A 115343-nucleotide genomic window follows, 5' to 3' on the forward strand; every position below is an offset into this window, starting at 1 on the left:
TAGTGCATACCTTGCAGCAGCTCTTCCCAATCGGTCGTCGTGCCGAACTCGTACATGATGTCCCGATAATTGCTGATATCGTAACCGTTATCGTCATTCGGAAATTTATATACCGGGCCGACCAAGGAAAACGTTGTCACGATTTTCGAAAATAATACTTAAAATTCCGAAATACAACCGCTTTCAAAGCAAATAAAAGCTGTTGAATTCAATTTTCCATCGATTTATGGGGAAAACGTTGTCCTAAAACGATATTACTCGTGGAGCATCGATCTGTCAATCAAAATAAAACCACCCCTAGAACGGGATGGCTAAATGACAAATGTATACTTTGAAAGAACAACGGTATTTTTCATGTTAAGGATCGCACACTTTCTCTTTCCTTGAAGTGATGCGGAATTTCCGTATGTCCTTTGACTTTCTCCCCTTTGATGAGTCTAATCAATTGCCGTGCGGCTGTCATACCCATTTCGCTCGCGGAGTATCCGATTGTAGATAATTTAGGACGGGTTACCGAGCACATATCAATATCGTCAAAACCTACGATCGAAATATCTCCAGGCACTTCGTACCCGATATCCTGTAAGTAATTCATTGCGCCGATCGCCATTCTATCGGTTGCGCAAAAAATCGCCGTCGGGTTTTCTCCGGTATCGATGATTTTTTTAACAGCATCCATCCCGTCCCGCACCGACAATCCTGAAGGAATTACCCAGTCGTGGCGTATAGTCAAGCCAGCGTCGTTCAAAGCTTTCTGATAACCCTGAAACCTCTTTACTCCAGTCTCGGTTTCTTGCGGTAGCCCTCGAATCATCCCAATCTTGCGGTGGCCTTTTTGAATTAAATAAGAAACCGCTTCATAGGATGCGGTAAAGTTATCTACATGCACAGAAGGAATTGATTCGGAAACTAATTCTTGTCCGATAAGAACGCAAGGGATGCCGCAGTCCTCAATCATATCGAGATGCGCAGGGTTGTAAAGGAATCCGATGATAATTCCATCCGCTTGCTTCTCTTTAAATATATTCATGAAATTAAAATCATCATCTTCATTTATTTCCGTGATCCTGAGCATGATTTCATACCCATACATTTTAGCGATGGTATAAACCCCATCGATCATTTCATCAAAAACCGTGTTTCGAATTTGGGACAGAATAATGCACAACGTATTGGATTTATTTTTGACAAGCCCCCTTGCAAACGCATTGGGACGAAAATTCGTTTGCTCAATGACGTCAAGAACGCGTTTTCGCAATTCTTCATTGACGGGTTTGCTGTTATTTATCACTCTGGATACCGTTGAAAAGGATACTCCGGCCAACTTAGCAATATCTTTGATCGTAGTGCCCACCGTTTACCCCCCCTGCTTTATCGTCCGTACTTGCATGAAATCGAGTCTAGAGCAACAATACAAAGATTATAACATGAAGTACCAAATAACGTCCCGCAAGCAAAATACCTCTTCTGCCCTTAATTAATTTTTTCATGACACAAGTTCCCCAACAAATAAAAAAAAGCCTTGTTTTTTAAGGCTTTCTCTAGTTAACAATGTGGGGACATTTTTGTACTTAGACACATCCTCGAGCAAATGCTCCCGTTTTCGAAACCGTTTTGGGAAACGACAGCTATGCCGCGAAGCAAACTCCCCACCAATCGATTCGGGAGCAGCTACAGCGGCTAACTGCTCTATTTAATTACACCTAGCTAATAAAGAAAACTAAACAGAAAACAGCTCATAGTTTTCGCTTAGACCAAGCGTCCGCGCTGTCGAAGTTTGAATTTCGTGGATAAGCTCTGGGTTTTTCAATAGTGACACGCCATAAGAAGGAATCATTTCTTTTATTTTCGGTTCCCACTCTTTCATATGTTGCGGGAAGCATTTTTTAATGACCTCAAGCATAACGTGAACAGCAGTAGAAGCACCTGGAGAAGCACCTAGTAATGCTGCAATCGAGCCATCAGCGGCACTAATAACTTCCGTACCAAATTGAAGTGTACCTTTGCCGCCAGCTTCAGTATCTTTAATAATTTGCACCCGTTGGCCCGCTACAACTAAATCCCAATCCTCGCTTTTGGCGTTCGGGATAAATTCTCGTAACTCTTCCATGCGCTTTTCTTTCGATAACATAACTTGCTCGATCAGGTATTTTGTCAATGACATGTTTTTAGCACCTGCCGATAACAACGTTACGAGATTATTCGGTTTTACGGAAGTTACCAGATCAAACTTTGAACCGGTTTTTAAAAACTTTGAAGAGAAGCCGGCAAACGGTCCAAATAGCAACGATTTTTTATTGTCGATAAATCTTGTGTCAAGATGTGGAACGGACATTGGAGGAGCTCCAACCTTAGCTTTGCCGTATACTTTTGCATGATGCTGCGCTATAACATCCGGATTATTACACACCATAAATATTCCGCTTACCGGGAATCCTCCAATATGTTTTCCTTCAGGAATACCGGATTTTTGCAGTAAATGAAGGCTTCCTCCCCCGCCTCCGATAAAGACAAATTTTGTGGTATGGCGTTCGACGTTACCGCTATCGTTTCGTACTTTCAATTCCCACGAGCCATCACTAGTACGTTTCATATTATCAACGCTATGTTTGTATTTGATATCGACATTTTTGCTCTTTAAATGGTCAAATAAAATGCGCGTTAAAGCACCAAAGTTGACATCAGTTCCCGAGTCGATTTTTGTTGCCGCTATAGGTTCATTACAAGGACGATCTTGAATAATAAGCGGTATCCATTCCATCAGTTTTCCAGGGTCATCAGAAAATTCCATCCCTTGAAACAGAGGATTATTGGACAATGCTTCAAAACGTTTCTTTAAAAACGTTACATTCTGTTCGCCTTGTACCATACTCAAATGAGGCAATGGCATGATAAAGTCCTGCGGATTACGGATCAGCTTTCTGTTTACAAGATAAGACCAAAACTGCATTGAAAGCTGAAACTGTTCATTAATTTTGATAGCTTTACTAATATCTATAGATCCGTCTGAATTTTCGACAGTGTAGTTAAGCTCGCATAGTGCCGCATGCCCTGTTCCTGCATTATTCCATTCGTTAGAACTTTCCTCTCCTGCCTTTTCAAGCTTCTCAAATACTGTAATTTCCCATTCCGGTACTAATTCTTTCAAAAGTGTCCCTAGAGTCGCACTCATGATTCCGGCACCAATTAAGATGACATCTGTTTTAGTTTTTCTGTCGCTCATTTTTACCATCCTTAAACCCTAAAGTTTGCAGAAAGGATGTAGATGCGCTTGCTTAGGCGATATAGCAAGCTAGGACGAGACCTAGTCACACATCTTTTCTGGGTCAATTATAATCTTATATTTATTTACTATAATATGATAGTTATAAGTTATACGACAAGAAGCGCGGCAAAGAACATAATCCACCATTGCCAATTTCCAGTCAAGAACTCTTCTCATGGGAAATCATACCATACTTCTAAACTTCTAAATAGCTCTCATACGACGAAGTTGGTTCAGGGTGAAATTCGCTGTATTCATTTTGCAAGGCGAACCATAGTCTAGTCCCGTCACGTAGTTCCACTAATTCCACGTCTTTGTCAATATATTTGAGATCCAGATTAACTCCAGCCCAAGTAATATCCTTTTCGGTAGATGGGTACGGCGCGGTACCACCGCCGAAGCCCCATTTAAATCCATCGTTATTCTTATATACAATTCCAGCATCTATCCCTCGGTTCGGGTTTTCATAAAAAATAATGATGCCATTCTTTACTCCATGCTGATGATGAATTTGTTTGTACTGTATCCCCGCATGTTGCATGGCTTCCTCGATTGACTTGTAACCATTATTTGCGCAGCCTGAAAGGAGAAGGAATGCACACATTAGCAACAAAAGAAACCTCACTTTTCTCATAAGTTTTCCTCCATGTAGTGAGATCTATATATTCCATAAATTAGGACGTTATAAATTCGCGAATGTTGCGCTCTCTGCCCGTTAGAGCTTAATAATTAGGTGAGGTCCTCTTCCTTAACTCCAGATGACTTGTGGGCAAGTGAACAAGGTACACAAAAAAATACTTCTCAACTGCGGAAAGCGATACATGATCTTGTCCTGAATCGTTAAAATGAAAAAAGCCGCATATGAGCGGCTTCTAGATATGTTCTTGTCACTCGAAAGAAGTTCAGCCATGCCGACTGCTGCACGTGCATGCTTGCCTCTTTCTCCAAACTCAGCCCTGCGTTAGTAAACAAGAACGTCCAGCTCAACCAGCCGATTTACCCGCCCAAATTGTTGATCTGCTCCACCAGCCGTGTAATTTCCGTCAGCGTCTGCACGATCTGGGAATCCCTAACCGCCTGTACCGCCGGGATATCGTTCAGCAATCCGTTCAGCACTTGATCGATATCTTGCTGCAACGTCGCGTTGTATTCCTGCAGCTTGGCATGGACATCCGCAGCGATAGCAGGCGCTTCCAGCGCGTTGAATTCCGCCACCCACTGCTTCATGGCTTCCAGCTCCGCAACCAGCTTTTCCTTCACCTCAGGATCGTTCGCAGCCTGCTGCGCCATGTCAGGCAGCTTCCGGGCAAACTCAGCTGCCTGAGCCACATACGTTGTAGCTTCGCTCGTATAGTTAACCGATCGGTCGATCTGCTCGACCACCGAGCACCCCGTCAGTACCGCTGCGACTACCAGAATGAGCACGAGCTTCATTTTCATGACGGCATCAACTCCCTTTCGTTTACCTTTCATACGCCTCATAACCAAATAACGTTTCACAAAACCAGAAGCCAGCCTTTATCTTCAGTATTCCATAATGAAGAGACCACTACAGCTTTCGAGCAATCGATTCGATGGTGGGATAGCACTGGCTTTGGGTGCTCATATAAGTGATAATGTCAACGAGAATCAGTTTCTCTTAATCCTCCAAGTCCATAACGGACAACAAAGAAGTGAAAGAATACAATACGCCACTGCATATTTGTCTATACCTTTCCTCATAAGCCAGCATAGAATATGTCAGTTCAAAAGAAAGGATGATGGAATTGGCAAACACTGATGTAAGGCTCCAACTTTTCTCCGGCTTAAATTTTACAAATCGGCGGATTGTTTTTAGACGTGGAGGTGTAGCAATTCGAGATTTGGGAGCATTTCGTTTTAATAACGTTCTTTCCAGTTTCCGTCTAAGAAATGTTTCAACCACAGATTCTGTAACACTGGTTTTGTTTTCACGAATTAACTTTCAGGGATCCGTTCGCATTTTTCGTGGACAACAAAACGTAGCGAATTTAGGTAATTTCAATAATCTAACTTCTTCCTTAATTTTAGTAGGACGCAACCTTACAAATTCCCAGATTCAACAAATCCAAAGTACCGGAATCCCTCCTCGTGATATTTTAGTTATCAGACAGTAACAGATAGTGAAAAAGGCACAGTCATGTGCCTTTTTTAGTTTCTATTATTTACCATATCCATCCAGATCATAAGCTAGGTGAAGGAGACGTACCGGTCTGCCGACTTGTAGCGGGGATATCCGGCTTCACCGCGGAAGAAACGTTGATAGGCGTCATCCAGCCGCTGCAGACAATCTTGCAGCACTTGCGAATGGACTTCCTTATATTCGGGGTAACCAATCGTTCGATTCATTTTTTCTTCCTGTTTGTGTGTTGGGTAAAGGCGAAACTGAAAGGTGATTTGCATAAGGCCCGCCCCCTAACAAGAACATATATTCCCATTATATCATAAGCAGATCTGTCATTCATCCCCCACTTTAAAGAAGTAGGGGACTTTTGACGGTTTATGTTAAAATAAAGTCTTAGACTAACGGATGCGTCATTAAGCTAACAGGCAGTTTTGCGTAACTCAGCTGTTCAATTGAAGCTACCCGGTGAGGAGATAACATCATTGAAACCAATAATACAACTACTGCATTTTGGCTATCATCAGGCGATGAGTTGCATATTTCCTATTGCGATCTTTGGGACTTTAGCTCTTTCTAGCGTAATAGAGGTGCCTTTTGTTTACCGTTATGATGCCATTCTTTTTATACTGCTTACCGTGCAGTACCTCATGTACCGGAGTGGATTAGAGACACGCGATGAAATTAAAGTTATCTGTATATTTCACTGTATTGGTTTATTGCTGGAAATATATAAGGTAAGGATGGGATCATGGTCATACCCTGAGCCCGGGCTTACGAAGTTACTCGGTGTACCGCTCTATAGCGGATTTATGTATGCAAGTGTCGCAAGCTTTATGTGTCAGGTATGGCGTAGACTGAAGATGGACATGACCGGCTGGCCGGGGCTTACTTCTGCGGGATTACTAGGAGGAGCCATCTATCTGAACTTTTTCACGCATCATTTCATTCCTGACTTTCGTTGGTGGCTGACGGCGCTTGTGCTCATTGTCTTTTGGAGAACATGGATCATATATCGAGTACGGACCATTACTTATCGAATGCCCTTGATACTGGCTTTTTTCATCGTCGGTTTTTTCATCTGGTTAGCCGAAAATATAGCTACATTTTTTAATGCTTGGAAATATCCTGAACAGTACCAAGCCTGGCAACTGGTTAGTTTCAGTAAGATCAGTTCATGGTTCCTTTTGGTAATCATTAGCGTCATTATTGTTGCCCAGCTTAAACATGTTAAAGCTAGCCGGAAAACGAATGATTCATGGTCCAGCAAAGATTAAGCTAAACGTAACGATAGCTCAATAAAACAGCGGCAGTCTAGGGCTTTATCTTCGCGCCCAAGCTGCCGCTGTTTCTTATTGTGGGGTCAGTCTAATTTCCAAGGCAGCCTCGTGTTGTAGTTTTTGGAGCTTGACTTTTGATTAAAGTGTCATGAGATAAAGTATTAGACTGGATATGTTGGATCCCACGCTGATTTTTGAATTACAAAACTGCCTAATGCATCTCCATTTTTGCTTATTTCAGCGCCTCCGCAATGCGGGCATCCAGTGTCATCGTTGTAAACCAGTTCGGATATAGCGGAGTCGGGCGCGTCAATTGATTCAGTGCCGCGAGCTGTTCCGTCGACAAATTAAGCTCGACGGTGCGCAAATTATCTTCTAATTGGGAGATTTTGCTCGAGCCTACCAGTACGCTGCTGACTTGAGGCTGGGCAAGCAGCCAAGCGAGCGAAATTTGCGCCGGCGTTACGTCATGCTCCCGTGCGATATCTCGAATCGAATCCAGAACTGTAAAACCCCACTCCTTGTCATGCGGGAGAAAATCGAAGCCGCTCAGCCGGTTGTTCGCATCGTTCAGATTGTCCCGGGTATATTTGCCACTTAAGAAACCGCCGGCCAAGGGGCTCCAAACCGTCAGCCCAACGCCGTTGTTTTTCATGAATGGTATCGTATCGTGCTCGATATCACGGCCGACTAAAGAATAGTACATTTGTCCGTTAATAAAAGTAGCCCACCCGCGTTCGCGCTGCATCTGAATGGCTTGAGCGGCCATCCATGCCGGCCAGTTGGAATAGCCGATATATCGAACTTTGCCCTGCCGGACCAGATCGTTAAGCGCATCAAGCGTTTCTTCAAGAGGGGTAAACGGATCGGTTTTGTGGACGATGTACAAGTCAATATAATCGGTGTTTAACCGGGCTAAGCTCGCCTCGCACGCGTCGAACAAGTGTTTGCGGGATAACCCGGTTTGCAAAAGACCGGGGCCGACACGATTGCCGGCTTTGGTGGCGATGATCGTTTCTTTCCGGCGCGTGCCGAGCAGCCTTCCCAGCATTTCTTCGCTTTGTCCGTCCGCATAAGCGTCCGCAGTGTCGAAGAAATTGATCCCGGCGGCGAGCGCCCTGTCAACCAGCTCCTGCGCCTGATCTTCCCCTACTTTATACACACTCGGAATGTTCCCCGAGCCGAATGTCATTGCCCCGAACGCCAGCTTCGATACGATAAGTCCCGAATTTCCCAATTGCACATATTTCATTTTTCTCAGCCTCCTAGACGGATTGTTAAGTTTTCTTGATCTAAGTGTATTGCATGGCAACTCCTTTTTTCTTGAATAAAGGAATCAGTATATTGGATAATATGCTCATTCGAGGACGTGCAGCATATTGCTCAACCTCTAAAAATTGGGTTACACTTATAGAAACCGCCGATGAGCGACTTGCACTTATTTGGATGAAGGGAGGTTGGGCTCCGTGCCTGATTCACCTATCGTGACCAGCGAGGGACTGGGGTGGTCCGAGTTAAAATTCTCAGGCTGGGAAGGCGTTTCGCCGCAAGAAGCATACGAACCGGCTTTGTCCGACCACCTGATTGTGATCCATACGACTCCCGAGCCGGTGCGGGTGTTCGAGCGGACGGACGGATATAGTGGAGAAGGGATCGCGATACCCGGACAAATCAATCTATTCTCTGCGGGGGATATGTCGTTCTGCAGGTGGGAAGGTTCGCTTTCCTTTCTGCGCCTGGATTTGTCGCCGGGGTTAACCGATAAAGTCGCGGCCGAGCTGGAACTCCCTCTCAGCGGCGGTAGCGCCATCGATTTCGGCAGACATATACGGCTAGACGACGACCGTGTTTGGCAGGTGGCGCAGTGGCTATCCGAAGATTTGAAGAACGGCGGTGCGGGCGGCAGACTGTATGCCGATTCGCTCATCCGGATGCTGTCTGTTCATTTGCTTCATCGTTATGGTACGGCTTCCGGACGGAAGTCCGCTTTACCGCAGCGAATGGCGCGAAAGCAGCTGGACGGCGCCTTGCAATTCATTCATGCGTTTCTCGAGCAGGATATCTCCTTGGACGATATTGCAGCTGCGGCGCATGTCAGCTCGTCTCATCTGGTTCGTCTCTTCAAAGAAGCTACAGGACTCACCCCTCACCAATATGTCATTCAACAAAAAATTCGCAAAGCGCAGAAGCTGCTGGGCGAAGGGCTGCCCGTGATTGAAGTTGCGGCCGTGCTCGGTTTCAGCGATCAGAGCCATTTGCACCGCCATTTCAAGCGCTTTGTTGGCGTAACCCCGCGCGAATTTGTACAAAGCATTCGATAATCGCGGTGTTTTATTGATTTTCTACAAAAGGCGGTTATTTTATCAACCAGCTTATTTTAAACGAGTACATATGCGCAATTGATTACCATCAGGATCTACGACAGTCATCATGCGAAGCCCTTCAAGGTCCTCATTTGGAGGCTCAATAATTTGTACATCTTTTTTGCTCTTTAATTCGTCATACCAATTGTCAACATCTGGTACAAAAAAATGAATTAATCCACCAACTTGGCAGTCTCCAGAATGTTGAGTTAAATAAATAGTCATTTCATCCTTGGTGATCTGAACAAAAACGGGAAAATGCGGTTCAAATCGATGTTCCCAGTCGATTTGGAATCCCATTCCCCCCACGTAGAACGCCTTACTCTTTGTATAGTCAGTTATCCGTAATGCAGGAATCACTTTTTGCATATTACCCCTCCTCACAATAAGTATTCCTATTAATTCCAATAGTCTAACTCTATTATTCTGCCAGTTTAAGGAGAAAGCAACGCGGCTGGGAAAATCCGTAATCATATCGAGGGAGTTGAATAGCTATTGTGTATTTAACTTCGATCGTCGTACCGGAAAGTTGAAGCGACTACTAACCCGTCTGTTCTCGGGGGGTACTTTCCGATACATTCCGGTCTGCATAAGTCGCCTTCGGCCTTCGGCGGCCCGTCGGGCCGACCAGCCATCGCCCGAACGGCAGCTTTTCCAGCAGACTGGCCAAACCGATCGCACCTCCCACAACCAAGATAAACGTAATCAACGCCGCCGGCAGATGAAACCCGCTGAGCTGCATGGGCCGCGTCACCATGCTCACCAGCATGAGCACAAGCGCGTGAGCCAGAAAACCGCCGAACGAATGCCGTCCGATAAACCGCAGGATGCGGGAAAGCGCGCCTTTCCGTCTCTGCAACATCAGTGCGAACCCGTACAGCAGAAGCAGCTCAGAGACGATGATCAAAAAAGTGGAAGGTTTCAAATAACTGGAAACCAGTAAATTCATTTGCTCCGCCGAGAAGCGCAGAACATCGTACCCAAGCCAAATATACGCCCCGATGAACACTAACATCGCCCAACCCATCGCATCAGCCGAAAACGTCCGAAACCTGGCCAGGCCGAAGGCGCATACGCTGCCTATCAGGAAGTAGAATACGTACATAACAAAATAATAAGAGCGGTACGTGATCAGTCCCTCCCAAAAACCGCCCGCGGAAGCGGCCCAGCCAGGCATTTTGTAATAGGACAGCCACAATAGCGCGCCGTACATCAGGCCGAGCGCCACGGACGCCCACGCAACCCGGTGGAATGCTCTCTCTTCAGGATGGCGGTGCAGACGCTCCCGTATCGATGCGATCGCCTTGGAAAACAGCGGGAATAACAAGTAAAACTGAAAAATCATGATGATAAACCACAGATGGTAGCCGTTGGTCGGATTTACCAGCTGCAAGAAGATGCTCGGCCAAGCCGAAGGCTGCATTAGCTTGGAGCCGATCACCCCTTCCACCGCGATCCAGTAAATAATCGTCCAGCATAGAAAAGGAACAAAAATATCACCGAACCTTTTTCGAATAAACGAACGGTAGTTCAGCTTCCCGCTGTAATTGTAAAATAGAATGAGACCGGACAGGAATACGAACGCCGGCGTGCCGAACCGGGTGAAATGAAACAGCATTACCAGCATGATCGAGTCTGCCGGCATGATGTCCGGCCGATAAATATACTCCGCTATGCAGTGCTGAAGCGTGACCGCCAAAAAAGCAAACGCGCGAAGAAGCGTCACTTCTTCGATCCGTTCTTTTTTCTGACGAACCTCCGGCTCAGACGCCTTCCCTTCGATTCTCGCTTGCAGATTTTTCATCATTCACCCTCTATTCTAAGAAGCAAAATATATTTCAGAATTATAGCGGACAAACATTAGAGGAAGATGAAATAGGGTCCTTGTCACTGGCTTTTAACAAGAACATCTATCGTTAAAATGAAAAAAGCCGCAATTGAGCGGCTTCTTAAGCATATATGTTCTAGTCATTCGACATCAATGAAGTTCGTAGTTAACTGATCCGTTTGGCAGTTATTCAAAGACGCTATCAGCAACGTAATAAACTTTCTGTGTCTCTTTTTTATTTACTGGATCTGTAACGATATTAAAATAAACGTTACCGTTTTTTGTCTGAACTCCCTCGATTTCATGGGTTCCCACATTTGTAATATTCACAAGGGTTTTGTATGCTCCTGTGTTGTCCATCATAGCAATCCGCGGAGTATCACCTTCCGCGCCGCCTGACGTATATATTTCCGTTTTATCGAGCATATCAACACCCTGGAAAGATCCGTTTGGTCTGACTATATCACTGCCCGACTGCGTAAAGCTGGTAACGCAGGTGCTTACCGCCGCCGCACTGTCCATTCGTACCTGTTCATTGCTGTCAAGAAGCTGGTTCAATGCTACCGTGTCATAGATTGACCAAGTTACAGTTCCTTCTACAGTTTGTATGCGAAAAATAGTATAGGTACTGTTGCCGCCGCCATCAACACGGTATGTCTCACCTAATCTTGAACCGGTCTTATCGGCGTAATTCATATAGGTGAACCGATGAAGATCCGTATAATCATATGTCGCGCCGGGCGAGTATTGAAGTCTTGCTACCTGGAGCGACCAGTAATACTGTGTTGAAGGATCCGCTTTTGAACTAAAATAAAAGTAATTTGTACCATTGTACGTATACATATCGAGTGTTTGGCAATGACCGGCATTGGTGACAGTCATTTCATCAACATATGTAGCGTCACTTCCGTTTATTAGCAATCTTGAAAGATAGCATGTTCCCCCGGACCGTTGAGTAACGTAAAGATACGTTGATGCGATGTAAGCTTTCTGAACAGCCACGTTGTGATTAAGTCCTTTGAGATTGTATGCGAGTGTTGCCGAAGCGTTTACAGTTTTCTCAGGAATTGCCGCAAATACGGGCACAACAGATATTCCAAACATAAGAATTGCGACAACAACAGATATGAGTATTTTTAATTGCCTTTTAATAAGGTTCAATGCTTGAACTTGAAACATACGGATACCTCCATTAAAAATGATAATATATACTAAATCTCCCCTCCACTTTCTTCATATTGATAAACAAATTATCGCATAAAGAAACAAATCAAATATACTACCGGATACAATTTATTATACAGTTGTCGTTATTTCGATAACTCATAAAACGAAAGATGGGTTAACCAACTCAATTGGTTGACCCATCTTTTATTCAGAACCAGTTTCCCGACCCATTTTCGTAACACCGATGATCGGAGATGTATTCGGCTCCTTTTGCAGCACCCAAGCAAGCGCGGTTTGGGCGCGAGGAAAGCCGCGTTGTTCCGCGATTGCCGCGACCCGATCCACGACCAATTGATCGGCTGTTTCATGTGCATCGTATTGGGATTTCTGTACTTGATCGGTTTCGGAACGATGCGTCGACTCCTCCCAATCCCGCGTCAATCTTCCTTTTGCAAGCGGACTTTACGGAATGACGCCAATCTGTTTTTCTCAGCTACATGTAACGCCTTGCGGAACTCTCTTCCTCCACAATCACGATTGGTATTGATCGTTGCTAACCTTTTCCATCCAGTCGGCAGCCTTGCCGTCGAGACGTTCCTGAATGGCGATGTGCGTCATGGCCGTAGTTGGTGTAGCGCCATGCCAATGTTTCTCACCCGGTGCAAACCAGATCACGTCACCTGGGCGAATTTCCTCGATTGGACCACCCCAGCGTTGTACCCGGCCACAGCCAGCCGTCACGATCAGGGTCTGGCCCAGCGGGTGGGTGTGCCATGCTGTCCGAGCGCCCGGCTCGAACGTAACACTGACTCCGATCACGCGTGCAGGATCGGGTGCCTCGAACAGGGGGTCAATGCGTACCGTGCCGTCAAAATACTCGAATGGTCCTTTGCCAGAAGGTTGTGAACCACTTCTTTTGATGTCCATTTTCTGAATACCTCCATATTGAATCGTTTTTGACCGCCCGGAATGATGGATGAGTTTCAAATGATAAAAATGTGATCCGCTTAAACAAAATAATTAACTCGGCTGCCTCACGTATATACGGTTTGATTTTAGAAATCGGGTATTAAGTCATCCTTTATGCTCATTAATCCATCTCCATAAATAACTTCAATGATATGCTCTTTGCCATTCGTGTCTTCTGCTACGAATGTAAAATTTTTGGTGTATCGAACCGTAACCTTACTTGTATCTAGGAAATTCTTATAATTGCTTATTGTCTCCTCAGCAACCCAAATTGGAATCTCAATATCATCGGCGTTCAAAAAGCTTGCTAGTTCGATTGCATCGCCCTCCCCAATAATGTCTAAATAAGTAAGGATCATTTTTTCCGCATAAGGAAAATACCGAACATAGGGATTATGAAAGACTTTATTGCCATCTTTTTCATATCGAATCACCAACGAATTTTCCTCATTATCGTTATTTTCATTAATGTTTTTATCCACTAAAACAAATTCATACTGCCCTCCCTCAGGATACATAGAAAGTCCATCGTAATTGATCTGAGCAGATAATGAATTCAGATCGAAATTCACTTCGAAGCATTCAATAATTTTCTTTGTTCCTTCTATATCCAGATCCGAAGTGTTAAGGAGCTGATTTAATTTAGCCGCATTTTTTTCCTTAATAACATTGATAAACTCGTGTGCATCTCTTATCGCCTTCATTTCCCCATTGCTTTTATTCTCTTTGTTCGTCTTTTCCGTAGGATCGCTATCGATGCCCTTTTCGATACTTTCGCTTCCTTCTTTTCCAACGTCTCCGTTAGTTTTAACATCATCTATTTTTCCTTCAAACGATTCAGTCGTTTTGGAGCAACCTACAAAAACGATGAGTGCAAATAATAAAATTACTACACATCGATTCATTAACTCGCCCCCCTTACCTTTAGTCATTAAGACGCTTCATTTGAAGTTTTGTTGCGATCTCATTTTGGCAGCTTTGTGGCCGATACAGCCTTTGTCGACCTTTGAGCCGGAGTTGCGGTTACGTTTTCGTAAGATGTTATCGTAGCTGCCGTCATAGGTAAATGTCAAATTGGTTACTTTTATTAATGACATGACAGGATCCTTCTGAATAAAAATAGAAAAAGCTACAAGAAAGGTAACTTTCTTGTAGCTCAAATAAATAAGACAAATCCAATCCGAAGATGGGGTGAATAAGGATATTTTTTGAGAACCGTCTTCTCATTCGTCTTTCCGTGGTGCACTGTGTTCATGCTTATGCGATGCAAGACTTAATCTGGGCGACGAAACTGCTGCACTAGCTTTCTTGCTTCATGCCGGTCGATCACCTGCAGCTTATTCAGAATGTTCGATACGTTGTTGGCGACGGTTTTAGCACTGATATGAAGATGCGCGGCGATCTGTGCATTCGTATCCCCGCTGGCGATGAGCGCCAGAATATCCGCTTCGCGCCGGGTCAGTTCGGCGAATGCAGGCACTGCCTGCAGCCCGGACCTGCCGATCCCCACTTCCGCCGACGTCTCTGAATCCGGGCTTGCCATTGCGGCTGAAGCGTACGATGCAAAATAATGCATCATTCGCTCCGCAATCCCCGTCCCGAATACGGCACGTCCGCTTCCCACCATTCGGATCGCCTGCAGCAGTTCTTCCTCGTCCGCATCCTTCAGCACGTAACCTTTTGCCCCGACCCGCATCGCGGTAAACACCGACTCATCGTCACGGTACATCGTGAGAATAAGCACTTCGATCGCCGGGAACCGTTCCTTGATCGCTTGCGTCGCTTCGATGCCGTTCATGCCGGGCATTCGAATATCCATGAGCATAAGATCCGGCAGCAAATCTCCAGCCAGCTTCACCGCCTCTTCCCCGTTAACCGCTTCTCCGATAATCTTCAAATCGTCTGTCGTCGCAAGCAAGCTGCGAACCCCGTTCCGAAACATCGGATGATCCTCGGCAATTACGATTCTCATCTGCTATCCCCCTTGTCGACTTCACTACAAAGGCAAAACCGCCCATATCCGCGTGCCTCCCGCAGCCGGCCGCTCGATTCCGCATTCCCCGCCGATTTCGGCAGCCCGCTCCCGCATGGACAGCAGTCCGATACCCCCGGACAACGTGAATCCTGTCTGGCTCTTCGCCGTGCCGATGCCGTCATCCACGACTTCAATGAACAGGCGATCGGCGTCCGTGATGGATAGCCGCACCTTGCAGACCGTCGCCTCCGCATGTTTGACGACATTGACCATCGACTCGGTCACGATCCGATAGGCGGCTACTTCGACGCCAGCACGAAGCGCGGGAAGCATCGGCGGGAACTCGAGCTCGAACCGAAGCGGCTTGCCGCCATCCTCGCTTGAGATCAAGCGCGTCGGCTTGGCCATCTCATCCATGCGCGTCCGAATCGCTCCGACTAATCCAAGCTGATCCAGCGCAGGCGGACGAAGATCGTTCACCAGCAAACGGATGTCTTCGACCGTCGTGCGGATGACTTGGCGCAAATCGTCGAGCATGGCGACCGCCTCCGCCGGATCCTTCTCCACGTATTTGCGGGCAGTCGCCGCGTTGAGCGCAAGCGCGGCCAATCTCGGCGCGAGATCGTCGTGCAAATTGTTGCGGATTCGCCGGCGTTCCTCCTCCCGGGCAAGCACAAGCTTCTCGCGGGATTCCTGCACATCCTCCGCCAGCCTCCGCATGCTTTGCAGCATATCCGCATTGTTGACGAGCGGTCCGGCATGGCGAAGCATCACCTCCAGGAAAATGCTGTCCTCCGCCGAAAAGGTTTCCCCTGCCGATCGGCAGGCGGCGTACAGCGTGCCCAGCGTCTTGCCGTTATAAATGATCGGAAAAGCGCGCGACTCGAGCCCGTCTCTTCGCTCTCCGGCTTCAGCGATCATCGTCTCCTGGCCTTCTATGCCGATCGCGATGCCCGCATACGGCAAGCGAAGCGCATCTCTCACCTGGCGGGCGATTGCCGTCAGCATCGCATCGGGTGCGATCGGCTTCATCAGCTGCCTGCCCAATTCCAACAAGACGGCGTAAGGGTCGTCATGGCGGCCTTTCAGCATCCGATTCACTTGACGCTGCAGCCATTCCTTAATTGGAGCGAATACCGCCGCCACAATTCCTGTCGCGATCAGGGAGACAATGAAATGACTCCATGTCGCAAAAAGACTGCCCAAATAAAACACGACCAGGGTATACAGCAGTACAACGCAAACGGTCAATGCACCGTAAAGGACCGTCCTGTTTACGAGGGGGTTAATGTCCCATAACCGCTGTCTCAGCACGGCAAGCGTCAACGTAACCGGAATAGCCAACAGACAAAGATGCAGTGCGGCGTTCAAATAGATGAAATTTGTTGCCTTCCCGTTGAAGAACCTCGGGTCGAATAAGACGCTGATCAGGGCAAAACCGACAAAGCTTACGGCGACGCCATAGACGACCCATTTGGTCTGTTGGCGCTGCTCTGGCGAAGACATGCGCCGAAACCGGTAGGACTGCGCAAAGATCAGCAGCATTGTCGTCGACAAGTACCAGGCAAACTGCAGATAAACCGGCAGTTTCAGTTCTTTCCATATATTCCCATCATAAAATAAGTTCGCGAGATCCACGACCGCGATGAGCCCCATCGCATATCGCGACCATGCGGGAACGAACGATCCGTTCGGAAAAAGCAAGCAAAACAACGAAATCGAAATCCAGCCCGTTGCCGACACCCCGAGAAACCAAAAATGCGCAAACGAAGCGCTATCCGATCCTACTATAACGAGCGATGGAAACGACGTGCCGAAGGCAACCATGGCCAACGCGGCTGTGAGTCCCATCGGTTCCCGCGAGCTTTTCCACAGCAGGATGGCTCCCGTGGCATAGAACACCGCCGTGAAAGCGCAGTCGATCGCAATCAGAAGAAGGGCAGTCGCATTCGCCGATAACCCTGAATCCAAGGTCAGCGCCGGCACGGACAATCCGCAGCCATTCGAGATGCATTGCGACAGCAGCCTATCGTAATAGCCAGGTATGCAGTTGGCGTAAAGCGCGGCCGTAACCGCGAAGAATAGGCCGACCAGCAGCCGATAGCCTCTCATTTTATCCATATCTTCATTATAGCGGCTCGTCGATTGACTGAACATGAGGGAGGAAACATTTCCCGCTTGCATTCCCGGGTTTCCCGGTTTCGGGAGGCTTTGGCTCCTGCATATTCGGGTATTACATGCTCTATTGCCGCGGCGATGCAGCTTATATGATGAATAGCGAGCAGGAAATGCCAAATAAATAAACGGAGGGATTTGTACAATGAACGAAACAAGAGTCGTACAGTGGCTGGGAATGATTTGCTTGCTTGCGGGGATTGCGCGGATCGGCATGACGCCATCGGCGTACATCTGGGGAACGGACAGCATGCCGGAACTGATTTTCGGGTACATCGCTTGTATCTTAATGTCGGTTTGCTCGATCGCCTTCTACCTCGTGCAGTCGAGGGAAACCGGCGTGCTTGGCTTTATCAGCGTACTTGGCATCAGTATCGGAAATGTAATCACGACGGCCTTGCTTTTCACTTCTTTTGTCATGGACACTACGGCTCCCAAACCAGACAGCATCATTGTAGCGATTTCCGGTATGGGAACCATGATCGGATTAACGGGCGGCACGTTGTTACTCGGTATCATGACGTTCCGCGCTAACGTGTTTCCTCGTTGGGTGGTCGGTTTGCTTGTGCTCATGCTGCTCAGCGCGTTTCTGCCGGTCGCCGACAACAAGCTGTTCGCCCTGTTCTGGGGGCTTTCTTACGTCGGAATGGGCTTCTGCATCTGGACTGGCAAGCTAAATTCGCGGTCGGAGCGCAAGAAGGCCGGGCTTGAGAGCGCACGTTAGAAATGAAGAAATGTTACACTAATCTGCGGGTTAGCAAAGGGAGGCTGCCGATTATCCATCGGCAGCTTCGTTCTGTAAGTTTTTTTTATTCAGCTATCATTCCCGTTAATTGCTTACCAACCGCTAGAAACCATTACTTATGCACGACAGGGATCCAGACTTCGCAATAGCTATTCCCACTCTCTGCAATTCCATACATTTCGAATTGGGGTCCGGATAACGCTTCATAAGAGGACATTGGGAACCACTCGGTATAGATGCGTTTCCATAAGTTCTGAATTTGGGAAACAGTCTGGTCCCGAGTGTACTCTTCTGTTGTGAATACAGCCCATGTTAACGCAGGGATCTGTGCAACCGTATAATCTTCTTTATCTACTAGGCCGGAGTCAGGCATGAATCCGCAAATCATATACGGAAAGCGGCCCGCATCTGCTTCACGATAGCACATAACGGCATTCACCGGCATAATTCCCCTGTTGGATTCGTTCCATACCTTATCTGATGCTTGCCCGATACGATCGACGGTGCCGTCGCTCAAAAGTCTTTGCCACATCTGCGGTATACCCTTCAGATTCTCCCCATTCTCCATAGTGAAAAGTTCCTCCACCCCGAAGACGGTAAAAGCTTCCTTTTCGATAATTTTGTAGTTCATCTCTTCTGCTCCTCTGATCGTAATGTGAAAAGATAGCCGGGGATAAGACTTCAGGCTAATTCCTTTCTGGCGCGACAAAGTGGGGGTGACCCCATGCATTTTCTGAAATGCACGGGTGAATGCTTCCGGGGATTCGTATCCGTACTTCAACCCCAGATCAATAACCTTAATTTCGCTCTGCTGCAGCTCGAAGGCTGCGAGTGTCAACCGTCTTCGCCGGATATATTCGGATAATGGGATATCCGTCATGAATGAGAACATCCTTTGAAAATGGTAGACGGAGCAGCAAGCAATTCTTGCTGCAGTGTTGAAGTCGATCTCACCCGCCAGGTTATCCTCGATATACTCGAGGGCGCCGTTCATTCGTTTCAGCCAATCCATCCCGTTATATCGGCCTCCTTTTTCTACTCTGATCATAGAGCTTTCTTTTCATGAAGGCCTGGCAATTCATGCACCAATCTGCAAGGGTCACGGGCAACGAAATAATTTCTAAGCACTCACCGGCGTCCACGAAAAGTGCGGCGCAAGTCCTCAACCCATTTGTCCGGGATTTCCCATGGGATGAAGTGTCCGCCATGTTCATGGGCTGTGATGTTGACATGGTTATACCAAGGAGCGCGATCGCTGTCGAGAAAATGCTGTACGCGATTTTCGGTCGTGATACCCGGCGGATTTTCGTAACCCACGAAGGTTATTTCCGTTGGTGCCTCAATGACTGGCAATCGATTATGTGCAGGTGTCCATGGATAGCGGTTATTGTTCACATAGACGCGCATTGAGGTTTCGATGGCGTAATTTACCCAGAAGATTGTTGCGTGTGTAAGGATGTCGTCCTTGGAAAAGACATTCTCAATATGAGAGCGGAAAATGCGATCCCGCGTACGAGAAGTCCTAAGCCAAATATTTCGAAGTGAAACTACGCCCAAACGAGGGACTGTTGTAAAACCTAAACAGGAGGCCATTGACGCGGCGGCCAGAAACTACGGCTATTTCGCTTTGCTCAGCAATGAGATCAAAGACCCGATCGAAGCGCTTGCTGTGTACTGAAATAAAAGCCCGCGATTTACACGGATTTTATTCGGACCATTTTTTCACTTGAATTCCCTGCTGCTTGGCGGTTTTATTTGTACTTCTTTGATACTAAAACAGGAGTTTTTCCTTGATTTCAGGCCATTCATCGTCAATGATGCTGTAAAAGATATTGTCATGAACGGAACCATCCGGCTTTATTCTATGCTTACGGAAAACGCCTTCCTTCCTGACCCCTATCCGTTCGACGGCTCTTTGCGAGCGGACATTCTGCCCGCTGACTGAAAACTGCGCGCGAATCAGCTTAAGCTCTTCAAAGCAATACTTCAGTAAAAGAAATTAGCACTCCGTATGTCAGCACTCGATCCAGTTCTTTGGCTGTATTCATCGTTCGCCATGTGAATTCCCATATTTCGGGAGAAATCAAGATGCGGGATAATTTCGCTTTGTGGCCAGTCTCCATCGGAACAAGACGAACGGTTTGCCCTTCCAATACGACATCTGTATTTATCCGCATGCCCCGCAGCTCCTCCGCCGATCATTGTGCTCTAATGTTAACCGGTTTAATAATTCCTGTCGATGACTACTATTTGCGCATAATAAGCAGTACTGCCGGCGCTTACGCGATCAGGAAAAAACAAAAAGCGAAGAACGGAAGCACAGACCACGTGAAAATGGAATAACCAAGAAGCGTCTGCCAACCTATGGCTGCTAATCCAAGCAAGTAAGCTATACCGGTAATATGGATTAGCGAATGGCGTGACGTGGGAATAATCGGTTTTCGTTCACTCAACCAGGCGACAACTGGCACGGCCTGCAGTGCATGGAAGCCGAGACCATGAAGCCAAATAATATTTCCATGCATGCCGGTGAAGCGGCTTTGAATTAAAGAAATCAAAATCCCGGCCGCAAATGACAGCATAACCGCGAGCATGGCATAGCGAATGCTTAATACCAGCTCCGGACGGAGAACATAGGCTCTTAAGCGGAAATATTGAATCGCCAGAAATAAATAAAACAGTACCAAAAGAAGAACCACAACTGCAAAAACCGTACTGACGGTGACATCGAAGGTTGTTCCGTTGTCATTTACGAATCTCGGGTTCACGCCGCGAAAATTTTGTACATTTTCCGCAAAGTAAAAATAAAGCGCAATTGTAATAAAAGCCCAGCTAAGGAATGATTTGCTTCTTCTTCCCGTCGCAGATAACGGAAGGATCGCCGCTGTCGACAATAGAAACAGGCCCAGCGCGGTATTAAAGGAGAATGCTTTGGCAATATTACCTTCTGGGGCTACAGATGCACCATAAACCATAACCCATGCCCCACAAATTCCGGCAAGCAGAAAGCCAAGCAGGCTGGTAAGCACCAGCCATTTCTCCCCTTCAAATAGCTTCGCACCCGTTTTTATTCCGTGAGCCGCCCGATAATTCAACTTCCAACACCTTCCTTCAGTAATTGATGACTCTCACTTTATAGGAAGGAGCTGTCGATTTGATCGAGCGAAAGATTGAATCCCGGCTGGACCTGGGGCCGGTTTCATTCTCAGCCTTAATTTGGAGAATGCCATGCTTCCACAGGTGGTGGCGAACAGCGGATAGACTTATGCGGTTAGATGAAAACAGCAAGCTCCTGAAAAATATCAGAAAGCTTGCTGTATTGTCTAACAATGCGAAGTTGTATGCTTGATTCTACTTTGCCTGAATGTACCCTTCTGCTTTAAGCAACTCGGCAATCAGGACGGCGCCGCCGGCCGCTCCGCGCAACGTATTGTGCGACAGCCCTACAAATTTGAAATCGTAGATGGAATCCTCGCGCAATCTGCCGACTGAAACTCCCATACCGCGCTCAATGTCGCGATCAAGTTTCGTCTGCGGTCTGTTCTCTTCTTCAAAATACGTGATGAATTGCTTTGGCGCGCTCGGTAAACCAAGCTCCTGCGGGCGTCCTTTAAAATTCAGCCAGCGATCGAGAATTTCTTCTTTCGAAGGTGTGTTCTCGAAAGATGCAAATACGGTAGCCAAATGTCCATCCGTTACTGGAACTCGAATACACTGTGTCGTAATCAAAGGTGCGCTGGCTTTAATGATTTCACCATTTTCAATCGTGCCCCAGATGCGCAGCGGCTCCTGTTCGCTTTTTTCTTCCTCGCCGCCAATATAAGGGATGACATTATCCAACATCTCCGGCCAGTCTGTAAAATTTTTGCCGGCGCCGGAAATCGCCTGATACGTCGATGCAACGACTTTCGTCGGCTTGTAATCCAGCAGTGCATGAAGTGCCGGCACATAGCTCTGAATCGAGCAGTTGGGCTTAACGGCAATAAAACCGGTCGCGGTTCCCAGCCGTTTTCTCTGGGCCGCAATGACCTCAATATGTCCCGGATTAATTTCCGGAATGACCATCGGGATGTCAGGCGTCCAGCGGTGAGCCGAATTATTGGAAATAACGGGCGTCCCCGTTTTCGCGTATGCTTCTTCCAGTGCTTGGATTTCATTCTTTTTCATATCGACTGCACAAAAAATGAAATCGACTCCGCCTGCAACCTCTTCCACTTTCGAAGCATCCTGAACGACGATATTTTTCACTTCTTCAGGAATAGGGCCTTGCAGCTTCCATCTGCCTTGCACAGATTCTTCATACGTTTTGCCTGCCGAACCGGCGCTCGCTGCAATGGCTGTTACTTTAAACCAGGGATGCTGATCCAGCAATTGAACGAATCGCTGACCGACCATGCCCGTTCCTCCGACAATACCAACCTTCAATTGTTCTGACATAAACGATTCAAATCCTTTCAATAAGCATGATTAATGAGAACCAACGAAATAAGACCTAGGATGCTGTTCAGTTCTTCCATAAATAACTATTCAAACCGTCTGATTTGGTGTACCGTGTGTTGCATGTGAACTGTATTTTGTGTGAACAATAAAAAAATCCCACCCCCAAGACTCAAGTCAGTCTCAGGGACGAGATTGTATACTCGTGGTACCACCCCAAATTCGCCAATATGTCGCCATATCAGCCTTTTTAAGTACGGCATTACAATGGAATGCTTATACTCTAGCTCTGTAACAGGAGCTCCTGGCACACCACCCCCCTTTCAATGAGTTCCGATGTGCTGCTCTGAGGCTTTTTTCAATAAACAATTCTTTGCTCCTTTTCAGCTAACGGAGCTCTCTGTGAAAGAATCCATCTATTTACTCTTCTCTTCATCGCATTTGAATGTTGCGATTATTTTACCAGATAACGCTTGTAAGGTAAATATCATTTATAAAAATTTCGATAACATTTCAATTGTACTTCTATGCCTCGATTCTAGGTTTAGCCGGATTGCAGTCCGGATCGGATACCATTCCGTGAAGGGCTAATTTTGTAAGATAATAACACTCTTCTCTCATCATATGATCCGGTATAAGCGGGGAGATACGGTCAAGCACTTCGGCCGTAAGTTCCATCTCTTCCAGCTCTCTAAGAAAGGAAATGAATAATGCCATCTCCAATTCAATCTCATGATGAAACCTTTTGAAAGCAGGGAAATTCCGCAGTTTTGTTCTCATATATCCTGCCATCTCGATGCTCTTCATATAGAGCTGTTGGAAATGGGCTTCAAATTTCACACTCTTTTGGAGCAAACGTTTTTCAACCGCATCTAAATCCATTGCTATTGCCGCTGCGTGCCCAGCTGCATCGGGAAGCCACAGCAAGTCATGATGCAACGGATCAAACAGGGGTACGGGCTTGCCTGCGAGCAGATCCGTTAAAATACGCAAGTATTCCTCTAATTCATTTACCATATGGTTAATGAACGTTGGGGTAAATCCGATTGTTATTTGGCCCAGGAGTAACCTCTCCAGAATGTCCAGCTTGAATTTCCGCAATTCGATGGTGACCGAATAGGCTTGCTCGTTAATTGTTGCGGCTTCCGTCTCGGATTTGATGCCGCGGGAAAGCTCCAATAAATGATCGAACGCCTGAATAAAATATTGCGCCTTTTGAATAGCCGGCGTTTCCTTCGGTGATAGAGCGTTTAGAATGAACCTGCTGTGATCCCCTAAAATTTGCAGCCAAAACCGGTGTTCGTATAGTGCCGATTGAACCAAGAGACGAAACCTCCTTTTAGACCCGTTAACATGTCGGATAAAAAAAGGATATGAAGCAATTGGCTGGATGATGACGTATGTTACCTTGACAAAACTCCATCGAAAATTATACTTTCAAGTCATCACAGATTACTTCGTGAATGGAGGCGTTACGATGGCAGATCTTATCCTGGCACATGGCACCGTCATCAATAGAGAGGGCAAACTCCTTTCGGATCGGCACGTATTGGTTCGGGACGGACAAATCTTGGCTGTGAACGAGGGGCCGCTCCCCGCTGCCGGCAAGGTGGTGGACTGTACCGGCTGCTTCATCACGCCGGGCCTCGTGAATTTGCATACCCACACCCCAATGGTGCTGTTCCGCGGCTTCGCGGAAGATGTATCCATTAACGACTGGTTCAATACCCGGATCTGGCCATACGAGAGCCGTTTGACGCCCGACGACGTCTATACCGGTGCCCGCCTGGCCATCGTCGAGATGATCGAGAATGGCGTGACCGCTTTTGCCGATCATTATTTTGAAGCCGGCCGAATTGCGGACGCCATCATCGAGACGGGAATTCGCGCCGAGCTTTCCCCCACCATATTTGGCTTGGGTGAAGGCGTTGAAGAAGCGATTGATGCGGCGGCGGACCTTATTCAGCAGCGTCGAAACGAAAACTCACGGCTTACTTTCCGCATGGGTCCACACGCACCATACACTTGTCCGGCACCGGTGCTTCAAGCAATCGTACGGCGGGCGAAGGAACTGGGTGTGGGCGTTCACATTCATGCATCCGAGACATCGGTTCAGGTAACGGAATCGTTGAGAGACCAAGGAATGACACCGTTTGAAGTGCTTGCCGGCGCAGGAATATTCGATTTGCCGGTAACCATCGCACACGGCCTATGGCTGGAGGAATCAGACCTTCGGTTCCTTACCCCGGACACCTGGTTTGCAGCCTGTCCCAAGACCTACCTTAAGCTGGCCGCGGGAGAAGGAAATCTCTGGAACTTTCATGATCGGCTAAATGTTGCGATCGGGACAGACGGAGCGGCGAGCTCCAATACGTTGAACCCGCTTGAGCAAGCGCGTCTATGGGCATTGGTCGGCAAGCAAACTTCCGGGCGGGCAGATCGCTTTTTGCTGGAAGAAGCTTGGCGGCTGCTAATGAACGGGCACCGGGCGATGGGACTGCCCACCGGGGATGTGTCTGAAGGATATGAGGCAGACCTGGTAGTCTGGGACCTTCAGCAGCCCAATACGGCGCCGGTGCACAATCCGCTCGCGGCGCTGATTTATAGCGCGGAATCCCGCAATGTCCGGGATGTCCTCGTTCAAGGACGGTTCCTTAAGCAAGACTTTCGGGTCGTCAGTCTGGACGCTCGGGAAGCACTGGCAGCTGCGGATCATGCCGCTCGGCTGCTGTTTAACGAGGGGCCAGGGCAGGCAAAGGTTACATACTAAAAGCGGCAGGCTGCCGAAAGGAATCGGCAGCCTGCCTCCTAAAGATAATTTACGTTGTAGTATGTTCCGCATCATACTCGCTGGAAAGCTCTTTCAGCGACTTGATTTTACCATGGGGATGCTGCTCCTGCTTGCGTGACTTCCATGCAGCTTCTTTTCTGCGCTTCTGCTGGCTCATCTCGGATAGCCTCCTATGGAATGCGTCATGTACAACATGGTTTAGTTTGCTAAATATTACCGCTATTCATACACATTGGTTTGCAATGTTAAGCGAGTCAATTATTCGTTAAAGCAAGTTTGAACCGTAATTGTGAAGCAGCGTCAATCGCTCCGGATGTTAAGCCAATTATTGCACCTTTAAGCAATGCCTCGCACGGGCGATCTGCGTCGCTTCGACCATGTTGCGCAAGGAATCGATCGTTTCTTCAAATCCGCGTGTTTTAAGTCCGCAATCCGGATTGATCCAGAAAAGCTTCGGATCCAGCACCCGCAAGGCGCGTTCGATCATAGCGGTTATTTCCTTCACTCGCGGGATGCGCGGACTGTGGATATCGTAGACACCTAAACCGATACCCAGTTTGTAAGTGTTCAACTCGAAGCTATGAATCAGTTCCCCGTGACTGCGGGATGTCTCGATCGAAATCACATCCGCATCCATCGCTTCAATCGAATCAATCATGTCATGGAACTCGCAATAACACATATGCGTATGAATTTGCGTTGTGTCTTGAACCGTACAAGTGGTCATGCGGAACGCGTTGACGGCCCATTCCAAGTACTCAGCTTGATCTTTCTCCTTTAGCGGCAGCCCTTCGCGAACCGCAGGCTCATCAACCTGAATCATCCTGATTCCCGCATCCTCCAGCGCCTCTACCTCTTGTCGAAGCGCAAAGGCCAGTTGGCAGGCGATTTGTTCGCGCGTCATATCCTCGCGGACGAACGACCAGTTCATGATCGTAATCGGGCCGGTTAACATCCCTTTAACAGGGCGTTTGGTCTTCGACTGCGCATACGTTGTTTCTTCAACAGTCATCGGCTTCACGAACGCTACATCCCCATAAATAATGGGCGGTTTCACACAGCGGGATCCGTACGACTGCACCCATCCGTTCTGTGTGAACGCGAAGCCCGCAAGCTTCTCACCGAAAAATTCGACCATATCCGTTCGTTCAAATTCGCCGTGCACGAGAACATCCAGCCCAATTTCTTCCTGCAGCCTAATCCAGGTATCGATCTGCTCCCGGATAAAGCTATCATACTGCTCGTTGTTCCACTCACCCTTCCGCCACAGTTGACGGGCCTTGCGCACCTCGGCCGATTGCGGAAAGCTGCCAATTGTCGTCGTCGGAAAAATCGGCAATTGCCATTTTTTCTGTTGAGCAAGAAACCGCTCAGAGAAAGGCAGAGTGCGTTCCGGATGCTTCGCACTTACGGCCGCGACGGCACGCTGAACGTCGATGCGATTGCGCTCACCGGAGTGATTGAGCGCCTGAAGAGCACGCTCGCATTTTTCAAGCTCGTCTGAAATGACGGCCTCGCCAGAAGAAAATGCTTTCGCCAGCAGGACAAGCTCGTCCAGCTTCTCATCCGCAAATGCGAGAGCATTCTTAAGCTCAGGGATAAGACTCGCCTCCTTTTTCACTGTGACCGGAACATGAAGCAAACTGCACGACGATTGTACGATTAGCCGCTCGGCCGTTACAAGTTCAGCCAACTCTTGCAGCAGCACCAGTTTCTCGCGAAGCGACGCCTTCCAGATGCCGCGGCCGTCAATGACTCCTGCACCCAGAATCTTGTCCGCAGGAAACCCTAATTCTTTAAGCGACGCCATATTGCCGGCTAATCCATGCACGAAATCGAGCCCTATTCCTTTGACGGGCAGCCGGACGATATCACTGTAGTTCTCTGCCGATTCAAAGTAGGTTTGCAGCATGATGTTCAGGCCCGGCACCGACCCCGCAAACGTCTCATAGATTGTCTGCAGTCGCTTGACATCAGCTCCGCTTAATTTGGTGACAAGAATCGGTTCGTCGATTTGGACCCATTGCACCCCTTCACGCTCAAGCTCCTGAAGGATCTGCACATAGAGCGGCAGCAAACGATTCAGCCAGGCATCAGTCTCCGAGGTATCATACCCTTTGGACAGCTTCAGAAAGGTTAACGGCCCCACGATTACCGGCCTCCCCTCGATCCCGAGCTTTTCCTTCGCTTCCCGGTATGCCGCAAGGGGTTTATTTTCGGTCAGTACGGGCGATGCCCCATCCAGTTCAGGCACGATATAGTGATAGTTCGTGTTAAACCACTTGGTCATTTCACTTGCGGTTGCATGCTTCGTGCCACGGGCAATGCCGTAATACACGGACAAGGGTACAACGCCGCCCTCATAAGGAAAGCGTTTCGGAATAATGCCGAACATCGTGGCGGTATCAAGAACATGATCGTAATAGCTGAAATCATTGACCGGGATGAAATCGATGCCCTTCTCCTGCTGCTTGCGCAAATGATTCAAACGGATCTCCTGCAGCCGGCTGTGAAGCTCCGATTCTTCGAGTTTGCCCGACCAGAACGCTTCGAGCGTTCTTTTCCATTCACGCTCCGCACCAATACGCGGATATCCCAAAACACTGCTTTTCACCATCCTGTAACACCCCTATGCAAATTGTTACAAGAAAGATAACATGTATCGGTCGATATAGCGTAACTCAAGAAAACTATATCTGGCCATAGCCTATGACTATATCAAAGAGTTTATTGGGCTATCGCTTGCTTGAGCGCTTCGATATATGCCGCCCCGAGCTTGGATAACGAAACATTTCGATGGGAAATCCAACCGACATGGATCGTTTCCTTGCAATCCAAAGGTACGGGAATAATTTCATTGCCGTTTAAATCGGCGCTTAGAACCCCTGTTGAGATCGTGTATCCGTTCAACCCGATCAATAGATTGAAGAGCGTCGCCCGGTCGTTTACACGGATGCTTTTCTTATGTAACAGCGTACTGAGAATCTCTTCTGAAAAATGAAACGAATTATATTCGCCCTGATCAAAGGAAAGATACGGATATTCCTGAAGCTGGTCGATGGTCACAATCGGCTGCTTGGCGAGCGGGTTCTTAATGCTGATAAAAATATGCGGCTTAGCGGTAAACAAGCTGTTGAATTGCAAATTTGCGGCTTTCAGCAGCTTGTTGATCACTTTCCCATTGAACTCGTTTACATACAGAATCCCAATTTCGCTGCGCATACTTTTGACATCTTCGATAATTTCATAGGTTTTCGTCTCACGCAGCGTCAGCTCATATTCATCCTGACCAAATTCCCGAACCAGATTAACAAAGGCATTCACCGCAAAAGCGTAATGCTGGGTCGAAACCGAGAAATGCTGCGGTGAAGGTTTGGCATTAAGGTAACGGCTTTCCAGCAATTCCGCCTGCTCGACGACCTGCCGCGCGTAGCTTAAAAACTCAACCCCCTCCTTGGAAAGCGAGATCCCTTTATTCGATCGTTCAAAAATCGCAATCTGCATTTCTTCTTCCAGATCCTTAATCGCATTTGAAAGACTTGGCTGAGAAATAAAGAGCCGCTTGGCGGCCTCATTAATAGAGCCCCGGTTGGCAACCTCAATGACGTACTTTAATTGCTGCAGAGTCAATGAAATTACTCCCCTTCAACCATCTTGATTGACTCACCCGCGGGTGGATGGCTCCCTTTTACATGACCGCGATTGACCGCTTCCCAAAGATAGAGTGAGGCGACCGTCCGGTACGGCCTCCACTTTTCGCCATGGCGTTCCAGTACGCCGGGAGCAGTTTTTATCCCGTCTTCGTAAAGCCAGCACACGGCGCGGCGAAGCCCGGCATCGCCAAGAGACAGCACATCCTCCCGCCCAAGGAAAAAAATGAGGAACATTTCGGCTGTCCAACGCCCGATTCCTTTTACCTTCGTCAGCGATTCAATGACTTCGTCGTCAGCCAAATCAGGCAAGGAACCGAAATCCAGCTCTCGACGCTCAATGAGGCCGGCCAGCCCTTTAATATAACCTATTTTCGGTCTGGAAACGCCCGCCTTGCGCAGTTCATCTTCAGACAAGGATAGAATGGAATCCGGCGAGATGTCCCTGCACAGTTCTTCCAATCGGCCTATAATGGTGGCTGCCGCTTTGACGGAAAGCTGCTGGCCGATCAATGATTTGGCCAAAAACTCGAACATATTGGCCCGTTCCGGCACAACGAGCGACCCTACTCTTTCAACCAAATAGGAAAACCTTGGGTCGGCGCTGCATAATAGCCGAACGCGTGACTCATTCGAATGTAGATCAAACAGAGAGCTCATGGAAATTCCACTTTCTGTGAATATATATTTTTTCTGTATCCATTATACACGAACTTTCGAGCAGTCGGTGAAATTACCGGGCCGTGAATCGACTTCACTAAAAGAGCCCTTTGGTCAATTTTCCAACTGAAACGGGTTTAACGGAGTCAAAATGAATATCCCGAACATACTTAATGTTAAGCCCGCCGGGTCCAACTTTTATAAAACGCCCTAACAATCCTAAATTCTCTTTTAAAGATTGAATCTCATCCTCAGTTGCGATCCGTTTTTCTCCAACAGTTCCTGACAATCGTACTCCTGGAGGCGTTTTGAATTTTCTAAAAAGAAACGATCGTAACAAAAACCATTTACTACTGTTAACAGCTAGAATACAGACCCGATTATTATGTTCATGGTTTTGTGCCATTTGGGAAGTGAAAATTGGAAAATATAAGCCTTTTGGCTGATCTTTGCTGAGTATTAGCGACCCAATTGGAGTAATATGTGGCGTTCCATCTGGGTTTACAGTGGCAAATGAGAATCCGAATGACCGAGAAGCAACATCTCTCCAAGTATTCCAGTGATCGAATGGCTGCATCGTATTCCCTCTTTTCTTCGAATTTACTCCTCCGTAATATCGATATTGCGCGATTTGCCCCGTTGGTCCGGACCAGCGGATGCCTTGGACGATACATTCCCTTCCTCCGGAGATGCGTAACGCTCCTCCTCGAGGGTGTCGATAACGCTGTCGATCACCGCCCGGTAAGCCTGCAAACACTCCTTAACCGAGTTTCGTACATGCTGCTTCGCCTGCCGCTGCTCCAAATGCCCGAACAGCCGCTCCACCCGGTCTAAATGCTCCAGCATCCGCTCCAATCTATACCCCGAAGTTCTCATTCGCTCACCCCCTCCCCTTCAGATAGCCGCTTGCCGAACCGGATGAACAGCCGATCCTGTGCAAACTTCGCGCCGAGCACCGCACGGCCCATTAGCGTCCGCGGCAGCACAACCTTCCGCTTGTAAGCCCCTACGTGCACCGTCAACTCATCGCCGCTCTGCGTCAAATCCAGATCCGCCTTCTCGGCAAAAGGAATGGCCAACTCGAGCACGACCTCTTCCCCTTCCTCCCGAATCGACTCCGTGCGGCCCCGGTACATCAGCTCGGAAGGATCTGAACTGCCGAACACAATATGCGCGAGCTCCTTAAGAACCGGGATGCCGACCACTTCCCCCGCCATTAGCGGTGCCTTCAGGATCGGCAGCGGCTGGAAGTTCAGCACGATTTCCTCCTCGTACTTCTTCTGAATCGTTCTCCACTGCGCCAGGAAGCTGTCTGTCGTCTCATCCGGGAGCACACGGTTCATGATGACGGCATCGGTGTTGAAGCCGTACAGGTTCAGATAAGTAAACGATCGTTTCGCTTCGGACAGCACCATTTTCTCCGGGTTGAGGACAATGCGCACCGACGTGATGTCCGGGTCAAGAATGATTCGCTGCATATCCTCAAGGCTGCGCGCGAAATGTTCGATGCTGTCCAGCACATCATTAGACGGAAGTTCGATTCCTCCGCTGACGACTTTGGCCACGGGGCGGACGAGTTTGATCAAGCGCCGCTCGTACGGAAAAATTTTCTCCAGCCACCAGTTGAGGACGTTTGGGTAGCTGAGCAGGCGGAGCGTCTCACCGGTGGGCGCGCAGTCCACAACCAGCACATCAAACAGGCCGCTTTGCGCATGCTCCTTGATTTGAAGCAGACTGAACAGCTCCTCCATGCCGGGGAACACAAGCATCTCTTCCATCGTGACATCCCTGAGCTGTGCCTTGTCGAGCAGCTTTGTCAGCCAGGCCTGCACCGTCCCCCAATTACGTTCCGTCTCCCGCAGGCTGTTCACCTCTTGCCCCCATAAGTTGTCGGCAATCTGAACCGGATCAGGCCCAATCCGCTTATCCAACGAATCCGACAAACTGTGTGCCGCATCGGTGCTGAGAACGAGTGTGCGCAGCCCCTGCTCCGCCAGCTTTACCGCTGTCGCCGCTGCGATGCTCGTTTTTCCGACGCCGCCTTTACCCGTGTAAATGATGATCCGCATGTCGAACCGCTCCTTTTAGTACGATTTCGTAGTATTTAGGTAAAAAAATCCGGCTGAACCGGCTATTCCTCGATGGTGATTTTTCTCGGCGACGCTTTCTTCTCTTGCGGTTTCAACGGTCCTTTCTCCTGGAAGGCACGTGCGACCTTGAGCAGTAGAGCCGTGAATTGCTCCAGCTCTTGCGCAGTAAGCACTTCCTCTACCCGGCTTAACATCGCCTGCATGATCTGTTGGCACTCGCTTGCGAGCTTACGCCCTTCCTGCGTCAAGGTGACGAGCTTCACCCGCTGGTCGAGCGGGGACGTGGCCCGGGCGATATAACCTTTTCGCTCGAGCCGCTTGGCGATGCTCGTCATCGAGCTGAGCGGAGCTCCCATCTCGGCGGCAAGCCCCGACATCGGCATATCGCCCCGAAACAGCAGGATCAGCAGCGTGGACAAATCGGAGCGCGTTATATTCTGCTCGATCTCGGCCGTATCGGTTATGAAGGCAAATGGTCGCAGTCCGGTTTTGAGCAAGAGGTCAAACAACTGCTGCATATCTGGCTCCTTTTAGTACGAAAGTGAAGGAATTTGATACCATTATAGTACGATGTCGTAGTAATATCAAGTCAAATAAATTGATCCAGCATGCCATTTATGTTCGAGAGATGAAAATCGGCCGGCTCGAATACCTGGCCATTCTCTCCGTCTTACCAACCAAAACGAAATAGTGTGGAGAGAATAAAACCAAGGGAAATTATAACGGATAAAAAAGTCATCCCCTTCATCCAAATTGGCATCTGTTTATGTACATACAGGCGATAAACAGAATAAACGGATGTTAGTAGCGTTGCAAGGAGCATGGCTCTTCTGAGCCACAACACCCCCGACATCGTGACCATCATATTGGCGGAGCCTCCAAGCACAAATAAGATTCCGACATGAAGCCAGTGATGTGAAGAAGCAATGATGGATAATAGAATCGATGAGACCGAGGCTGCAACGGTTGAAGCTGCCTGTTTATTCTTATCGTTCCGAATGTGCCGATGGTTCATTGTTTTCTCTCCTCATTTCAGATAATGACCGTGTAAACGCTTTAAAGCTTTCGAAAAACAGGTTTTGCTCCGATTCCGGCATCTTCCCGAGAATGGCGCCGTAAAATTCAACCGACTGGTCACGGAGCCTTTGAATGGAGTCTGTTCCTTTCCCGGTTAAAGTGAGAACGACCTCCCTGCGATTATGTTCGTTTAATTCCCTTGATACAAAACCTCCTTTAACGAGCCCGTCAATCAATCGGCTGACCGAGCTCCTCTCCAGTTGAAGCCTATTCGCAAGTTCTGTGATCGTAAGCGGTTCTTTTTCCAGTTCTTGAAGAGAGAAGACTTGTGAGAGCGACATCGAAAAACCGCAAGGCGTTCTTGTTTGTTCCAACAACCCGAACAAGCGAATGAATTGCTGCATCATACCCCTAAGCTCCACAATTTTTTCCCTTTGCATCTGTCCACCTCTAATATGTGTATTAACCATTTGTTGTATTATACACGTATTTAACGGTAAGAGTCAAAGTCGCTGATTACTTTCCCAACGCACTCTATCATAAATTTCTCATGATCAAAGAAATGGTATTTTGGATGGGTGTTTTAAAGATTTAATATAGTTATAATGAGAATATGAAAAAAAGATCCAGCCCCCTAGAGGGGACTGGGAATTAACTTGCAAATGCATGAAAAAATACGATACAGGGAGAAAAATTCTTATGGATCAAAATATCGTAAAAATTATGTCCGGAAATGCCCCCACTCCCATTGGTCCTTTCTCGCATGCCGTCAAAGTCGGAAATCTCGTCTTCATCACGGGACAAATGCCGACCGATCCGAAGACAAATGAAATGATTTTAGGCACTTTTGCCGAACAAACCCGCCTTGTCCTGGAAAATTTAAAAATTATTCTCGATGAAGTCGGCAGCGATCCCGATCATGTCATCCAATCACGAGTATTCATTACCAATATGGGTCATTTTGAAGAAGTGAATCAAGTATACCGCAGTTTTTTTGGACGCGATTTACCGGCGAGAACATGCATCGGTGTAACCGGTTTAGCCGGCGGAGCGGATGTTGAAATCGATATGATCGCCTGGATTCCAGAGAACCAAAGCAAATAGAGCATCCTCCACGTCAGGTTCATCATCAAATTCCCTCTCTATATGATTCAGATCCCAATAATCCGGGAATACTTGGGAAAAGTTTGGATTATTAGGAGGGTAATTCGTTGGACACATCGTCAGAGTCAAAACTGCCCGCTAGTTCAGCATCCTTTTGGCTGGCCTCAACGGAAGTTTCTTCATTCGATAAATTAACGACAGATCTCACGGTCGACGTAGCGGTCGTAGGAGGCGGAATAACAGGCATTAGCCTCGCTTATTTACTGGCCAAAGAAGGCAAACAAGTTGCATTGCTGGATGCAGGACGTCTTTTGAACGGAACTACAGGAAACACAACAGCCAAAATTACTGCTCAGCACGATCTGATTTACGACGAGTTGATTCATCACATCGGTGAGGAAAAAGCGCGGCTGTATTATGAAGCAAACGATGAAGCCATTGCCTTCATACGAAACACCGTGCTGGAGAACAAAATTTCATGTGATTTTGCCGAAGAGAACGCCTATATTTACACCACTGCCGAAGCAAATATCGCTATGATCGATAAGGAATGGAAAGCATATGAGAAGCTGGGCATTCCCGGATTGCGTGCCGATCGCATCCCTTTGCCTGTTGACGCTAAAGCTTCGATTGTCATGCCAAATCAAGCCAGGTTCCATCCTCTGGCATATCTGAAGCATCTTATTAAACACTTTATCAATAATGGCGGGCAAATCTTCGAGGAAACGACCGCAATGAGCATCAATCCCGGATCCCCTCTTACTACGGTGGTTACGAGAGACGGAACTCAAGTGAAGTGCCGCGATGTCGTTTCTTGTTCACATTTCCCGTTCTACGATGTAAGCGGATTTTATTTCGCCCGGTTGTATGCCGAACGCGCCTATGTACTTGGGGTAAAATTGAACGGCGACTATCCAGGCGGAATGTACCTTAGTGCCGATAGTCCGCCCCGCTCAATCCGCTCAGTCTCTTTCAATGGGGAAGATTTACTTTTGGTTGGCGGCGAGAGGCATAAGACGGGACAGGGTATCTGCACAATGAAGCATTACGAAAGGTTGGAAACGTTCGTCCGAGATACGTTTGGATCCTGCGAAATCCCTTATCGCTGGTCTGCGCAAGACCTCACGACCCTCGATAAAGTGCCATATATCGGACATGTTGTGAAAAACGAACCACATGCCTACATTGCTACGGGTTACCGCAAATGGGGTATGACCAGCAGCACTGCAGCGGCACTTCTGCTGAAGGATATGATACTGGGGATCGATAACCGATATGAGGATTTGTATACGCCTTCCCGTTTTTATGCCGATCCTAGCCTAAAAACCTTTCTCGTAGAAAATGCCGATGTCGCCAAGCATCTTATCAACGGCAAGCTGGAATGGGTTACCCGGGAACCGGAAGACGTGCGTCCAGATGAAGGAGCCGTCGTAAGAGTGAACGGTAAACGGGCTGGTGCCTATCGGGAAGCGGACGGCACCTTATACGTGGTGGACACCACTTGTACGCACATGGGCTGTGAAGTTCAGTGGAATGCGGGAGAAAGGACATGGGACTGTCCTTGTCATGGATCACGCTTCTCTTTCAGTGGAGAAGTCATTGAGGGCCCAGCGAAGAAATCGTTGAAGCAAATTGAATATTGATCGGAGCGTAAAAAAACTCGGCGACCGCTCTCGGTTTCTACCGCAAGTGATCGCCGATAATTAGAATGTGGCTTGGTTATTTTCGAAACGTTAATCCCTTGGCGGCAAGAGCAGTTCTGATGGTTTCGATTGCTTTTGGACCCATTCCATGCAATCTAAGGACATCCTCCTCACGGAGCTGGGTAAACTGCTCAAGCCTTAGGTAACCGGCCTGAGTTAGAGCACGAATTGCCGGCTTGGCTAAATGGTCTGGAAGGTCGCTGCTTTGTTCATGACTCATGAATTATCCCCCCGGTTATAGTTCTTGTTTAGTAGGCCGCACAATGATTTCATTGACAGCCGTATTTTCCGGTTGCGAAATGGCAAATAGAATCGAATGGGCGATCGCTTCCGGATGCAGTGCAATATGCCATGAATCTTGTATACTTTTTTTAATTTCTTCATTTGAAATCGTATTCGCAAGTTCCGTTGCCACTCCGCCGGGACAAATAATCGTCGTGCGAATGTTATTCACCGCTTCTTCTTGCCGCAAAGCTTCTGTAATCGCCCGCACCGCAAATTTAGTTCCCGAATAAACGGCCCATGTTTTTCTTACGATGTGTCCTGTCACAGATGAAACATCGATAATGTGTCCCTGTTTTCGTTCCCGCATATACGGAAGAACCGCACCTATACCATAAAGCACGCCTTTAATGTTTACATCAATCATTTGATCCCATTCGGAAACCTTCTTTTCGTGTAAAAAAGAAAGCGGCATAATCCCTGCATTGTTAATGAGAACATCAATTTGTCCAAAGGTATCGAAGGTATAACGCGCAAGCTCCTCGATCTGCTCTTGAGAAGTGACGTCCGTCGCTTTATATACGGCTGTACCGCCTTGTTTTTCAATAGATGACTTAAGTTCCTGCAACCGTTCCTCGCGTCTAGCTGCAAGTACAACTTTAGCTCCGTTATTGGCAAGCACTTCAGCAGTGGCTTCACCGATTCCGCTTGATGCTCCGGTTAAAATCACGACTTTTCCTTCAACGTTTCTCATCTTAGACCATCCTTTCCCTTTTTAAGATTTTTTTAGTATAGTACCTAGACCTTTCTCTAGGTCAAGTTTTTATTTATAAAAAAATATGGCCATGTTTCAAGAGATGAACGCCTAATAGATCCGGACCTAAGTCCAGTAATAACACTAAACCTTAGACAGTTACGATTACGAAACATCTGCACTATAGTTAAAAAGTAATAAAATATATGTTTCATTAGTAAGGAGTGTATTAATGGAATGGATTACTAATCTTTTCGAGCAATATGGTTACTTCGTTTTGTTTCTTGGATTATTTGCCGAGTCGTTGGCGCTTCCTTTTCCCGGTGAATTGGCAATGGCAATATCGGGTCACATGGCAACTCTCGGGAGTTTTAATATTCCGTTCATCATGTTTTTCTCCTATATCGGAGCCATATCAGGCACGACACTTACATACTATCTAGGTTATAAGCTTGGGAAGCCATTCTTTGATAAATACGGCAAATTCTTTTTTTTGAATCAGGCGCGCATGGACAAAATTACGAAATGGTTCGATCAATACGGTTCCAAAATCATCCTGATCAGCTACTTCGTTCCCGGTTTGCGGCACTTCACCGGATATGTTTCCGGAATACTAAAGGTTCGGCTGCGCATTTTTTTCGTGTTTAACTACATCGGCGGATTGCTGTGGGTGATCACATATGTGATGATAGGGAAACTGTTCGGTCAAAAAATAGAACAGCTGCTGCACACCGTTTCTCATTACTCAACTGCAGCGATTATCGCGGCAGCAATCGGAGTCTGCTGCGTGCTTCTCATTCGAAAAAACAAAGCGGCTATCCTCAACCGGTTACGAATGAGATACAAAAGTTAATAAACAGCCTCACGCAGACATGAAAATCCCCTCCCGATCAACAATGTAAGCTCCATTTCAACAAATGGCGTTCTAACACTGTCGACCATGAGGGGATTACACCAATCCTCTGATGCGAGAAGATTTATTTAAATGTAAACAACAAGCTGTGCTCGGTTCCGTCGATGAGCTTCATGATCAGCTTCCGGGTTGTGCCTGCCCATGCTTTATCCGTTTTCCATATCAATATATACTGATCTTCATTTGGATCGTACTCAAGATCGGCATCAACGGACAGCAGCTCCTGCTCCGGATCAGCAGCGTCTACAGAGGCCGGATAGCCGGCTATCGAAATGTCCATCCCGCGATCGCCGCCGAGGCTGAATTTGATCGGAACGGCACTGCCGGCGTATACTTCCTGAACGACCGAAACGTCCTGAACCGGTGCCTTGAATCCGCTGAATGGAAACATAACCTGGTAAGAGGCAGCCTTCTCTGCCGTATTGCCGGCTTTGTCTTCCGCTGTGCATTTCACGGAATGAATGCCAACCTGCAGAGACTCGGGCTGACCGCATTCGGTGACGGCAATTCCCGACAACTGATCCGAAGCGCCAGGCTCGGCCGTGAACGTACTGCCGATTTCGGCAACGGCAGGCGAAACCTGCGGATTCAGAACCGGCGGCGTCGAATCGACGAAAATTTGCATGCTTTTCGTTTCTTCAGCGTTTCCGGATCGATCGATACTGTAATAGTGAACCTCATGTTTCCCATCCCCAAGAACAATCGGCTCCGCGTAGCTCCTCCAATCCTCGCCATCAATTTTTACAAAAGTTGTTCCAATGCCGGACAGTGAGTCCTCAGCCGTCAATGCCAAGCTGACACTCGAGACAAACCAGCCGTCCTTACCTTCCGTCCCCTCAGCAGCGGCATAAGTCGCAGGCGGCAGGTTATCGACTCCATACAATTCGATCTCGGCAAAAGCCATCCGGTACCGGTTCCCGTCGGCGGGATTCGGGCGCAGCTTCGTCCCTTCGACCTTCACATACCGGGCGGAAGCGGCGGGGAAGGTGAAACTTTGGACGGCGTTGCCCGGCTGTGCATATCCGGTACGGGCGACATACGTCACCCAAACGACGTTGTCCGCCGATGTCTGGATCGTGAAATCGACCGGAAAGTTCTGGCCGATGTTCCCGGCGTCATTGCGCGGGTAAATATCAACCTGGCTTATCGTTTTGACAGCGCCGATATCCAGCTGGACATGCTCCGTATGGTCGGACGTCAGGCTGTTATTGCTGGTCCAGCCATAGGACCCGGCGACAGAGCTGCGCTGGCCGTCCGTCAGTTTCGCAGTCCCGAAATTCGTGTTCTGTACGGTGCTGCTTGCCGTCACCGCAGCTCCCGCAGCAAGATTCGCCGCAAAAACTTCAATCTCCGCAAACGCCATCCGGTAGCGGTCTCCGTCCGCAGGATTTGGCCGCAGATTTGTTCCCTCAATCTTGATGAACCGGGCGGATACGGCCGGAAATGTAAAGCTTTGGACGCTGTTGCCCGGCTGCGCGTAACCCGTTTGACGGATTCGCGTTGTCCAAGTCGTATTGTCCCCCGATGTCTGAATGGTGAAGTCAACCGGGAAGTTTTGACCGATATTCCCGGCATCGTTGCGGGGATACAAATCGACCTGATCGACCGTTTTCACGCTGCCAAGATCAAGCGTTACCGATTCCGTATGGTTCTCCGTTAAGCTATTGTTGCTCGTCCATCCCATCGCCCCGGGTACCGAGCTTCGCTGTCCGTCCACTGCCTTTGTATACGACCAATTGCTGTTCTCGAGCGAGCTGGTGCCGGACACAATGGCTCCTGCAGCCAAGTTACGGCTGTCTCCGTACACCTCCAGCTCCCACATGGAATAACCGTACACGGTTCCCCGCTGCGTCCCGTTCATCTTGATATATCTTGCTTTTTGCGGAGCAAAGTAAATTTCGTCCACGCCGCCGTCGCCTGTGGTTGTGCTGTAAACGGTCCTCCAGCTTGTTCCGTCTTCGGAAACCTGAATTTGATAGCTTTTGCCGTAAGCCGCTTCCCAATAAATCTTGACCTGATCGATTGTCATGCTCGAACCAAGATCGACGCTGTACCACTCGGCATCGGTATAATTGGAGCCCCACCTCGTCCCCAGATTGCCGTCGACGGACAGGCTTGGGTCCGCTTTGGACGAAGATGCAGTCGCCGGCTTGCCTGCAGCCAAATTCAGCCGCTGGACCGGTTCCGGTGTTTGAACCGGCAAAATGGTCACGGGCGTATGGAAGGCCCTGTTGACTATGTTCATCTCATAGAGATTCTGAGCCGGAACGGCGCTGCCCGGCATGTAAATCCTGTCAAAGGTAGCATTGCGGATCATGGCCGTGCTGCTGAACCCTTTCAGCCTGGCAGTACTTTGTCCTTTATCCCGAACCTGAATGTTTCGGACCGTAAGCGTATCCATCGGCCCGCCGCCGAAGCCGTCAGCGCCGACGATAACAAAGTCGGTCCAGGTACGTAGCGGGCCGAGCCATGTCCCGATTTGCTCGATATCGATATTCTCGAACGTAACGTTGCTGAGAACACCAGCGCCATATTTATGGTCGATTCCGAACCCGACTGAGGCATTATAAACAACTCCGTTGCGGAAGGTGATCCCGCTTTGATTTTGTCTCATCCCCTGTCCGATCTTGAAGCCGTAACAATACGTCCAAGCAATCAAATCATCGAAGACGACATTCTGTACCGGTTCAGGTGTCCCGGGCCAATTCAAGCTTATATCAACGGTCTGGTCCCAAGCCTTCGATGAAAAGGGATCGTCAAGCGATATTCCGATCGCATGCCGAACCAGCACTTCCTGGGATTCATTTATGTCGATGCCGTCATTTTCGCCCATGTCCAGCCGGTTAAAGAGCTTCATATTCGTAAAGGTTAAATGGTCGGATCTGGCCGGTGTCACCGCCCATGAGCCGGAATCGCGAATGATCAAGCCGTCAAACGTAAAATGCGACACGCCGATCGGCACCAAAATGTTGTTCGCGAAGTTATTCGTTTCAGTGGAATATTTTCCGTTGCCGTCCAATGTACCCCTGCCGTACAGCTTCACGTTTGTTGAGCCGGGCGCCGTATAGATCCACCACGTAATGTCGCGGTTCTGGGAATCTTTATGCCAATGCTTCGTGTAGTCGGCCGGCAGTCCCGTAAAGTGAAAGACCGCTCCTCCTTCCAGGTAGAGCGCCACATCGCTTTTCAGCTCCAGATTGCCTACCTTGTATACGCCGGTCGGAACATAAACGATCCCTTGGCCGTCCGGATAGGCGGCTGCATCATCGATCGCCCGCTGAATGGCAGCGGTCGTCAATGTGGTGCCGGAGCGGTCCGATTGATAGCCTGCCTCCGTCACATTAAAGATCCCTGCGCCCGTTGCGAGCGGTTTATCCGTTTCGGGCGGATCAGCAGCAATAACAAGCTCCTTTTTCCCATCAATCTTCACAATGAGGTATTCATCGCCTGTCAGCGTAAACGTAAGCTTATTGCCGTTCTTCGACGCCGGGATATTCAGCTTCTTCGGACTAATCGTGTAGGTCCCGATAGTCGTCTGACCAAGCACGGTAACTTCGATGGTAACAGGCTCACCTGCCGTGGAGAAATGGGCATAGTCATACTGTGCGTAGCCAACAACCGGAACCGGGAATGAATTCGCTTTCAAAGTATAGGATGAAGAAGCATTATAGATGGAAGGCATCGGATAAACGGATATTTCGCTGTTCGTACTGCTTAATTGAGGCTGCAGCTCCTGCGATAGCCGGCTCGCAATCTTCGTATGTCCGGTGCCTAATGGATGATGGCGATTTGGTGTGATTTCCGATCCGGCGGCTTCTCCCTTAGCAGGCATTGCAGCCGAAACGGACAACCAGAGCAGGCATAACGTTAAGCCGATCCTCCACAACTTCTTTGCATCCATTCTCATCCCCCGCCCTTACCCGAATATGCTTCGTCAAGAAATACGAGTTGAATGTCCCCCGTTATTCCCCACTTTACAAAATGCCACTGCGTACCCCTTGTACAATCCGGCGCGTCCGGCCGATCCGCAAAGTTCTTGATCCCGTTGTACTGGTCCGGACTCGTTAAATACCGGTCGCCATCGATGTGGCGATGCGGACCGTAAACATTAAAGGTGCTCGGATAAAGCGTCAGCTCTAAATCCAGCATGCCCGCGCTTATATCCGACGGACATGGAACCGTCCAATCCGGTCCCCAACACCAGCCCAGGTCTCGTTGCCCGATTGTGACGAATGCCGCATCTGCACGAATACCGGTGAACCGGAGCGAGGCGCCTCCTTTTATCTCCGGCAGATTCACAGCTTTCATCATTTTTACAGGGGAGCCGCAGAAAGGGAAACCTGATACGATGAAATCGGCTGCTTGAGGAATCACTTCCAGCGGAGCAAGAACGAATGGGCCAGCCGTGGTAAGCTGTCGCTCGTCTTTCCCCATCCAGGACGATTGGCTGAGTAAGGCAAAACGGCCGCGGATAAAGGCGGCAGGACACGGTTCCCCGCCGGGCACGGGAACGGCCTCCAAATAAAGAGCCATCCGTTCCTCGCATGCGAAGTTCTCGTTCCAGCCCTCGCCTAAGGTCGCCGCGAACCCGCCTTGCGCTGGATGCAGCGTTAAAGGCGCACCGTTCGCTTTCAAGGACATGACGGGATCATGTAAAAAAACTTCGAGCGGCCCTTCAATGCTGCCCGTTTGCTCAAGCGGAAAGCAGGCGTTTAGATTCCCGTTGCCGCTCTGCTCCCACTCCACATACGCCTGATTGACCGGCAGCGCTTGCACCGACCACCTGCTTTGTTCAGGAGAGATCGTAACCGTCCCGGCTGTTCGGTCAGCTGGAGCGGATTCAGGAAAAGCCGTTCGCCAATTATCCGGCTGGAGGACGGCGATGCCTGCATCACGCATTTTTTGTACAGTATCTTCCTTTTCCCATAAACACCCCTCGGCAATAAGCACACGGCTGTATTCGCGCCGGCCTATGTGCAGCTTCCCATCCACGATACGGCCATCCCGTTCAAGCGTCCGCTCCTCCGTCAGTTCAACATGGATCCCTGCTTCATGGCATGCCTCGGCAAGACGAACAACCTGCTGACTATAAAAGGCTGCTTCGGACTCCGGCGCATTTGATCCATCATGCTCGTTCATCACCATCGCCTCCTGCGGCAGAAATGACGCCATGATACCCCGGGTAGGCGTGACGATCAGAAGCTCCGGTGTTCCGGTCAAATCGGGAAGAAAAGCGGCATCCCTCTGAATGGCGGCAAGCAGCGCAGGAAAAGCATCCTTCCATGTAAGATGGCTGGGCATGGATGGAGGCCAGTCCCGGATCGCTTGCGTTGTCAGCCTGAACTGGTTCAAATGGATGACAAAACAGCGGATTCCATGACCGGCAAGCCATAGGATATAATCCGCAAACAATTCTGGAGATACCCCCCACCCGCCGCCGCCCATCGCTTCCGCCAGCGCAAAGTCACGTCCTTGCTGGACGGCAATGGAATGCGCGATTTTAGGGTAAAAATGATTGCCGGGATAACGTTCGAGCGCGTCGATGGCCGGGGTCTCGACAAGCTTCAACAGCTCGAAGCAGGAGCCGCTGTAGGAAAGCTGAAAGTATGGATGCTCTTCCGCCTTCAAATGAGCCGTATATTTTTTGCCGTGTTTGGCGCACCAATCGGCTACCGGCTTATAGAAACCTTCGGCGAGCAGATCGGTGAGCATCTCCCAATAACGGATGCGAAAGCGGCGGTCGCCTTCCCCGCCAGTAAACAAGAGCGGCAGCGAAGGGAAAATTTCCTCGCCGTATTGCTCCCGGTAACGCGCGTCCAACCTGGGGTCCCACGGCAGGGCGCCGGTTTTCAGCGTAAGGCCATGACCGTCGAGGAAAGCGACCTCATCCGAGAAAAAGCCTTCTACATAAGCGAACGCTTCCGGTGACAATCCCGTCCGGTACCCCTCATAAGTGATCTGGATGAACAGCTCGGTTGCTTCGAAGTCGAAGGAAGAGACTGCCGCCTTCGAGCCGAATGACAAAGAGCCGCCGGCATCGTTTTCTTTCCATTCGATCCATTCACATTGGCAGGTCGGACGACGGCGCATCACTTCACCGCCCGCAATTCCCGACGGCCAGCCGTTCTCGTCATAAATCCAGAACGACATCGAGGCCGCCTTCGCGTACAGAATGAGTTCCGATACGACATTTAAGTACGCCCCGCTCATATAGGGAGGATCGTTCGGATAATAACGGGGATGAAAGACGACACCGCTAAAGCCGGCCGCCCGGATTTCATCCAATTGGCTTTGCAGCTGCATCACATTCAGTTCCGCATTGACTGCCCAGAAGCTGAGAAATTGCAATTCTTTGTTCACTCCGGCTCTCCTTCTTCAGCGCTAGTTTTAAGCAGATCCGCCCGCAGCGGAGTGAATGCATCCAGCAGGGCACCTGCCTCCAGCGCGGTTACGCCGTGCCTCGCCCCGCCCGGTATAAACAAGGTTTCTCCTTGGCGCAGCGAATGCACCTCCCCATTGATGCGAAATTCGAAGCTCCCTTTGAGGCAATAGGTCAGCTGCTCGTGCGGGTGCTCATGCTCGTAGCCTTCCGCTCCCGCTTCAAAGTGAACCTCCATCATCATAATGGAATGACCCGGCTCGAAAATACGCCTCTTCACCCCAGGTTCCGCTTGCTCCCAAATCCCGCTATTCACCCTGCTTCTCCTCCTTAAGCATCATTTTCATCCAGCTTCTCTAATCTTGCACCTTCATTGCGCCAGTCCAGAGAAAATCTTTGCATGCCATCCATGGTCTGGAATGCAATGAGCCATGTTCCGTCAGGCCCTTCAGTGGCAACAAGTTGATCCTGCTTTGATCGGCTTTCCGGTATGACACCACTGTTGTTCTCGTGCCCGAAATACAGAACCTGTACAAACACCACATCATTGGTTTCTTTCGCCCGGCGGATCAGCGTTGCTCTTGCGTTTGCAAGCGGATTATCCGGCGTAACCGCTGCCAGCAAATCCGATGGGGCCGAACACCAGCTCAGATGTTTCAGGATGCCGCCGTCCCGTATTTGGTAGCGAAAGACTTCGCACGGTTCAGCGGCTCGGCCGCGGTATTCGTTCAGCCACCGCAAATCAATCCGGCCTAAACCATCAATCGCCGGCTTCCACCCATCATCCGTACCGATCCATTCTCCGGACAGATGATTGGACAGGCAGATGTCTCTTGGCTGAGGCACCTGCGCCCGGGTAATATCGAGCACATAATCGCCAGCAAGCGCAAGAATCCGGCGGAAAGCAGCTCCTTCGTAAAGCTGCTCATCCCACGGCCTAAGAGCCTCCGGCAAAATGATCCGGCCTTTCATTCTGAAATCGTCCCCGCCCCAATCGACTGCCGCCTCCAGCAGCGTCCCCCATCGCTTTTGGGCGGCTTGCACAAGCCGGCCGTCGCGCGGCGGCTGATCGGAGCCGCCAAGGCTGAGCGTATTGTGGGCGAGCGTATGCTTGAACCAGCCATAATGGGCCGGCACGCCATAAGCGGTCGTACCCGGATCGGTCATGACAGGAATGGCGCCGCAGCCAAGGGACAAACCAAGCCGGTCCATATGGTCATGCTCGCCGCCGAAGATGCTGTGTTTGACGAGGGCATACCAGCCGGAAGGGTGGCGGATTTGAGATAAGCCGCTTATTGGAAGCGAATAATTTTGACGAATTAACCCTTGCAAGCTTGGCGGCCGATCGGCTGAAGCCGTAAGCTCCCTCCCGAACAATAAGGCGTATATCGAAGTTCTTTCGGCAGGTTCTTCGCGTGCATCAATCGGTTCTGCAGCGCAGCCCGTATATACCGTTTGGAGGAAAGAACGGTACGTCTCATCCCCGTAAATATCGAGCGCCACCTCATAGTAAGGCGCATAGCTGTCCATTCGTTCAAGTGGTCCCCCATCGTTTAGCGAGGGCATATAACCGCCCGGCAGAATAATCTTCAACGGATAATCGAACATCGCCTTCAGCGCCGGATTGCGCCACAAATCCCACTTTGTTCCCTCGGCGATAAGGGCAAAGCCAATCAGTGCTTTAAGGGCGTAAACATGATAGTGAACGCTTCCTTCATACCAGAAGCCGTCCCCCAATATTCCCCGATCCATCTGATCGCGAAGTCCGTATTCACCGTCTAAGCCCGCTTCAATCACCGCCTCGTCGCCCAGCAAGATGCCGAGCACGCCGATCGCGGACGTAATGAGGACGGCGTGATTATGAATTTGCCGCTCTTTATGCGCAATGAGAAACTCCGCACAGGGCGCAAGCAGACCGCTGCATATGCGCTGATCCTCTTCCGGCGAGAGGGCATCCCGCAGCAAATGAAAGCCGGCAGCCAGATCGAGAATCCAATGCGCCTCGTCAAGCGTTTGGGCGAACAGCTTCCCCGGTCCGTTATACGGAATATCGCCATGCACCTTATAAGCTTCGTAATGTTCCGAATAACCGAGCAGAAAGCCTTTTGCCAGATTGAGCAGTTCTTCATCCGGCTCGAAGGCATAGAGCAGAGCGGCAAAGTAGACGGCCCTGCCAATCCGGTTATGAGCAGACGATGTCCAGCACGAGTCGAACGGCTCGCCCCTATGTTCCTCCCCGCATACCGGGCACACATGCAATGTTGGGAGCTCCCAATCGAATGTCAGTGCGGCTCCATCTAGGTGGCAGTGATACAGATGCGTCCACTGCCCTTTTTCCCGTTCGCCTATCGCATACCGGATCGTTGTCGCCTCTGAAGCCTCCTTCCGAAGAAGGGACATTGCGGCCAGGAACGAAGGCGACTTTCCATTGGCTCGAAGACGGCTGCGTCTCGTATCATTCATCGCTTCGGCCCCTACCCTTTCAGCGAACCTTCCGTCATCTGCATGAACGACTTGTTCGCGATCATATAAACAAGGAGCAGCGGAAGGATGGACAAGCAGGCGCCGGCGAACATGTAATGCGTTTGTACAGCCGCGCTCGGCCCATAGCGGAGGTAGGACAGTCCGACCGTTAACGTTTGCAGCTCCGGGTTGTTCAGCGTAAATACGAGCGGCCGCAAATATTCATTCCATGCGCCGCAAAACGTAAACAGCGCGCCCACGCCCAGCGCCGGACGCAGCAGCGGGAGCAGAATGCGCCAGTAAATGCCCGCATTCGAGCACCCGTCAATCCGGGCCGCTTCATCCAGCTCGCGGGACACTCCTTTTAGAAAGCTGAGCAGAATAAAGAAAATATACGCATGAGCGTTGATTAGAATAAGGACGACACCCCACAGCGTCGTATGAAGATGAAGCTTTACCATCAGCTGAAACTGCGGCCGCAGCACAACCGCCCCGATCGAAATAAACATCGTCGACGCTTGAAGGCCGACAAACAAGACTTTTCCAGGGAAGGCCATCCGATCGACGACATACGCCGCCATGGAAGCGACAATCAAGGTTCCGACCGTTGAGGCGGCGCTGAGAAACACGCTGTTCCAGAGAAACCGGGAGAAATGCGCCTGCACCCAAGCCTCTTGATAGTTGCTGAACTGCCAGACCGCAGGGATCAGCTTGCCGCCCGCTGAAATTTCCGCATTCGTCATGAACGAACCGAAGGCTGTGACGACCAGCGGAAATAAAATGAGCAATGCCGTGACGAGCAAAAACAGCCCCAGCAGCACCCTTCCTCCCCAGCGTCCGGCGGAAATCGGTCCGGATTTGGATCTTGAAGGCCGTCTCGTCGATATATAAGCAGTTGTTTTCATGATCGGGGCCTCCTCATTGAAGATGGTTTAAACGCCTGGACATGAGATGGTAAATCAGCGTAATGATGCCAACGATAACCGCCGTTACAAAACCGACCGCGCTCCCGTATCCGAACTGTTGATCAGCGGTGTAGGAAGCCGACGGGGTTGGAAAGAACAGCTTATATACATATAAATACATCACTTCCGTCTTGCCGATCGGTCCGCCATCCGTTAAGACCATAATGCTTTCATAACCCTTGAGGGAGTTGATGATGGCCAGCATAATGACAATTTGCAGCACAGGCCCCAGCATGGGAACGGTAAGATGCCAGAACTGCTGCCACCGGCTCGCGCCGTCAAGCGATGCGCTTTCGTATACGTCATTCGGTATGTTTTGAAGTCCGGACAGAAAAAGCAGCATATAGTTGCCAACCGCTCCCCAGATCGCAATGATGATTGCCGTGAGCATGGCATGATCGGGACCAAGCCAATCAATGCGCTCGGGAATGAGATGAAGCTTCAGCAGGTACTGGTTGAGCAATCCATTGTACGAGTTGAACATGATGTAAAAGACAACGGCCATGACGGCGGAGCTGATGATGGTTGGAAGGAAAATGATCGCCCGGAGGGTGCTGCGTCCCCGGAAGGAATGATTCAAGATGACCGCCAGCACAAGGCTCAGCGGAATCGTAATAAGCAGCTTTCCCCCGGCATAGATGAAGGTGTTGACGACAGAATCCCAAAACTGGGTGTCCCGAAGCAGCCGCTCAAAGTTATCCAGTCCAACGAAGGAAGCACTGCCGTAACCTTTGTAATCGTAGAACATATACCAGATCGCCCAGCCGATCGGATAAATGCCAAGCACGCCGGTAAGCAGCAAACTCGGAAACAAAAAGAGGTATGAAAAACCGATTTGATGCAGGTTGTTCATCTTGCTCACTCCTTGAATCATTCGTTTCAGATGCACAGCAAGGGGCGTCGTATGGATGGCGGCGCCCCTTGGATGTCGCTGATTCTATTTTAACTTCATCGAATCGAAGTCCGGTTTAGGCTCCGCCTTCACTTCACCTGCTGCAATGGCTTTATCCAAAGCGTCGTTATATCGTTTGTCCAAATCCTGAATGATGGCATCCAGGTCGCCGCCGCTCAGCATATATTTGAAGAATGCGTCGGGCGCCATGATGCCTTCAACCTTGATCGCCGATGTCGGGTCAAGCGGCCAGGTGCCGTCATTTTCCGTCGGCATAAATCCTTCGATGCCTTTGATCGCCGGCTTTCCGGCGGAGGCCGAAATGGCCGGCACCATCGACAGGCCAAAGCCTTTTTCCTGATACGATTTCAAGATGTCGTCCCCGTACATATACTGCATGAATTTCCATGCCGCTTCCTTATTTTTGGATTGGGCGCTGATGGACAGCCATTGTCCGCCAAGCAGAGACGTCTTTCCTGCCACTTTGCCGTCAATTGTCGGGACGGGTGCGGCCGCCCATTCGATTTTGGCCGGAAATTGATTTTGGTAGACACCCGGCTCGGAGGAGAAAGAAATGTACATGCCGATTTTGCCTTCCGCGAACTGGGCGCGCAGCGGATCAATGTCAAGAGATTCCATTCCCGGCAGCGTGCTGCCTTCGTCAACCATTTGTTTAAACGCCTCGATAATCGCCTTATAGCCGCTCCAATCAAATCTCGCCGTCTTGAAATCGTAGCCAAGTCCGCCGTAACCGCTCGCCTCCGCAATGACCCTTGCCGAACGGAAAATAGCGCTCTGCGGACTTTTAAAATTAAGGGCGAAGCCATAGGCGCCTTCGGCTTTGCCGGCTTCCGTCAGCTTTTTGGCTGTTTGCACCATTTCTGCCAGTGTAGTTGGCGGTGAAACGATGCCGGCCTTGTCGAACAGGTCCTTGTTATACACAAGCCTAAGGGTTGAACCATAATTCGGCAGGCTGTACAGCTTGCCGTCGATCTCATTGTAATCCGGAATAACAGGGAACTTTTGCTTGAAGTCGTCCGTTAAATAGCTGTCGATCGGCTCCAGGTATCCTTTCTTCACCCACGGCTGAATCGTATTTTCTTTCACGCGAATGATGTCGGGAGCCTGGCCGGATGCGAACGCCAAATCGATCGCCTGGTTGAAGTCGTCGGTCTTGACGACCAACTCCACCTCGATATTGTCGGCATTCGTTTCGTTGAATTTCTGTACGACTTCCTTAATGTAATCCTGGTCATGCCTGTCGCCGGTCCAGTAGGAGAGCTTCACTTTTTTCCCGTTACCGGCTGTCTCCAACGTACTTTGCGACTGCTCCGGCGTGTCGGATGTTCCAGGTGACGACGGCGCATTGTTGCTGCTGCAGGCGGCGCTTAGCGCCAGCATTCCGATACAAGCGGTTAACCCCACTTTTTTGATCATGACGGCTGATCCTCCCTCGTCTATTGAGAACGCTTTCAACCACACCTTTACTATAAAATAATGCGAGGGCTGCTGGAATGCGGTGACTTCGTGTTCTAGGGCAGCTATTTCGCGTTGTTTCATGATTTCGGCTGCTCCGGTTTGCCAAGAAACAATTCCTTGAATTCGGAAGGGGTCAGCCCCGTCTGTTTCTTGAAGACCTCGCTGAAATAGCGCCGGTGCTCATAGCCGAGCTGCTGTGCGATTTCCTGTACCTGATAATCCTCCAGCAGCATTTCCTTCGCCCGCTCTATTTTCGCCTGTGTGACGTATTGCTGAAAGGTTGTGCCCGCTACTTTCTTGAACAAGTTGGAATAGTAACCCCAGCTCAGATTAACGGCCCGGGCACACAGCTCCAGCGTCAGATCGAGATGGAGATTGGATTTGATGAACTCCATGGAACGATAAATAATTTTCTGCGACTCGCTCGTACGCTCCCGCTCCATCAACCGGCAGCCCATTTCGCACAGCTCATTCAGCCATATCCGGTAGTCCTGCAGCTCCGTCAGTCTCATCCCCCCTGCAGGGTCGACGCGGCTTTCGAAGGCGACAATGGAAGAACGCGGGAATTTCTCCAGCATAATGCGAAGCATCCGAAGCGCAAGACCGTGAAACAAATGCTCGACATCGTTTGGCGTAGGACGGATATGCGACTTCTCCATTCCGGCGAAAACGTCAGCCAGCCATTCCCTGCATTTATCCGTATTTCCGGAACGAAAGGCGAACAGAAATTCATGCTCGCTTTCCGCGGTATAGATCCACTCCGCCATCCCCATATTGGAACGCGGTGAGTAGCAGAGCGCACCGTTACCTCCGGTATAAAAATGATACGACAGTGCATGAAGCGCCTGCTGATAGCTGCGCGGCAGTTCCCTCCCGTCACCAACTTCTTCTCCGATGCCTATCGAAATGGTGAACTTCGTGTTTGCGGCAATATTGGCGCAGCAGGCGTCCGCTATTGAAAGCCGTGAAGTCGTCAAGCTTGTGCCCGCGATACAGACATACCGGTTAAACTCGTCCCGGAAAACAATCGCTTTCGTAAACGACAGCACCGTTTCCTCCACAATATTTTGAAGGGAAAACCGGGCAAGCTCCAGCTCCTTCAGCCCAAGGCTTCCATAGCGCTCCGTCAGCTGGTCGATTTGGATGACCATTACTGCAAATGGCGGTGTTACCGGGGTAAGCTCCAGGAATCCCCACCACATCTGCGTCTCGGCAGCATCGGTCGGATGATGGACAAGCTGCGATAAATAGAGCTGCCTAAGGGCAGGCAGGCTTTCCTTCACCGCATGCTCCATCTGAAGCATGCGTGTGCGTTCCAGGTGCTCGCTCTGCCACAAATCTCTTGCTTTCTTAACAACCTGAACGATATCTTCGATGGCAAACGGCTTCTTGACGTAATCCACCGCTCCGTATTGCAGCGCCTTCTGAGCATATTCGAAATCGGTATATGCGCTTAGGATAATCACCTTGCTCCATGGCAGCAGCTGGGCGATCCGCTTTGTCATCTCTAATCCATCCATCTTCGGCATCCGAACATCGGTCAAGATAATATCGGGCTTAACGGCTTCGACAAGGGCCAAGCCTTCTTCCCCGTCCGTGGCGCTGCCTGCGATCTCAATCCCATAATCGTGCCATGGAATTTTCCTGGTAATCATCTCCACGACACTGCGGATATCGTCAATAACGCAAAGCTTGGTCATCCGGTTCATGATGCTCCATGCCTCCTTCTTGGCGCGGCAGCTGCAGTGTAATTCTCGAGCCGCCGGATTCGTTCTTATCAAGTTTTATTTTGTCGTCATCGTCCCCGTAAAAAAGCTTAAGACGCTGAACTATATTGTTCAGCGCATAACCGTGCCTCCCGCCAGGCGGGTTCATCATGCCGGCCCTCACTTTAACAGGGTCGAAGCCGCTGCCGTTGTCCTCGACCATAATCTGAAGCCTCCTTCTGTCAGCCGTTACGGCAATCCGGATTTCACCGCCGGAGGTTCGATCCGAAAAACCATGCAGAATGCAATTTTCAACCAACGGCTGAATCATAATTTTGGGTACCAGGCACTCGAGCGCAGTTTGATCCGCTTCGATGAGACAAACAAACAGGTTTTCGTACGACTTCTGCTGGATCGCCAAATATTGACGGACATGGTCGAGCTCCTCCCGGAGCGGAATCCGTTCTCTCCCGCCGCTTAAGCTAAGCTGAAACATTTGGGATAAAGCCAGTATCATTTCGTTAACGTCATCATTCTCGCCGAGAACGGATTTGCAGTAGATCGTATTCAATGTGTTGTAGAAGAAATGCGGGTCCATCTGAGCGGTCAGCGCTTTGATTTCTGCCTTTCGCTTGTCCCGCTCCCGGATTTTAACGTCGTCAATCAGCTGCTTGATTTCATCGAGCATTCGGTTGAACCGAAATCCAACCTGGGATACTTCATCATTGTAAGGGCTTTCATAACGAACGGTAAGATCATTGTCCGCCACCCGTTTCATGACCTTCTGCAGCCGGACCAGCGGCCTGAGAAGCACATAGGTCAGACGATTGGAGATAAACAGGGACAACAGCACAAAGCCGATAATAACATAGGATGTCGACCGTTTAATCCCGTTTAATTGCGCAAGCAGCTTATCCTTGGATTGAACGCCGACGATCATCCAGTCCTCTTTCACACCGAGCTTGCTGTAATTGACCAGATACTGCTTTCCCTCATGATGGTAAAAAAAGGAGCCCGCCGCCTCTATCGCCAGCTGCCGCCTAAACTCCGGCTCCGTCACAAAGTCGTTATTTTGAGCGTTTCTGTCCCGGACGGCAACCTGATCGCCAGATGTATCGATAAAGTAGTAATTCTTGTCTGTTTGGGTGAGATTGTCCATAAACAAGCTCACTAAATCAGCTTGCTTGACGTTCACCACCACAAACACATCAAGATTCTGCATCTGCTCCGACAGATCAAGCACCCCCTCCGCCACAAGCGAAATAACTTCGGCGTTGTCTTTAAAGAATGGATCGCGGTGTCCTTTCGTCCAAAAGCCGCGGTTTAGCGCTTTAAACTGGGCGTACATGTCGGATTCATAGAAGGAATTCCCGGCGCTTCGGACATTCGAGGTCGAGTAGAAATCGCCGATGGGCGTTGCGATCAAAATACTGTGGATCATGGCATCGTTAAACTTCACCTGCGAGAAGGCCGGTTGCAGCAGAGACAACCACTTATAATATCCCGAGCGGTCATTTTGCTTCACATCCAGCATCATGTCCTGAAAGGCGTCGCTGAACATAAGCGCCCTGACGGCGGTCCCGATATTCTTCAACCGTTCGTTGACGATTTGGGCCGATTGGTTGACCGTATCTTGACTGGACTGAAACGCCGTACGCTGAATATCTTTGGCTGCAATCAGATAGGCAATCGTACCTGCGGAGGCAAGACTTGCTGTAATTAACAGTACGAACGTCAGCCAAATGCGCCTTTTTAAGGAGACGGAATAAAAGAGGATTTGAAGCTTCGATGGGGTGCGAGCTTTGGCCATACGCCCTCTCCTTTCGCTAATTCGCTGATGAGGAAATAAAAATTCCGATACTACCACTATATAGCAAATCATTTGGTTCCAACATGCGGTAATTTCAAGGTAAGGGCAGTTTTTTCGATAAAGGAGTAACTGAAAAACCTGATGCAAATCAAAAAAGCCGCGATTTAGCGACTTTTAAATGGACTGTTTGTGACTTTCAGCAATAATCAGTTTCCCGGCAATTCGGTCTCTGCGGCGTCTTGGTCCAATATGACGAAGCAATTCGTATGCCGCTGCAGAATGCTGGCCGGCAGCTCATTGGTGACTTCCCCATGTTGAAGCCGGTATACGGCATCCGCCTTGTTCTTGCCGCTTGCGATTAGAATAACGGTCTCGCTCTCCATGATCTGCCGGATCCCGAGCGTGATTCCTCCGGTAAGCTCCTGACGTTGTTTAAAATATTTTTGCCCGACGGTCACGGTCGTTTGGCTAAGCTCGGTAACATGTGAGCCGCTGTCAAAATCCACGCCAGGCTCATTCAGTCCTAAATGTCCGTTCACACCGAGACCGAGCAGCATTAAATCGATCGGGCCTTCGGTCGCTATATAATCGTCGATCCTTTTACATTCACTTTGCAGATCATCGGAGAGAGCTTCGAAGAAATGGATTTGCGAGGGACGGATGCTAAGGGGCGAGAAAAATTCCTGGTACAGCGTCTCCTGAGCGCTTCCGTCCGATGTTTTGTCCATTCCTACCCATTCGTCGAGACCGACAAATCGGCATGTCCCGAAATCGACCTTCTGCTCTTGTGCCATCTGTACCAAATATCGTAAAGTACCGACCGGTGTATTGCCCGCCGCCAGACACATTATGCAGTCCGGCTTCCTTCCGACATACTCCGCAATCATCAGTGCCGTATAATATGACAGTTCATTGTAGTTCTGCTTAATTTCAACAATCATTCCTTTACCCCTCCTGCGGTCATTCCTTGAACCAAAAATTTCTGGAATGCATAAGCGATGATCAGCGGAGGTAGACATGCGAGAACGCCTCCGGTCGAGATCATGCCGTAATCGACGGTATTTTTTCCGCTGAACTCCGCAATCGCCACCGAGATCGTTTTTGCATCGAGCGAAGACGTGAACAACAAAGAGAAGAAAAATTCATCCCACGCAAGCAAGAAGGTAAAAATGCCAGTGGCAATCAGACCCGGCCGAACTAACGGAACAACGATCAGCAGCAGCATTTGGAACCGGGAGCAGCCGTCGATGCTTGCCGCTTCGTAGAAATCTTTGGACAGCAGCCTGAAATAGCTCTGCATGATCCATATGACGAACGGAATCGCAAAGGTTAAATCCAGCAGGACCAACGTGATTTTCGAATCCAACAGCCCTGCCTTATTGAGCAGGAGATAAAGCGGAATAACGATAACCACCGAAGGGATCATATAGGTGAACAGAAAGATATAGATAAGCTTCTGACGGAAACGGAACCGAAACCGTGCAATCGCATGAGCCGCCAAGCCGCCGATAACAAGCGCAATCAGAGTGACGCTGGCCGATACGATGAAGCTGTTGATCATCGATATCCGGAACGAGTAGGCCAAATCATTGCCGGAATTCACGAATACGTCGGCGTATCGCTCAAAGGTAATATCCTTCGGAATCCAGCGAAGCGGCACCGCGGTCAAATCTTTTTGGTAGGATATGCTCGAAATGAACAACCAAAGAAAAGGAGAAAGCGTGCAGAATACAATGAGCGCGGCGAACAGGTATTGCATGACCGTAAATGTTTTGCTGTGTCTCATCTACATCTCCTCCTCCGTCTTGAGTATCCGAACATACATCACGGTCAAAAGCACGATCATCATGGCGATCAAATAAGAAATGGTTGCCCCTTGCGAATACTGCAAATTCGCGAAAGCCTTGAGATAGGCTTGATAGGTAAGCACCATCGTCCCGTTCGCCGGTCCTCCCTGAGTCAGCGCGTAGATCAGGTCAAATACTTTGAAGGATTCCATCGTTCTCATAACCAGAAGCACCAGCAATGTCGGCTTCAGGTAAGGGAGCGTCAGTACGAAGAATCGCCGGACAAGGCCGGCCCCGTCGATGCTCGCCGCTTCGTATACCCCTTTGTTCGCCATCTGCAGCGAAGCTAGAATAAAGATTACAACAAACGGCGTCATCTTCCAGACATCCGCGAGAATAACCATTTGCATCGCCAGCCATGGGCTGCTTAACCACGATTGATACGAAGAAATGAGATGCAGCTGTTTAAGGAAGGCATTCAGCGCTCCGTACTCCGGATGATAGATCCATTTCCACATCGCGGCATTGACGATCGTCGGAACGGCCCATGGAAGGATGATGATTGTCCTCAAAAAGGTTTTTCCTTTGATATTCTCATTTAACAGAAGTGCGATCAAAAGTCCAAGGACGAGCTCCATTGCGATGGATGCCAGCGAAAAATAGATCGTTCTGCCGAACGAACCCCAAAAGTCCGGGTCAGACAACAGCTCGGCATAGTTTTGCAGCCCGACGAATTGACCCTTGTTGTCCGAGATCAGCTCCATATTTTGCAGGCTGTATAGGAAGGTTTGGATCAAAGGGAAGAGAACGATCCCGAATACCAAAAGGATGGCCGGTGCGATGTTTAGCCACGCGAATGTTTTGTCACTCATTCTCTTCATGCCGGGTACTTCTCCTTTGTAAAAAAATTTAAAGGGGGGAAAGCCCCCCTTCGGATTATTCAGCCATTTTGAGCGCTTTCTCCTGCAGCCCGTTCATTGCCTGGTCCGGCGTAATTTCGCCGAGCAGCGCCTTGCTTACCGCAACTTGCATTTCTGTCGACAACTCTCCGTACCAAGGTACTTGCGGGCGGTTCACCAGATATTTATACTGCTCCTTCGAAACGTTCACCAAGTCGGGATTCGTCGCAATAACGTCTTGGTCTTCGAAAAGCGATTTCCAGATCGGAAGCGCGTCTTTGGCGTATTTCTTCTGGAAATCCTTCGATGCCATGAACTGAATGAATTTCCACGCTTCTTCGGGATGCTTGCTCCCTTTCGGTATCGAAAGACCCATCCCGCCGTTAGTCGCCGCGCTTACGGCTTGGGGAGTTCCAGGATCTAAAGCGATGCCCACTTTGCCTGCCACCTGCGATTCTTTCGGATCGTTCGCCAGATTGAACATATATGTCCAGTTAAGAGCAAAAGCCGCTTTGCCGCTCGAGAATGTGCCTCTTACGTCTTCCTCCAGAAATTCCCTGGAATTCGGATTGCTCAGGCCTTCCGTCAATGAATCAACCATGAACTTGAGCGCGTTGATATTGGCCGGATCGTTCAGATTCGGCTGCCCGTCCTTGATCATATGACCGCCGAAGGACTCGGAGATCGAAGTATAGTCAACCGCCAGCGCCTCGGCTTGTTTCCAGGACCATACGAGCGGGTATTCTACGATCTTTTTCTCTTTCAGAATTCGAGACGCTTCGAGGACCTCGTCCCATGTGGCTGGGACTTTAGTAATGCCGGCTTGTGCCAGCATGTCTTTGTTGTAAAACAAATATTTCGTATCGTTCAGCCACGGCATGCCGTACAGCTTGTTCTCGTATTCCACGGCGCTGAGTGCACCTTCGAAAATATCCTGGCGTTCGGTGTCGGAGAGCTTGTCAGTGACATCCTGCAGAATGCCCGCTTTAACGAATTTGGGGGTCCAAGGAGCGTCAATTAACGCCACATCGTAATTTCCGTTGGAAGTCAAAATCTTCGTCTCCAACGATTCATAAGGCACAAACGTATTTTCCACCTTAATATTGGGGTTCTGAGCCATGAATTCTTTGGTCGCTTCGTTGACGGCATCCTCGCTGTATCCGGCCTGCTTCATGAAAATCGTATTCAGGGTAACCGTCTTGCCGGCACTGCCGGCTTCTTCATTCTTGGAGCCGCAAGCAGACAGCAAGCCTGCAACAAGCACCGATGCCAACGTGATTCCAACTATTTTTCTCATGAAACCCACCATCCTTCGTCTACTTATCTTGTATTTGTTGAAAAGCATAAGCGATAGCGCCGATTGCGCCCGCATCTCCCCCAAGCCGGGCAAGCTCAATGTCTGTCCGGTTAGGCGAGGATTCGCTTACTCTTTTCTTGATACCGTCGATAACGGAGCCTAACGATTCCGAAACGCCGCCGCCGATGATGACCTTCTCAGGGTTTAATAAGCTGGCGATGTTGGCGATTGCGGCAGACATCTCGATTACGAAATCCTTCACCCAAGCCTCCGCTTTCGGATCGCCTTGTACGGATCGCTCGAAAAGCTCTTCCGCGGAATATCCGCTCTTCCCAAGCGCCGTGCCCGATGTTTTGTTCTCGAAGGTGCCGAATTCATCGGGGCGGTTGACCACCCGGTTGCGGATTTCTTCCGGCGTAATGAAATAGCCGATTTCTCCTGCGGTGGAGCTATGACCTTCAATGAGCTCCCCTTTGGCAATAATCGCGCTTCCCACGCCAGTTCCGATCGCAATAAATACAACGTCGTCGGCATTGTCTCCCGAGCCCCGCCATCTTTCCCCCAATGCCGCGCAGTTGACGTCATTGTTGAAAAACACCGGAAACTGAAAGTGAGGATCAAACTCTTTTTTGACATTGACATTCTTCAGTCCGAGCGCCGGCGCGTCAATTAATATTCCCGTGTGTTTGTCGAATGTGCCCGGAATCCCGATCCCCATCGCAATGATTTGTTCCAGGTTGATGCCGGAATTGCGGATACATTCCTGAATCATTGCAATGATCCCGCCTAATTCATTGACGGTGGATTGCTTTTCTTTGTACACGACATTGCCGTCAAGATCGGTAATTACCATTAGAATCTTCGTTCCGCCAATATCCACGCCGACGCCGTAAGCCGAAGCCGGATTGAAACCGAGTTTCATCCCCCGCCGGCCGCCTTCTCTGGTGGAATCGCCAAAGCCAAGTTCACTGACGAACTTTTTTTCAATCAGATCATCAATGATTATCGACACGGTTGAGCGGCTGAGATTTAATTTCTTGGCAATTTCCGCCCGCGTAATCGGCTGATGCTCGCGAATCTGCTCCAGAACCAAAGAACGGTTTAGATTTTTGATCGATTCGAGGCTCCCTGTTTTTTTCATCTCGTCTTCCCCGTCCTGTTTGTTTGTTCGCAGTCAAAACTAACTTGGATACATCATATTTTAATTCCCCGCTGATGTCAACAATGATTTCTTATAATGTCAGAATAACTTCCATGTAAGCGTATAAAAGGCAGTTTCCTATTCTCAAGAATTCCGGCTTTTGTGTCTAGGCTTCGATTAGGTATGGGCAGCATGTTAGAAGTCGATTTCAGAAAGTGTATGAAGTGATGTTTTTGTCCCTTTTCGGGTAACAATTTAAGTTCTTTTTTTAGAACGATGTCACAAAAAGAAGCCCCTATCTGTCATTCTACTTCCACTTTGTTGTTCATGAGCATCCTCCTATTCACTTCTAAGTTTGTTGCGAACCTAAAAGTACCTACTTACTAAATATTAGTTCTTGTATTATTGTATGTATAGACCACATAGATAAGGATTTCCAATTCTTAAAGGCGAAACCGTAAGGAGGTTTTCAGCATGAAGCAAAATAAAATAGGCGTTGGGATCATCGGAGCCAGTTCAGATGGAAGTTGGGGAGGAATCGCGCATCTTCCGGCGTTACAAGCATTGTCCAATTTCAGAGTGACTGCCGTTAGTACGACCCGTCAGGCGAGTGCCGCCGAAACGGCGAGTCGCTTTGGAATTCCTCATGCCTTTACCGACCCGTATGAACTCGCTTTGCATCCTGACGTAGACCTGGTCACCGTTGCAGTCAAAGTTCCCGAGCATGACAAATTGGTGCGTACGGCTTTAAAGGCCGGGAAACACGTTTACTGTGAATACCCTCTTGGACGGACAACCGAAGAAGCAACCGGTTTGCTTCAAGCGGCAGAGGAAAAGGGAGTGCGCCATTTTGTTGGCCTGCAGGCTCGCACAAACCCGGCTCTTACTTATGTCAAGGACCTGATAGCTGGCGGTTATATCGGGAATGTGCGGGCTGTCCATTGCAACTACGCGCTGCCGGTTTACTCAACCCGCTCCAAACAGATCAATCAATCCCGTGTATATCTTTTGGATGAAGCAAATGGAGCCAACCAACTGACCATAACCGCAGGACATCTTCTCGATGGCATCACTTATCTGGTTGGATCATTCTCCGAGGTATCTGCCATCTTGGAAACGCAGGCCAAACAAGTCAAAGTTGTTGAAACAGATGAAGTCATTCAGGCGACCTCACCCGATCATGTAATCGTGAACGGAATCTTAGCAAACGGCGCAATCATGAGCACTCATATCCGCAATACCCATATCGGAAGTCTATCATTAGAAATCAATGGAACGGAAGGAGATTTACGGTTACAGTCCAAAGAAAACTTCATGTTTCAAATCGATTCCTTTGTCGTAAAGGGAGCGCAAGGAAGCAACAAAAAAGTTGAAGAATTGCCGATCCCGCCCCAATATAATCGTTTGCCTTCTGAGCTGAATGGTGGCCCTGCATTCAATGTGGCCCAGCTTTATTCGCAAATTTATACCGATCTGCTGGAGAACACGCATCAGGCTCCTGACTTTCGTACGGCTGAAGCCGTTCACGAATTACTGGATAAGATACGTATAGCGGCGAAAACAGGGTTGCGGCAAAAAGTGTAAACTTGAATAGACGATATGTGTTCGCACGTGCATCGCTCTGCACATTCAGGTATCATCCCTGCCCGGGAAACCGCTACGTCTTTTATATAAAGAAGAAAAAGACCATGCTGGGGTGCTTCCCCTCATGGTCTTTGCTACTATCGCGGTGCTTCCGCTTCGTAATATTTTTTGCAGGCTAGTATCTGCAGGAGTACAGGGGCTTGGGTGTGTATGACTCTCGAAACTCTTTCTCTTTTGCTCATTATATTCTACGGCAAGCAGAGTTGACATAAGTTTCGCCCATTTACGCATACCTCGCCCAGGAACGCAGCGTTTGCGCCACGTCGGCCCCTTCCAAAATCATCTTGTTTATATCATCATTGATCAGCTGCCGGGAGGCGTTCCACTTCTTGCTCAGAAAGAATCCGCTAATCTGGACATTGTCGAGCTCCTTTAAGTAACGGGACCAAATCCGGTGCTTCATAAGCCCCCTTTGCTCCGCTTGCGACTTCGAAGCCGGCGGCATCCACGAATGACGCTCCAGAAGGTAATGGCGCAAAAACTCCCATGCGAGACGCGGATTCGCCGATTTCGTCGTTACCCCCGCTCCGCCCATATAGATCATATTAGCTTCTTCTCCGCCCGGCAGCGACGGCAGACCTACAATTTCATACCGATCATCCGACTTACAATAAGTATCCCATACAAAGCAGAACGTCATGGCGCTCTCATCATGCTGGCGCTCCGCATTGGAGCTTTCTCCCGGCTTCCGAATAATGCCGTGTACCCGGTACGCATCGATGATTTTGCGGAATGCTTCAATGGTAGCGGGGCTATCCGCATATCCTCTGGACGTCGAGCCGTCGGGGGATAAGTATCTTCCTCCATTGCGCATTACAAAAGGCTCGAACCACTCGATATCGACGCCAAGCCCGAAGCCGAACTGACTCGCGATCCCTTGTCCGTCGCGGATCGTCAGCCGCTTCGCCAGTTCAACCATATCATCCCAGGTCCAATCTTCCGTCGGATAGGGCAGCCCTGCACGGTCGAACATCTCTTTGTTGAACATGATGAGCGGCGGACTGATCTCAATCGGCAGTGCGGGCAGCGTTCCGCCATGTCTCGCAATACGAAGCAGACCCGGAAATATATCCTCTTCCAGGCCTTCGCTTTCAGCAACGAACGGGTTCAAATCGATAAAGATGCCGTCCGGGTTTCCGACCGGGAATCCGCCTGTTTCGATAATATCGGGCGCATGTCCGGACTTGAATGCCTGCATCATTTCAAAATAATCTTTGCACTGCTCGATCACAACCCGAACGCCTGCGTTCTCCCGTTCGAACGATTCCTTCGCGGCCATCACCTCATTCATGTTGTATGTAATTTGCGTTAAAAATCGAATTTCGGTCATTGCAGCTTACTCCCCTTCTCCAATGAATGTAAGCGCTTGTTCTAAATAGGCTACAGCGAACGTTTCAAACTCTTTTGCTTGCTCCAAATATGCGGCACATCTCTCGATGATTTCTGGCAGAAGCATCTCGTAAGTACGAATAAACGGTACAATCGAGCTCAGCTTCTCCATCGCTGACGCCGCTTGTTCATACGCATCCGCAGCGAGCAGCGTCAGCCGCATTGCTTCCCCTTCGAATAAGACTCCGCGTAAAAAAAGCGACGCACAGCGTTTCGTTTCGGCATAAACGAAAGCCAAATGTCCCATTCCATACCGGTTCGGAACGACGTGACTGCTCCGAAGATGGCCGATCCAACGGTCGTATGCCGCAAGTCCGCTTGTATACTGCAGGTAGCTGGTCTTCGGACGATAATCGCAGCCATGCCTTGCGTAATGGACAGCGAAACAGACGGTCTGTTCCGCTTGATGCCGGAGCCCCGATTCCCTTGTTGGCTGCACTTCCTTTCTCGTTGTGAGAGCGCCGTCAATGCCGGCGGCAAAACGAACCGGATTGTCCGTTACGTCGTCGTACGAAAGCGTTTTACCCTCGGGATACATCGGATCGGTCAAGTAAACGATCCGCCGTTCATCGTCGTACCCGTAAATGACCGACCACTCGTGGACATAAGGCTTTGCAGCATAAGTGTCGAAATATAACACCGGCTTTCCAAGATCGATATACTTGTGAATGAAAGGCAGCACTGCTTCTTCGATCGGCAGAACGACCGGAAACCGCTCTACTGCGCCAAGCAGCGGGATTGGCGAATCCACGAGCTGCCCGCAGAGTATTGTAACGTTGTAGCCAAGCTCCTCCATGACCGTCTGGAGCGTCAGCCTCCAGTCAAACATGTACATGCCGTCGGCAAATGTCGTTCGGTCCGATATCTTCATACGAAATGCAAAGCCGGAGATTCCCATCAACTCTGCCGTCTCGCGATAATCCCCGATCGCAGCCAGCATGATCCCGATACTGTTCACGAAAGTTGTTGCGACTGAAGAGTGCTCCGGCCGGTCCGGCAGCTGCAGCATTTTACTTCGGGTCAATCCGCCCCCTCCCTTCTTCGGTATAAGACCAAGAGAGACGCAGATATGCTCCTTACGGAGCTTCTGGCGGGAGCGATGAAGGGTCGTATAAATGGAACCGGTTGTCATTCGGTACATGGACGCGATTTCCTCAGGACTCAGCTGCTGGAAAAAATAAGCTCTGAATATGGCCCGCTCTTTGGGCGCCAGGCAATGAAGAAGCCCGTGGATCGTTTCGTACATTTCTTTGCGCAGCAGGTTTTCCGCCGGATCCTGATTCCTTGCTGCAGCATCGGCCGCATGGCGGGCAAGATGATACAGGATGCTGTCCAGATCCTCCCAGTCGACCCGGGACCAGTCATTATCGACGGCTCCCATGGACGCGAACGGCCTTTCCTTCCGGTGCGGGCCGCCGCGGCGCATGCGCATATTCACCTGATTGCGTACGATGCGGTGGAACCACGGGAGGAACCGGCTTGTATCTGCAAGCGAGCCCAGATGCATAAACGCCCGAATGATCGCATCCTGCACGACATCGTCGGCCATATGCGGATCTCTCGTCATCCGCTCGGCTAAGCTTCGCGCCTTGCTCCGGTGCTGCTCGATCAGCTGGCCGAATGCCTCGGTATCCCCCATCTGCGCCCGCTCGACCAATGATCGGATTTGTTCTGTCTGCACGCCCCTGTCCCGTTCATCTTTGATCATGCCCGCTTCTTTTTGCGCTTCCATTCTCATGTTTCCCATGCCATCCTCCTGCGTCTCTTTCAGCCTCACTAAGGTAGATGCCGCCGGCCGACCGGTTTTGAACAATTATTGAATAAAAATTTCTCCATAATTTAAAATTTTCCTTTTAACGGAATTGAAAAGGCTTACCCGTTATCCAGGAGCATGAAAATGTCACAGTCTTCCGAATCGTCGTGCCGATTGTCAGTTGTCGGGAAAGAGCCTGCCATAACCGCCATAAAATAAAAAAAGCCGCGATCAACGCAGCTTTTCGTTCATTCCAGGCGCTTATAGTCAGGCTTTTCTAGGCCCTATGTCAGGCTATTCTAGACTAGAAGTCAAGCTACTCCAAACTCTTAGTCAGGTCTTCAATCAAATCTTCGCTGTCTTCAATGCCGACGGAAATCCGGATCAATCCGTCCGTAATACCGAGCTCCTCCCGCCGCTCGCGCGGGATCGACGCATGAGTCATTTTGGCCGGAACGGAGATCAGGCTCTCTACGGCTCCCAGACTTTCCGCAAGGGTAAAATAGTTCACCTTCCGCAGCACATCGGACGCTTTCTCCGCGCTGCCGACATCAAACGAGATCATGCCGCCGAAGCCGCGCGCCTGGCGCCTCGCGACCGCGTGCCCGGGATGGCTCGCCAGGCCCGGATAATAAATGCGGTGCACCGCCGGATGCCCCGACAAAAACGAGGCGACATCGCGGGCGTTCCGCTCATGCGCTTCCATGCGCAGCCCCAGCGTCTTCAAGCCGCGGATGAGCAGCCATGAATCATGGGGACCGAGCACCCCGCCCGTCGCGTTCTGGATAAAATGCAGCTCCTCGCCCAGCTTGCCGCTGTTCACGACGGCGAGTCCGGCGACAACATCGCTGTGTCCTCCGATATATTTTGTGGCCGAATGCAGCACAATGTCCGCCCCGAGCGCGATCGGCGTCTGCCAATACGGCGTGCTGAACGTGTTGTCGACGATCAGCAGCAAATTCCGCGATTTCGCCCATTTGGCGGCTTCCGCAATGTCGGTCACCTTGAGCAGCGGGTTGGTCGGCGTCTCCACGAACAGAGCCTTCGAATTCGGCCGGACCGCCCGATCCGCTTCGTCCAAATCGGTCGTATCGACAAAAGTCGATTCAATGCCGAGACGGCTCAGCACTTTGGTGGCAATCCGATACGTTCCGCCATAAACGTCGTCATTCAGAATAATGTGGTCGCCGGCATTGAACAGCGACATGACAGCCGTAATGGCCGCCATTCCCGAACCGAAAGCAAAACCTCTTTCCCCTTCCTCCAAATCTTTGATCAGCTCTTCAAGGGCGTGCCGCGTCGGGTTTCCCGTCCGGGAGTACTCATACCCTTTGTGCACGCCGATATCCTCCTGCTTGTAAGTGCTGGCCTGATAGATCGGAATGCTAACCGCTCCCGTATGCGAATCGCCGGGAATGCCGCCGTGGATCAGTTTCGTTTTTGGCTTCATATCGGCATGCTCCCCTCGTAAATATGTTTGCTCAAATAGCGCTCGCTGCTGTCCGGAAATACCGTCACGATGCGGCTTCCCGGGGCTGCCTTTTCCGCTTCGACCAATGCTGCATGCAATGCAGCCCCCGATGAACTTCCGACAAGCAGCCCTTCGAGCAGTGCAAGCTCCTTCACTCTGTCGAACGCATCTTCGTCCCGGATCGTATGGACGGCATCGAAATAAGCAACATCCATAAACGGCGCGAGCGTCTCCACGCCAATTCCTTCCGTCCTGTGGGAACCCGGCTCGCCTCCCCCAAGAATGGAGCCTTCCGGCTCGACAATGGCCGTTTTTAACCGCGGATTTCGCTCTTTCAAATACCGAGCCGTGCCCATGAACGTTCCGCCCGAGCCGGCGCCGGCGACAAACACGTCGATCTCCCCCTTCAGATCACGCCAAATTTCCGGTGCGAGCGTCTTATAATACGTTTCCGGATTGGCCGGATTGGAGAACTGTCCGGGGCTGAAAGAGCCGGGGATTTCTTTCACCAGCTGCTCGGCCTTACGGATCGCGCCGGTCATCCCCTCCTCTGATGGAGTATTGACGATTCTAGCTCCAAGCGCCTTCATCAGCTGCTGCTTCTCCATACTGAACTTCTCGGGAACGACAAAAATGACGGTGACTCCCCGCCCGATCGCAGCCAAGGCCAGTCCGATTCCCGTATTCCCCGCAGTCGGTTCGATCAGTGTGCCTCCCGGCCGCAGTTGCCCGCTGGCAAAAGCGCTGTCCAGCAGCTGCAGCCCGAGCCTGTCTTTTACGCTTCCCCCGGATTCATGAACTCCAGCTTGGCGAACAGCCGGACGCCTTCGGGAAGCGGGAAGCTTGTAAGCTCCACAAGCGGCGTATTCCCGACAACTTCATGAACGCTGCGATATATCGCCATCTGTGAAACACCCCCTTCTAACTCTGTGTGTGTCCTTTCGCCGCTTCCATCAGCCAGACGTACCGGTTTAGCTTTCCGAACGAAACCGAGAAGCCATGACGGTTAAACATTGATTTCAATCGATCAAGCGTCGTGGAATATTCGGTCTGCAGATCTTGAAGTAAGTCGAAGTGCCCCTTTTCCGCGATATATGCTTCGGTCTTTTCGCGGTCCTGCTCATCGCGAAACGCAATATCGGCGAAGACGATTTTTCCGCCTTTCCCGAGCAGCGTGCTGTAGATGGACAGCGCTTGTTCCTTCTCTTCATCCGTCAAATGGTGGAAGGCATACGTGCTTACGATGCTATTTACTTGCTCGGGTATTGGAGGAAAATGAAGAAAATCCCCGTCCAGCAGCACAAAGTCGAGGTTTCGTTTCTGAATCTGAGCGCGCATCCCTTGCGATGGCTCGACACCGTACACTTTCAGGCCCCGCCGCAGCAGCTGCTCCGACAGGTTGCCCGTACCGGCGCCAAATTCGACAACTGTTCCGAAACTGCGTGAAGCTACTGCCTCAAGGATGTCACCGTAATGTTCAAATACTTCTCTGTATTGTTCGTCATGGCCCGAAACCGTCCGGTCGTACTCTTCGGACCATTGATCGAACAAGCTCACGAATTCTCTTCCCATCGTTCTTGCAGACCCCTTTCGAGGATTTTTTAAGCAGACTATTTCAATCGGATTATATATTTATGTTATGCGCTTTGACCTGCTTTTTGTGTCTGAAATTCGGTACTTTTTCGCAGCGTAGGAAAAAGAGTCTTATCCTTGAGGCTGATGGAGAATAGGTATCCTTACAACAAAAAAAGCCGCAACTAAGCAGTTTAATTTTAAGGTAACTCAAACAACAAAGGGCCGCCAAATGGCAGCCCTTCGAACACTTTTGTATTACTTCATCACAGCTCATCAACTGTACTTCTCAGCTTCAGGAGAGCAAATCATGGATGTCAATAGCTGTGCGGAGCGCGTTATCGAAGCCTGGACTGCTGCCCTCGAGATGCCACCAGGCGGAAAGCACCGCGTGACAGAAGGTCCATGCTATGATTCTGCTCTTATTGAGCTGCAATTCCTTCTCAAACTGATTGATTCGACGTTCGATGATTTCTCCGTCATTTTTCCCAGGCAAGTTGTTCAACAAAAACTGGATCACGCCATACTCTGCTTCACCGATCAATCCTTTCGGATCGATTGCGAGCCATGGCTCCCGTTCCGCCGAAAGAATGTTGCCGTGATGCAGATCGCCATGAAGGAGCAGCTTGTTCTGTACCGTTCCGTTCAGCATGGCGTATAAACGCTCAGCCTTTTCTACGATCCACTCCGGAAAAGGACCCGTCCCTCCATCATATCGTTGACGAAGCTTATTCAACCCATTTGCCCAGTCTGACGTGGATGGAAATATGGCTTGCGACGGTGCAGGTCTTGCAATTTTCCGCATGACACTTGCCGCAATCCTTACCGCTTCCTCGTCATCCGGGATACTGTGAAGGGTCCGTCCCGGCTTCAGCCGCTCAAGAAGTAAAATGCCTCTCACATGATCTGAGTCGAGAAGCCGCACAGCCCCCTCTCCCTTATACGTGAGGAGCGTTTCGATTTCCGAGCGCATTTCGTTGCCAGGAACGCCTAATTTCAGTACTGCTTCGGTTCCATTCGGGAAAACAACCGGTGTGACAAAGTGATATGAAGGCGCATAAGGAGTTAAAAACCGGATTTCCCATTTATTTTCGCAGTAGCGGACCAGTTCTGCGAAATTATCAATCCACTCCCTGCCTTGTTCCTGATGAACACCGATTATCGTTTGTTTCAGCTCTTCGGTAAGCGTCGGTTTCATGGGACTACCCCCTCTGATGAGGTTCAATAATGAAATATACAAAAAAATGGATGATCAGAAGACCATCCATTTTTTTCGGAATAATACTATAATATTAATTCATACGTTCACAATCTACAAGCTCCATAAAAGGATGTAATGCCCCAGCTGTTCCTCTAGTTCCCAGCCGATTACCGCTCGGCCGTTACCTTGCTCCGCGGCAGTTCGTTATTGGCGATGATTTCTCCGTAGGGACTGATGTAGCCCGGATTACCGGCAGAGCTTGCTCGGTTCAGCGGAAGCCGCGGAAAGAGCAGCTCAGCCGTTCGATAGGCTTCCTCCAAATGCGGATAACCCGAAAGAATAAACGTATCGATGCCGAGATCGGCGTACTCCTTGATCCGCTCTGATACATTATCCGGGTTGCCGACAAGCGCCGTCCCCGCCCCTCCGCGCACGAGCCCGATGCCCGCCCACAGATTAGGGGATATGACAAGCTTCGATCGGTCACCCTGGTGAAGCTGCGTCATCCGCTTCTGTCCTTCGGAGTCCATTCGCGCATAAATGCGCTGCGCGGCGGCAATCGTCTCGTCGTCCAAATGGGCGATCAACTCATCCGCCGCCCGCCACGCCTCCTCTTCGGTAGGCCTGACGATGACGTGCATCCGGATGCCGAATCGGAGCGTTCGGCCTTTGGCCGCCGCAAGCTTGCGCATCCGGTCGATCTTCTCCGCTACCTGATCCGGCGGCTCGCCCCAGGTGAGGTAGACGTCAACATGCTCGGCCGCCACTTTCATCGCCGCTTCCGACGAACCGCCGAAATAAAGCGGCGGATAAGGCTTCTGAATGGACGGATACAGCACTTTGCCGCCTTCCACACTTAGATGATCGCCGCGAAAATCGACTTCTTCTCCCGCCAGTTCTTTCCGCCAGATGTCCAGAAATTCGTCGGTCAGACCGTAACGCTCGTCATGGTTCAAAAAAAGTCCTTCGCCCGCCATTTCGACCGGATCGCCTCCGGTCACAACATTGATGAGCAGCCGCCCGCGTGAGAAGCGGTCGAGCGTCGATGACATTCGCGCCGCAAGCGTCGGCGACATTAGACCCGGCCGCACGGCGACGAGAAACTTCAGTTTTTCCGTTACCGGAACAAGAGTGGAAGCGACCACCCAGGCATCCTCGCACGATTTCCCCGTCGGGAGAAGAACGCCCCCATATCCCAGCTCATCCGCAGCCTGAGCGATTTGCTTGCAGTAGGCGTAGCTGACCGAACGGGCGCCTTCTCTTGTTCCCAAATACCGGCCGTCCCCGTGAGTCGGAATAAACCAAAATATTTCCACTTAGATGCTCCCTTCCCTATTCATTATTGAGCGGTATAATACGAATGAAACGCCTCGACTCCTATCTCAGGCTCGGGACGCTTTTCATGGATCGGCCTGAAGCAGCAGATCCTTGACGAAAAATCGTTCCTTTCTTCCCGCAAGCTGGGCAAGCGTATCGACCAGCCGCTGTTCCTCTCGGGCGATTCCTTCCAGAAAAGGAGCCGTTCCATATGCTTTCCGTTCGAACAAGGCAAGCCATTCCAGATGCGACACATCCGTATTTGCGGCAAGCAGCTCGGCCGCGCTGTGAACGTCGTTTGTTATCCAATCGTCCAAGCTGGCGATTTCGGTTAATACGATGTCCAGCAGATCTCTTCGTTCCCGCACGTTCTCGGGCGTCGTCACATAGATTTCCCTTTGACCGATGTTGCCATTGCCATCTGCAACGATTCTTATGCCTGCCGGTTCGATCCGGCTCAGTTCCGGTTCGGCAACGACCCAAGCGTCCGCATCGCCGTTTTCGAACGAACGAGGCAGGTCGCCCGGTTGCATCTGTACGGAGGTCACGTCGGACAGCGACAAACCGGATTTATCCAACGTTTGAAGCAGCAGAAAATGCTCGTTTGACCAGGCTGTGTAGGCGACCTTCCTTCCTTTTAGATCCGCTGCTGCAACAATGTCCGAATCGAGCGGCACGACGACAGCATGCGCTTCCGGGTTGGCCGGCTCAGCCGCCAAATAAACGACCGGAGCGCTCTTGTTATGCAGGAATCCGGCAACCGAATCACCGACGCCGCCGATATCGGCGCTTCCTTCCTGAATCGCCTTAAATAAGGCGGCATCATCCGGAAAAGCGCGCCATTCCACTTTGACCGGATAGGACGAAAGCTTCCGCTCAAGCTCCCCTTTTACTTTTAGCGCCGACAGCGCACCGTTCGTCCTGTAACCGATAACCAGCTTACCGGTATTTAGCGGCAGCCTCTGGATGGTTTGTTCGCCCGGAACGCTGCCGGCACCGTTTCGTTCGCCGCAGCCGCTCAGTACGGCAACGATGAGGATGACAGCCAGAACGACTGCACGCCGGCTCTTCAAATAAGTTCCGACCTTTCTTACGCATTGTTCGACAACCCTTTGCGCCAGCGGGTAAACCGGCCCTCGATCAATGCCAGCAAATAATTGAGCAGCAAGCCTAAAAACGCAAGTAATATAATGCCGGCATACATATCCGGAATTTGGAACACTTCCTGCGAGTTTAAAATATAAAAGCCGAGGCCGGCCGACGAACCGATCATTTCAGCCGCAACGAGCGCGGTGATGCAATAAGCGCCGCCCAGCCGGATACCGGTAAAAATGCTCGGCGCGGCCGAAGGCAAAATGACTCTGAAAAAGATGAACAGCTGCGTCGCGCCCATTGATTTGGCCGAATCGATCAGAAGCTTGTCGACATGCTTTACCCCGCTGACCGTGTTCAGCAAGATCGGCCAAAACGACGCCCACAATATGATGGCTGTTTTGGAAGGTTCGCCGATTCCAAGGAACAAGATAAAGACCGGAAACAGGGCAAAAGCGGAAATTTGCCGAAACAGCTGCAGCAGCGGATCGAGAATGGATTCGAACCGTTTGAACCAGCCGAGCAGCAGTCCAAGCAGTGTTCCTGCAACGATGGCGAGCAGCAGCCCGGATAACGACCGCTGCAGGCTGGTCGTCACATGAATCCACAATGCTCCGCTCGAAACGAGCCTGCCGATAGATTCGACGACTTGGGAAGGCGGACTGAGGTACGCCTGATTGACGATGCCGAGCCTTGGAAGCAGCTCCCAGACCACGATGAAGAGCACAATCGCCAAGCTGCGGTCCGCAACGTTTTTTGCAAACTTGGTTTTCTTTTTCATGCGTGACGCCACCTTTATCTATGTGTTCGATGTGGCCGCAGCGTTTGCCGCGAACTCGTTAAACTCATTCGTGTACACATCTTTAATGTTTACTTTGCCTTTCGGAATTTTCCCTTCGCTCTCTAAAATATCAATGTAATATTGAATCGGCGGCTCGGTAACGACAAGGTCGTCAACGTATGCGAAGCGGTCAATATATTTCACGTCCATGTTCAGGCGCTTGGCAATGATTTCTCTTGCTTCATCCGGATTGTCGTTGACCCAGTTCGCCGTTTTGGCAATGGCGGTGACGAAATCTTTGACGGCCTGCGGATGCTCTCTCGCAAATTTGCCGTTTACGCTGTAAGGCGCCATTCCGCCGAGGCCGCCGTCCAGATCGTAGTCGCTCCACAATTTGACAAGCTTGTCGTTCAGCTCGGCTCTTCCCGAGAACGGAGCGTGAATGATCGCCAGATCGATGCCGCCCTGCTCCAGCGTCTGCTCCTGCTTGTCGTCAGGTACGACAAGGAATTTGATTTTGCTGACGTCCACTTTCTGCTCCCGGAACCACTTCTTGGACACGAATTCGGCGCACGCCCCGAAGCTATTGAAGCCGATCGTCTTCCCTTCCAGATCCTTCGCCGTCTTGACGCTGCCGTCGTTACGCGCGAAATATTTCATATGCGGCGCTTCCTGCAGCGTTTTTCCGCCGGCCGATACGACTTTGATATCCGCGCCGCTTGCGATCGCCGAAATGACGAGCGGTACCATCCGCGAGCCGAAGTCGATATCCCCGGTGCCGACGAGCGGAATGATTTGCGGAGCCGCCACTTTGCCGACATATTTCGGCTTTGTGCTCGTGCCCTCGAAATAGCCAAGCTGATCGGCAAGATAAACAAGATCGAAGCCGGGATTGTCCGGATATTTGAATTCGACGACTTCTGTCTTCGCTGCGTTCCCGGAAGCGGACTTCTGCTCGCCGGCTTCAGCATTCGGATTCGATTTGCCGGTGCTGCCGCAAGATGCGAGCAATGCTGCTGCGATGAGCAGCGACGCCGCCGTTACCAACGGTTTTTTCCATTTCGTTTTGACGATGACCGGTTTGATTATGTTCATGATTAACCTCTCCCCTAAATGTGGTATAAAACGTTAATCCCGTTAATCGTTCAATAAGGCAAGTATGCGTTCCAGCGTCTTCCGTTCCGTTTGGCCCGCGATCGTTTCAGTCAGCATTCCGTCTGCGCTGACGACAAGTGTCGTCGGATAGCTCGTGATTCCGTATCTAGCGGCAATCGAGCCGGATTCGTCAATCAGCACCGGAAAAGGCATGTTGAACCGGCGGGCAAAATCGGCGACGTCATCCAGACTTGTTTCCGTGTGCGTCAAATTGACGGCGAGTACGGCCAAATCGGGTTGGGCTTCGGCGAGCGAGATCAGTTCAGGCATTTCCAGCGAGCATGGCTTGCACCAGCTTGCCCAGAAATTGACCAGCACCGTCTTCCCCGCGAAATCCGACAGCTTGATGAGGTCCCCTTCCAGCGTCTGCAGTGCAAAATCGCCGGCGGAAGGCTCCGCTGACGCGCCGCCTTTGTTGGAAGGCCGCTCGGCGGTCAATGAAGCAGCAGTCTTCTCCTGCTCCACTTTACCCGAAGCGTATACATAGATTTGCCACCCTGCGAGCAGCAGCAGGATCAGTAGAGCAGGCACATGCTTTTTCATCGTATCCCCTCACAAAAAGAAGCGACTGATGCCGGATGTACATCACGCGATATTTAGTGAAAACTCAAGTCCCGGATGCTCGCGCCGGGCTTACAATACCCGGTTCAGCCATGCGCTCGCGAGCCCCCATTGACCGGTGACAAGCGCCGCACCGGCTACGATGAGTACAAACCCGTTTATCCGGGTAAACAGCGGGATATACCTATTAACGGACTTGACGGCCGCGAGCGAATAAGATAAAACAAGTGCAGCCGCCAGAAACGGAACGCCCATCCCAAGCGAATATACGGTCAAATAGCCGATGCCGTCCCGCATCGTTTCCGCCGCACCGGCCAGAAGCAGGATTGAAGCAAGCGGCAATCCTACGCAAGGCGTCCAACCGGCGGCAAAAGCGATGCCGGTCAAGAGTGAAGCCGTCATGCCTTTAGGCAGTCTGGCTACGGCGCCGCCGGTCAAGCTCCAGCCCGGCAACTTAAGATGCAGAAGTCCGGCCATATAGAGGCCGAATAAAACTATGATGAATCCGCTCGCTTGGCTGACGACGATCCGATGCGCGCCGAGCCACTGTCCGGCTAGTGTCGTGGACGCGCCAAGTGTCACGAAAACGATGCTGAAACCGGTAATAAAGCAGAGCGAACGGAGCAATAAAACGGCTTTTCCCGCTCCGATTTTACCGCCGCTTACAGCCGAACCGGTTAGGTGACTCAGAAAGGCCGGTACAAGCGGCAGTACGCAAGGAGACAAGAACGAAAACAGCCCCGCGGTAAAAGCCGCGATCCAAGTCAGCCGGTCCATCGCTATTGCGAAGCGGCCCGCTTGCTCTTGCGCAGCGAAAGCGAGAGGGCGATCAGGCCTGCCGCCAGCGCGGCAAGAGCAATAATAAAGGATGGAGAACGAAGCCAATCGTTCTCGTGAGCGGATGCAGACGTCTCTTCGTGCCCCGATGCAGCGCTGTGATGGTCTTCCGCTCCCGCTCCGCGGCCAGGTTGCACCTTTGTAACGGACGCTGGCTCTTCCGTGCCGGCAGCGCCGACCCATTCCACGACGGAGCCGTCCGCATAAGTCTGGTATGCCTTCCAGACGAGCTGCCCGGCATCGTCCGCGACCTTGCCTTGAAGATGAAACTCCTCGAACTCGCCGTCCGCAATGCCTTGCGCCTGTGCCGTCCAGGTAATGGCGGTATTGCCGCCTTCGGCGTCTTTGTCTAACGTATACGTCCATCCCGGAAGCGGCTTGACCCGGCTGATTGATACGCCCTCCGGAAATTTAACTTCCAATTTCGTCGTCGACGATTGTTTCTCTGTCGGTACCCTAACCGTGAACACCTCGTACGAACCCTGTTTTGTTTCGGCCGGCGTAACGCTGACGTGCGCGGATGCCGTGCCGGCTGAAAGGAGCAGCGCTCCCAACAGCAGCGGCAACATTTTCATGCTTTTTCTCATCGGTTTTCCCTCCCTTTCCGCTTGCTTGCCATCTATTTGCTCTCGCTATAGAACGTTTTGGACGTGAGCAGCTCGTCGTCGTTCTCGTCGCGCACCCGAATCTCAAGCTCCCACTTGCCGGAAAAGGGAAGGTATGCGCCTTCCGCGCTGTAATTGTAATTGTACAGACTAAGCGGGCTTCCGTTCGTTCCGACCTGCTGAAGCGGCACCTCGATCGGAGCAATATCCGGGTTATCCGTATAAGCGAGGCGAAGCGTTACTTTTTTCAAGTCCTTATCCCCGCTTCCGGTGCCTAAGGATACGTTAAACTGATTGACCGCACCCGGTTTGTTCGGCGTAACGATCGCCGCAATATGTACCCCCTTTACGTTCTCGTGCCAAAAGAGCGGGCCGGTTGCGGCAAGCGGGTTCAAATACGTGAACACGGCCGTTATGCACAGGATGACCGCAAACAAAGCAAGATCGAGCGTCAACCATCCCGTTAATTGCGGATAATGCCGGTTTTTGATCGTTCTCCTCAGCATCGCGCCCGTGCCGATCACAAGCAGAACGGCCGCCGCTTTGGCGAGCAGCAGCTTTCCCCACCACGTTTCAACCAGATGGCTGAATCCGTTCGAGTAAAGCAAGGCGTTAATGACACCGCTGCTCACGAGAATGACGATTGCCCAAAGGGCTGCCTTCGAGCAGTGCGGCAAATACGGCGCGACCTCCTCTCTTCTCCGCTTCCACCCGAACAGAGCGAAGACGAACAATACTCCCGCCCACACGCTTGCGGCCGCCATATGGATAACATCCAGCAGAGCCGTAACGGCCGGAACCGCATATCCCATCGCGTGACCGTTCAAGCTTTTGGCTCCGAGAAACAGAACGATCCAAGCCGCATCGAGCCACTTTCGGCGCCCTAGGGCGAGGAAGCCTGCTGCGGCAGCGAGAAAAGAGAGCAGATAGGAGATGCCGATCGAAGTTCCAAGCACAACCGCCGGCTGGTTCATCGAACCGAAGCCTTCGCCGAGCCGGGCGAAATCGCGCCAGCCCATCGTCGCTAACGCCGCGATGTAAACGGCAAGAAGCAAACGAAGCGTGAGCCTATAACGGCGCCGGTTGATTTCTGCCAGACCGGACGCATAAAGACGGATGCCCACCCATCCCGCGGTCGACAGCAGCGCGGTGTAATAAAAAAGACGAACCGCCCAGTAGCCTGCGTTTTGACTGATATCATGCTCCTCGTGCAGCTTCGACACCGACGTATAGCCCATACGGGGAGCGGTGTCCAGTCCGACGGTAAACACATATGAAGCCCGGACGGGGTGACCGTCCGCCGACAGGATGCGGTAAGTGACGGTATAGCTTCCTTCCGCTAACGCGGGAAGCGGCAGCCGGATTGTTCTTCGCTTGTCGTCCATCTCCGCTTGACGCTTCGTCACCGGCATGCCTTTGCCGTTATAGACCCCTATCGTGTACAGCTTGTTTTCCAGCCGCTCGTTAAAGGTCAGCTCCACCTGTTCGGGCGGCTTTGCCAGCCTGCTGTCCGGAGCGGGATATATGCCGGAAACTGTGGAATGGGCGGATGCTGGCGCTGCGGACAAGTAAAGTGCCGAGATGAGGGTAAGCAAGACCGCCGCGAACCATTTTCTCATCCGATCCTCTTCCCGACTTTGTCTAGAAGCGGCTGTTTGTCGTATTCCACATATTGCCCCGCATACGTGCGCACCGGATCGCCGGCGTAAAAACGCTCGTACAGCTCATGCCTTGCGCCGAGTCCGCTTCCAGTCAGTTCCCAGGCAAGCTTCAGCAGTTTCACCCGGTCCTCCGCGTTTCGGTCTGCGCCGCGGTACACATTTTGCAGCTGCGGTCCGAGCGGCCCGTTCAGCTCGGCCAGCGTCGAAGGCACCTGAAGCATTCCCGCGCCCGACAGCTGCTGCAAAATTTCCAATGCTCTCGGATAGTAGCGGTTGCCCAAATTTTTGGCGGTGAGAATCGGCTGCATTTCCGGCACCCAGACACCAAGCGGGTGCAGCTTCGACCGGTGCTCGGCGGACAACAGCAGCGCCTGGACCGATTCCAGCTGGAAATAGAGCTCGGCCAGCTTCTCCTGCACATGGGCGAACTTCGTAATGCCGATGGAAGCGGCAAGCTCCGTCCCGACTGCAGCCACAAACTCCAGCTTGCTGACGAGCCGCGCAATATTCTCGTGCAGACTGAGCGCGCTCACGAGCTGATCCGACCTTATTTTCCATATTGCATCCGGGTCATCCTTGATGAACACCCGCTCCCACGGAATGAGTGCATCGTCGAACACGAGAACGGCATCCATCTCGTCATAACGCGAGCTGAGCGGATGATCCTCCTGATTGTCGGAAGCAAACGATTCGCGGCAGATGAGATGAACCCCCGGATGGCTCGGGGAAATGGCGAACATGACGGCGTACCGCTGCTCCTCCTGCGTTTTTTTGCTATGCGGAGACACCATGATTTCGTCCATATACGGACCGCCGGTGGCGATCATTTTGGCTCCTCTTACAACAATGCCGTCTTCGGTCTCCCGCACGATCCGCAGCGCCGTGTACAATTCCCCGAGCTCGGAAGCCAGCTTGGTGCGGTCGATTTGCGGATCGTGACCGGCCGCCGTAATAAGCAGATCATTGTCCCTTAGATGGGTATAATAACGGGCAAGCTTCTCGGGAAAATGCGGCTGCTCGCTTCGGATCAGCTCTCTGTTTATGTACCATCCGGTTAACTGGGCGCGGTAAAATCCGCTGACCCGGCTCATAACGCCGAATGTCGCGTCCGACCAAATCCGATAGGAACGGCTCCGCCGGAAAATATCTTCCTTCTCCGTCGGGATCAGATAGGCGAGGTTTGCCCTCGCGCCGGTATTTGTCGTAAACGTAAGCTCCCGACTGGTGACAGGATCGTCCTGCAAATCCAGAATGCCCGCCACCGAACGGACCGTGCCGCGGAAAGCGGGATGGCTGGGCAAATCCGGCACGATCTCCCCGTTCAGCCAAACCCGTCTGCCATCATTTAGCCGCTTCAAATAGCGATCGCCTGCCGTCATGCTTTTCTTCCTCCTCCGGTTCCGCTTCAGGTACTGCCGTGTTAACTTGTTGGTGAAGCGTCTGCGACTGCTCCACTTCGTCCTTCAAAATGGACCACGCCCGTTGACGGAGCTTCACGAACGACTCGGAGTTGCGAATATCCGCGCTGCGCGGTCGCTCAAGCGGAATGTCGATGATTTCTTTAATTGTTCCCGGTCTGGCCGTCATAATCGCAACGCGGTCGGCGAGAAAGATTGCTTCATCCAAACTATGCGTAATGAAAATAATCGTCTTCTTGTGTGCATCCCAAATGCGAAGCAGCTCCGACTGTAAAATCTCCCGCGTCTGGGCGTCCAGCGCTGCGAACGGTTCATCCATTAGCAGCACATCAGGCTGATACGCGAGTGAACGGGCAATGGCCACGCGCTGACGCATACCGCCGGACAGCTCGTGAGGGTAACGGTTCGCAAACGACTGGAGGCCGACCAGCTGGATATATTCCAGTGCGATTTTCTTCCGCTCCTTCTTCGGGACGCCACGGATTTGCAGACCTACCTCGACGTTCTGCTGCACGGTCCGCCAAGGAAAGAGGGCGTACCCTTGAAATACGACGCCGTGCTTCCTGTTGACGCCATTCACCGGCTCGCCGTCCACCGTTATTTCCCCGCCCGTCTGACGGGACAGTCCCGCCAATATGTTCAAAAAGGTCGATTTGCCGCAGCCGCTTGGGCCAAGGATGGCCAGAAACTCGCCTTCCCTGACGTCGATGTTGAAATCGTTTAAGACGGAGATGTTCTCCTTCTTCCCTTCGTCGCTTCGTACCGTGTAATGCATTTCCACCTGACGTGCCGATATTTTTGTCGTCATCCTCAATCACAGCCTTTACACGAAAGTTTGTTCCTCCTGCGGAACGGTTTGCCCGGAAGAAGCGGCAGCCCAGAATTGTTCGTACCGTTTCCGCAGCCGATGTGTAGGATAGTGCAAGTAGAACGCCGCAGCTTGGCGAATCGGATCGCCGAACGCATACACCTCGTGCTGCTTCCGCCGGAATGCCGCCTCACTTCCGGCCAGCTTCAGCACCAGTTGCAGCAGCGTCTCCCGTTCACCCGAGCTTGAAAGAGCTGGAGAGTCTGCAATGACGCTCCCGGCAATTCGCTGTAAAACGTCTATGGCCCGCTTATAATACAACCCGCCAGCCTTTTTGGCGGCTGCCAGCGGGACGGAAGCCGGCAGTATAATTCCGTTGTCCCAGGTTGCGGCTCCGATTTCCGAGGCATGAAGTAGCGCCCGCAGCGTCTCCAGTTCTTGAATCAACTCTCCCAGGTCGCCTTGAATATGCAATTCCGTATGCAGTCCTTTATGTTCGGCCAATGCGAACGCGGTTCCGATGACAAGCTCCAGCGCTTCCAGCTGCCTCGCCACCCACTGATAATCCGCAAGCAATTGGGCGGACGGGTCGGTTAATAGCCGCGCTACCCCTTCCTTGCTCCGGAACACGATCACGCGCTCCCACGGTACAAATGTCGATTCAAACCACGCTGTCACTCCGGCAGTCAAACTCGGGTAAGATTGCAGCGTCAGACCATCGCTGCTTGCAGGCAGCAGCACAACCGTTGACGGCGCATCCTCGCCGCTCTCCTGCAGGAAAACAAGCAGTTCGTCCGCAAATAACGCTTCAGAACCGAAGGTCTGACGCCCCCGGATCGTAATTCCGCCGCCGGTTTCGGAGGAGATGACGGATGCATCCGGCTCCTTCGGATCGAGCGGCTTGACCGGGTGCAGGGAGGTGGTGATGATTTTTCCGCTGTTTTCGCTTTCCCGATAAAGCTTGGATAGATGCTCCGCCTGCTCCGGGAGCGCAGCCGGCGGCCCCCCTCCCCATTGGGCGTGCCAGCCAGCGAGCAGCGAGTGGGCATAATCCGCCAAACCATTCGCAAAGACGGAATCCCCTTCTTCAATTTCGTAAAAGCCGGACCGCTTCCGCCGCAGTTCCTCCAAAGTCCGTGGAAGCAGGTAAGCCTGCCGCCGTAGCGGATGCTTCGGATCGTTCAAAATGGGCTCCACTTTCCGCCATTCGGTACGGTAAGCTTCGTTTGACAATGCGTTTATCATTCCTTAACACCCTTCCTCGTCCAATCGCCTTGCATTCGCTAGCCCGATTGATGAGTCATGAAATGAATAAAGACCCCTGGCTTTACGCGCGTGTCGTAAAGCAGGAGTCTCCAATCAAATGGTCGACTTATATCTTATATTTCCAATTAAATTACTAGGTTTATTGGGTTGAATTGACTTTAACACGTCATTGCTTTGATTGTCAATCCAAAAAAGCAGCAAAATAGATGAGGGCAAACAACCATTCACATCGGTCACGACGTCAGCCATTCGCCATTGGGAAAAAGAAGATCAGCTGATAGAGCTTTGCAAGGTGTTGGAGCTCATGTGAGCAAATTAGTCCGTCGATGCTAGCCGACGGACTCTTCCAGCTGCCAGCCTTTGCAAACGTCCACCCATTCGACGGCACGGGCATACTGGTAGAGCTCGTCACATTGGAGCTCGATCGCAGAATTGCTGCTGCCGCAGGCAGGAAATACGGTTTCGAATCGCTGGAGCGAAATATCCATAAAGGTTTTAGCCCCATCCGGATTGGCAAAGGGACAGACCCCACCGACCGCGTGGCCGGTCAGACGGACGACCTCATCGTGGTTTAGCATCTTTGCTTTTACTCCAAAATGCCGTTTGAATTTGCCGCTGTCCACCTTCGCATCGCCGGCGGCCACGACCAGGATACAGGTGGCGTCCCCGTCGCTGTGGAAGGAAATGGTCTTGGCAATGCGGGCCGGCTCCACATTCAGAGCCTCAGCCGCCAGCTCAACCGTGGCACTGGAAACTGCGAACTCCTTTACGTCCTCTTCTCTGCCTAAGGCGGCAAAATATGCTTTTACTGTTTCGATTGACATGGCATATGCTTCCTTTTTTTGTTTTTTCCAATTATATCATTCTTGCAAATAAAAGGAACCCATGCTCCATATTTCCATGTTTTTTACGATTAAGCCGTCGTCCCCCCAAATTTGAATCCCTAATGCATCTTCTCTTGTCGGGTACACTTTGGTTGCCAGAAACTTCAGATTCTTACGTCAAGGTCAAGATTGGACTTCGTCTTATCCACATTGAACTCATGCATGTTCCGGTCATAATAAATCAATGTCTCTTCAGCGCCATCGGCTGTGCAGCGGAGCTTGATGCCGTATTTCTCAGCAGACTGCGGCCGCAGCTCAAGCAGGATTTCAAGCACATCTCCTTGTATGATGCTCAGTGCTTCATTTGCTTTTTCCATCGTCTTATCGGAAAGCGAAAGAAGCTTGCTTTTCCGCAATGCCTTCAATTCTTCAATAGGTGCCACGGTTAACTGATTGTCCGCCCCCCATTTCAGTTCAATCGGCAATCCTGCGCAATGTGCCCAACCGGCTTTATATTGCTGTTTATCAGTACGGAAATCCTGAATAAGCGAAAAAATAATCGCACGGCCTCTTTGCTCAATAAAGCCGCTCGGTCCTGTGAAATGCTCGCCGAAAACAAACGTCTGGGGCGCTTCTTCTTCAGGAATGAATCTGTATGATTCCTTCTCGAAAGTCCCGATCCAGTAATACATAAATTTGTTATAATGCTCGCTCGGCTCGCCAAACCAAGGATTAACAATGAAAATATACCGATCTTCGCCTAGTCTAGATTGACCGAGTTTTAAAAATACCGGCAGCTCCCACATCCTCCCTGACTTTGGATACTTCGCATAGTTGCCGACATAAAAATAATTGCGGTAGGTCCAGTTTTCAAGATCGTTGGAAGTATACAGCATTGCCGTTCCCCCCACTCCCAAGAATCCGGTACCTACGAGCATATACCATATCTCCTCTTCCCTCCACAGGAAAGGATCACGGAAATTTCCGAACCAGACTTGCCCTTCCTGCTGAACGACGACAGGTTCGTCCCGCTTCTTCCATGCGATTAAGTCGTTGTCCCGGTCTTCCTGGAACGTGCTTTTTGCCGATGCAATGAGCTGACTGGGGGATTGGGAAAGGTTACCTGCGGTGTAAAACAACACCGGAATCCCCTCATCGTCTATCACTGCGCTGCCCGACCAGCAACCGTCAGGATCCGCATCCGATTGGCCGGGCTTCAGAGCGATCGGCAGATCTCTCCACCTCACCATATCGTCGCTTACCGCGTGCCCCCAATGAATATTTCCCCAGTAAGGACCAATTGGGTTGTGCTGATAGAACAAGTGATATTGTCCGTAAAAATAAATCGGCGCATGAGGTTCGTTCATCCAATGCTCCGGTGCCATAAAATGAAGTTGCGGCCGATGTTTGTCGTCTTTATAGCGGTTCCGATCCATCGCCGTATCCGGTACGGGCAGCTCATGTTCGCTAAACAATTTCTTGATACTAATGTAGCTGCTTACGATCTCTTCCCGGGTCAGCGCAGTTTCGTAAATGGCGAGATCATTTATCAGGCCGTTAAACATATTGTCCGTAAATTTATCGATGATGAAATGAGGCTGATTGTTTCTGCCGATCATAATGCTGTTTCATTAAGCGCGCCGATCCGTAATTACTCCAATATCGTTGTGGCCGCCTTATCCTTGATAAGCCCGAACCATCGCGTTCAACCGTTTCAGCTTCCAGCCTTGAAAAGCAAAGTCATTGCGGCAGCCAAAGAAATTTCCAAAAATCTGGGCTGGTTCGGTCATGTGAATAAGGGTTAATTTTTATATTTTCTCCGGTGCCTCTAACCCGATCAGTCTCAATCCGCTTTGCAATGTAATTTGAACGCATTCAACCAATGCAAGACGGGCACTGCGCAATGCAGGGTCATCAACCAGAATGTGGCACCCGTGGTAAAAGCGGTTAAAAGCTTGAGCCAAGTCGATGAGGTAGCGCGTTACAATTGACGGCTCCAGCTTCTGCATCGCCTGTTCCACGCGTTCGGTAAATAAGATGAGTTGCTTTAGCACACCGACCGCTTCCACGTTCTGCAGATGGGAGGCGTCGATGTCATCATGGTTGACTAATGAGATCCGTTCATCACCGCCCGCCTTGCGGATCACGCTGCACGTCCGCGCGTAGGTAAATTGAACATACGGTCCTGTCTCCCCTTCGAAGTTAAGCGCGTCTTCCCAAGAAAAATCGATATCTTTAATGCGATTTCCACTTAAATCGTTAAAGATAACCGCGCCTACGCCAACTTGCCGGGCAACCTCATCTTTATTTTCCATGTTTGGATTTTTTGCTTCGATAATCTCTCTTGTTTTGTTGATCGCTCGATACAGCAAATCCTCCAATTTCACCACGTTTCCCTTCCGGGTGGACAGACTCATTCCTTCGATACTGACACGACCGAATGCCACATGCTCAAGGTCGCCGGCCCATTCATATCCCATCAGATCTACAACCTTGAACCATTGTTTAAAATGTAAATTTTGCGCGTAATCCGTTACATAAATCGCCTTATCGAAATGATACGTTTTCTTTCTGTAAATCGCTGCCGTGACATCACGGGTGTGATAAAGCGAGCTGCCGTCCTTCTTCAGCATGAGGGCCGGTGCCATACCGTATTGGTCGAGACGAATTAGCCAGGCGCCTTCATCTTCCTCCAGCAAGTTTTTCTGTTTGAGCTCTTGAATGACCGGTTCCATTTTGTCATTGTAGAAACTTTCGCCCGCATAAGAATCAAACTGAACGCCCAGCAGGCGATAGATTTTTTGGAATTCCGCCATGCTGATCTCGACAAACCAGCGCCACAACGCCAATGCTTCCTCGTCCCCCTGCTCCATCTTCACGAACCAGGCCCTTGCTTCGTCCTCCAGCGCCGGATCCTTCTCGGCTTCTTCATGAAATTTGACATAAAGCCGGAGAAGCTCATCAATCGTGCCTTGTTGAACCTCCTCCGCGCTTCCCCAAAGCCGGTAACTGACAATAAGCTTGCCGAACTGCGTACCCCAATCCCCGAGGTGATTGATGCCAACACATTTGTACCCGAGGAATGAGAAAATTTGATACAAGGCATTTCCGATAACGGTTGACCGAAGATGAGCAACATGAAAAGGCTTTGCGATATTGGGAGAGGAGTAGTCGATGACGACCGTTTTTCCTTTTCCGATCTCCTGGGAACCATACTTCGCTCCCTCATTCCTAATTCTCGTTATTACCGATTCGGCAAAGCGGCCTCTGCTCAAAAAAATATTCAAATATCCGGACACGGAGTCTGTGCGATCGATGATGTCATCCTTTAAGTTCTGTGACAATCCGTCGGCAATCGCCTGCGGAGGTCTTTTCAATGCTTTACTTAACCGGAAGCATGGAAGCGACAGGTCACCCATCTCCGGGTTAGGCGGATATTCCAGCAGCTTGAAAATTTCTTGCTCATCTGCACCCGTTAGTAAAGCAGCAATCTTTTCGGCAATATGAGTCTTATAGTTTAACAAATCGCACCATTCCTTTTCCCAACTGTTTTTGAACGCAAAAAAGCTCCCGTCTCCTGATAAGAGACGAGAGCCGTTAAGTTCCCGCGGTGCCACTCTAAGTGTTAAACCAATCGTTTAACCCCTCTGTTTCGTAACGGTCGCCGACCGGATTTGCCTACGCTCGAAGTTCGGCAAACCATTTCCTGGATCCGTTTCATCCAAACATCCGTACCGGCTTGCACCAATCCCGGCTCGCTGCGACTGTCTGTTATGGACTACTGTTCCATTCATCAATGTTCCACTTTTTAATTACAAATATTTATACAGGAATTGCACCAAGTTGTCAACGCAATCGACGCCTTATCAGCTCGTTTCTTTTTTCGATTCCCGGTATTCCGAAGGGGTCACGCCGACATACTTCAGAAACACCTTTGTAAAATAGCGCCTTTCGTGATATCCGACCTGCTTGCAGATTTGCGAAACGCTCTTGTCGCTGAAGGCCAGCATCGACTGGGCGAGCTCCATCCGCTGTCTCGTTGCGTATTCCACGAACGTTTCGCCGAAATGCTGCTTGAACAGCATGCTGAAGTAACTGCAGCTGATGCCCAGCAGCTCCGCAAGCTCGTCGATGCCTAAATCTTTGGCGATGTTGCGGTCAATATAATCCTTTGCCTTCATCATGAGCACATCGGCGGATTTGCGCTTGAGCGCAGCTTCCAAGCTCCGGTCCGCAATGTGCCGGATCCCGGCAAGCAGCTCCTTGACCGTGCCGCTCGACTCCATCCGGGTCCACAGATCGCGGTGCTCGTGCTCGCCAAACAGATTCATATTGCTCAGCTCTCGGATCAAATGCAGGTTCAAATACTGTAAATACCGTTCTGCGCGCACATACGAATGTCCCGCCATTTCCCTTAAACGTCCGGTCAGCCCAGACCACGCATCTTCAAGCCGCTTGTGGTTCATCTGCTTCAAGCTTGTGACCACCTGCTCCATGTCATCCCAAAGCGACACGTTCAAGCTGTCCAGCCGTCCTGAACAGCCCGCCATCACGAGCGACTCATTCCGGTCCGGATTCAAATGGAGCGACAGCTGCAAGCTTCGGTAAGCCTGATACAAATCTGCGAGGCCGACAAGCGACGGGTAAACCGACATGCTGATCGTCTGGTTCGCATGAAGCCGCACCGCTTCCTGCAGCCGGCGTGCATACCCGAAAGCGCATTCCGGATCCACTTCCCCCTGAATGCCGTTTTGCTCCAGCAGCATGCACCATTCCCCTTCGCGCAGCTGTATGACGGCGTATTGGAGGCCGAACTGCTGCAGCGTCTCTTCCATCGCGCTACGTACCGCAAAATTCCACAGTTTCCGTTCGGTCTCCTCACGGCTGCCGTATTCCCGCGAATAAACGTCCAGATCGGCGAACAGGAACAGATAGGCCAGATCGGCGGGATTAAGCCCGCCGGATTCAAGCAGCGCATTTTGCCCGGCTGCGGTTCTGCCGACAAGCGCGTCGGAAAGCATTTTCTCATAGGCAAGCCCTACAGCCGCGCCCCACCGCTGCCGCTCTTCGCGCTCGGCCTGCCGTTTCCGGCGGATGTCTTCGGCGGTCCGGGAGACGATTCGTTCCAATTCCTCATAATCGATCGGCTTCAGCACATAATCCCTTGCGCCTTGACGCAGTACGGAGCGCGCATATTCAAATTCCATATAACCCGTCAGGATGATAACTTCGCTGTCCACGCCCCGTTCGCGCAGCCGCTCAAGCAGGAGGATCCCATCCATCTTCGGCATGCGGATATCGCTCAGAATAAGGTCCGGCTTCAGCGTCTGCGCCGCTTCAAGCGCATTCTCGCCGTTCGTCGCCACAGCCGCAACCTCAATGCCAAGCGATTCCCAAGGAATAACAGCCTGCAAATTGCGCAAAATCGGAAGCTCGTCGTCCACAAGCAGCGCTTTAAGCTTCATGTTCATCACTCCGGAAAATAATTCGGTATCGTGCATTTAATGACCGTTCCGCCGCCCGGCTCCGAACAGATGAACAATCCGTAACGGCGTCCATACTGGATGCGGAGCCGGTCCGCCACGCTTCGAACGCCAAGCCCTCTTCGTTCGCTAAGCGGCGGCGCCGCAAAGGCGATCTGCTGTTCTTCGGAGAACATATATTGAAATTTGGCCAGCGTGCCTCTCTCGATGCCAAGTCCGTTGTCTTCAATCCAGAACACCGTGTCGTTGCCCGCCGATTCGGCGCGGATCCGGACGCACCCGGTATAGTCAATGCCTTCGAACCCGTGTTGGATGCTGTTTTCCACGAGTGGTTGAAGCGTCAGCTTCAGAATCGCCCGGTCCATCAGCTCCTCCGGCACGTCGATTTCATAGTTGAACAAGTCCTCGAACCGGTATTTTTGAATATCCAGGTAACTGCGCAGATGCTCGATTTCCTGACGGACGCTGATCTCCTCTTTGTCCTGAATGCTGATGCGCAAAATGCTGCCGAGCCTCCGCACGATTTGGCTGACCGCCATTCCTTTGTTCTGTACGGCCAGCGCGTTGATCGACTCGAGCGTGTTGAACAGGAAATGCGGCTTGATCTGCGCCTGCAGCACCCGCAGCTCTGCCCGGTTCTTCTGGTCGCGCTGCCGTTTCACCTGCTCCAGCAGTTCGCCGACCTTCTCCACCTGCCGGTTGAAGCCTCGGCTTAACAGGAACAGCTCATCCCTCCCGTTTTCCTGCACGCGGACGGTTAAATCGCCGCTTTCCACCCGGCGCATTTGGCGTACGATCCAGATGATCGACTTGGCGATCCGGTTCACAAACACCAATATGAACAGCAGCGCCGACAGCACGCAAACGACGACGATGCCGACGAGCCACCGCATGATGCGGATCACTTCGCCGGACAGCGAATCCCAAGAAGCAACCGATACGAGCCGCCAATCCTCCAGCCCGAGTCCGATGCTCGACAGGATGCTGTCCTGTCCGTTAAATATGCGGCGGACATTCCCGTACGTATCGCCGAGACTCGTCGTCCCCTCGGTCAGATCGCTCAGATTTCGGCCTTTATCGGCTCCCGTGCTGTCGAACATGATCAGTCCGCTGCCGTTCACGATATAAAACCGGGTATCGTGCTTCCCGCGGTTGTAACGGAACGTCCGGAAAATATCGTCGAGGCCGGTGCTTTTGACTTGCACGAGCAGAACGCCCATATCACTCAGCGTATTGACATCCTTCACCATCCGGATTTGGTTGAAAGAAAGCTCTCTGCCCGTCAGCTGCGGATACTCATAAGGACCGATCCATTTGGGCAAGCCCGCCAATTTCACGACTTCCTCGTACAGCTTTAGCCGTTTGAATTTGTCGAACGGCATCGCCGTAAAATTATCCTTATAATAAATCGGCATGGCCCGCTTCTCGTTCAGCCTGTACAGCAGCGAGTAGCTGACCGACGGATGGTTGATCAGCAAATCTCTGAAATTGCGCTGAATCTCGTTGAGCTGCAAATAGTTGATTTCGGTTAAATCGCCCCTTCCGTACCCTTTCATATGCAGCAGCTGCTGCAGCGCGGATGTCGCGACCGTGTTGTCGGTCACTTTGTTCATTTCGCGGAACATGAAATTGACGCTTTGGCTTACCGCTTTAAGCGTTAATTCGGTTTGCTGCGCATATTTTTTTTCTATCGTATCGGAGATGATGAAATAGGAGGCTACACCGAGCAGGAAAAGCGGGAGAATGATGAGCGAGAAAAAAGCTGCGAACAATTTGAAACGCAAATTCATTCCGGATCCCCGCCTTTTTTAACCCGGGTCAGCCCTTGACGCCGCCCGCTGTAAGCCCTTCGATGATTTTTTCCTGAAGGAATGCGTAAATGATCAGAACCGGCACGACGCTGTATACGATGCCCGTACACATTTGGGCGTAGTTCGTCTGGAACGTGTCGCGGAAGCCGACCATCCCGGTCGGAAGCGTGCGCAGCGAATCTTTGTTCAGAAAGAAGTTGGCCAAAAGAAATTCATTCCAGTTGCCCAAGAAATTGATGATAAATACCGTTACCAGGGCCGGAACGGTTAGAGGTAATACAATTCTAGCAAACAAACCGGCCGAACTCAATCCGTCCATGACGGCCGCTTCCTCCAGTTCCCCGGGTATGGCGCGCATGAAAGCGGCGATCAGCAGCACGCTCATCGGCACGGCGCCCGCGACATACGGAAGGAACAGCGCCCAGTGCGTGTTCAATATATGCAGATCGCGCACAAGCAAATATTGGGAAATGAACAGCGCATTGCCTGGAATAAGCATGCCGATCAGCACAAATTGGGTCAGCAGCTTGCTGGAGCGGCCAAACCGCATGCGCGTGATCGCAAACGCCATCGCTGCGGCGATAAGCACGCCGCTTACGGCGGCAGTGGTGGACAAGTAAAGGCTGTTCCAGAAGTAGACGCTTATTTTGGCGTTCACCCACGCGTTGACGTAGTTTTCGAACTTCATTTCAAACGGAAAACCCCACGGATTTTCCGCGATTGCCTGATTGCTTTCCTTAAGCGACGAAAAGACGACGAATACGAAAGGATAAAGGACGGCGACGACATATGCGATGAGCAGTAGATGCGGAATTCCTTTCTTGAGCGCGGCCGGCATCAATATTCAATCCTTTCCTGTTTTCTCGCGAACAGCAGCTGATAGAGCGCGGTCAATACTAGAGCGAACAAGAAGATGAGAATCGCGATCGATGTGCCGAAGCCGTATTGGCCGCTTTGAATCGCATGCGAGACCATGTAGGAAGCCATCACCTCGGTTTCGCCCGCCGGTCCGCCGTTCGTCATGACGAGCACGATGTCAACGACCCGCATCGCGCCGGCGATCGACAGCATGATGACGACCGAAATGATCGGCCGGATGAGCGGAACCGTGATGTTGAACGCCCGCTGGATGCCCGTCGCCCCGTCGATGGCCGCCGCCTCGTTCAATTCCTTCGGCAGCGCAAGGATGGCGGCAAGAACAAGGATAATGTAGAAGCCCATCCACTGCCATGCATTGGTGATCAATACGGCGATCATCGCGGTTTGCCGCTCCGCCAGCCAATAAATCGGTTCGATTCCGAACAGGCCGAGAAACTGATTGAGCAAGCCGATATCCGGTTCATAAATGAACCCCCACAAGATACCGATGACCGAGGTTGACAGAATCGAAGGCATAAACACCGTCGTTTTATAAAAGCGCTGCAGCCGCTTCACGCCGCTGATCATGAGCGCAAAGAAAATGATGAGCGGTACTTGAATGAGGACGGAAGCCAGGATGAAAATCATATTGTTGCGAATGGCGTGCACGAACAAGTCGTCCTTGAACGCTTTGGCGAAGTTATCGAAGCCGTTGAACTTCGCCGGATTGAGTCCATCCCAATCGGTAAAGCCGTAATAGAAAGTCGTCAGCATCGGATAGATGAAGAAGAGCACATACAGCGCGATTGCAGGCAGCACGAACAACAGGTACGTGAGCGGATTTTTTAACGTTTTGTCCATGTTTCCTCCAGGGTAGCGCACCCGTTAAACGGAACAGGCACCGCCACGCGCGAAACGGGCGGTACCTGTTGCTGCGCCGATCCATTATTTTTGATTTGCGGCATCCTGAACGGATTGAATTTTATCCAATATTTTTTGCGGATCCGCTTTGCCTTTGCCTGCAATCAGCTGGGAAATTCCGAGCTCCACTTCCTTGTAAACGTCGGATTGTACGAATGCGTCGAATACCGGGAATGCGCCTGCCGCTTTCGCTTGTACGGATAGCACTTCTTTCAAGGTTGGATCCTGGACGATGGAAGCCATATCCCCCTCCACCTTCATGGAAGGCAGCAGATTATCCTCCTTTAGGCCGCGAAGCTGCATTTCTTCGTTGTACATGTTTTTGATGAATGCTTTAACCGCCGCAACTTCATTCTCTTTCAGGTTGGCTGAGAAACCGTAGCCGTTGGAATGATTGCCGTTGACGAACGTTTGGTCGCCTGTGCCGTTTGCTACCGCCGGCACGGCGAAGTAACCGACCTTGCCGACCATGTCGCCCGCCTGTGCCGGATCCGCGAATACCGAGGATGCCCAGCTGCCGTCGAACATGAGGCCCGCTTTGCCCGTAATGAGCTGGTTGCGCATTTCCGGATAGTCGAATCCGAGCTCTCCTTTCATAAAGTAGCCTTTTGCCAGCCATTCGTTATATTTTGTCCAAGCGGCAACGACTTCGGGAGCGTTCCACTTTTTCGAGCCGTCGACAAAACCGGTGAACGTATCCGGACCTGCATAACGGGCCATCAGCGTATTGTTCAGCATTAGCGGCACCCATGCCGCTTTGGAGGCCATGGCGATCGGCGCGACGTTGTTTTGCTTCAGCGTCTCCATTAAAGTTTCGAGTTCTTCGAGCGTCGTCGGCACTTTCAAACCGAATTTCTCGAACAGCGGCTTGTTGTAGAAAAATCCTTCCTGGCTCGCGCCGATCGGCAAGCCGTAGATTTTGCCGTCAACGGTAAATTGGGACAGATCGATGAATTTGTCTTTGATGCCAAGCTCGTCAAGAATCGGAGTCAGGTCGAGCAGACGTCCCGCTTTCGCATATTTGACCGCATCGGCCGAACCGCCGAACAGGTCGAAAATTTGCGGAGGATTGCCGGCCGTCATCTCCGCCGGAAGCTTCGTGAAGCGGTTGGCGGCGTCTTCGACCGGATCGAACTCGATTTTAAGCCCTGGCACTTCCGCTTCCGTTTTCTTCACCACGTCTTCCAGCAGCGCCAAGCGGAATTTTTTGGATTCCCCGACTTGCGTATGACGAAGCGTCATGGAGAACGGCTCGGCTTCTGCCGCCGCCGGCTGCCCTTCCGTTTTTTCCTCTGTCGTCGTAGTCGTACCGGTGCTGCCTCCGGAATTCGTCCCTGTGTTCGCCGTATTCCCGCCCGAATTGCCGCCGCACGCGGACAGCAGCGCCGAAACGGCCAGAAGCAATGCGATGACCAGCATAACCGATTTCCTCTTCATAGTACCCCTCCTCCATTTATCGTTCGGTTTGTTTACATGTTCATTATATAGGCGCTACCTTCCTGTCCGGCAGGTTCATATTTCAACAATCAAGGGATAAAATTCTCTACTTTTGTTCCCAAAGATTGTAAATGACGTCAGCAAAGTTGACAATACCTTTTCCGGAATCCGAACGTTCGGAAGCAGCAAATTCAGTGGGGTTGGATGCAGCCGTTTGGGCGGGGTAGCACGAAAAAGCCCCGCACATCTTGCATGCACGGGACTTCACAGCCGGCTTCGACTGCCAGCGCTATTTCTTGGCTACGTATTTGCGGATATCGAATGCGACCGCGGCGACGATAATCAGCCCTTTGATGATGAGCTGCCAATACGGGCTCACCCCGATAAACGTAAGGCCGTAATTGATAACGCCGAAAATGAGCACTCCGGCCATCACGCCGGGTACCGTTCCGATGCCGCCGGCCGTCGAAACGCCTCCCACTACGCAGGCCGCAATCGCGTCGAGCTCATACATGTTGCCGTAGTTGTTCGTCGCGCCTCCTGTACGCGCCGCTTCGAGCACGCCTCCGAGACCGTACAGCGCGCCTGCGATGGCGTAAAGCGCGATCAGGTTGCGGGCGACGTTAATCCCGGATACATGGGCGGCTTGCACGTTGCCGCCGATCGCGTACATGTTTTTGCCGAGGCGAGTTTTGTTGAACACGACCCAGCAGACGGCGGCGACGGCAATGGCGATCAGCACAATGTATGGAATCGAGTAGCCGCCCCCCAAATCGATATAGCCGGAGCCGATCTTTGTAAAATCGGGCCTCAGCCCGCCGATCGGCTGCGATTGGTTCGGCTTTGTGTCGAAATAGATGGAGTTGAAACCATATACGGCAACCATCGTCCCAAGCGTAGCGATGAACGGGGGCACGTTCAGCTTGGCGATGATAAGCCCGTTGATCAGCCCGACGGCAAGTCCGGCGAATATCCCGATCACAATCGGAAGACCGACCCACAAGTGGGGCAAATCCGGAAAAAAGCGGTTCGCATAGGTGTCGATCTGCAGCATCGACGCCGAGACGACCGCCGTTAGTCCGACGACCCGCCCTGCCGATAAGTCGACGCCTCCGGTGACGAGAATGAACGCCGCCCCGAGAGCGATAATCGCGCGTGTAGACGACTGCTGCAAAATATCCCTCAGCGTCGAGAAGGCCAAGAAGCCCGGATCGGCGATCGCGATCCCGATAACCAGCAGAATGAGCACAAGGAAGATCGCCCGCTGGGTCATATAATGTCTTACTCGAAACATAACCTCGGTATTCAATTCAGTTCCCTCCCGGCTACGCCATCCGCTGCTGTGCGGCCAGCCGCATAATTTCCTGTTCCGTTGCCCGCTTGCCGTTCAATACGCCCGTAAGCCGGCCTTCGCTCATGACCATAATGCGGTCCGACATGCCGAGCAGCTCGGGCATTTCCGATGAAATCATGATGACGCTTTTCCCCTGCTTCGCCAGCTCCGCAATAATGGTATAAATCTCGAATTTGGCGCCTACGTCGATCCCCCGGGTCGGTTCGTCCAGCAGCAAAATATCCGGATCGGTCAAGAGCCAGCGGGCAAGCAGCACCTTCTGCTGATTGCCCCCCGACAAGTTGCGGATGAGCGTATCGACCGACGGCGTCTTTGTCCTGAATTTCTGGATATTTTGCGAAGCCTCAACCCTTCCCCTGCTCTCGCTGAGCAGCCCGAACCGGTTCCGGTAGCGCCCGAGGTTCGCGATAATCGTATTATCGTAAACGGAAAGCACCGGAAAAATGCCGGTTACCCGCCGTTCCTCCGTCAGCAGGGCGATCTTATGCCGTTTGGCATCGCCCGGCGATTTGATTTTCACCTTCCGGCCATTGAGCGAAATCGTGCCCGCAGAAAGCGCACGCAGGCCGAACAGCGCCTCGATCAGTTCCGTGCGCTGCGCTCCGACAAGACCGCCGACACCGAGAATTTCTCCTTTACGCAGCTCGAAAGAGACATTTTGAAACGACTTTGGATCCGGGGAAGAAAGTCCTTCCGCCTTCAGCAAAACCTCCCCAGGCCGATTGCTGCGCTCGGGGAATCGCTCGTTCAAATCACGGCCGACCATACGGGTAATAATCATGTCGGTCGTCAGTTCCGCCGCCGGCCACGTGCCCACATTGCGGCCATCCCGCATAATCGTGACATCATCGGAAATCGTTAAAATTTCTTCCATTTTGTGCGAAATATAAATGATGGAGACGCCGCGGCTGCGCAGCTGGTTAATAATGGCGAACAGCTGGGCCACTTCGTTGCCCGTGAGCGACGACGTCGGCTCGTCCATAACGATTACTTTCGAGCGGAAGGATACCGCCTTTGCAATTTCAATGGACTGCACTTTCGAAACCGAAAGGGAGCCGGTCAGCGCTTTCGGATCGATCGAAAGGTTTAAATCTCGAAACAGCTCCATCGTATCCTTATACATGCGCTTCTCGTCCACCAGCTTCAGCGGTCCGAAGCCTTTCATCGGAAAGCGGCCGAGCCAAATATTTTCCATGACCGGCCGGTGCGGTACGGGATGCAGCTCCTGGTGAATCATCGATATCCCGTTTTCCAAGGCGTCGCGCGAGCTGCCGATTTCCGTCTTTCGGCCGTTCAGCACAATCTCGCCCTCATCCGGCTTATAGATGCCGAACAAGCATTTCATCAACGTTGATTTGCCCGCCCCGTTCTCCCCCATCAAGGCATGGACGGTGCCAGGCCTGACTTTCAACGTTACGCCGCTCAGCGCTTGTACGCCGGGAAACGCCTTGGAAACGCCGTTCATCTCAAGCAAATACGGTTCACTCATTTCCCTCACCTCTCTCTTAGGGGTGTCAGATGTGACGAAAAGGGCGGCAAGCCCGGATCGACCGCCGCCCTTTCGCGTAGTGGATGCTCCCGCCGAATCGCCATTGGCAGCTTCGTTATTACTGTGCGTCGGCAATATTGTCCTTCGTAATTTTTTGTATGCGATCCATACATATTTGCCGTCTGTTATGTCATAGCCCGAATTCTCTTTGGTCGGCGTTTCGCCTATGGCCAGTACGGCGGCAAGAGCGACGGTCGCGGCGCCTTGATTTTTGGCGTCATTGAGCACGGTGCCGAGCATCGTGCCGTCCTGCAGCGCCTGAATGGCCGGCGCCGTGGCATCGACGCCTACAACCGGCATATATTTGCTTCCGGTGAAATATCCGGCGGCCTTCAGCGCTTCGATCGCTCCCAGCGCCATATCGTCGTTGTTGGCCAGCACCGCTTCGATTTTATCGCCGTGGGATGCGAGAAACGCCTGCATTTTTTCCTGCCCTTTCACGCGGTCCCACATCGCCGTATCCTCCGCAAGCGCTTCCACTTCAATGCCGGCGTCCTGGATCGCCTGAACGGAATACTTCGTGCGCAGCTCGGCGTCCTGATGTCCCGGTTCGCCCTTCAGCATGACATACTGGAGCTTGCCGTCTTTATTTTTGTCCGCTTCGGGGTGCGACTTCCAGTAATCGACAACGAGCTGGCCGGAAATCGTACCCGATTCTTCCGCTTTAGCGCCGACATAGTACACCTTATCCCACTTGTTCATATCTTCGGCGACCGGCTCGCGGTTCAGGAAAACAACGGGAATTCCCGCCGCCTTCGCCTTATCGATAATGACGCCGGCTGCCGTCCGGTCAACCGGATTGACCGCCATCGCCTTATACTTCTTGGAAATAAACAAATCGATTTTTTCATTTTGGGTCGGCTGCGCGTTCTGGCTGTCTACGATATCCAGTTCCGCTTTGCCGCTGGAAGCGCCCGTCATCGCGTTGCGTACGCCCGTCATGAAGGTATCGTCGAACTTGTAGATCACTACGCCGATTTTCGGAATTTCCGTACTGGATTTAGCGTCCCCCTGCTTTGCCGTGTTGCCGGACGTGTTGCCCGAAGCATTTCCAGTCCCACTGCTGTTACCGCCGCTGCCGCATCCTGCAGCAGTCAGCATTACGCCTGCCAAAAGAGCCGACATCCATGCTTTTCTCATGTTCCAACCGACCTCCTAAAGTTATTGATCAATTTAGGATTGGCTTTGAAAGCGGAACCAATTGTTTTTCCAATCCCTCCTCTGTCTTGATTATGCGAAATATTCCGCCCCGTTCGAATGCAAAATCTTCATGCTTTTTATCGAAATCTTCCTCACTTTTCTCATAATCCTGTACAATTTATTGCACAAAGGGAAACAGAAGCTTCTGATTGTCCATCCAAAACATGTTCTCCGAGTCGATCAGCTTCGTCTGGAGCCGCGCTTCCAGTTGTTTCTTGGCGCTCCCCCGCTCGCCGCCGGTCAGCGAAACCGCCTGGGTCACACCCAAATAACCGGTGCTGAAGCCGTTTTGCACAACCAGCTTATGGATCACGCCGTCCTGCAGCAGCTCCAGCTGCTCGAACTCGCTTCCGAACGCCACGATTTTGGGCGCCCCTTCCGCATGGCGGCGCCGCACTTCATCCGCCGTCCCGAGCGCCCCCTGTTCCTCCAATGCGACGATACCGTCTACATCGGCCTGATCCAGCAGCTGCTTGACGGCCTGCCAGCACCGGTCGCGGGAAGCGCCGCATACCGCCTTGACGGCTGAAAGGCGAATGCCTTTATAGCTTAGAAGCGTCTCCCGTATTCCTTTCTCGCGCTTGGCCAGGCCGGGGTCCTTCCGGTCGGATAGCAGCAGCGCGACGGTACCGGTTCCCCCGAGCAGCTCCGCCATCGCTGCTCCCGCCTGCCGGCCGGCTTCCTCATTGTCGACGGCGATCAATCCGGCAATTCCTTTTACCGGATACTCACCGTTCAGCGCAACGACCGGAACTGCTGCGGCAGCCGCTTTATCCGTTAACGCCGCTAAAACTTCCTCGTCAGCAGGATCGATAATGACCGCGGATACGCCTTCTTCGATCGAACGGAGCGCTGCCTTCAGCTGCCTAATGTCGCCGTTTTCCTCTTCCGGCTGAACATCGGCATAGATCAGCTCGGCTCCGTACTCCCTGGCTGCCGCCTCCGCTCCAAGCCGAATCGCCTCCGCAAGCTCGCCGGCATGAACCGGGGCGATCAGCGCAATCCGTTTCGGCCTTCCCTCATCCCCGTTAAGCGGGCGGGAATTGCATGAAGAGATACTCAAGATAAATGCAGCCGCAGCTGCAGCCGTCAGTATGGAACGCATCCATCCACCGCCTTTACTCGCCAACTTCCTCACTCCTCTTTCGCCTCGTCCCGGATCAGGGGAATCCGGATCCGCACTGTAGTTCCTTCTTCCGGCTCGCTCTCGAATTCCAGACCGTATGGAAAGCCGTAATAAAGCTGGATCCGGTCGTGCACATTTTTTACCGCAACGCCCGAACCCGGACCGCTCTTCTCCCGACCGTCTCCTTTCAGCAGCTTGGCCGCTTTATCCGGTGCCATGCCGACGCCGTTATCTTCAACCTTAAGCAGCAGCGCTCGATCTTCGACCGCCGCACTGACGCGAATCATCCCCTCTTCCACCATATATTCGATGCCGTGCACGATCGCATTCTCGATCAGCGGCTGAAGCACCAGCTTAAGCGTCAGACACGAAAGCGCCTCTTCATCCGCTTCGATCGAAAACCGGAATTTTTGCTTGAAGCGCATCTGCTGAATCGTCAAGTAATGCCGTGCGTGTTCGAGCTCCTCCTGTACCGTAATGACCGTTTTGCCTTTGCTTAAGCTAATCCTGAACAGCCTGGAGAGCGAGGTGATCATCGTGATTACTTCCTCGTTCCGGCTCATGCCGACCATCCGGACGACGGAGTTGAGGGTGTTGTACAGAAAATGAGGGTTGATCTGCGCCTGCAGCGCTTCGAGCTCATATTTGCGTTTCGATTCCTGTTCCATTACGATTTGGTCCATTAGCCCGCGGATTTTATGGAGCATCATATTAAACCGGCTGGACAGCTGTACAACCTCGAGCGGACCGCGAACGGGAAGCTCGACGTTGAAATCCCCGCGCTCCACCGACTTCATCGTCCGCTCCATCCGGCGGATCGGCCGGCTCAAGGTCGATGCAAGAAGCATGGATACGAGGATGACCAGAATGAGCACGACGGCCAGCACGCGGACCAGATATCGGTTCACTTCTTCGCGGGTCGTCATAATCTCGTCCAAATAAGAGACGCCGACAATTTTCCAGCCGATATTGGCAACCGACTTGACGGTGTTTAAGCGCTTTAATCCTGAATATTCATCGATGTAGCTATCTTGAGTGATGAGCGCCTGTTCGACGTTCTCGCTTTTCAGTCCCATATAAATCAGCTGCTGCTGGGGATGGTAAACGATATTGCCGGCTCCTTCGTCAATAATGTAGACGTATCCCTTTTGTCCGAGACTGACCCGGCTGCACAGCAGCTCAATCTGCTTGAAGTTAATGTCGACGAGCAGAATGACATGCATCTCCTTGCCGCCCCGGTAAACTGTAATTCCTTTGCTCATCGAAACGACCCACTTATAAGTTCCTTTGTACATATTTTGAATATGGGGAAAAGAGAAGCTTAAATGATCCGGTACCCGTATTGCGGAATGAAACCAGCTTTGCCGGGTTATGTGAGCGCTTTCCCGGACGGGGGCGGCGGGCCGGTTTTCCAGCAGCGTCCCCCGGTCGTCAAATAATGCGATCGATACGATATCATCGCGGCTGCTCAGGAGCGTGTCCAGCTGCTTCTTTACTTGCTCGTCATCCCACTCCCCGTCCGCCAGCATATTGTCTTCAATGGCGCGGTACAGGCTTGACATGCTGCGGACGTAGTCTTCAAGACTGAAGCTGACCTGATTGACGATTTGGCGGGTGCTTAAATAAGCGCTTCTCTCCGCCGTCCGGGAAAACTTGTCGTGCAGCAGCACCGCCACAATGGTCAAGACGAGCACGATGAAGATCGAAAACGACCATGTCATAATCGATTGAATGCTGCTCAGACCTCTGTTCAACCGTCTCATCTTCCCACCGTCATGCCGCTTTGGGTGCGGTATTCCTTGGGTGAGACGCCGATCTGTTTTTTGAAGCAATAACTGAAGTAATTCGGTTCGGTGAAGCCGACACGCTCCGCAATCTCAAACGCTTTCAGATCCGTCGTCCGCAGCAGCTCTTTGGCCGCTTCCATTCGGATTTGCATCAAATACTGGACAAAGGTCATCTTCACTTCTTTCTTGAAGATCCCGCAAAAATAGCCCTGACTGATATGAAGCAGCGAGATCAGCTTCTGGATTGAAATGTCCGGGTCACCGTAGTTTTGCTGGATGTAGGCAACGGCCTGCTCCACGATGTCCTTGTAATTGTGCTGCCGCTTGCTTGCGATTCGGTTCATCAGCATCATGCATCGTTCATGAAACCAAAGCTGCGCCTGCGGCAGACCGGAAAACTTGAACATTTCGGCATAAAAGGGGAACCCGGGACCGAATATCTCATCCGTATTGACATCCGCAGCTTCCGCGGTCTTCAAGACGGAAGTCATCACCTCGATCAGATACAGCTGAATATCGCTGTAAGCGTGATCGCCGCTAATTTCCCGAAAAATCGTATCGATAATCTCACGCAGTTCCTCAGCTGTACCGACTTTCAGACAGCGGACCAAGGACCGCTCCTTTAGCTCGTCGAAGCGAAGCTTCTGTGCTTGTCCACGCTCTACATCCTCGATAAAAATAAGGTTTCCCGCCCCCGGTACAAGCCTGTAATCGAGGGCAAGAAGCGCATCCTCGTAAGAAACCTTCAAATCGCTAATGCAGGAGACGATCGAACCGGCGCCGATTGTAACCGGCACCCTCAGGTAATGCTCGATATTACGGAGGACGCTTTCGAGCGCCTGCTGGGTTTGCCAAAGCCAAGCCTCCCTTCCGTCTCGATTCACCGAAAGCAGCACAACGTAATCCTGGTGAAGAAATACGTACCCTAGCCCGAGGCGCCCCCATATTTCCTCCGCAATGTTCATCACCGCGAACAGCTTCAAATCCAAATCCTCCGAGCTTCGCAGTGAATACGCAGGAGCCGCTTCATCCGGCTGAACCATGGCATGGAGCGAGATCAGCGACACCCAGCCGCCGCTTCCGGACAGCGAAAGTCCGTAGCCGGCCGCCCTTGCATCGACTGCGGCGCGGGACTGCTTGCGGTACAACAGCGAAGCCAGAAATGTAGCCTGGAGCAGTGGAAGACTGGTATGAAAATGTTCCTTAAGCTGCTTCACGTCCTCACGCTCAGCCCGCTCACGGTCCATTTTGCCCCGCAGCTTGCATAGCAGTTCGTTCAGACTAGCCGCTGAAAACGGCTTCAGTAAATAATCGTCCACACTAAGACGGACCGCCTGACGGGCATAATCAAATTCATCGTAACCGGTCAAAATAACAATTTTTACGAGCGGGTATCGTTCACGAAGCCACTCCGCAAGCTTTAACCCATCCATGAACGGCATGCTGATATCCGTAACGACCGCATCCGGCTCCAGACGCTCGGCAAGCTCCGTCGCCTCCTGTCCGTTCTCGGCCGTCCCGACGACGGTAAAGCCGCAGGCGGTCCAATCGATCTCCTGCAGCAGCCCGTCGCGTACGTCCGGCTCATCATCGGCCAATAGCACTCTGTACATGGCTGGCCCTCCTTCAAGTACTTGATTCGTTCGGCACGTAGATGATGCTGAGTATCGTCAACCGCTACCTTTATTAGTTACAAATCCGCGCAGCAGCCGGGCTATATTGCGGGCTTTGTGATAAAGCAGCCTTTCTGCATTCGAAATGGACATTTCGAGTGATAAAGGTCCGCTGGCGATCGCATGCATGCTGTCAAAATGGTCAAACAGCACCTCCAGCTCGATATTGATTGCCCCGGATAAAAGAATGGTCGGCACGCCGTTTGATTTCGCGAGTCGGGAAAGGTAATAAGGAAGCTTTCCGCGCAGCGACTGTTCGTCCGTATAACCTTCGCCCGTGATCAACCAATCGGCCGCAAGCAGCTTTTCTTCAATTCCCGCCGCCCGAGCGATAAGAGAGGCGCCGGACTCCATCCGAGCGCCGATCGTTAGCAGCGCAAAGCCTAATCCGCCTGCTGCTCCGGCGCCCAAGTTATGTTGAAAGCTTTGCCCCAAATGTTTCTCGACGCATGCGGCAAAAACCGACAATCCGGAATCAAGCTGCTCTACTTGCCTGGGAGAAGCGCCTTTCTGCGGCCCGAAGACGGCGGACGCTCCGCTTTCTCCGCAGAGCGGGTTATCTACATCGCAGGCGACGTGCAGGCGCGAATGCCGGATACGGGGATCCAATCCGGTAAAATCAACGGATCGAATGTCGGAAAGCGAAGCGGCCGTAGGCAGTACGGCGTTCCCTTCACCATCGGAAAAGCCAGCCCCCAAAGCTTGCAGCATACCGAGTCCTCCATCATTGGTGGCGCTTCCACCCAAGCCGATAATAAATTCGCGATAGCCTTTGTCCAGCGCGTGCAGCATCAATTCTCCGACTCCATACGACGTAAATTGAAGCGGGTTACGATCCGTCTCAGGCACCAATTGAAGTCCGACGGCTGCCGCAACCTCGATGACGGCCGTATTCCGATCCCCCAATATGCCGTAGAAACTTGGAATTTCCCGGCATTCAGGACCCTTTGCATTCAGTTCGACTCGTTCTCCGCCAGTCGCATACAGCAGCGCATCAACTGTACCTTCCCCTCCGTCCGCCACAGGAATTACGGCTACACGGGCCTCTTTCCATTCCAGGGCAAACGCCTTTTCGATAATCCTGCCCGCTTCGATCGAAGACAAGCTTCCTTTGAACGAATCGGGAGCGACGATAATGTTCATGCGAACCCCCTTTCGGCTCATGTCATCTCTTTTCCCGTGTCTCGCCGCTAACCAAGCACCCCATGAGGAGTCCAGATACGGCAATGATTTCCAATCTGAAAAACAGCTCCATTTATGCGGCTACTGCCGCTCTAGTGCATACTAGGACAGTAATGGTAGCGCTATCATCGCTATTGTAGACGAATTTATTTTGAGATGTAAAGAGACATCGTCCTGCAACAACGTATCATTTTCCCATCACTCTTTCTTAATAACTGAATAACATTGCATTATATGAGGTGACGGCGCCGCCTTCGTGATACAATCGGGATTGAGGTGAAATGATCATGTATGATGTAGAAATAAATTTGTACGGAGATTGGGTCCGGACGGTGCGGGAAGTGTTTCGGGGATCCGGCAGCCCGCTTCCGGATGATTGGTCGGACGAGCAGGTCGGTCTGGAATATTACTTACAAACCGTCGAAGATGAGGAGCGAGCGGAATTACAAAGAGCCGAGAACGAAGCTCGCATCCGCGGCGTGCAAAATACACTACTCCGCAATTTAGAGGAAGTCATCGTGCCCGATATCCGAGAGCGAACCGGCTACAAAGGCGACCGCTTCCGATTCAAGTGGGTCTACTATCAAGGCGAGCATATCATCGAAGAATGCTCCTCCTACCGAATCCCACTTTAACAGAAACGTGCCTGTTATTCCGTGAGATTGATACTAAAGGCTGCCAATTGGGATTGGCAGCCTTTAACTGTTCCTTTTTTTATTTTACGTAAGGCACCAAGCCGGCGCCCATTGTGCCATTTCTGTCATTTCGGCATTTATTGTACAAACGTAATCGGATAATTTTTTACGCCAAACACGAACGAGCTTGGAATCGGAATCAATGGTTGGTCCGTCTGCAGCTTGATTTCGTTATACCGATCTAGAAGAGCCTGCAACGCTATTTTCCCTTCGAGTCGTGCAAGCGGAGCCCCCAGGCAGAAATGAATACCGAAGCCAAATGACAAATGAGGATTCGGCTTGCGATGCAGATCGAACTTATCGGGATCCGTGAATTTGGACTCATCCCAATTGGCCGCTCCAACCCATATAATGATCTGATCGCCTGCTTGAACGGTTTGAGAGCCTATTTCGGTGTTTTCTGTTGCTATTCGGCCAATCGCCACGATCGGCGGATAATATCGAAGCACTTCTTCAATAAAACTTGGGATTGTTTCTGGCGAAAGGTTAAGCTCGGAATGTATCGACGGCTGTTCCGTCACAATTCGGACTCCGTTCGTAATCAGATTGGTCGTCGTTTCGTTCCCTGCAGCCAGGAGGAGGATACAGAATCCAATAAGGTCTCTCTCGGTGAGCTTTTCCCCATTGATTTCGGCTTTGAGCAATGCTGAGATGAGGTCGTCTTGCGGCTGTTTGGCACGGAGCTCAAGAATGCTTTTGAAATATAGGGTCAGTTCTTGCATTGCGCCCATTCGTTTTTCAGTGATTTTTTGAAATGCTTCGTCCGAGACGTCTTCAGCGCTTTCGACGAGAATATCGGACCAACGCTTAAAATGAGCCCGGTCTTCCTTCGGAGCACCAAGCAGCTCCGAGATGACAATAACAGGCAGAGGAGTGGCAAAATCGCTTACGATGTCCATTTCTTCTCCGGTTACCTGGTCCAGCAATTGTTCAGCAATCGATTGAATTCGCGGAGCCAGCTCTTGAATTGCCTTTGGAGTAAAAGCTTTATTCACCAGATCGCGCAATTGAGTATGTTTGGGGGGATCCATAAACAACAGATTTTGTCCCGCAGCAGCTCCGCGCACAGAAGAGAAAGTTCGCGAATCTTTTAACACACGGTGCACATCGCCATAAGCGAAGACATCCCAACAATTCCTTGTACGATCGTATCGAACAGGAGCTTCCTTTCTCAGTACAGATAATATGTCGAAAGGAAACAACCGCTTTTCAGCAGAATCAAGCTCGGGCATGATCAGCATATTTGCATATTTTTTGTTCTCCATTCTGATCATTCTCCTCCTTGTAAAAGTGGATGATAGACTGGACACAATTCAAAGCATCCTTCCTGCATAACCAATCTTAACAAGAATCGAATGGCCCAGAAAGAGCACATCGACCGATATGGGTACATACACGTTGAGGGCCAGGAGTCCAAATAGTCATGATAGCGAAGCTTTTAGCTTGTCGAATTATGCGAATCGCAAGCCCATCGAACCTCTAAGACAATGTCTTGTTAAAATAATAACGCCTAATCCAACCGGCATGCCCTACCGTTATTTTTTCGTTGCACCCGTGGCTCAATCCGTCCAATGCGAGGCTCCATTTGCTGCGGAGCTCAAATCCGTTCCATTCCCGAATCAGCGTTAACATCATCCATAAACTAAAGGCCGTTAACGAAAATCCGACCAGCATTTCCATACCGGAATCGATCCATCCCGGAAGCTGCTTTTCTATCTCATCTTACATCAAAATTAACTCCTACATTTTTAAAATCAAGAAGCCGTCTTAAGCATAAGGATCCCCGGCTGCATAAAAGCTCTGCGCCAATCCGGCACATCTTTCTTGCTTTGCCGGTTTCGTGTATGATATTGCAGTACATAATCCCAAACGGAAAGGATCGACTTTTATCATGTCTGCTTTTGATGTATTGAAGCAACGCCAAGCTGTACGAAATTATGAACCGCGCGAAGTAGAGGATGACAAAATCGTCCGTCTGCTCGAAGCGGCAACTTGGGCGCCGAACGACCGGCTGCGGGAGCCTTGGCATTTCTACGTCATTCGCGGAGAGGCCAAACAGCGGTATGTTCAGATGGCAACCGAATATTTGCAGGAGCGGTTCCCGACGAAACCCCATCTGGTGAAGGAATCGCTCGCCGTTCTTGAGACGACTCCGCTCGTCATCACGGTAACGGCCGATATCGTTCCCGGGGACGAAGCGTCCTCCGAAGACAACGAGTACGCCGCAGCTTGTGCGATTCACTCCATGTGGCTGGCTGCGAAAGAGCTCGGCCTCGGGCTCGTATGGCGGACGCGCGGCGTCGGACTCGTACGCGACGAGCGGCTGAGCCGATTTATCGGTTCGCCCGAAAACAAAAAAATCATCGGCACGGTGTTTATCGGTTATCCCGCAGCGGAAACACCGGCAACAAACCGGAAACCTTACGATGAAAAAACAACCTGGTTGTAGCGCATTGTGAGAACAAGGAAAATAGCACCGGTTTGCACAATGCGAGATCGCAATGGAGAGCTCGGTTTTACTTAAACGCATTATCCATTACGATTTGCCCCGGGCTCCGCTCTCTTCAGCAGTTCTTCCCTTTCTAACGCGATAAGCGGCACATTGCTCAACAAAGCGGCGGGCAGCGCTCACATTCGATGCGAAATGAACATGGGTGTACCCCGCCGTTAGCGTTGGCAGAGCAAAGCCGTCCTGCGAAACTCCCCGCAGCCCTTTCGTCTCGTAAGCATACGGATATCCGTCCGGATCATCCGGAGTCAGCGCCGAGTAATGGAACTCGTGCCCGCGAATCGTTTCGCCTTCCTGCAGCAGCAAGCCATTGCGCCTAGCTCTAACTTCACGATATCCGAGTGCCGCTAATTTGGACTGCATTTTCACCCGGGCAGGGATCAGTCCAACCATGTCATGAGTTTCCCCCGCTCGGTCGGTGATGGTGCGGGTCAAATACATATAACCCCCGCATTCCGCGAATACCGGCAGTCCGCCTTCCGCCCTTGCTTTCAAATCGTCGCAGGCCCCGCGATTTGCGGCTAACTGCGCGGCAAATTCCTCGGGAAACCCTCCCCCGATATAAACACCGTCCGCTTCGGCCGGCACATATTGTCCGGCAAGCGGGCTAAACAGCGTTACCCGGGCGCCTAATTGCTCGAGCAGCTCCAAATTTTCCGGATAATAAAAGTTAAACGCAGCGTCTTTGGCAACCGCGATCAAAGGACCCGTCTCCGTACTAATGGACATTCGAGGTTGATCCGCGAAAATACCGGATTGATGTGGCTGATACCTGAGTGCGGCGGACTGATGCGGCCGATCCGCAAACAAGCGGCTCTCCGGCCACTGTAGGTCAGGAGCGTCACCGGCAAGTTTAAGAATGGCGTCGAGATCGAAGCTCATCTCCACGTGTTCGGCAGCGCGGCGGTACAGCGGTTCCAATTCGCCGCGTTCGATGGCGGGCACGAGGCCGAGATGCCGCTCGGGCACCCGCAGCTCATCGTCCCGGCCCAGCCAGCCAAGCACCGGAATGCCGCATACTTGTTCGATCGCCGACTTGACGAGTTTGTAATGTCCGCTGCTGCCGCACTTATTAAGAATAACGCCGGCGATGTGCACGTTTTCGGCAAGCTGCTGGAAACCGAGCACGATCGCGGCAGCGCTGCGCGCCATACTTTGCGCGCTTACGACGAGCAGCACGGGACAGTTCAAGAGGGCGGCGATTTCCGCCGACGAGCCGGTATCGGAGAGCGGATCCTTCCCGTCAAACATGCCCATGACACCTTCAATGACCGAAACATCCGCCCCGGCTGAACCGCGCAGAAAGATTTCCTTCATTGTGTCGTGAGGCAGCATCCATGTGTCAAGATTGCGCGACTGTCTGCCGGTCACCGACGTATGATAGGACGGATCGATATAGTCTGGCCCGCACTTGAAGCCCTGCACCTGAAGACCCCGCCGCTGCAGAGCGGCCATCAACCCGATCGTTACCGTCGTTTTGCCGGCGCCGCTTCCCGTCCCGGCAATGAGAAGACGCGCTCTGCGCTCGCTCATGAGCTAACCTCCGCCGTAAAAGGAATACGCGCAATCGAAATTGTCACGTTGCCGCTTTTTCTTTTTTCCAGCAGCCAGCCGTCCGCGCCGCTTGAAAGCCGTGCAGCCGGTTCGCTGACGCCGTATGCACCGGTGTATTTAAATACCGTCTCGGACGGATTGGCGAGCGGCACCGCGTTCAGCTGCTCAGGCGAAAAAGTTTCCAGCCTCCAGTTATACTTGGCGCAGACGTCGAGCAGCCCCTGCTCGTCTTTTTTCAGGTCGATCGTTGCCGCGTTCCTTACGCTCTTCGGCGACAGCTTGAGCTCGTGAAGCGTATCTAGGATCACACGTTCGATTTCCTCCGCCGCCGTTCCCCGGTTGCACCCGATGCCGAGCACGAGCGATTTGGGCCGGTACAATACGCCGTTTCGCAGCAGAGACGCTTCTTCCTCGGCTGTGAGCAGGCGGTCGGTAACGACCAGCGCGGCATCAAAGGATGCGGCCATCGCTTCCCCGGCGCTTGTATAGACGCGGATATGATCGGGCAGCGGCTTCTCATATGTCCACCAGTTGCTCTCTCCCGTTTCCTGCACGACAGCGACCCGTTCCTCGTTAACGACCGATGCGCTCACCGGCGTCGCTTTATCGAAGCTTTCGATCACCCAGCCGAAGCTGCGGCCGAACAAATCCACGGGAATCGTCTGCTGCACATCGGAAGCGGTCGTAATGACCGGGCGCGCGCCGAGAACGGCGGCAACCTGGCGGGTCAGTTCGTTGGCTCCGCCCAAATGGCCGGAAAGCACGCTGATCGCATGCTCCCCCCGGTCGTCCACCACGACGACGGCAGGGTCCTTCTTTTTATCCTCAAGAATCGGCGCAATCATGCGCACGACCGCTCCCAGCGAAATGATGATGATTAGTCCGTTGTACTGTTTAAACAGGTCCGGCAGGATCAGCTTGACCGAGCCTTCAAATAGATGATAGCCTCGCTCTTCTTCATCCCCGCGGGCGAACTTGCTCATGTAATACAGGTCGGTTCCAGGAAAGCGCGTGACGAGACCGCGGGCCATCTCAACCCCGTGCTTCGTAATTGCGACAGCGGCAAAAGGATTACTCATGTGCCGGCACCCCTTTGCGGTATCCGTGCGTAAACGTTTTGTCGTACAGCTTCGAGCGGTGCTCATCCCGGTCCGTCATCGTCGGGTCAAGCGCCTTTCCGGCCAAAATCATCGCATGCATGCGAATGCCCGCTTTGCGCAAATCTTCATCCAGATGCTGCAGCGTCGTTCGGACGATCCGCTGATCCGGCCATGTCGCCCTCTGAACAACCGCTACCGGAGTGTCCTCCGCCCAGCCGGCTGCTAGAAATTCCTTCACAACCTTTTTCGCAAGCGTCGCGCTTAAAAATAATGCAACCGTACAATGGTGAGATGCCAAATCCTTCAGCTTTTCCCTTTCCGGCACCGGCGTTCGGCCTTCGGCGCGGGTCAGGATGACCGTCTGCGTCAAGTCCGGCACGGTAAGCTCAGCCCCAAGCGCTGCCGCCGCCGCAAAAACGGAGCTCACACCAGGCACGATTTCGTATTGGACGTCTGCTTGGCGAAGCAGCACCATCTGCTCCAAAATCGCACCATAGACCGACGGGTCGCCGGTATGAATGCGGGCAACCGACTTGCCTTCCCGGACCGCCGCCGCCATATGCTCCACCATTTGCTCCAGGTCCATGCCTGAGCTTTGCAGCACTTGGGCGTGTTCGCCTGCCCGGGCCACGAGCTCCTCGCTGACCAGCGAATCCGTGTACAGCACAACATCCGCCTGCTGCATAATGCGAAGGCCTTTCACAGTGATCAGATCCGGGTCGCCCGGTCCGGCGCCAACGATGTAAACTTTCGGCTCCAGCTTCATTTTCTCACCACCATCAGCGTCAAATATTCCAGCTCCTGTCCCCGCAGCTCACGCACGTTGCGCCATACGAGCTCTTGCGGCGAAGTCACCTTCGTCACGACGGAGGCATTCCGGACAAGATCCAGCTCTTCCAAGATATCAATCATCATGTCCAACACTTTGGCCACTTTAATAAACACGATCGCGTCATGCTGTTCAATAGCGCGTTTCATTTCCGCACGGTCCGCCGTCGCCGGCACGATCGCCACCTGATCGTCACCGTCCGCCAGCGGCACATTCAGCCGGGCAGCAGCTCCCAGCACCGAGGAAATACCGGGAACCGATCGGATCGGCACCTCCGGGTGAAGCTCCTGCATCAGGCGGGCCATATGGATGAACGTGCTGTACAGGTTCGGATCGCCCTCGGTAACAAACGCGATATCCCGTCCTTCCTGCAGCTGCTGCCAGCATAAGTCAATCGTTTTGTTCCATTCCCTCTCAAGCGTAGCCGGATCCTTCGTCATCGGAAAAACGAGACCGAGCATCTCTTTCTCCGCCGTATTCACGTACATCTCGACAATTTCGAGCGCATACGATTTCGCGCCCATCCTTTTTTTCGGATAAGCGATAACCGGGCATTCCTTCAGCATCCGGAACGCTTTGACTGTAATCAGCTCCGGATCGCCAGGCCCTACGCCTATTCCGTACAGCGTTCCTGTTGTTACGGCCGTTGTCATGATCGCTCCTTTCCTCCTTCTTCCGCCGCTGCGCCGGCTTGCCTGAAGCCGGTGATCACGTAGATCGGGTTCAGCCCCTCAAATCGGGTCATGTCCAAAATCGGCTTGCTCCGCGAGATCTGCACAAGCGCGATGTTTACCGCAAAGATTTGCTCCTTCAGCGCCGACTGGGCCGCAGCCAGCGTCTCAATTGTCGCTGCGTTCACAACGATGCGGCCTCCATCCTTCAGCCGCTGGCAGCAGATGCGGATCAGCTCCCGCAGTTCGCCGCCGCTGCCGCCGATAAATACCGCATCCGGATCGGGCAAGCCATCCAGTCCGTCCGGCGCTTTCGCGTGAATAATCGTCATGTCGGCACGGAATTTGCGCCGGTTATTCTCGATGTTGACGAGATCGCCTTCGTTTTTCTCCAGTGCGAACACTTGTCCGAAGGGCGCCAGTCTCGCGCATTCCACTGCGACCGACCCGGAGCCCGCTCCGATATCCCATACCGTGCTGTCCCGCTTCAGCTTCAGTTCGCCAAGGCTGAGCACGCGCACTTCTTTTTTCGTAATCAGCCCTTTATCCGGCTTGCGCTGGTCAAACTCATAATCTTCGAAGCCGAAACCGGCTCGAATCGCCGGAGCGTCATGCTTGCGCCGCAGCACCACGATATTCAGCGGCGAGAACTCGCCGCCCGCCATGTCGGCAAGCGTCCACCAGCCGTACTTTTCGCCCTCTCCGCCGAGATTCTCCGCCACAAACGCGTCGTATTCATCCATGCCGAACTCGCGCAGGTAGGCGGCAATGGCTGCCGGGCTGTTTACTTCATCGGTAAGCAGGGCGACTTTCGCCTTGCCGTCGATCCGCTGCGCAAGCCCTTTGAGCGGCCGCCCATGCACGCTTTCGAGCACCGCGTCATGCCAGCTTTCACCCATTTTGGCAAAAACGAGCTGCACGGAGCTCAAATGCGGATGAATGGATACGGCACCGCTTCCCGCGCGTTTGGCGATAAATCCGGCGATGCCGTAAAACAGTGGGTCGCCCGAAGCAAGCACAACGACGCGATGACTTTCCTGAAGTCCGATCAGCCGGTCGACGGTTTGGGTCAGCCCTCCTTTCAGCACGATTCGCTCGCTGCCGATGTCAGGAAACAGCGCCAGATGGCGTTCCCCGCCGACGAGCACTTCGGCTTCCTGAATCAGGTTAAGGTACGCCGCGGTTAAGCTTTTCGGCCCGTCGTCTCCAATGCCGATAATATGAATCCGGTTATCCACTCACTTCCGCCTTTCCCAGCACATCGCCCTTCATCGTGACGAGCACCGTCTCTACCGTTATTCCGCCGCCGGCATGTTCCAAAGCATGCCGGCAGGCGTATTCGCTCAATATATTGAAAAATTCGCTGGTCCCAGCCTCCACGACCAGCTCCGCCACATGAGAGGCCGTATTCGCTGCCGCGATCGTCTGCTGCAGCTCCGGTCCCGCACCCGCTTCACCCGCCGCTCGCGCCAGAAACGCAAAGTCGACCGGGGCGCTCTTCGAATGCACCATCATCACGCCCTGAGCCACCTTCGAAAACTTGCCCATCATGCCGACCAGGCAGATCTTGTTCATCCCGAGACGTTTGGCATGCTGCAGCGAGAAACCGACGAAATCGCCCATCTGGATGAACGCTTCTTCGCTAAGCTCCGGGTACATTTTCATCGCGTACTTTTCGCTGCTGCCTCCCGTCGTCAACACCGCCTGTTTGCATCCCGACGCCTTGGCGACCTGCAGCGCCTGAATGACGCTCGCTTTATAAGCCGCGGTGGAAAACGGCACCACAATCCCGCGCGTGCCGAGAATCGAGATGCCGCCGATAATGCCAAGACGCGCGTTCAGCGTTTTTTTGGCGATTTCCTCGCCATCCGGCACCGAAATGACAACCTTCACTCCGCGTGAGCTGCTCACGCCGAATTCGTTCAGCACCGATTCGATCGACTTGGTCAGCATGCGGCGCGGAACCGGATTGATCGCGGCTTCGCCGACCGGCACTGGCAATCCCGGCTTCGTGACCCGTCCGACGCCGACGCCTCCGTCCAGCTCAATGCCGCCCTCTTCCTTCCAGGTTGCAGTCGCCACGATTTTCGCCTTGTGCGTTGCATCCGGATCGTCGCCCGCATCTTTAATCGTCGCGCACTGAGCCATATCCTGCGTAAACTCCGCTTCGATCAGCTCGAATGTGTGCACGAAGCCTGCGGGCAGCCACACCTCCGCTTCGCTGACGGACTGCTGGGTGATCAGCATCGTGAGCGCGCCTTTGGCGGCCGCTGTGGCGCACGCGCCGGTCGTAAAGCCGTGCCTCATGGATTGCGCTCCTTGATCCTCCTGCCGCTCACTCACCGGATCACCTCCCAAACCATCGTTTAGCCGCGTTTATCGGCCATGATCGAAAGCGCGTTCAGCGCAGCCACAACAATCGTGCTGCCGCCTTTGCGGCCGATGTTCGTAATAAAAGGAATATCGAGCTTGCGCAGCTCATCCTTCGATTCCGCCGCCGAAACGAAGCCTACCGGCATGCCGATTACAAGGCTCGGCTTCGCGATGCCTTCTTTGACAAGACGGATCAATTCAAGCAGCGCCGTCGGCGCGTTGCCGATCGCGTAAATGCCGCCTTCGGCGCTGCGAACCGCTTTGCGCATCGAGATAATGGCACGCGTCGTGTTCAGCCGCTTCGCTTCTTCCATTACGTCGGGATCGGAGATATAAACGGCCACATCACCGCCGTATTTGCGGATGCGTTCCTTGCTCGTGCCGACCTGCACCATTTGCACGTCCGCAACGACGGTCTCTCCTCTTCGAATTGCTGCAATGCCGGCCTCGATCGCATCCGGATGGAAAACGAGACTGCGGCCGAGCTCAAAATCCGCCGATGCGTGGATGACACGCTGTACGACCGGATATTGCAGCTCCGTAAACGGATGCTCGCCGAGCTCCTCGGTTATCATGGCGAAGCTTTTATCTTCAATTTCCTGCGGCTGGATCGTCAGCGGCTTAAATTCCGTTCTAAAATCCATAATACCCCTCCTCAAATGGTCATCCAAATCAAAATCTAACCGGTCATCGCCTGCAATTGCGCAAGCACGCCTTCGTAATCCGCAAATACCGTCCCGAATTCAATTTCCGGCCTCGATATTAAAATGACATCGATTCCGAGCCGAAGCGCCGTTTCCACTTTTTCATCGACAGCACCCGTAGTGCCGCTTTCCTTCGTCACCATAACCGTAGTTCCGAATTGGCGATATAAGGCCTCGTTCATTTCCCTTGTAAAAGGCCCTTGAATGGCGATAATATTTTTTTGCTCGATGCCAAGCTCCTCGCACTTCTCCATATTGTCGCGGCGCGGCAGCATCCGGGCGACGAGCCGGATTTCCGGTTCTCCTGCCAAATGCTTCGCAAAGATATGCAGTGTTTTGCTGCCCGTGGTCAGCATGATGGAGCCTTTGCGGCGCTTCGCTTCTAGAGCGGCTTCCTCATATCCCGGCACAACCGTCAACCCGGGATGGTTATCATAGACAAGCGATGCCCGCTCATAGCGGATATACGGAATGCCGGCTTGTCTCGCCGCCTGCATCGCGTTGCGGTGAGCCTCCTCGGCGAACGGATGGCTCGCATCGACAACCGCGCGGAAGCCACCGCTCTTAAGCAGTTCCGTCATTTCTCGGTCGGTCAGGCGACCGATCCGCACGTCCAGCCCCTCATCCTGCAAGCTTTTGGCCGCGCTGTCCGTCACAACCGACGTAAGCAGCCCGGCGCCGCTTTGCCTGATCCGCAGCGCCAGTTCCCGCGCATCGCTCGTTCCGCAAAGCATAAAGATCATCGTTTTTCCTCCTTCAATGTCTGACCGTCCCGTTAAACGAATGTCGGCTATGCGCCTGCCGGAGTTTTATCGGTATGATGATGATCATGCTCGTGGTCATGACCGTGAGCATGATGGTCATGATCGTGATGGTCGTGATCGTGATGGTCGTGATCGTGATGATGGTGGTGGTCTATCTCCGCAGCTGCCTGCAGGCGGTATTTGCACATGTCGCAGTTCATGAATGCGCGGCCTTCGCTCGCCTCCGCCACCCGTTCGATCAGCAGCTCTGCAAGCTCGGGATGGAAGCCAAAATAGTCGGCCAGCACGACTTTACAATCAGGATGCTGTGCGGCAAATTCCGCAACCATCTGTTCAATCCGCTTAATCAGCACACCCGTGAACAAGAAATAAGGGAGCACGTAAATCGTCTTTGCCCCCAGCTGCAGACACCGTTCCAGCCCGTCTTCGAAAGAAGGCTCCGTTACGCCGATAAAGCTGCTTTCCGTCCATTTGACCGGGACCTGCTCCCAGAACAAACGCGCCATTTTATAAAAATCGCTGTTCGCATCGCTGTCGCTGCTACCCCTGCCAAGCAGCAGCACCGCTGTTTGCTGATCGCGGGCACCGCTCTCAAGCCCTTCTATGTACCCCGCCTCAGACAGCCGGGACCTCAAAATGTTTACCACCTTCTGGTGCACGCCGATCGGCCTTCCGTACACGAACTGCACGTCATGATATTTCCGCTTTGCATGGTCGATCGCATCCGGGATATGCAGCTTCGCATGTCCCGCCGCAAACAAAATGATCGGCACGAGCACGACTCTTGTCGCTCCGCGGCTAACGCAGTTCTCAATGCCTTGATTAATGGCCGGTTTGGCGAATTCCAAAAAACACGTTTCGATTAAAAATTGCGGAGCCTTAGTGCGCACCATTTCCGCAAACCGCAGCAGTTCTTCGTTTCCCTCCGGATCCCGGCTGCCATGGCCAACGAGCAAAATTGCTTCCATTTCCATTCCCCCTCATTAATCGCCGCAAACGGCATCTACTGCAACGGGGGGTACGAAATCCCGATGCTCGAATCCTGTAATCATGCCGACGCGCTTGAAAAATTTATGAAACCGCTCGTTCGGATGCCCTTGCTCGGCATATTGCCGGAAAATCCGCTCGACCGTCGGTACAATCTCTTCCGCCGAAATGCCTTCCGCCACCGGCTGCGCCGCATGCGCGTTGCGTCCGATCGTTTTCCCGCCCAGGAATAAGTCGTACGCCCCGCGGCGGTACACGATGCCGATATCCTCAAGTACCGCTCCGTAACAAGCCATTCCGCATCCGTTTAGACCGATCTTGAATTCCTTCGGCGTCTTCAACCCACCGATCAGCCTGTTCAGCTCCTCCGCGACCGGGATCGCTTCGTCTTTTTCCAGGTTGCAAAAATCGCACGCTTTGATCTGCGCCACGTCCCCGATCGGAAACACAAGCAGCTTTTGCGCCTTCAGCCTGGCGACGATATCCGCCGGATCTTCCGTTTCCACCCGGATAATAATTTGATGATGGGGCGTATATTCCATCTCCCCTTTATCGCCTGCAAGCTCTGCGAGCAGCGCCATCTGCCGGGCGCTGAACTTTTTGTTCGCGATGCCTGGCGCAACGCCCACTTCGAAAACGGCGACCTGCCGGCGGGCAGGCGGCTGCGACTTCGCATGGACTGCGTATCCGCCCTGTATGATGCCTTTTGCCTCCAATGCGCCAAGAGCCTCCATCGCCAGCGCAACCGGAGCCTCCGGCACGCTGGTCCGTACCGCCTGCGCCGCCTCGACCACTTCAGGTTCATCCGCCTCTTCTCGCATGTCCTTTTTTTCCTCGCGGGCGTTTAGCGACCATGGCTCCGCCTCCGTGCGCAGTCGCTCATGAGGCTTAAGCGGCTGCTCGTCCGTTTGCAGCGTATATTTACGCTGGTAACCGCGCGGCGTTATCATTAAACCTTGATAAACAGACGTCGTGGAGTTGCCGATGATAACCGTCGTCAGCATCCCGATGTCATGGTCCAGCATGGAGCCGAGCGTCGTTAATATCACCTGCTCGCGGTCACGATAAGCGCTTTTGACGAGACCGACCGGCGTTTCCGGCGAACGGTATTTCAGCAAGATGCGCTGCGTCTCCACAATCTGGCGGGTGCGTCTCCCGCTTCGCGGATTGTACAGCGCAATAATAAAATCAGCGGACGCTGCCGCATCCACCCGCTTTGCGATCGTCTCCCATGGTGTCAAATGATCGCTTAAGCTGATCGTGCACGCATCGTGCATCACAGGTGCTCCAAGAAGCGAAGCACATGAATTAATCGCAGAAATGCCCGGAACAACTTCGACCTCTACGCCCGATGCCGGCTTCCAGCCTTTCTCGATCAGCACCTCGTAGACGAGTCCGGCCATGCCGTATACCCCGGAATCGCCGCTGGAGATGACCGCGACTTTTTTTCCCATCTCTGCCTGACGTACCGCTTCCTGCGCACGGCTAACTTCTTCCGTCATTCCCGTCCGCACAATTTCCTGATCGGTCAAAAGCCCGCGAATGAGATCGACGTAAGTGTTGTAGCCGATAATAACGTCGCTCTCCTCGATCGCCTGCCGCGCCCGCTCCGTAATATGTTCAAATGCTCCAGGCCCAAATCCGATAATGAGCAGCTTGCCCTTTGTTTCAGCCATAACGCTCCCCCTATCCATTACAATCATTTCGCAATCCGCTGCCCTGAACAAACAACACCCTTCTAGGAATGCAACAAAAAAAGCACCCCCATTGGAGATGCCTACGAACAGAACTAGTATAAGGAAATGAACAAGGGGCCTTCCGATCGGCAAACCGATTAACGGCATACCTCACACCCGCAAGTTGCTGCCTTACACCTCCCTATTACGCGTAGGTTCAATGGTGTTGATAGAACAGGCAGGTCTCCTGACTTGCGGATCATAGCTTGTGCTCACAGCCTTCCCATTTCAAACATTGAAACAGTGGCAATAGAGCAGCTCCCCGCTTACAGTGGCGCGACCGTACCGGAATTTCACCGGTTTCCCTATTAAGTCGAATGCTTCCACTCGACACCTGGTTCCATAAAATATGTGCAAATAATTTGAACTATAACATATTGTTCATCATTTCGTCTACTCTATATTTCCTTATCGCTTCGACAGAGTATTCGTTGCAAAGCTTCATTGCCTTGAACCTGTCCGATGCTTCCACACAGCCCACGAGCTAACCGCGTAGAGCAAGGCGCTCGTGTAGAACAGGGCATTGATCGTTAACCAATCGAGCAGGTAACCGCCGATCAGGACGGCAAACCCTGAAGCAACCGACGTCCAGAACTGGTAGTTTGCTAGAACGGGTCCGCGTACCCCGGACTGGCTCCCATCGGCTAGCAGCAGGCGCTCCCCCATTTTTTGCATGGCGCTGCAGGTGCCCATCAGCAGTTGCAGCACGATTACCCAGAAGTAGGAGCCCACCCACGGAAAAGCCAGCATGGCCGCCGTCATTCCTAGCGAGCTCAAGACCAGCACTAGCGGGCCATACCGGTCGAGCCTTGCTCCAAGCCATTGGGATGCAAGTGCCGAACTGATTGTAAATACGGCGAACGCGAGCCCGTACTTCGAGTAGCTGTTTCCGAGATTTTTGAGAAACAACAGGTAATACGGATATATCATACCGGCTGCCAGCGTCACGATGCTTTGGGAGCGGATGAGCCACTTGATCTCCACTACGTTTCGTCCCCTCTATACTGTTCAAAGAAATGGTTCATAAAAAGATGATCCGGATCGTATTCGTCCTTTTTTGCGAAGAAAGCTTTGTTCTCCGGATACGCTGCCCGAAACTGCTCCAAAGTCGGATAGCCGACGTAAGGCAAATAATACGTGCCTTGATGACGGATAACTTCATCAATAATTCGCTGTATCCCTCGCCGGGTCGTGGCCTGTTTCGCATCCGAAAGCGGAACGTTAAAAAGACATACAAGCGCGAACATATCATCTCTTGCATACGACAGCTTCGCTTCCTGATCGCGGTTGACATACCGGACCGTAATGTTCAGCAGATTCAAATGCTCTTGAGTCAGCACCGTCTTCAGATCTTCGACAAAACCGGAGAATTCCCGAATCGGGATAAAATATTCCTGCAGCAAGTCGTTTTTCCCCGCTTCATGATACTCCATGAACTTCGACTCCGAGCGCATCGCATTGTTGCGGCTTAATACGGCATTCTGCTGCTTGGCGAAGTATGCTTTTTGCATCGACCACAGCACTTTTTTGCCCCATTCGAACGAACGGTTCAAGTTAAAGATAAGCTTAGTCGGGATTACCCATTCCTCCCGCGTCTTTAACTGATTATGTTCGTTAAG

Annotated in this window: 98 protein-coding genes, 5 pseudogenes, 1 riboswitch and 2 other annotated features (2 of these 106 only partly in view); of the genes and pseudogenes, 12 read left to right on the forward strand and 91 right to left on the reverse strand. The window is 51.6% G+C overall.

Translation table 11 applies throughout. From position 1 onward, the window contains the following. The 6 genes and pseudogenes from VN24_RS22680 to VN24_RS22705 all read right to left on the reverse strand — a co-directional run. Positions 1 to 122: pseudogene (locus VN24_RS22680) on the reverse strand (alpha-amylase family glycosyl hydrolase) (its annotated part extends 16 nt beyond the left edge of the window); the annotation flags it as partial. A gap of 230 nt (positions 123 to 352) precedes the next feature. Next, complete coding sequence (locus VN24_RS22685; RefSeq protein WP_082084042.1) at positions 353 to 1354, reverse strand: LacI family DNA-binding transcriptional regulator; 1002 nt, start codon at positions 1352 to 1354, stop codon at positions 353 to 355. 366 nt (positions 1355 to 1720) lie between these two features. Beyond that, positions 1721 to 3223: a malate:quinone oxidoreductase gene (locus VN24_RS22690; protein ID WP_045672278.1), complete on the reverse strand. Its 1503-nt coding sequence runs from the start codon at positions 3221 to 3223 to the stop codon at positions 1721 to 1723. Between the two features lie 238 nt (positions 3224 to 3461). Beyond that, positions 3462 to 3899, reverse strand: a complete 438-nt coding sequence (locus VN24_RS22695) for a hypothetical protein (protein ID WP_045672279.1) — start codon at positions 3897 to 3899, stop codon at positions 3462 to 3464. Positions 3900 to 4261: 362 nt separating this feature from the next. Next, entirely contained in the window at positions 4262 to 4705 is a 444-nt protein-coding gene (locus tag VN24_RS22700; protein ID WP_045672280.1) for a DUF6376 family protein, read from the reverse strand. 768 nt (positions 4706 to 5473) lie between these two features. Next, the gene (locus tag VN24_RS22705; protein ID WP_045672281.1) at positions 5474 to 5686 is read right to left on the reverse strand and encodes a helix-turn-helix domain-containing protein; all 213 of its coding nucleotides are present in this window, start codon (positions 5684 to 5686) and stop codon (positions 5474 to 5476) included. A 204-nt stretch (positions 5687 to 5890) separates the two neighbouring features. Between VN24_RS22705 and VN24_RS22710 the strand changes: the two genes are divergently transcribed. Further along, complete coding sequence (locus VN24_RS22710) at positions 5891 to 6682, forward strand: DUF817 domain-containing protein (protein WP_082084047.1); 792 nt, start codon at positions 5891 to 5893, stop codon at positions 6680 to 6682. Positions 6683 to 6917: 235 nt separating this feature from the next. On the opposite strand, the gene VN24_RS22715 is transcribed toward VN24_RS22710, so the two are convergent. Next, on the reverse strand, positions 6918 to 7937 hold the full coding sequence (locus VN24_RS22715) for an aldo/keto reductase (protein ID WP_045672282.1): 1020 nt from the start codon (positions 7935 to 7937) through the stop codon (positions 6918 to 6920). A 214-nt stretch (positions 7938 to 8151) separates the two neighbouring features. Between VN24_RS22715 and VN24_RS22720 the strand changes: the two genes are divergently transcribed. Further along, positions 8152 to 9006 carry a helix-turn-helix domain-containing protein gene (locus tag VN24_RS22720; protein WP_052703097.1) on the forward strand — a complete coding sequence of 285 codons (855 nt, stop codon included), beginning with the start codon at positions 8152 to 8154 and terminating at the stop codon, positions 9004 to 9006. A gap of 51 nt (positions 9007 to 9057) precedes the next feature. Here VN24_RS22720 and VN24_RS22725 read toward each other — a convergent pair whose 3' ends face one another. The 8 genes and pseudogenes from VN24_RS22725 to VN24_RS22760 all read right to left on the reverse strand — a co-directional run bounded on the left by VN24_RS22725 (position 9058) and on the right by VN24_RS22760 (position 17171). Next, positions 9058 to 9417: a glyoxalase superfamily protein gene (locus VN24_RS22725; RefSeq protein ID WP_045672283.1), complete on the reverse strand. Its 360-nt coding sequence runs from the start codon at positions 9415 to 9417 to the stop codon at positions 9058 to 9060. 172 nt (positions 9418 to 9589) lie between these two features. Further along, positions 9590 to 10852 (reverse strand): acyltransferase, encoded by a 1263-nt coding sequence (locus tag VN24_RS22730; RefSeq protein ID WP_045672284.1) that lies wholly within the window; start codon positions 10850 to 10852, stop codon positions 9590 to 9592. Between the two features lie 210 nt (positions 10853 to 11062). After that, positions 11063 to 12055 (reverse strand): helveticin J family class III bacteriocin, encoded by a 993-nt coding sequence (locus tag VN24_RS22735; protein ID WP_045672285.1) that lies wholly within the window; start codon positions 12053 to 12055, stop codon positions 11063 to 11065. Positions 12056 to 12271: 216 nt separating this feature from the next. Further along, positions 12272 to 12532 (reverse strand): annotated as a pseudogene (locus tag VN24_RS22740) (aldo/keto reductase); the annotation flags it as partial. Positions 12533 to 12574: 42 nt separating this feature from the next. Continuing rightward, the gene (locus VN24_RS22745; protein ID WP_045672287.1) at positions 12575 to 12970 is read right to left on the reverse strand and encodes a (R)-mandelonitrile lyase; all 396 of its coding nucleotides are present in this window, start codon (positions 12968 to 12970) and stop codon (positions 12575 to 12577) included. Positions 12971 to 13098: 128 nt separating this feature from the next. Next, positions 13099 to 13917, reverse strand: a complete 819-nt coding sequence (locus VN24_RS22750) for a hypothetical protein (protein ID WP_045672288.1) — start codon at positions 13915 to 13917, stop codon at positions 13099 to 13101. Positions 13918 to 14285: 368 nt separating this feature from the next. Then, positions 14286 to 14984: a response regulator gene (locus tag VN24_RS22755; protein WP_045672289.1), complete on the reverse strand. Its 699-nt coding sequence runs from the start codon at positions 14982 to 14984 to the stop codon at positions 14286 to 14288. Between the two features lie 24 nt (positions 14985 to 15008). Further along, positions 15009 to 17171 (reverse strand): GAF domain-containing sensor histidine kinase, encoded by a 2163-nt coding sequence (locus VN24_RS22760; protein WP_052703098.1) that lies wholly within the window; start codon positions 17169 to 17171, stop codon positions 15009 to 15011. A 136-nt stretch (positions 17172 to 17307) separates the two neighbouring features. Between VN24_RS22760 and VN24_RS22765 the strand changes: the two genes are divergently transcribed. After that, entirely contained in the window at positions 17308 to 17886 is a 579-nt protein-coding gene (locus VN24_RS22765) for a hypothetical protein (RefSeq protein ID WP_045672290.1), read from the forward strand. A gap of 133 nt (positions 17887 to 18019) precedes the next feature. Here VN24_RS22765 and VN24_RS22770 read toward each other — a convergent pair whose 3' ends face one another. Then, the gene (locus VN24_RS22770; RefSeq protein ID WP_045672291.1) at positions 18020 to 18919 is read right to left on the reverse strand and encodes an AraC family transcriptional regulator; all 900 of its coding nucleotides are present in this window, start codon (positions 18917 to 18919) and stop codon (positions 18020 to 18022) included. 472 nt (positions 18920 to 19391) lie between these two features. Between VN24_RS22770 and VN24_RS28740 the strand changes: the two are divergent. Continuing rightward, positions 19392 to 19582 (forward strand): annotated as a pseudogene (locus tag VN24_RS28740) (IS1634 family transposase); the annotation flags it as partial. 298 nt (positions 19583 to 19880) lie between these two features. Here VN24_RS28740 and VN24_RS28295 read toward each other — a convergent pair. From VN24_RS28295 to VN24_RS22805, 4 genes are all read right to left on the reverse strand, one after another. Beyond that, positions 19881 to 20084 carry a hypothetical protein gene (locus VN24_RS28295; RefSeq protein WP_238590760.1) on the reverse strand — a complete coding sequence of 68 codons (204 nt, stop codon included), beginning with the start codon at positions 20082 to 20084 and terminating at the stop codon, positions 19881 to 19883. A gap of 102 nt (positions 20085 to 20186) precedes the next feature. Then, entirely contained in the window at positions 20187 to 21002 is an 816-nt protein-coding gene (locus tag VN24_RS22790; RefSeq protein WP_045673603.1) for a hypothetical protein, read from the reverse strand. A gap of 256 nt (positions 21003 to 21258) precedes the next feature. Then, positions 21259 to 22344: an aspartate-semialdehyde dehydrogenase gene (asd, locus tag VN24_RS22800; protein ID WP_082084055.1), complete on the reverse strand. Its 1086-nt coding sequence runs from the start codon at positions 22342 to 22344 to the stop codon at positions 21259 to 21261. 182 nt (positions 22345 to 22526) lie between these two features. Next, positions 22527 to 22789 (reverse strand) — a binding site (T-box leader). An 80-nt stretch (positions 22790 to 22869) separates the two neighbouring features. Continuing rightward, positions 22870 to 23667 (reverse strand): DUF2935 domain-containing protein, encoded by a 798-nt coding sequence (locus tag VN24_RS22805; RefSeq protein WP_045672296.1) that lies wholly within the window; start codon positions 23665 to 23667, stop codon positions 22870 to 22872. Between the two features lie 154 nt (positions 23668 to 23821). Between VN24_RS22805 and VN24_RS22810 the strand changes: the two genes are divergently transcribed. Beyond that, positions 23822 to 25114, forward strand: coding sequence for an amidohydrolase family protein (locus VN24_RS22810; RefSeq protein WP_045672297.1), 1293 nt, complete (start codon positions 23822 to 23824; stop codon positions 25112 to 25114). Between the two features lie 49 nt (positions 25115 to 25163). Here VN24_RS22810 and VN24_RS28300 read toward each other — a convergent pair whose 3' ends face one another. The 10 genes from VN24_RS28300 to VN24_RS22855 form a co-directional block, all read right to left on the reverse strand. Next, positions 25164 to 25292, reverse strand: coding sequence for a DUF6254 family protein (locus tag VN24_RS28300; protein WP_238590761.1), 129 nt, complete (start codon positions 25290 to 25292; stop codon positions 25164 to 25166). A gap of 168 nt (positions 25293 to 25460) precedes the next feature. Continuing rightward, positions 25461 to 27752: a 5-methyltetrahydropteroyltriglutamate--homocysteine S-methyltransferase gene (metE, locus tag VN24_RS22815; RefSeq protein ID WP_045672298.1), complete on the reverse strand. Its 2292-nt coding sequence runs from the start codon at positions 27750 to 27752 to the stop codon at positions 25461 to 25463. 110 nt (positions 27753 to 27862) lie between these two features. Continuing rightward, the gene (locus VN24_RS22820; protein WP_045672299.1) at positions 27863 to 28765 is read right to left on the reverse strand and encodes a LysR family transcriptional regulator; all 903 of its coding nucleotides are present in this window, start codon (positions 28763 to 28765) and stop codon (positions 27863 to 27865) included. A 5-nt stretch (positions 28766 to 28770) separates the two neighbouring features. Next, a complete protein-coding gene (locus VN24_RS22825; RefSeq protein ID WP_158453704.1) occupies positions 28771 to 29367 on the reverse strand; it encodes a DNA-3-methyladenine glycosylase family protein in 597 nt (198 codons plus the stop codon). Positions 29368 to 29542: 175 nt separating this feature from the next. Next, complete coding sequence (locus VN24_RS22830; protein WP_045672301.1) at positions 29543 to 30022, reverse strand: pyridoxamine 5'-phosphate oxidase family protein; 480 nt, start codon at positions 30020 to 30022, stop codon at positions 29543 to 29545. Positions 30023 to 30045: 23 nt separating this feature from the next. Then, on the reverse strand, positions 30046 to 30321 hold the full coding sequence (locus VN24_RS22835) for a hypothetical protein (RefSeq protein ID WP_045672302.1): 276 nt from the start codon (positions 30319 to 30321) through the stop codon (positions 30046 to 30048). Next, a complete protein-coding gene (locus VN24_RS22840; RefSeq protein WP_045672303.1) occupies positions 30318 to 31514 on the reverse strand; it encodes an ArsA family ATPase in 1197 nt (398 codons plus the stop codon). The genes VN24_RS22835 and VN24_RS22840 overlap by 4 nt, the downstream gene beginning before the upstream one ends. Positions 31515 to 31576: 62 nt before the next feature. Then, positions 31577 to 32053: a MarR family winged helix-turn-helix transcriptional regulator gene (locus VN24_RS22845; RefSeq protein ID WP_045672304.1), complete on the reverse strand. Its 477-nt coding sequence runs from the start codon at positions 32051 to 32053 to the stop codon at positions 31577 to 31579. Between the two features lie 152 nt (positions 32054 to 32205). Then, the gene (locus tag VN24_RS27155) at positions 32206 to 32550 is read right to left on the reverse strand and encodes a hypothetical protein (RefSeq protein WP_045672305.1); all 345 of its coding nucleotides are present in this window, start codon (positions 32548 to 32550) and stop codon (positions 32206 to 32208) included. Further along, positions 32522 to 33022, reverse strand: coding sequence for a MarR family winged helix-turn-helix transcriptional regulator (locus tag VN24_RS22855; RefSeq protein WP_338012195.1), 501 nt, complete (start codon positions 33020 to 33022; stop codon positions 32522 to 32524). The genes VN24_RS27155 and VN24_RS22855 overlap by 29 nt, the downstream gene beginning before the upstream one ends. A 229-nt stretch (positions 33023 to 33251) precedes the next feature. Here VN24_RS22855 and VN24_RS22860 point away from each other — a divergent pair, with 229 nt between their 5' ends. Both VN24_RS22860 and VN24_RS22865 read left to right on the forward strand, forming a co-directional pair. After that, entirely contained in the window at positions 33252 to 33656 is a 405-nt protein-coding gene (locus tag VN24_RS22860) for a RidA family protein (RefSeq protein ID WP_045672307.1), read from the forward strand. A 107-nt stretch (positions 33657 to 33763) separates the two neighbouring features. Next, positions 33764 to 35299, forward strand: a complete 1536-nt coding sequence (locus tag VN24_RS22865) for an FAD-dependent oxidoreductase (RefSeq protein WP_082084061.1) — start codon at positions 33764 to 33766, stop codon at positions 35297 to 35299. Positions 35300 to 35375: 76 nt separating this feature from the next. Here VN24_RS22865 and VN24_RS22870 read toward each other — a convergent pair whose 3' ends face one another. Next, on the reverse strand, positions 35376 to 35579 hold the full coding sequence (locus VN24_RS22870) for a helix-hairpin-helix domain-containing protein (RefSeq protein ID WP_045672308.1): 204 nt from the start codon (positions 35577 to 35579) through the stop codon (positions 35376 to 35378). A gap of 15 nt (positions 35580 to 35594) precedes the next feature. Further along, positions 35595 to 36335 (reverse strand): SDR family oxidoreductase, encoded by a 741-nt coding sequence (locus tag VN24_RS22875; protein ID WP_045672309.1) that lies wholly within the window; start codon positions 36333 to 36335, stop codon positions 35595 to 35597. A gap of 232 nt (positions 36336 to 36567) precedes the next feature. Here VN24_RS22875 and VN24_RS22880 point away from each other — a divergent pair, with 232 nt between their 5' ends. Further along, positions 36568 to 37188: a DedA family protein gene (locus tag VN24_RS22880; protein ID WP_045672310.1), complete on the forward strand. Its 621-nt coding sequence runs from the start codon at positions 36568 to 36570 to the stop codon at positions 37186 to 37188. Positions 37189 to 37312: 124 nt separating this feature from the next. Here VN24_RS22880 and VN24_RS26590 read toward each other — a convergent pair whose 3' ends face one another. From VN24_RS26590 to VN24_RS22950, 14 genes are all read right to left on the reverse strand, one after another. Continuing rightward, entirely contained in the window at positions 37313 to 41149 is a 3837-nt protein-coding gene (locus tag VN24_RS26590; protein ID WP_052703101.1) for a discoidin domain-containing protein, read from the reverse strand. Between the two features lie 2 nt (positions 41150 to 41151). Beyond that, a complete protein-coding gene (locus VN24_RS22890; RefSeq protein WP_045672311.1) occupies positions 41152 to 43608 on the reverse strand; it encodes a hypothetical protein in 2457 nt (818 codons plus the stop codon). Beyond that, the gene (locus VN24_RS22895; protein WP_045672312.1) at positions 43605 to 43943 is read right to left on the reverse strand and encodes a cupin domain-containing protein; all 339 of its coding nucleotides are present in this window, start codon (positions 43941 to 43943) and stop codon (positions 43605 to 43607) included. Before VN24_RS22895 ends, VN24_RS22890 begins: the two co-directional genes overlap by 4 nt. 14 nt (positions 43944 to 43957) lie before the next feature. Further along, positions 43958 to 46090, reverse strand: coding sequence for a heparinase II/III domain-containing protein (locus VN24_RS26595; RefSeq protein ID WP_082084066.1), 2133 nt, complete (start codon positions 46088 to 46090; stop codon positions 43958 to 43960). Positions 46091 to 46101: 11 nt separating this feature from the next. Further along, positions 46102 to 46995, reverse strand: a complete 894-nt coding sequence (locus VN24_RS22905; protein ID WP_045672313.1) for a carbohydrate ABC transporter permease — start codon at positions 46993 to 46995, stop codon at positions 46102 to 46104. A gap of 13 nt (positions 46996 to 47008) precedes the next feature. Further along, positions 47009 to 47908 (reverse strand): carbohydrate ABC transporter permease, encoded by a 900-nt coding sequence (locus VN24_RS22910; RefSeq protein ID WP_045672314.1) that lies wholly within the window; start codon positions 47906 to 47908, stop codon positions 47009 to 47011. An 84-nt stretch (positions 47909 to 47992) separates the two neighbouring features. After that, positions 47993 to 49384: an ABC transporter substrate-binding protein gene (locus VN24_RS22915; protein ID WP_045672315.1), complete on the reverse strand. Its 1392-nt coding sequence runs from the start codon at positions 49382 to 49384 to the stop codon at positions 47993 to 47995. A 119-nt stretch (positions 49385 to 49503) separates the two neighbouring features. After that, complete coding sequence (locus VN24_RS22920; protein WP_052703103.1) at positions 49504 to 51135, reverse strand: response regulator; 1632 nt, start codon at positions 51133 to 51135, stop codon at positions 49504 to 49506. Beyond that, entirely contained in the window at positions 51104 to 52942 is a 1839-nt protein-coding gene (locus VN24_RS22925) for a sensor histidine kinase (protein ID WP_045672316.1), read from the reverse strand. Before VN24_RS22925 ends, VN24_RS22920 begins: the two co-directional genes overlap by 32 nt. Positions 52943 to 53148: 206 nt before the next feature. After that, positions 53149 to 53883, reverse strand: coding sequence for a glucosamine-6-phosphate deaminase (locus VN24_RS22930; RefSeq protein WP_045672317.1), 735 nt, complete (start codon positions 53881 to 53883; stop codon positions 53149 to 53151). Then, positions 53880 to 54728, reverse strand: coding sequence for a carbohydrate ABC transporter permease (locus VN24_RS22935; RefSeq protein WP_045672318.1), 849 nt, complete (start codon positions 54726 to 54728; stop codon positions 53880 to 53882). The genes VN24_RS22930 and VN24_RS22935 overlap by 4 nt, the downstream gene beginning before the upstream one ends. Next, positions 54729 to 55610 (reverse strand): carbohydrate ABC transporter permease, encoded by an 882-nt coding sequence (locus VN24_RS22940; RefSeq protein ID WP_045672319.1) that lies wholly within the window; start codon positions 55608 to 55610, stop codon positions 54729 to 54731. It abuts the gene before it with no gap. Between the two features lie 55 nt (positions 55611 to 55665). Then, positions 55666 to 56925 carry an ABC transporter substrate-binding protein gene (locus VN24_RS22945; RefSeq protein WP_052703104.1) on the reverse strand — a complete coding sequence of 420 codons (1260 nt, stop codon included), beginning with the start codon at positions 56923 to 56925 and terminating at the stop codon, positions 55666 to 55668. A gap of 19 nt (positions 56926 to 56944) precedes the next feature. Beyond that, a complete protein-coding gene (locus tag VN24_RS22950; RefSeq protein WP_045672320.1) occupies positions 56945 to 58066 on the reverse strand; it encodes an ROK family transcriptional regulator in 1122 nt (373 codons plus the stop codon). Positions 58067 to 58540: 474 nt separating this feature from the next. On the opposite strand from VN24_RS22950, the gene VN24_RS22955 reads away from it, so the two are divergent. Continuing rightward, complete coding sequence (locus VN24_RS22955) at positions 58541 to 59650, forward strand: Gfo/Idh/MocA family protein (RefSeq protein WP_045672321.1); 1110 nt, start codon at positions 58541 to 58543, stop codon at positions 59648 to 59650. Between the two features lie 283 nt (positions 59651 to 59933). Here the strand turns inward: VN24_RS22955 and VN24_RS22960 are convergent, their stop codons facing one another. The 19 genes and pseudogenes from VN24_RS22960 to VN24_RS23050 form a co-directional block, all read right to left on the reverse strand. Then, positions 59934 to 61040, reverse strand: a complete 1107-nt coding sequence (locus VN24_RS22960) for an extracellular solute-binding protein (RefSeq protein WP_045672322.1) — start codon at positions 61038 to 61040, stop codon at positions 59934 to 59936. A 6-nt stretch (positions 61041 to 61046) separates the two neighbouring features. Continuing rightward, positions 61047 to 62846 (reverse strand): RNA polymerase sigma factor, encoded by a 1800-nt coding sequence (locus VN24_RS22965; protein ID WP_045672323.1) that lies wholly within the window; start codon positions 62844 to 62846, stop codon positions 61047 to 61049. 322 nt (positions 62847 to 63168) lie between these two features. Further along, positions 63169 to 64302: a bifunctional cystathionine gamma-lyase/homocysteine desulfhydrase gene (locus tag VN24_RS22970; RefSeq protein ID WP_045672324.1), complete on the reverse strand. Its 1134-nt coding sequence runs from the start codon at positions 64300 to 64302 to the stop codon at positions 63169 to 63171. Continuing rightward, positions 64299 to 65227: pseudogene (locus VN24_RS22975) on the reverse strand (PLP-dependent cysteine synthase family protein). The gene VN24_RS22970 and the pseudogene VN24_RS22975 overlap by 4 nt, the downstream one beginning before the upstream one ends. 17 nt (positions 65228 to 65244) lie before the next feature. Beyond that, complete coding sequence (locus VN24_RS22980; RefSeq protein ID WP_045672325.1) at positions 65245 to 65895, reverse strand: class I SAM-dependent DNA methyltransferase; 651 nt, start codon at positions 65893 to 65895, stop codon at positions 65245 to 65247. Positions 65896 to 66190: 295 nt separating this feature from the next. Next, complete coding sequence (locus VN24_RS22985) at positions 66191 to 67093, reverse strand: aminoglycoside phosphotransferase family protein (protein ID WP_045672326.1); 903 nt, start codon at positions 67091 to 67093, stop codon at positions 66191 to 66193. Between the two features lie 170 nt (positions 67094 to 67263). Beyond that, positions 67264 to 68412: an FMNH2-dependent alkanesulfonate monooxygenase gene (gene ssuD / locus VN24_RS22990; protein ID WP_045672327.1), complete on the reverse strand. Its 1149-nt coding sequence runs from the start codon at positions 68410 to 68412 to the stop codon at positions 67264 to 67266. An 84-nt stretch (positions 68413 to 68496) separates the two neighbouring features. Further along, complete coding sequence (locus tag VN24_RS22995) at positions 68497 to 69486, reverse strand: ABC transporter substrate-binding protein (protein WP_045672328.1); 990 nt, start codon at positions 69484 to 69486, stop codon at positions 68497 to 68499. A 17-nt stretch (positions 69487 to 69503) separates the two neighbouring features. After that, a complete protein-coding gene (locus tag VN24_RS23000) occupies positions 69504 to 70286 on the reverse strand; it encodes an ABC transporter permease (RefSeq protein ID WP_045672329.1) in 783 nt (260 codons plus the stop codon). A gap of 18 nt (positions 70287 to 70304) precedes the next feature. Next, a complete protein-coding gene (locus VN24_RS23005) occupies positions 70305 to 71381 on the reverse strand; it encodes an ABC transporter substrate-binding protein (protein WP_052703105.1) in 1077 nt (358 codons plus the stop codon). A 42-nt stretch (positions 71382 to 71423) separates the two neighbouring features. Beyond that, on the reverse strand, positions 71424 to 71984 hold the full coding sequence (locus VN24_RS23010; protein ID WP_045672330.1) for a TlpA family protein disulfide reductase: 561 nt from the start codon (positions 71982 to 71984) through the stop codon (positions 71424 to 71426). A 90-nt stretch (positions 71985 to 72074) separates the two neighbouring features. Continuing rightward, positions 72075 to 72779, reverse strand: coding sequence for a cytochrome c biogenesis CcdA family protein (locus VN24_RS23015; RefSeq protein WP_052703106.1), 705 nt, complete (start codon positions 72777 to 72779; stop codon positions 72075 to 72077). Between the two features lie 2 nt (positions 72780 to 72781). Beyond that, a complete protein-coding gene (locus tag VN24_RS23020; protein WP_045672331.1) occupies positions 72782 to 73426 on the reverse strand; it encodes a YcnI family copper-binding membrane protein in 645 nt (214 codons plus the stop codon). 32 nt (positions 73427 to 73458) lie between these two features. Further along, positions 73459 to 75063 carry a copper resistance CopC/CopD family protein gene (locus tag VN24_RS23025; RefSeq protein ID WP_045672332.1) on the reverse strand — a complete coding sequence of 535 codons (1605 nt, stop codon included), beginning with the start codon at positions 75061 to 75063 and terminating at the stop codon, positions 73459 to 73461. Continuing rightward, the gene (locus tag VN24_RS23030; RefSeq protein WP_045672333.1) at positions 75060 to 76484 is read right to left on the reverse strand and encodes a 4-hydroxyphenylacetate 3-hydroxylase family protein; all 1425 of its coding nucleotides are present in this window, start codon (positions 76482 to 76484) and stop codon (positions 75060 to 75062) included. Before VN24_RS23030 ends, VN24_RS23025 begins: the two co-directional genes overlap by 4 nt. Continuing rightward, positions 76447 to 77331: an ABC transporter ATP-binding protein gene (locus tag VN24_RS23035; RefSeq protein WP_082084072.1), complete on the reverse strand. Its 885-nt coding sequence runs from the start codon at positions 77329 to 77331 to the stop codon at positions 76447 to 76449. The genes VN24_RS23030 and VN24_RS23035 overlap by 38 nt, the downstream gene beginning before the upstream one ends. A 15-nt stretch (positions 77332 to 77346) precedes the next feature. Continuing rightward, positions 77347 to 78576, reverse strand: coding sequence for a 4-hydroxyphenylacetate 3-hydroxylase C-terminal domain-containing protein (locus VN24_RS23040; RefSeq protein ID WP_045672334.1), 1230 nt, complete (start codon positions 78574 to 78576; stop codon positions 77347 to 77349). A gap of 350 nt (positions 78577 to 78926) precedes the next feature. Then, positions 78927 to 79421 carry a YbaK/EbsC family protein gene (locus tag VN24_RS23045; protein ID WP_045672335.1) on the reverse strand — a complete coding sequence of 165 codons (495 nt, stop codon included), beginning with the start codon at positions 79419 to 79421 and terminating at the stop codon, positions 78927 to 78929. Positions 79422 to 79585: 164 nt separating this feature from the next. Next, complete coding sequence (locus VN24_RS23050; protein ID WP_158453705.1) at positions 79586 to 80788, reverse strand: glycoside hydrolase family 32 protein; 1203 nt, start codon at positions 80786 to 80788, stop codon at positions 79586 to 79588. A 21-nt stretch (positions 80789 to 80809) separates the two neighbouring features. Between VN24_RS23050 and VN24_RS27160 the strand changes: the two genes are divergently transcribed. Further along, positions 80810 to 81226: an IclR family transcriptional regulator domain-containing protein gene (locus VN24_RS27160; protein ID WP_158453706.1), complete on the forward strand. Its 417-nt coding sequence runs from the start codon at positions 80810 to 80812 to the stop codon at positions 81224 to 81226. Between the two features lie 3 nt (positions 81227 to 81229). On the opposite strand, the gene argS is transcribed toward VN24_RS27160, so the two are convergent. The 13 genes and pseudogenes from argS to VN24_RS23110 form a co-directional block, all read right to left on the reverse strand. Beyond that, complete coding sequence (gene argS, locus VN24_RS23055; RefSeq protein ID WP_045672336.1) at positions 81230 to 82945, reverse strand: arginine--tRNA ligase; 1716 nt, start codon at positions 82943 to 82945, stop codon at positions 81230 to 81232. A gap of 56 nt (positions 82946 to 83001) precedes the next feature. Then, positions 83002 to 83224: a binding site (T-box leader), on the reverse strand. Between the two features lie 63 nt (positions 83225 to 83287). Beyond that, a complete protein-coding gene (locus VN24_RS23060; RefSeq protein ID WP_045673612.1) occupies positions 83288 to 84886 on the reverse strand; it encodes a response regulator transcription factor in 1599 nt (532 codons plus the stop codon). Positions 84887 to 84891: 5 nt separating this feature from the next. Then, positions 84892 to 86694, reverse strand: coding sequence for a cache domain-containing sensor histidine kinase (locus VN24_RS23065; RefSeq protein WP_045672337.1), 1803 nt, complete (start codon positions 86692 to 86694; stop codon positions 84892 to 84894). Positions 86695 to 86722: 28 nt separating this feature from the next. Further along, positions 86723 to 87553 (reverse strand): carbohydrate ABC transporter permease, encoded by an 831-nt coding sequence (locus tag VN24_RS23070; protein WP_045672338.1) that lies wholly within the window; start codon positions 87551 to 87553, stop codon positions 86723 to 86725. After that, positions 87553 to 88434, reverse strand: coding sequence for a carbohydrate ABC transporter permease (locus tag VN24_RS23075; protein ID WP_045672339.1), 882 nt, complete (start codon positions 88432 to 88434; stop codon positions 87553 to 87555). The genes VN24_RS23070 and VN24_RS23075 overlap by 1 nt, the downstream gene beginning before the upstream one ends. Before the next feature lie 84 nt (positions 88435 to 88518). After that, positions 88519 to 89931, reverse strand: a complete 1413-nt coding sequence (locus tag VN24_RS23080; protein ID WP_045672340.1) for an ABC transporter substrate-binding protein — start codon at positions 89929 to 89931, stop codon at positions 88519 to 88521. A gap of 289 nt (positions 89932 to 90220) precedes the next feature. Then, a complete protein-coding gene (gene mglC, locus VN24_RS23085) occupies positions 90221 to 91225 on the reverse strand; it encodes a galactose/methyl galactoside ABC transporter permease MglC (RefSeq protein WP_045673613.1) in 1005 nt (334 codons plus the stop codon). Between the two features lie 31 nt (positions 91226 to 91256). Further along, positions 91257 to 92774, reverse strand: coding sequence for a sugar ABC transporter ATP-binding protein (locus tag VN24_RS27855; protein WP_045673614.1), 1518 nt, complete (start codon positions 92772 to 92774; stop codon positions 91257 to 91259). A gap of 118 nt (positions 92775 to 92892) precedes the next feature. Further along, a pseudogene (locus tag VN24_RS27860) lies at positions 92893 to 93974 on the reverse strand (galactose ABC transporter substrate-binding protein). Positions 93975 to 94152: 178 nt separating this feature from the next. Further along, positions 94153 to 95139 carry a substrate-binding domain-containing protein gene (locus tag VN24_RS23095; RefSeq protein WP_045672341.1) on the reverse strand — a complete coding sequence of 329 codons (987 nt, stop codon included), beginning with the start codon at positions 95137 to 95139 and terminating at the stop codon, positions 94153 to 94155. Between the two features lie 29 nt (positions 95140 to 95168). After that, on the reverse strand, positions 95169 to 96923 hold the full coding sequence (locus tag VN24_RS23100) for a sensor histidine kinase (RefSeq protein ID WP_045672342.1): 1755 nt from the start codon (positions 96921 to 96923) through the stop codon (positions 95169 to 95171). Further along, positions 96920 to 98560, reverse strand: coding sequence for a response regulator (locus VN24_RS23105; protein WP_045672343.1), 1641 nt, complete (start codon positions 98558 to 98560; stop codon positions 96920 to 96922). Before VN24_RS23105 ends, VN24_RS23100 begins: the two co-directional genes overlap by 4 nt. A 57-nt stretch (positions 98561 to 98617) precedes the next feature. Then, a complete protein-coding gene (locus tag VN24_RS23110) occupies positions 98618 to 99763 on the reverse strand; it encodes a glycerate kinase (protein WP_045672344.1) in 1146 nt (381 codons plus the stop codon). Between the two features lie 326 nt (positions 99764 to 100089). Here VN24_RS23110 and VN24_RS23115 point away from each other — a divergent pair, with 326 nt between their 5' ends. Then, entirely contained in the window at positions 100090 to 100437 is a 348-nt protein-coding gene (locus tag VN24_RS23115; protein WP_045672345.1) for a hypothetical protein, read from the forward strand. 137 nt (positions 100438 to 100574) lie between these two features. Here VN24_RS23115 and VN24_RS23120 read toward each other — a convergent pair whose 3' ends face one another. Beyond that, positions 100575 to 101762 (reverse strand): cytochrome P450, encoded by a 1188-nt coding sequence (locus VN24_RS23120; RefSeq protein ID WP_045672346.1) that lies wholly within the window; start codon positions 101760 to 101762, stop codon positions 100575 to 100577. A gap of 626 nt (positions 101763 to 102388) precedes the next feature. Between VN24_RS23120 and VN24_RS23130 the strand changes: the two genes are divergently transcribed. Further along, a complete protein-coding gene (locus VN24_RS23130; protein WP_045672348.1) occupies positions 102389 to 102946 on the forward strand; it encodes a nitroreductase family protein in 558 nt (185 codons plus the stop codon). 87 nt (positions 102947 to 103033) lie between these two features. On the opposite strand, the gene VN24_RS23135 is transcribed toward VN24_RS23130, so the two are convergent. The 12 genes from VN24_RS23135 to VN24_RS23190 all read right to left on the reverse strand — a co-directional run. Then, positions 103034 to 104539 (reverse strand): cobyrinic acid a,c-diamide synthase CobB, encoded by a 1506-nt coding sequence (locus VN24_RS23135; protein WP_045672349.1) that lies wholly within the window; start codon positions 104537 to 104539, stop codon positions 103034 to 103036. Next, positions 104536 to 105639, reverse strand: coding sequence for a cobalt-precorrin 5A hydrolase (locus VN24_RS23140; RefSeq protein ID WP_045672350.1), 1104 nt, complete (start codon positions 105637 to 105639; stop codon positions 104536 to 104538). The genes VN24_RS23135 and VN24_RS23140 overlap by 4 nt, the downstream gene beginning before the upstream one ends. Next, positions 105632 to 106426, reverse strand: coding sequence for a precorrin-4 C(11)-methyltransferase (cobM, locus tag VN24_RS23145; protein ID WP_045672351.1), 795 nt, complete (start codon positions 106424 to 106426; stop codon positions 105632 to 105634). The genes VN24_RS23140 and cobM overlap by 8 nt, the downstream gene beginning before the upstream one ends. Next, positions 106423 to 107142, reverse strand: a complete 720-nt coding sequence (gene cobI / locus VN24_RS23150) for a precorrin-2 C(20)-methyltransferase (protein ID WP_045672352.1) — start codon at positions 107140 to 107142, stop codon at positions 106423 to 106425. Before cobI ends, cobM begins: the two co-directional genes overlap by 4 nt. Continuing rightward, on the reverse strand, positions 107139 to 108398 hold the full coding sequence (locus VN24_RS23155; protein WP_045672353.1) for a bifunctional cobalt-precorrin-7 (C(5))-methyltransferase/cobalt-precorrin-6B (C(15))-methyltransferase: 1260 nt from the start codon (positions 108396 to 108398) through the stop codon (positions 107139 to 107141). Before VN24_RS23155 ends, cobI begins: the two co-directional genes overlap by 4 nt. After that, positions 108391 to 109503, reverse strand: coding sequence for a cobalt-precorrin-5B (C(1))-methyltransferase (locus tag VN24_RS23160; RefSeq protein WP_082084080.1), 1113 nt, complete (start codon positions 109501 to 109503; stop codon positions 108391 to 108393). The genes VN24_RS23155 and VN24_RS23160 overlap by 8 nt, the downstream gene beginning before the upstream one ends. Before the next feature lie 23 nt (positions 109504 to 109526). Then, positions 109527 to 110177, reverse strand: a complete 651-nt coding sequence (locus tag VN24_RS23165) for a precorrin-8X methylmutase (protein WP_045672354.1) — start codon at positions 110175 to 110177, stop codon at positions 109527 to 109529. 35 nt (positions 110178 to 110212) lie between these two features. Further along, complete coding sequence (gene cobK, locus VN24_RS23170) at positions 110213 to 110980, reverse strand: precorrin-6A reductase (RefSeq protein ID WP_045672355.1); 768 nt, start codon at positions 110978 to 110980, stop codon at positions 110213 to 110215. A gap of 47 nt (positions 110981 to 111027) precedes the next feature. After that, complete coding sequence (locus VN24_RS23175; RefSeq protein WP_045672356.1) at positions 111028 to 111969, reverse strand: sirohydrochlorin chelatase; 942 nt, start codon at positions 111967 to 111969, stop codon at positions 111028 to 111030. A gap of 15 nt (positions 111970 to 111984) precedes the next feature. Beyond that, positions 111985 to 113664: a precorrin-3B C(17)-methyltransferase gene (gene cobJ, locus VN24_RS23180; protein WP_045672357.1), complete on the reverse strand. Its 1680-nt coding sequence runs from the start codon at positions 113662 to 113664 to the stop codon at positions 111985 to 111987. Between the two features lie 220 nt (positions 113665 to 113884). After that, positions 113885 to 114078: riboswitch (cobalamin riboswitch) on the reverse strand. 87 nt (positions 114079 to 114165) lie between these two features. Continuing rightward, the gene (locus VN24_RS23185; RefSeq protein WP_045672358.1) at positions 114166 to 114708 is read right to left on the reverse strand and encodes an MFS transporter; all 543 of its coding nucleotides are present in this window, start codon (positions 114706 to 114708) and stop codon (positions 114166 to 114168) included. After that, on the reverse strand, positions 114708 to 115343 hold the final stretch of the coding sequence (locus VN24_RS23190) for an FAD-binding oxidoreductase (RefSeq protein ID WP_045672359.1). Its footprint extends 804 nt past the window's final position; only the last 636 of its 1440 coding nucleotides appear in the window; the start codon falls outside the window, past its right edge — the gene reads right to left on this strand; the stop codon is at positions 114708 to 114710. Before VN24_RS23190 ends, VN24_RS23185 begins: the two co-directional genes overlap by 1 nt.

Source organism: Paenibacillus beijingensis, assembly GCF_000961095.1.
Taxonomy (GTDB): Bacteria; Bacillota; Bacilli; order Paenibacillales; family Paenibacillaceae; genus Paenibacillus_O; species Paenibacillus_O beijingensis.

What these genes read in the sequence shown, in the direction of transcription:
- VN24_RS22955 (WP_045672321.1), top strand. Translation starts at nt 58,541, where the DNA reads ATGAAGCAAAATAAAATAGGCGTTGGGATCATCGGAGCCAGTTCAGAT.
- asd (WP_082084055.1), bottom strand. Translation starts at nt 22,344, where the DNA reads ATGTCAGAACAATTGAAGGTTGGTATTGTCGGAGGAACGGGCATGGTC.
- VN24_RS23115 (WP_045672345.1), top strand. Translation starts at nt 100,090, where the DNA reads ATGTATGATGTAGAAATAAATTTGTACGGAGATTGGGTCCGGACGGTG.
- VN24_RS23025 (WP_045672332.1), bottom strand. Translation starts at nt 75,063, where the DNA reads ATGAGAAAATGGTTCGCGGCGGTCTTGCTTACCCTCATCTCGGCACTT.
- VN24_RS22695 (WP_045672279.1), bottom strand. Translation starts at nt 3,899, where the DNA reads ATGAGAAAAGTGAGGTTTCTTTTGTTGCTAATGTGTGCATTCCTTCTC.
- VN24_RS22910 (WP_045672314.1), bottom strand. Translation starts at nt 47,908, where the DNA reads ATGAACAACCTGCATCAAATCGGTTTTTCATACCTCTTTTTGTTTCCG.
- VN24_RS22860 (WP_045672307.1), top strand. Translation starts at nt 33,252, where the DNA reads ATGGATCAAAATATCGTAAAAATTATGTCCGGAAATGCCCCCACTCCC.
- VN24_RS22750 (WP_045672288.1), bottom strand. Translation starts at nt 13,917, where the DNA reads ATGAATCGATGTGTAGTAATTTTATTATTTGCACTCATCGTTTTTGTA.
- VN24_RS23065 (WP_045672337.1), bottom strand. Translation starts at nt 86,694, where the DNA reads ATGAATTTGCGTTTCAAATTGTTCGCAGCTTTTTTCTCGCTCATCATT.
- VN24_RS22705 (WP_045672281.1), bottom strand. Translation starts at nt 5,686, where the DNA reads ATGCAAATCACCTTTCAGTTTCGCCTTTACCCAACACACAAACAGGAA.
- VN24_RS23040 (WP_045672334.1), bottom strand. Translation starts at nt 78,576, where the DNA reads ATGATAAACGCATTGTCAAACGAAGCTTACCGTACCGAATGGCGGAAA.
- VN24_RS22735 (WP_045672285.1), bottom strand. Translation starts at nt 12,055, where the DNA reads ATGTTTCAAGTTCAAGCATTGAACCTTATTAAAAGGCAATTAAAAATA.
- VN24_RS23005 (WP_052703105.1), bottom strand. Translation starts at nt 71,381, where the DNA reads ATGAACATAATCAAACCGGTCATCGTCAAAACGAAATGGAAAAAACCG.
- VN24_RS23075 (WP_045672339.1), bottom strand. Translation starts at nt 88,434, where the DNA reads ATGGACAAAACGTTAAAAAATCCGCTCACGTACCTGTTGTTCGTGCTG.
- VN24_RS22855 (WP_338012195.1), bottom strand. Translation starts at nt 33,022, where the DNA reads ATGGTTAATACACATATTAGAGGTGGACAGATGCAAAGGGAAAAAATT.
- VN24_RS22980 (WP_045672325.1), bottom strand. Translation starts at nt 65,895, where the DNA reads ATGGGAAGAGAATTCGTGAGCTTGTTCGATCAATGGTCCGAAGAGTAC.
- VN24_RS22920 (WP_052703103.1), bottom strand. Translation starts at nt 51,135, where the DNA reads ATGAACCGGATGACCAAGCTTTGCGTTATTGACGATATCCGCAGTGTC.
- VN24_RS22965 (WP_045672323.1), bottom strand. Translation starts at nt 62,846, where the DNA reads ATGGGAAACATGAGAATGGAAGCGCAAAAAGAAGCGGGCATGATCAAA.
- VN24_RS26595 (WP_082084066.1), bottom strand. Translation starts at nt 46,090, where the DNA reads ATGAATGATACGAGACGCAGCCGTCTTCGAGCCAATGGAAAGTCGCCT.
- VN24_RS23120 (WP_045672346.1), bottom strand. Translation starts at nt 101,762, where the DNA reads ATGGAGAACAAAAAATATGCAAATATGCTGATCATGCCCGAGCTTGAT.
- VN24_RS22870 (WP_045672308.1), bottom strand. Translation starts at nt 35,579, where the DNA reads ATGAGTCATGAACAAAGCAGCGACCTTCCAGACCATTTAGCCAAGCCG.
- VN24_RS23050 (WP_158453705.1), bottom strand. Translation starts at nt 80,788, where the DNA reads ATGAACGAACCTCATGCGCCGATTTATTTTTACGGACAATATCACTTG.
- VN24_RS28295 (WP_238590760.1), bottom strand. Translation starts at nt 20,084, where the DNA reads ATGCGGATAAATACAGATGTCGTATTGGAAGGGCAAACCGTTCGTCTT.
- VN24_RS23010 (WP_045672330.1), bottom strand. Translation starts at nt 71,984, where the DNA reads ATGAAAAAGCATGTGCCTGCTCTACTGATCCTGCTGCTGCTCGCAGGG.
- VN24_RS22950 (WP_045672320.1), bottom strand. Translation starts at nt 58,066, where the DNA reads ATGAAAAAAACAGGGAGCCTCGAATCGATCAAAAATCTAAACCGTTCT.
- VN24_RS22875 (WP_045672309.1), bottom strand. Translation starts at nt 36,335, where the DNA reads ATGAGAAACGTTGAAGGAAAAGTCGTGATTTTAACCGGAGCATCAAGC.
- VN24_RS22810 (WP_045672297.1), top strand. Translation starts at nt 23,822, where the DNA reads ATGGCAGATCTTATCCTGGCACATGGCACCGTCATCAATAGAGAGGGC.
- VN24_RS23000 (WP_045672329.1), bottom strand. Translation starts at nt 70,286, where the DNA reads ATGAAAAAGAAAACCAAGTTTGCAAAAAACGTTGCGGACCGCAGCTTG.
- VN24_RS27155 (WP_045672305.1), bottom strand. Translation starts at nt 32,550, where the DNA reads ATGAACCATCGGCACATTCGGAACGATAAGAATAAACAGGCAGCTTCA.
- VN24_RS23095 (WP_045672341.1), bottom strand. Translation starts at nt 95,139, where the DNA reads ATGCGTTCCATACTGACGGCTGCAGCTGCGGCTGCATTTATCTTGAGT.
- VN24_RS23130 (WP_045672348.1), top strand. Translation starts at nt 102,389, where the DNA reads ATGTCTGCTTTTGATGTATTGAAGCAACGCCAAGCTGTACGAAATTAT.
- VN24_RS23105 (WP_045672343.1), bottom strand. Translation starts at nt 98,560, where the DNA reads ATGTACAGAGTGCTATTGGCCGATGATGAGCCGGACGTACGCGACGGG.
- VN24_RS22840 (WP_045672303.1), bottom strand. Translation starts at nt 31,514, where the DNA reads ATGCGGATCATCATTTACACGGGTAAAGGCGGCGTCGGAAAAACGAGC.
- metE (WP_045672298.1), bottom strand. Translation starts at nt 27,752, where the DNA reads ATGGTGAAAAGCAGTGTTTTGGGATATCCGCGTATTGGTGCGGAGCGT.
- VN24_RS22845 (WP_045672304.1), bottom strand. Translation starts at nt 32,053, where the DNA reads ATGCAGCAGTTGTTTGACCTCTTGCTCAAAACCGGACTGCGACCATTT.
- VN24_RS23030 (WP_045672333.1), bottom strand. Translation starts at nt 76,484, where the DNA reads ATGACGGCAGGCGATCGCTATTTGAAGCGGCTAAATGATGGCAGACGG.
- VN24_RS22925 (WP_045672316.1), bottom strand. Translation starts at nt 52,942, where the DNA reads ATGGCCAAAGCTCGCACCCCATCGAAGCTTCAAATCCTCTTTTATTCC.
- VN24_RS22905 (WP_045672313.1), bottom strand. Translation starts at nt 46,995, where the DNA reads ATGAAAACAACTGCTTATATATCGACGAGACGGCCTTCAAGATCCAAA.
- VN24_RS22725 (WP_045672283.1), bottom strand. Translation starts at nt 9,417, where the DNA reads ATGCAAAAAGTGATTCCTGCATTACGGATAACTGACTATACAAAGAGT.
- VN24_RS22940 (WP_045672319.1), bottom strand. Translation starts at nt 55,610, where the DNA reads ATGAAGAGAATGAGTGACAAAACATTCGCGTGGCTAAACATCGCACCG.
- VN24_RS22730 (WP_045672284.1), bottom strand. Translation starts at nt 10,852, where the DNA reads ATGAAAAATCTGCAAGCGAGAATCGAAGGGAAGGCGTCTGAGCCGGAG.
- VN24_RS22745 (WP_045672287.1), bottom strand. Translation starts at nt 12,970, where the DNA reads ATGGACATCAAAAGAAGTGGTTCACAACCTTCTGGCAAAGGACCATTC.
- VN24_RS23015 (WP_052703106.1), bottom strand. Translation starts at nt 72,779, where the DNA reads ATGGACCGGCTGACTTGGATCGCGGCTTTTACCGCGGGGCTGTTTTCG.
- VN24_RS23100 (WP_045672342.1), bottom strand. Translation starts at nt 96,923, where the DNA reads ATGAGACGGTTGAACAGAGGTCTGAGCAGCATTCAATCGATTATGACA.
- cobJ (WP_045672357.1), bottom strand. Translation starts at nt 113,664, where the DNA reads ATGGCTGAAACAAAGGGCAAGCTGCTCATTATCGGATTTGGGCCTGGA.
- VN24_RS23110 (WP_045672344.1), bottom strand. Translation starts at nt 99,763, where the DNA reads ATGAACATTATCGTCGCTCCCGATTCGTTCAAAGGAAGCTTGTCTTCG.
- VN24_RS26590 (WP_052703101.1), bottom strand. Translation starts at nt 41,149, where the DNA reads ATGGATGCAAAGAAGTTGTGGAGGATCGGCTTAACGTTATGCCTGCTC.
- VN24_RS28300 (WP_238590761.1), bottom strand. Translation starts at nt 25,292, where the DNA reads ATGAGCCAGCAGAAGCGCAGAAAAGAAGCTGCATGGAAGTCACGCAAG.
- VN24_RS22930 (WP_045672317.1), bottom strand. Translation starts at nt 53,883, where the DNA reads ATGATTGTTGAAATTAAGCAGAACTACAATGAACTGTCATATTATACG.
- cobI (WP_045672352.1), bottom strand. Translation starts at nt 107,142, where the DNA reads ATGACAACGGCCGTAACAACAGGAACGCTGTACGGAATAGGCGTAGGG.
- VN24_RS27160 (WP_158453706.1), top strand. Translation starts at nt 80,810, where the DNA reads ATGAAGTTGCGGCCGATGTTTGTCGTCTTTATAGCGGTTCCGATCCAT.
- VN24_RS23070 (WP_045672338.1), bottom strand. Translation starts at nt 87,553, where the DNA reads ATGCCGGCCGCGCTCAAGAAAGGAATTCCGCATCTACTGCTCATCGCA.
- VN24_RS22945 (WP_052703104.1), bottom strand. Translation starts at nt 56,925, where the DNA reads ATGAGAAAAATAGTTGGAATCACGTTGGCATCGGTGCTTGTTGCAGGC.
- VN24_RS22765 (WP_045672290.1), top strand. Translation starts at nt 17,308, where the DNA reads ATGAACGAAACAAGAGTCGTACAGTGGCTGGGAATGATTTGCTTGCTT.
- VN24_RS22935 (WP_045672318.1), bottom strand. Translation starts at nt 54,728, where the DNA reads ATGAGACACAGCAAAACATTTACGGTCATGCAATACCTGTTCGCCGCG.
- VN24_RS27855 (WP_045673614.1), bottom strand. Translation starts at nt 92,774, where the DNA reads ATGAGTGAACCGTATTTGCTTGAGATGAACGGCGTTTCCAAGGCGTTT.
- VN24_RS23020 (WP_045672331.1), bottom strand. Translation starts at nt 73,426, where the DNA reads ATGAGAAAAAGCATGAAAATGTTGCCGCTGCTGTTGGGAGCGCTGCTC.
- cobM (WP_045672351.1), bottom strand. Translation starts at nt 106,426, where the DNA reads ATGAAGCTGGAGCCGAAAGTTTACATCGTTGGCGCCGGACCGGGCGAC.
- VN24_RS22700 (WP_045672280.1), bottom strand. Translation starts at nt 4,705, where the DNA reads ATGAAAATGAAGCTCGTGCTCATTCTGGTAGTCGCAGCGGTACTGACG.
- VN24_RS22715 (WP_045672282.1), bottom strand. Translation starts at nt 7,937, where the DNA reads ATGAAATATGTGCAATTGGGAAATTCGGGACTTATCGTATCGAAGCTG.
- VN24_RS22830 (WP_045672301.1), bottom strand. Translation starts at nt 30,022, where the DNA reads ATGCAGCCATTCGATCACTGGAATACTTGGAGAGATGTTGCTTCTCGG.
- VN24_RS22835 (WP_045672302.1), bottom strand. Translation starts at nt 30,321, where the DNA reads ATGAGAACTTCGGGGTATAGATTGGAGCGGATGCTGGAGCATTTAGAC.
- VN24_RS23165 (WP_045672354.1), bottom strand. Translation starts at nt 110,177, where the DNA reads ATGGATTTTAGAACGGAATTTAAGCCGCTGACGATCCAGCCGCAGGAA.
- VN24_RS22960 (WP_045672322.1), bottom strand. Translation starts at nt 61,040, where the DNA reads ATGACCGAAATTCGATTTTTAACGCAAATTACATACAACATGAATGAG.
- mglC (WP_045673613.1), bottom strand. Translation starts at nt 91,225, where the DNA reads ATGTTTCGAGTAAGACATTATATGACCCAGCGGGCGATCTTCCTTGTG.
- VN24_RS23035 (WP_082084072.1), bottom strand. Translation starts at nt 77,331, where the DNA reads ATGACGACAAAAATATCGGCACGTCAGGTGGAAATGCATTACACGGTA.
- VN24_RS22915 (WP_045672315.1), bottom strand. Translation starts at nt 49,384, where the DNA reads ATGATCAAAAAAGTGGGGTTAACCGCTTGTATCGGAATGCTGGCGCTA.
- VN24_RS23135 (WP_045672349.1), bottom strand. Translation starts at nt 104,539, where the DNA reads ATGAGCGAGCGCAGAGCGCGTCTTCTCATTGCCGGGACGGGAAGCGGC.
- VN24_RS23140 (WP_045672350.1), bottom strand. Translation starts at nt 105,639, where the DNA reads ATGAGTAATCCTTTTGCCGCTGTCGCAATTACGAAGCACGGGGTTGAG.
- VN24_RS22985 (WP_045672326.1), bottom strand. Translation starts at nt 67,093, where the DNA reads ATGAAACCGACGCTTACCGAAGAGCTGAAACAAACGATAATCGGTGTT.
- VN24_RS22690 (WP_045672278.1), bottom strand. Translation starts at nt 3,223, where the DNA reads ATGAGCGACAGAAAAACTAAAACAGATGTCATCTTAATTGGTGCCGGA.
- VN24_RS22760 (WP_052703098.1), bottom strand. Translation starts at nt 17,171, where the DNA reads ATGCAAGCGGGAAATGTTTCCTCCCTCATGTTCAGTCAATCGACGAGC.
- VN24_RS23175 (WP_045672356.1), bottom strand. Translation starts at nt 111,969, where the DNA reads ATGGAAGCAATTTTGCTCGTTGGCCATGGCAGCCGGGATCCGGAGGGA.
- VN24_RS23080 (WP_045672340.1), bottom strand. Translation starts at nt 89,931, where the DNA reads ATGAAGAGGAAATCGGTTATGCTGGTCATCGCATTGCTTCTGGCCGTT.
- VN24_RS22770 (WP_045672291.1), bottom strand. Translation starts at nt 18,919, where the DNA reads ATGGATTGGCTGAAACGAATGAACGGCGCCCTCGAGTATATCGAGGAT.
- cobK (WP_045672355.1), bottom strand. Translation starts at nt 110,980, where the DNA reads ATGATCTTTATGCTTTGCGGAACGAGCGATGCGCGGGAACTGGCGCTG.
- VN24_RS22970 (WP_045672324.1), bottom strand. Translation starts at nt 64,302, where the DNA reads ATGAAGCCAAAAACGAAACTGATCCACGGCGGCATTCCCGGCGATTCG.
- VN24_RS23045 (WP_045672335.1), bottom strand. Translation starts at nt 79,421, where the DNA reads ATGTCAATCGAAACAGTAAAAGCATATTTTGCCGCCTTAGGCAGAGAA.
- VN24_RS22880 (WP_045672310.1), top strand. Translation starts at nt 36,568, where the DNA reads ATGGAATGGATTACTAATCTTTTCGAGCAATATGGTTACTTCGTTTTG.
- VN24_RS22755 (WP_045672289.1), bottom strand. Translation starts at nt 14,984, where the DNA reads ATGAGAATCGTAATTGCCGAGGATCATCCGATGTTTCGGAACGGGGTT.
- VN24_RS23060 (WP_045673612.1), bottom strand. Translation starts at nt 84,886, where the DNA reads ATGAAGCTTAAAGCGCTGCTTGTGGACGACGAGCTTCCGATTTTGCGC.